Source organism: Superficieibacter sp. 1612_C1, from assembly GCF_015234305.1.
In the GTDB taxonomy this organism is placed as follows: domain Bacteria; phylum Pseudomonadota; class Gammaproteobacteria; order Enterobacterales; family Enterobacteriaceae; genus Superficieibacter.
Genome location: NZ_JADGMI010000004.1, coordinates 56,969 through 172,311 on the forward strand (window position 1 = coordinate 56,969; position 115,343 = coordinate 172,311).

Below are 115,343 nucleotides of genomic sequence, written 5' to 3' on the forward strand. Positions count from 1 at the left end.
TGATACGGCGCTGCGCAAGCTGACGGAAAAAACGGGGGTGTCGCCATCGTGGCTGGAACAACTCGATACCTTTTCCGGCCCGGATCGCGACCCGCGCGGCTGGAGCCTGACGGTAAGCTGGTTTGCGCTGATATCATGGGTGGACTGCGCGCCGCATATCGAAACCGTCAGCGATGCGAAATGGATCCCGGTACAGGCGCTTGCCCGCTATGAGCTGGCGTTTGATCATGCTGCGATTGTGCAGGCGGGTCTGCATCGTCTTCGGCAGAAAACCATGTATTCCCTGCTGCCCGTCTATTGTTTGCCTGAAAATTTTACTCACGCGCAGCTTCAGGAAGCCACAGAGATCATCCTCGGCCAGCCGATCCAGCGCAAAAGCCTGATCCGCCGTATTGAGGCGTCGGGTATGCTGGAGGAGACCGGCGAGAGCATCGCCACTGGCGCACGTAAAGCCCGATTGTGGCGGCGCAAGCCCGGCGTGGATATTCATCTTTTTTCCCGCAATTTGCTGGCTGAATAATGACTACCACGTTAAATGCATAAACCGCACTAATAATTACGGGTTATAGTACGGCGCAATTTCCTTAAACTATCCTCTGTCATGGCTCAAATTTCATCTGAACAACCGCTCGTCGGACAAGACGATATGCACTCTTTTCACCCCATGCCGGGGGCGAGGAATCCGCATCTGCAAACCATGCTGCCGCGCCTGCTGCGTCGCCGGGTGCAGTTCACGCCGGTGTGGCAACGCCTCGATCTGCCGGACGGTGATTTCGTCGATCTGGCGTGGAGCGAAGATCCGCAGCAGGCCAGGCATAAGCCCCGGCTGGTGGTTTTTCATGGGCTGGAGGGCAGCCTGCATAGCCCCTACGCGCACGGATTGATCCACGCGGCGAAAGCGCGCGGCTGGCTTGGCGTGGTGATGCATTTTCGTGGCTGTAGCGGTGAGCCAAATCGTCTGAACCGTATCTATCATTCGGGAGAAACTGAGGACGGCACCTGGTTCTTGCACTGGCTGAAGCGCGAGTTCGGCAGCGTCCCTACCGCAGCGGTGGGTTACTCGCTGGGGGGTAACATGCTGGCATGTCTGCTGGCAAAAGAAGGCAGTAACGCACCGCTTGACGCGGCGGCGATTGTCTCCGCCCCCTTTGTGCTGGAAGCGTGCAGCTATCACATGGAGAAAGGCTTTTCGCGCGTCTATCAGCGCTACCTGCTTAATCTGCTGAAAGGGAATGCGACCCGCAAACTGAAGGCGTATCCCGGCACGCTGCCGATTGAACTGGCCCAGCTAAAGCAGGTACGCCGCCTGCGCGAGTTTGATGATTTGATCACCGCGCGTATTCATGGTTTTGCCGACGCTATCGACTATTATCGTCAGTGCAGCGCGATGCCGTTGCTCAATCAGATCGCCAAACCGACGCTGATCATCCATGCTAAAGACGATCCGTTTATGGATCATCACGTTATTCCCGATCCCGACACCTTACCGGCGCAGGTAGAGTATCAGCTCACCGAGCATGGCGGGCACGTCGGATTTGTGGGCGGCACGCTGCGGCGTCCGGAAATGTGGCTGGAAAAACGCATTCCCGACTGGCTGACAACATACCTCGGAGCCTAAATGATTATTCCCTGGCAGGATCTCGCCCCTGAAACGCTCGACAGTCTGATCGAAAGCTTTGTCTTGCGTGAGGGCACTGATTATGGTGAACATGAGCGTTCGCTCGAGCAAAAAGTCGCCGACGTTAAACATCAGCTTAAAACGGGTGACGCCGTGCTGGTGTGGTCTGAACTGCATGAGACGGTCAACATCATGCCTCGCAAGCAGTTTCGCGACTAATTTTACTGATTACTCAGGGAGTTGCTATGTCTGCCAAACATCCGGTGATTGCGGTAACGGGTTCCAGCGGTGCGGGAACCACCACCACCAGTCTCGCCTTCCGTAAGATTTTTTCTCAGCTCAACCTGCATGCGGCGGAAGTCGAAGGGGATAGTTTTCATCGCTATACCCGCCCGGAAATGGACATGGCGATCCGCAAAGCGCGCGATCTGGGTCGGCATATCAGCTACTTCGGCCCCGAGGCCAACGACTTTGGCCTGCTGGAGCACACATTTACTGAATATGGTCATTCCGGCACAGGCCAGGCGCGAAAGTATCTGCATACCTATGACGAAGCCGTGCCGTGGAACCAGGTGCCGGGCACCTTTACCCCGTGGCAACCGCTACCGGAACCGACCGACGTGCTGTTTTATGAGGGATTGCACGGCGGCGTGGTCACCCCACAGCACGATGTCGCACGCCATGTCGATTTGCTGGTGGGCGTGGTACCGATTGTTAACCTCGAATGGATCCAGAAGTTAATTCGCGATACCAGCGAGCGCGGTCACTCCCGCGAGGCGGTGATGGACTCGGTGGTGCGCTCAATGGAAGATTATATCAATTTCATTACGCCGCAGTTTTCGCGCACGCACATTAACTTTCAGCGGGTGCCGACCGTCGATACCTCCAACCCGTTCGCTGCGAAAGGCATCCCGTCACTGGATGAAAGCTTTGTCGTTATTCATTTTCGCAATCTGGAAGGGATCGATTTCCCGTGGCTACTGGCGATGCTTCAGGGATCGTTTATTTCCCACATCAATACCCTGGTGGTACCCGGCGGAAAAATGGGGCTGGCGATGGAACTGATCATGCTGCCGCTGGTGCAGCGGCTGATGGAAGGCAAAAAAATAGAATAACGCGAGATGAATTGAACGTGCCAGGCACCGTGCCACTCTGCCCGGCGGCGCTGCGCTTGCACGGGCCTGTGGTGAGTACAACGGGCAGGAATTACCTCTATAAAACAAGGTAATACCGCTCCACGATTGTAGGCCGGGTAAGGCGCAGCCGCCACCCGGCATAACAACGATGCAGCGGCCTGAACTGCGCCTTTGTTACCCTGCGACCACCTCATACGAATGGGTAATATTCACTGCCTTACCCAGCATCAACGCCACAGAACAATATTTCTCGGCAGAGAGATCTACGGCCCGGGCTACCGCCGCGTCTTTCAGGTCCTTGCCGGTAACGATAAAGTGCAAATTGATATGGGTAAACAAACGCGGGGCTTCTTCACGCCGTTCAGACGTCAGTTTCACCTCGCAGTTTGTCACTTCCTGACGCCCTTTTTGCAGGATCGACACGACGTCGATCGCGCTGCATCCTCCTGCGGCCATCAGCACCATCTCCATCGGGCTGGGCGCTTTATCACCGGAGTTACCGTCCATCAAAATCTGGTGCCCGGAGGCCGACTCACCCAGAAACGTTAACCCCTCTACCCATTTCACTCGCGCTTGCATAACATCCACTCCAGTGTCGCCATTTTCTTCACAGATTACGCGTACATAACAATTCTCGCAACGGAAGGCGACCTGCGTCATGCTGAAGCGAGACACCAGGAGACAGGCGGCAAAAGCTATGCTAAAACAGACGGGATGCTACAGTGATATATTGACTTTGCGCATACATAGATGCAAAGGACATGAGATTAACGGCTGCGGAGCATACCGACAGTCAACTTCCCGCCCGAGGGAAGAAAACGATTGCAACCCCGGAGGCAACGTCGTTTAGCCGCCGGAGATAGCTTATAACAGAGGATAACCGCGCATGGTGCTTGGCAAACCACAAACAGACCCGACTCTCGAATGGTTCTTGTCTCATTGCCACATTCATAAGTACCCATCGAAGAGCACGCTGATTCACCAGGGTGAAAAGGCGGAGACGCTGTATTACATCGTCAAAGGCTCCGTGGCAGTGCTGATTAAAGATGAGGAAGGGAAAGAGATGATCCTTTCTTACCTCAACCAGGGCGATTTTATCGGTGAACTGGGCCTGTTCGAAGAGGGCCAGGAACGTAGCGCCTGGGTGCGTGCAAAAACCGCCTGTGAAGTCGCGGAAATCTCCTACAAAAAATTCCGTCAGCTGATCCAGGTGAATCCGGATATCCTGATGCGTCTTTCCGCACAGATGGCGCGCCGCTTGCAGGTGACGTCTGAAAAAGTGGGCAACCTCGCGTTCCTCGACGTTACCGGTCGCATCGCGCAGACGCTGCTTAACCTGGCGAAACAGCCGGACGCTATGACCCACCCGGACGGCATGCAGATCAAAATCACCCGTCAGGAGATCGGCCAGATCGTCGGTTGCTCTCGTGAAACGGTGGGCCGCATCCTGAAAATGCTGGAAGACCAGAGTCTGATCTCCGCGCACGGTAAAACTATCGTCGTCTACGGCACCCGCTAAGTTCGACAGTCGGCGCATTCTTTGCAATGCGCCGATAAATTCTATGTGGCGCAGGCTTATCTATCACCCGGAAGTGAACTACGCACTACGTCAAACGCTGGTGTTGTGTTTGCCCGTGGCTACAGGTCTGATTATCGGCCAGCTCCAGTACGGTCTGCTATTTTCCCTGGTTCCCGCCTGCTGCAATATTGCCGGTCTTGATACGCCGCATAAGCGTTTTTTTAAACGTCTTATTATTGGCGGTTCGCTGTTTGCCGGCAGTAGCCTGGCCGTTCAGCTTCTGCTGGCACAAGGTGCGCCGCTGCCGCTGGTCCTGACCGCGCTGGCGCTGATACTCGGCGTCACGGCGGAGATCAGCCCTCTCCACGCGCGCCTGCTTCCCGCCTCGTTAATTGCCGCTATCTTCACCCTCAGCCTGGCCGGTTCGGTGCCGGTATGGCAACCGATGCTCCTGTATGCGACAGGCACGCTCTGGTATGGCCTGTTTAACTGGTTCTGGTTCTGGCTATGGCGCGAACAGCCGCTGCGCGAATCGCTAAGCCTGCTTTACCGTCAGCTGGCGGACTACTGCGAGGCCAAATACAGCCTGCTGACCCAGCACGCCGATCCGGAAAAAGCGCTGCCGCCACTGCTGGCGCGTCAGCAAAAAACGGTGGATCTTATCACCCAGTGCTATCAGCAGTTGTATATGCTGTCGGAGAAGAAGCATCACAATTACAAGCGGCTGCGCTGGATGTTCCAGATGGCGCTGGATTTGCAGGAGCACATCTCCGTCAGCCTGCACCAGCCGGAAGAGGTGCAAAAGCTGGTAGAGCAAAGTCACGCGGAAGCGGTGATCCGCTGGAATGCACAAACCGTGGCCGCTCGCCTGCGCGTGATGGCCGACGATATTCTCTATCATCACTATTCCGGGCGCTTCAACATGGAGAAGCAGATTGGCGCGCTGGAGAAGATTGCCCGGCAGAATCCGGATAATCCCGTTGGCCAGTTCTGCGCCTGGCACTTCAGCCGTATTGCCCGCGTGCTGAAAACGCTGCGTCCGCTTTATCCGCGCGATTTGATGGCTGACCGCCAGCGTCGTCTGCCCTTATGGTCGGCGCTTAAAAACTATTTATCACTGAAGTCTCCCGCCCTGCGCACGTCGGCCCGGCTCAGCGTGATGCTCAGCATCGCCAGCCTGGCAGGAAGCGTGCTGCACCTGCCCAAGCCCTACTGGATCTTAATGACCATTATGTTCGTGACGCAAAACGGCTATGGTGCGACGCGGGTGCGGATCCTGCACCGAACGCTGGGCACGCTGGTCGGGCTGGTGATCGCGGGAGCGACTCTGCACTTTAAGGTGCCGGATGGTTTTACGCTGTGCGCGATGCTGGGCATTACGATTATCAGCTATTTGATCCTGCGGAAAAATTACGGCTGGGCGATGATTGGTTTTACCGTCACTGCGGTATATACCCTCCAGCTTATCAACCTTAACGGTGAACAGTTTATTTTGCCGCGGATGATCGACACCGCGCTGGGCTGCCTGATCGCCTTCGGCGGAATGGTCTGGCTGTGGCCACAGTGGCAAAGCGGCCTGCTGCGGCAGAATGCCCACGGTGCGCTGGAAGCGGATCAGGAGGCGCTGCGTCTGATTTTAAGCAACGATCCGCAGGCCCCCACCCTCGCGTATCAGCGGATGCGGGTAAATCAGGCGCATAACACTCTATTCAACTCATTGAACCAGGCGATGCAGGAGCCGGGTTTTAATACGCAGTACCTGGCTGATATGAAGCTCTGGGTTACCCACAGCCAGTTTATCGTCGAGCATATTAATGCGATGACCACCCTGGCACGTGAGCATAATATGCTGACGCCGGATCTGGCGGAGCGCTACCTGCAATCCTGCGAAATTGCCATTCAGCGGTGCCAGCAGCGTCTTGATTCGGAAGGGTCGGGAAGCGCGGGGAGTGTAAACATTCTGGAAGCACCGGAGGGCGCACCGCAAGGTCCATTAAGCACCATGGAGCGCCATCTTGAGCGCATACTTGGGCATCTGAACACCATGCATACTATCTCTTCAGTCGCATGGCGTCAGCGCCCGCATCACGGGATCTGGCTGAGCAGAGCGTCCAGCGGCGTTAAGCGTTAACGATCTGTCCCACCGCCTGCGCAAAACGTTGCATCCCTTCGTCAATATCGGCCTCATCCACCACCAGCGACGGAGCGAAGCGCATGACGTCGGGTCCGGCGTTAAGTACCATCACGCCTTCATCTGCAGCGGCGTACAGCAAATCCCGCGCCCGGCCTTTAAATTGCGGCTTCAGCTCGGCACCGATCAATAGCCCCATTCCACGAATATCGCTGAACAGCGCGTATTTCTCGTTAATCTGCTCAAGATGTTCAACGAACCGCTGACGTTTTGTCGCGATACCGTTCAGCACCTCCGGCGTATTGATAATATCAAACGCCGCGCCTGCCACGGCGCAGGCCAGCGGGTTGCCGCCGTAGGTCGAACCGTGCGATCCGGCGTGAAAGGCGCTGGCAATCTCGTGGGTAGTCAGCATCGCGCTGATCGGGAAGCCGCCGCCAAGCGCTTTGGCGCTGGTGAGGATATCCGGCGTCACGCCATAGTGCATATAGGCAAACAGATCGCCGGTACGGCCCATCCCGCACTGTACTTCATCAAACACCAGCAGCGCCTGATGTTGATCGCACAGGTCGCGCAGACCTTGCAGGAATTCCGGCGTCGCTGCCGTTACGCCGCCCTCGCCCTGGATTGGCTCAACGACTACGGCGCAGGTGTGATCGTCCATCACCGCTTTTACCGCATGCAGATCGTTAAACGGCACGTGAATAATATCCGCCGGTTTTGGCCCAAAGCCGTCAGAATATTTCGGCTGTCCGCCAACGGAGACGGTAAACAGCGAGCGTCCGTGGAAAGCGTTATGAAAGGCAATGATTTTGCTTTTGAACGGACTGTGGCGCACACAGGCATAATGACGGGCCAGCTTAAAGGCGGTCTCATTGGCTTCGGTGCCAGAGTTCATAAACACCACGCGCTCGGCAAAGGTGGCATCGACAATCTTACGCCCCAGGCACAACGCAGGCTCGTTGGTAAACACGTTACTGGTGTGCCACAGCGTCTCGCCCTGGCTTTTCAGCGCTTCCACCAGCGCCGGGTGACAGTGCCCAAGCGCGGTCACCGCAATCCCGCCCGCGAAATCAACGTACTCTTTACCCTGCTGATCCCACACCCGGCTGCCCTGACCCTTGACCGGAATAAACTCCGCCGGTGCATAAATCGGCAGGATCACTTCATCAAACGTTGCGCGCGTTATTGCCGGTTGTTCAGTTGCCATGTTATGCCCACCCTTCTTCATACAGAAATGAATGTGATATTATAATCACAAAATATGCATAAAAAATCACTTAATGGCAACTATAAATCAGCGATGGAGGAAATTCGCCAGAAGCTGATGCCCCTGCTCGCTGAGAATACTCTCCGGGTGAAACTGTACGCCTTCCAGATCCCACTCCCGATGCCGGATACCCATAATTTCCTGCATGTCACTCCAGGCGGTTACCTCGAAGCATTCCGGCAGCGTCGGCGGATCGATCACCAGCGAATGATAGCGCGTTACGGTCAGCGGATTGTTCAGCCCGCGAAATACACCGCTGCTGTTGTGGGTGATCGGCGAGGTTTTGCCGTGCATCACTTTTGCCGCCCGCACAATGGTCGCCCCAAATGCCTGGGCGATGGCCTGATGACCAAGGCAGACGCCAAGGATAGGTAATCTGCCCGCATAGCAGCGGATCGTTTCCAGCGAAATACCCGCCTCATCCGGCGTACAGGGGCCGGGGGAAATGACAATCCTGCGCGGCTTAAGCGCGGCAAGTTCTGCCAGCGTCAGCTCGTCATTGCGGCGCACCAGCACCTCAGCCCCCAGTTCACTGAAGTACTGAAACAGGTTCCAGGTAAAAGAGTCGTAGTTGTCGATGATGAGCAGCATAGTGTGGTACACGAGTGAAATAAGGCGGGTATGGTAACAAATTGCTGATAAAGCGCCACGCTGCGCGGCGGGATGACCTTTCCGTTCGCGACATTTTAGCTTAACTCCCCCGCACGGCTGCGGATATCGCCGATCCGTGCGGAGTCTTAATGGCCGTTATGCCGATTCACCCGCCTCGCTCACCACGTCGGCGAAAATCGCTTCCAGCGGCGCGAGATCGCCCATAGCGCCGCTCTGGTTGGCCTGCCGCCAGGCTTCGACGTCAATATCCCGCCAGTCGAGCACATAGCCCGCGTGGATCGCCAGCTGTTCGAAGAAGATACGCTGCGCCAGACCGTTGCCGAGGCGGAAAGGATGCAGGACGTTAATCTCGCAGTAGTAGTGCGCCAGACGGGCGATAAATTCGCTTTTCTCCAGCCCCGTCAAATACTCCTCCTCTTCCAGCGCCTGCATCAGGGCATTGCCTTCGTTTTCGATATACTGGAAATTACAAAAACGTGTGTCGTCCTTGTAAATGTCGATCTCCCGCAGTTGCCCGGCCCAGTCGAAAACATCCTGATAGAGATGGCGGTGAATGGCGCAAAGATGCGGTAGTCCCCGAACCTGGGGCCCCAGATCAATAGTGGCCGCCCGCAACGCGGTCAGCTCATACGCCGCCTGTTCCAGGCGTTTATCCTGACGAATGCCGAGCCGGTTACGCAGCACGTTTATGCCAGGATAAAGATAAGGGTCGCGCCCGTCACCGTATTTATCGCTCATAGTGCCTCCTGAGTTCCTCAAGGCGCGCCAGTGCCTCTTCCCCTGTCAACGACTGCAAAGGAATATCGACGCCCTCAAGCCGCCGGCTGGCCTGGAAATTTTCATTACGCCGTTGTTCCCAGAGACGGGTTTTTTGTTTGTCAGTGAGCTTTTTCATGCTGACCTCCCTGATTGTGCCCTTATGTGCCTCAAGTATAAGCATCATTTTCAGGTTACGCAGGGAAGCAGGATGACGCGGATCGGGCGATCCGCGTCGGAAACGGTTACGGCAGCACTTTCGCTGACAGGATCACAATCGGTTTTGACGGTACGTTCTGATAAGGACCGACATCGTGCGTAGGTACCTGGGAAATTTTATCGGCAACGTCCATGCCCTTCACGACTTTGGCAAAAACGGCGTAACCGAAGTCGCGCTGGCCATGATCGAGGAAGGCGTTATCCGCAACGTTGATGAAAAACTGGCTGGTGGCGCTGTCTTTGTCGGCAGTACGCGCCATCGCAACGGTGCCGCGGGTATTACGTAAGCCGTTGTCCGCTTCGTTTTTAATCGGCGGATTCGGCTGCTTCTGCTGCATCTGCTCATTAAAACCGCCGCCCTGCACCATAAAGCCTGGGATCACGCGGTGAAAGGTGGTGTTGTTATAGAAGCCGCTATTGACGTAATCAAGAAAGTTTTTGACCGAAACCGGCGCTTTCTGGCTATCCAGCTCCAGCTCAATATTGCCCGCCGAGGTCGTTAACAGGACGTGCGGGTCGCCTTTTGCAGCGAGCGCTGCCGGAGAGAGTGCTGAGAGTGTGAAAACGGTAACAACCGCAGCCAGAGTGGTTTTGAGCATGTGATTTCCTTAACGGGAGCAGCAACGAAAGCAAGTGGCTTGATTCTAAAGAGGCTTTCCCCCCCAGGCCAGCCTTTTACTTAATTTTACGATGCTGAAACAGTTGTAACTGCCTTAACGGTGTTACGCCGGATAACATAATGTGATTAACATCACGATAACGAATGTAAACGTGCAAACTTTTTGTAATAAAGATTTAAATGCGTCACTTGATTGCATAAAATCTATCCGCCCGGCGCAAAGTCAACGCGCTTTACATATCTATTCACAGGCCAGACATGACTAACAGCAACAGAATCAAGCTCACATGGATAAGCTTTTTCTCCTATGCACTTACCGGTGCACTGGTGATTGTCACCGGAGTGGTGATGGGCGATATCGCCAACTATTTTCACCTGCCCGTTTCCAGCATGAGTAACACCTTCACTTTTCTTAACGCAGGGATCCTGATTTCTATCTTCCTGAATGCCTGGCTGATGGAAATCGTGCCGCTGAAAACGCAGCTGCGCTTTGGCTTCGTGCTGATGGTGCTGGCGGTTGCCGGACTCATGCTCAGCCATAGTCTTGCCCTCTTCTCTGCCGCCATGTTTGTGCTGGGGCTGGTGAGCGGGATTACCATGTCGATTGGTACCTTCCTCGTTACGCAGATGTATGAAGGCCGTCAGCGCGGTTCGCGCCTGCTGTTTACCGACTCCTTCTTCAGCATGGCAGGGATGATTTTCCCGATGGTCGCCGCTTACCTGCTGGCGCGTAGCATCGAATGGTACTGGGTGTATGCCTGCATCGGCCTGGTGTACGTGGCGATTTTCATCCTGACCTTCGGCTGTGAATTCCCGGCGCTGGGTAAACATGCGCCGAAAGAGAACCAGCCGGTTACGCGGGAAAAATGGGGCATCGGCGTTCTGTTTTTGTCCATCGCAGCGCTGTGCTACATCCTTGGCCAGTTAGGTTTCATCTCCTGGGTGCCGGAATATGCGAAAGCCCTCGGAATGAACCTCAACGATGGCAGTAAGCTGGTCAGCGATTTCTGGATGTCATACATGGTTGGTATGTGGGTATTCAGTTTTGTTCTGCGCTTCTTCGACCTGCAACGCATTCTGACCGTGCTGGCCGGGATAGCAACGGTACTGATGTATTTCTTCATCAAGGCCCAGCCGGAGCATATGCCGTGGTTTATTCTGACGCTTGGTTTCTTCTCCAGCGCCATCTACACCACTATCATTACCCTCGGATCGCAGCAAACTAAATTGCCGTCGCCTAAGCTGGTTAACTTTATTCTGACCTGCGGGACCATCGGCACCATGCTGACCTTTATCGTGACCGGCCCTATCGTGGCGCACAGCGGCCCACAGGCAGCGCTTTTGACGGCAAACGGTCTTTATGCTGTGGTGTTCGTGATGTGTCTGGCGCTGGGTTTTGTCACTCGCCATCGTCAGCATACCGTGGCAACTTCGCACTAATCTTTCCCACCCCTTTTCGTTCTGAAAAGGGGTTTCATTTTCCTCCCTCCAAATGTGTACTTCCTGTTAACTTAGGGAGTATTTGCTATTGCTTAAAAACCTCACAATTTGCCTGCAAATTAATCAAAAAAGAAAAGCCAGCATTATCCGCCACTTATAAAAATCCTGACAAATCAGTTATCTACCCATTAAGTAGTAGTAAAAGGCGCATTTGATCTACATCAATAAGTGCCGTTGCTGAATCGTTAAGGTAGACGTATTAGAATAGAAATCGAGGCAAAAATGAGCAAAGTCAGACTCGCAATTATCGGTAACGGCATGGTTGGCCATCGCTTTGTTGAGGATCTCCTTGATAAAGCCCCGGCGGACCAGTTCGATATTACCGTGTTCTGTGAAGAACCCCGCATCGCCTACGACCGCGTCCACCTGTCATCTTATTTTTCACATCATACCGCTGAAGAACTTTCGCTGGTACGCGAAGGCTTTTATGAAAAACATGGCATCAAGGTGCTGATTGGCGAACGTGCAATCACCATCAACCGCCAGGAGAAAGTCATTCACTCCAGCGCCGGGCGTACCGTCTTTTATGACAAGCTGATTATGGCGACCGGCTCCTATCCGTGGATCCCGCCGATTAAAGGATCTGAGACTCAGGACTGCTTTGTTTACCGCACTATTGAAGACCTCAATGCGATTGAAGCCTGCGCCCGTCGCAGCAAACGCGGCGCGGTAGTTGGCGGCGGCCTGCTCGGTCTGGAAGCCGCGGGCGCACTGAAAAACCTCGGCGTGGAAACCCACGTGATTGAATTCGCGCCAATGCTGATGGCGGAACAGCTGGACCAGATGGGCGGCGAGCAACTGCGCCGTAAGATCGAAAGCATGGGCGTACGCGTCCACACCAGCAAAAACACCAAAGAGATCGTCCAGGAAGGCGTTGAAGCGCGGAAAACCATGCGCTTCGCCGACGGCAGCGATCTGGAAGTCGATTTCATCGTTTTCTCAACCGGTATCCGTCCACGCGACAAATTAGCTACCCAGTGTGGCCTGGCCGTCGCACAGCGCGGCGGGATTATCATTAACGATACCTGCCAGACCTCTGACCCGGATATTTACGCGATTGGCGAATGCGCCAGCTGGACCAACCGGGTTTACGGTCTGGTCGCGCCGGGCTACAAAATGGCGCAGGTGGCGGTTGATCATATCCTCGGCACGCCGAACATCTTTGAAGGGGCCGACCTCAGCGCCAAGCTGAAACTGCTGGGCGTGGACGTGGGCGGTATCGGCGACGCGCATGGCCGCACGCCGGGCGCACGTAGCTATGTCTACCTGGATGAAAGCAAAGAAGTCTACAAACGTCTTATCGTCAGCCCGGATAATAAAACGCTGCTCGGCGCGGTACTGGTCGGCGACACCAGCGATTTCGGCAACCTGCTCCAGCTGGTGCTGAACGCCATTGAACTGCCGGAAAACCCGGACGCGCTGATCCTCCCCGCTCACGCGGCGGGCGGCAAACCGTCCATCGGCGTTGATAAACTGCCGGATAGCGCGCAAATTTGTTCCTGCTTCGACGTCACCAAAGGCATGCTGATTTCGGCCATCAATAAAGGCTGTCATACCGTGGCCGCGCTGAAAGCAGAAACCAAAGCCGGTACCGGCTGCGGCGGCTGTATTCCGCTGGTGACTCAGGTGCTGAACGCTGAACTGGCGAAACAGGGCATCGAAGTGAACCACAACCTGTGCGAACACTTTGCCTTCTCCCGTCAGGAGCTGTACCACCTGATCCGCGTTGAGGGGATCAAATCCTTCGACGAACTGCTGAAAAAATACGGCAAAGGCTACGGCTGCGAAGTCTGTAAACCGACCGTCGGCTCGCTGCTGGCCTCGTGCTGGAACGACTATATTCTGCAACCGGAGCACACCTCATTACAGGATACTAACGATAACTTCCTCGCTAACATCCAGAAAGACGGTACCTACTCGGTGATCCCGCGCTCTGCTGGCGGCGAAATCACACCGGAAGGGCTGATGGAAGTGGGCCGCATCGCCCGCGAATTTAACCTGTACACCAAAATTACCGGCTCCCAGCGTATCGGCCTGTTTGGCGCGCAGAAAGACGACCTGCCGGAAATCTGGCGTCAGTTGATCGAGGCGGGCTTCGAAACCGGACACGCCTATGCCAAAGCCCTGCGCATGGCGAAAACCTGCGTCGGCAGCACCTGGTGCCGTTACGGCGTTGGCGACAGCGTTGGCTTCGGCGTCGAGCTGGAAAACCGCTACAAGGGCATTCGTACCCCGCACAAAATGAAATTCGGCGTCTCCGGCTGTACTCGCGAATGTGCGGAAGCCCAGGGTAAAGACGTGGGCATCATCGCCACCGAAAAAGGCTGGAACCTGTACGTCTGCGGTAACGGCGGGATGAAACCGCGCCATGCGGACCTGCTGGCGGCGGATCTCGATCGCGACACGCTGCTGCACTATCTCGACCGTTTCATGATGTTCTATATCCGCACCGCCGATAAGCTGACCCGTACAGCCTCCTGGCTGGAAAGCCTTGAAGGCGGCATCGACTACGTGCGCAGCGTCATCATCGACGACAAACTTGGCATTAATATGCAGCTTGAAGCGGAGATGGCCCGTCTGCGTGACGCGGTAATTTGCGAATGGACTGAGACCGTGAATACGCCTGCGGCGCAGGTTCGCTTCAAACACTTTATCAATAGCGATCAGCGCGACCCGAACGTTCAGGTCGTCCCGGAACGCGCCCAGCATCGCCCGGCTACGCCGTATGAGCGTATTCCGGTCACTCTGGTGGAGGAAACCGCATGAGCCAGTGGCACACTATCTGCAAACTTGATGACATCATCCCGGCAACCGGCGTCTGTGCATTAGCCGGATCGGAACAGGTCGCGATTTTTCGTCCGCGAGCCGATGACCAGGTGTTTGCTATCAGCAATATCGACCCGTTTTTTAACGCCAGCGTGCTGTCACGCGGTCTGATTGCCGAACACCAGCAGGAGCTGTGGGTGGCAAGCCCGCTGAAAAAACAGCGCTTCCGCCTGCGCGACGGGCTGTGTCTGGAAGATGAGAGTTATTCGGTAAAACATTTCGATACGCGCGTAAAAGAGGGTGCGGTTCAGATTCGGGTGTAACGCTTTCCCCCTCACCCCGGCCCTCTCCCTCAGGGAGAGGGTTATTTTCGCTTTTTTTACTTTTTTATTTTTCATTACCTTCAGGATAATCAATATGTTTACCGACACGATTAACAAGTGTGCGGCCAACGCTGCGCGCATCGCACGCCTCAACAGTAATAATCCTTTGGGCTTCTGGATAAGTTCCGCCATGGCGGGCGCTTATGTAGGACTGGGGATCATCCTCATCTTTACCCTTGGCAACCTCCTCGATCCCGCCGTGCGTCCGCTGGTGATGGGCGCGACGTTTGGCATCGCCTTAACGCTGGTCATCATCGCCGGGTCCGAGCTTTTCACCGGCCACACCATGTTCCTGACCCTTGGCGTTAAAGCGGGCACCATCAGTCAGCGCCAGATGTGGGCGATTCTGCCGCAGACCTGGCTTGGCAATTTAATCGGTTCGGTCTTCGTCGCCCTGCTTTACCACTGGGGCGGCGGCAGCCTTCTCCCGCTGGATACCAGCCTGGTGCATACCGTCGCGCTGGCAAAAACCGCCGCGCCGGCTTCGGTGCTGTTCTTTAAAGGCGCGCTGTGCAACTGGCTGGTTTGCCTCGCGATCTGGATGGCAATTCGTACCGAAGGCGCGGCGAAATTTCTCGCTATCTGGTGGTGCCTGCTGGCCTTTATTGCCTCCGGCTATGAGCACTCTGTCGCCAATATGACGCTGTTCGCCCTCTCCTGGTTTGGCCACCATAGCGATGCCTACACGCTGGCCGGTATCGGTCATAACCTGCTGTGGGTAACGCTGGGCAATACCTTCTCCGGGGCAGTGTTTATGGGCTTAGGTTACTGGTATGCTACGCCGCGCGCCGAACGTCCAGCACCCGCCACATCGGCCACACAAGCAACCGTCAGCCAGTAAATAAGGAACCGCCGTGGACCATTTGCCCATTTTTTGTCAGTTACGCGACCGTGCCTGCCTGCTCGTTGGCGGCGGCGACGTCGCTGAACGTAAAGCGCGACTACTGCTGGAAGCGGGCGCACGGCTTACGGTTAATGCACTCGCTTTTGTGCCGCAGTTTACGGTGTGGGAAAACGCGGACATGCTCACCCTGGCGGAGGGCGAATTTGCCGAATCGCTGCTGGATGAGAGCTGGCTGGTGATTGCTGCCACGGATGACGCTGAGGTTAACCAGCGGGTCAGCGATGCTGCCGAGGCACGGCGCATTTTTTGTAACGTAGTGGATGCGCCGAAGCAGGCCAGTTTTATTATGCCGTCGATCATCGATCGCTCGCCGCTGATGGTGGCTGTCTCCTCCGGCGGTACCTCGCCGGTGCTGGCGCGCCTGCTGCGCGAGAAGCTGGAATCCCTGCTACCGCAGCATCTGGGTCAGGTGGCAAAATACGCCGGACAACTGCGTGCGCGGGTGAAAAAGCAGTACGCCACCATGAGCGAACGCCGTCGCTTCTGGGAAAAACTGTTTGTGAACGATCGGCTGGCACAGTCGCTGGCGAATCAGGATCGGCAGGCGATTGAGACAACAACCGAGCAACTGCTGAACGAGCCACTGGATCATCGCGGTGAAGTAGTGCTGGTGGGCGCAGGCCCTGGCGATCCGGGGCTATTAACGCTGAAAGGATTACAACAGATCCAGCAGGCGGATATCGTAGTCTATGACAGGCTGGTGTCTGACGAGATCATGAATCTGGTGCGCCGCGATGCCGACCGGGTTTTCGTCGGCAAGCGTGCGGGCTACCACTGCGTGCCACAGGAAGAAATTAACCAGATCCTGCTGCGCGAGGCGCAAAAAGGCAAACGCGTGGTGCGTCTTAAAGGCGGCGATCCGTTTATCTTCGGGCGCGGTGGCGAAGAGCTGGAAACGCTATGCCAGGCCAATATTCCGTTCTCCGTGGTACCGGGCATTACTGCCGCCTCCGGCTGTTCCGCCTATGCCGGTATTCCCCTCACCCACCGCGATTATGCGCAAAGCGTGCGGCTGGTCACCGGACACCTGAAAACCGGCAGTGACCTGGACTGGAAAAACCTTGCGGCAGAAAAGCAGACGCTGGTGTTTTATATGGGGCTGAATCAGGCGGCCGGTATTCAGGAAAACCTGATTCATTTCGGCATGTCCGCCGTTATGCCGGTCGCGCTGGTCGAAAACGGTACCGCCGTTAAACAGCGCGTAGTCAGTGGCGTCCTTTCACAGTTAAGCGAGCTGGCACAGCACGTTGAAAGCCCGGCGTTGATTATTGTAGGCCAGGTCGTAGGGCTGCGCGACAAGCTTAACTGGTTCTCAGGCCATTGATAAAAATTATGCTATATCATTCATGACATCTATTTATCCAGTCATTATAAAGCTGATTATTTCTTAAATCAGCTTTTATTTTTTCTACATTTATTCATTCTATAAATTATTAAAACGCCATTACAGCGAATATTACGCTCTGCATCCCTTACCCTGCGCATAAAACATTAATAACGCGAATATCACACAAACGCCTAATATATTGACAGGCATTGGGTATAGCGTGACAAGAGAATAAACTATTCGCTTATAAATTTATCTCAACCCCCTCCCTATACTGCCTCTATCAGAAGGACGATATTATGCAAAGGAAAAAATTGCTGGCAATCGGTATAGCCATTGCGCTGCAAAGCTATTATTACCCGGCAATGGCCACTGAAAATACCGATGAAAATAAAAAATGCCCTACCAACATCTCCTCTTTGTCACAAGCTGAGCGCGACAAACTCCCTAAAGAGTGCCTTGTGGGCGTTGTAGCCCAGGACGATCATAAATGGGCATGGGTCGCTGGCGGCATAGCGGCGCTGGCCACCGGTGCGGCAATAGGTATAAACGATCACGACGGCGGCTCGCATCACAGCGACAATACGCCCCAGCCCACTCCCGATCCTGATCCGACGCCAGATCCGACCCCGGACCCAACGCCTGACCCAACGCCCGATCCCGACCCAACACCCGATCCCGACCCAACGCCTGACCCGGACCCTACGCCTGACGACACCGTCATCCATTACAGTAACGGCGTCACGTTCAGTAAGGGTGAGACATCGCTGTCCTTCGACGACATTAAGCTGGATAACGGCGAGCATACCGGCGCAGCCACACTCAGCTATTCTGAGCAAAACGATCAATGGCAGCTCACCACTGAAGATGGCAAAACGCTGAACGTCTCCGGCTGGAACGTCACCGATGCTAACGCCGCCGTCATCGAAGGCACGCAGGGTAACAGCGGCCTGTACTGGAAATACGACAGCCGGGGTTATCTGATCCTGGCCGATGAGCAAACTCAGGTCATTACCGGAGACGGTGAAAAGCACCAGACCGACCGTGGAATAACCCTCAGCGGCAAAAACAAAACCGGGGTAATTATTTCCGGTGACCGAACAGAAAACACGCTGACGGGGGACTCTACCGTCACCGACGGCGCGGTAGGGCTGGTGATCTCCGGCGATGACACCATTAACGCTATTTCAGGCTCTACCACGGTGGATGGGGCTATCGGCGCGCTGATTTCCGGGGAAAACAGCACCAATACCTTTGCCGGTAATATCAATATTACCGGCGGCGGCACCGGTATGATTATCGATGGCAACAGGGTGATTGTTGATAACACCGGTATTTCCACTATCAGCGGCGCAGACTCTATCGGCTCGGTCATTATCGGCAATAACGCGCAGCTCAAGAACCATGGCGAACTGAGCGTCCTCGACGGCGCAACCGGGGCGGAAATTTACGGCGATGATGCGCTGGTGCTTAATACCGGGCCGTCTACGGTCGATGGCGCAGCCTCCACGGGGCTGTATATTGAGGGTGACAATGCGCAGGTTATCAATGACGGTAACCAGACCATCTCCGGCGGCGGCACGGGCACCCACATCGTCGGCGACAACGCCAGCATATTTAATACGGGTGATATAACCATCGACGGCGCAGGCTCTACCGCCACCATTATTGATGGCGATAATGCGGAGCTGGAACAGTACGGCGATCTGCTGGTCACTAACGGCGCGACGGGCCTCATCACCTCTGGGGCAAACGGTAAACTCACCAACGAAGGTGAGACGACTGTCCATGACGCAGGCTCCGTTGGCTTCGTCGTATCGGGTCAACAGAACACCTTCAGCAACAGGGGCGGCATCAACGTCAGCCTCAACGGTATCGGCACCCAGGTTAGCGGCTCGTCGTCGCTGGTCGATTTGACTGGCGATATTAACGTTAACGCAGCCAAAGACAACGACGGGGTTTTCCGTGGCGCAACTGGCGTTAATGTTTCCGGCGACGACAACACGACCACGATTACCGGTAGCGTCAATGTTAACGGCGACTATGCCAGTAACGACCATCTTCACTACGGCGATGTATTAACCGGCGTCGTTGTCAACGGCAAAAATAATACCGTTACGCTGGATGGTACCATGAACCTCCACGTTGACGATCGGTCAACCGTCAGCGACCAGGCTCTGCAAACTATCGGCCTCAATGTCGACGGCGATGGCAATACCGTGAACATTCTGGACGGTATCAATATTGATTATTCGCAGGTTGATGGTTCGCATAACACCAACGCAACAGGGATATCTATCGACGGCCAAAGCACGGTAACGTTAAGCGGAAAATCCACGGTAGATATGACCAGTATTTCGGGCGGCGCGGCCATTATGGCGAGGGTCAAAAACGGCGGTTCGTTGACGATTACCGACGACGCCATGATTGATATTAACGCCAACTATATAAACAGCATCTATTACACCTCTGACAACGCCCTGCTGATAGCCGAGGGGCAAGGATCGTCCGTTGTGAATCAGGGCGATATTACCAGCCACGGCCCTGACAGCATTCTCCTCGCTAAAAACGGCGCGTCCATGGAAAACAGCGGCAATATCCTTATCTACGCTCCCCCCAGCGAAGGCCAGGATCGCGCCGTCATTGCCCGCGCCAGCCAAAAAGACTCCGTTATTTATAACAAGCGCGGCGGCGATATCACTATCATCTCCAGTCAGAAACCCGTTAAGCACGGCGGCATCGACTTTTATCCGGCATATTGGTACACCCATATTTTTTACGCCATGCTGTCAGATAACTACGGCAGCGTGGTAAATGAGAAAGGCGCTACTATCCATTTACAGGGTGCGGGGGTTTATGGCGTCAGCGCCAGTAAAGGGACGGCGCTGAACGAAGGCGATATCTATCTGGATGGTTTTGTTCCGACGCTGGATGACAAAGGGAATATCGTCAGCACCGCCTACTCGAAACCAGCCGAGCTCATGGTGACCAGTTCCGGGATGGTCGCCGGGTCGACCGAAAGTGGCCGCGGCAACGCGACCGTTACCAATACCGGAAACATTACGGTAAACAATGCCGGGTTCGGCATGATGGCGCTTAACGGCGGCACCGCCATCAACCAGGGCACCATTACATTAACCGCCGATGAAGGCGTTACCGAAACCGATGCCAACCAGCTGGTCGGCATGGCGGCATTCAACGGCGGTACGGTGGTTAACGACGTCAGCGGCACCATCAACATTGATGCGAGCTTCGCTAAGCCCTTCCTGGTCAGCGGCAGCGGCATCGTCGTTAACTACGGTAAGGTCTGCATACTGAATAACTGCCAGGAGAGTGACAAATACAACCCGACTGACGGCAACGTGTCATTGTCAATGAAAGAGGGCGACGTCATCACGGCGGCCGGGGAAACGCTCGCAGGTAAGGCTGTCATAACCGATCCGCTGGCGACGGATACGGTACACGTCACCAATGCCGGTACGGTGAGCGGCGGCAAAGTCGTGGTTAAAAACCACGGCGATGTGACCAACGAATCCACCGGCAGTATCAGTACGGTGAGCATTGAGACCGGGGGGATTTATACCAACGACGGCACAACGGGCGCGGTCTCCGTGGACGGCGGCGTGTTTAACAATACCGGCACCGTGACCGGGAAAACCGGCACCACGATAGGCGGCTCCATCATCAACAACAGCGGTTCGATGGCGAGCGTTGAGCAGTGGGCCAGCACCATGAACAACGCCGGTCTGGTTAAGGACTGGAAAGGGGCATCCGCCAGCGCGGTGCTGAACAATAACGTTGGCGGCGAGGTGGATAAGCTGACCTTTACCGATGCCGCCACCGTCAATAACGCCGGAATCATTAAAAATGGTACGGTGGATAAAAAAGGCACGCTCAATAACCTTGAAGGCGGCGTGATGACGCTGGCCAAAAACGCACTGTGGGCAGGAGAGTTCAACAACTGGGGAACGGTCAACAGCGACGCAGATATTGCCACGGGTGGTAACGGGCACACGTTGTACAACGGTACAACCGGCGTCATCAACGGCCAGATTACCACGGTGAAGAATAACGGCGGCAGTAAGGCTATCAATGACGGCACCATCAACATCGATAAAAGCGGCAATGTGGCGATGTCGGCCCACGGCAGCGCGAAGATGGTCAACAACGGCACCATCAACGTGGGTAGCGAAGGCACCACGCAGACCGATATGATCGGGATGCAGCTGGAGTCCGACGCCAAAGCTGACGCAGTCGTTGAAAACAACGGCGAGATTAATATTTATGCCAATAATTCCTACGCTTTCAGCCAGTTAGGCAGTAACGGCCATATCGTCAATAACGGCACCGTGGTTATTGCCGACGGCGTGACTGGCTCCGGCCTCATTAAGCAGAGCGATAAAACCATCGAAGGCAGCGGCGAAGGCGGCGACGGCAACGACGTTCACTACGTTGACTTCACCGCACCGACGGAACCCACCATTGACCCGAACGCCACGATCGCAGAGACAAACGATACGGCAGACGGTGGCGCTTCCTCCGGCTCCTTTAATTTGTCTGGCTACGTAGTCGGTACCCGTGCCGACGGCAGCACCGGTAAACTGAAGGTGAACAACGCCAGCATGGATGGCGTCGGTATCAACACCGGCTTTACCGCCGGTACTGCCGATACCACCGTTAACTTCGATAATGTCGTTGAGGGCAGCAACCTGTCCGACGCCGGGGCCATTCAGTCCACCTCTGTGGTATGGAACGCTCAGGGCAGCACCGACAGCGAGGGCAATGTTGACGTCACCATGACCAAAAACGCCTATGTGGACGTGGCGACCGACGGCTCCGTTAACGATGTCGCTAAAGCGCTCGATGCGAGCTATACCAACAATGAACTGTTCACCAGTCTCAACGTCGGTACTACCGCTGAACTGAATAGCGCCCTGAAGCAGGTCAGCGGCAGCCAGGCCACCACCGTGTTCCGTGAAGCCCGCGTATTAAGCAACCGCTTTAACATGCTGGCCGACGCCGCGCCGCAGATGAGCAATGGTCTCGCCTTCAACGTCGTGGCAAAAGGCGATCCGCGCGCTGAACTGGGTAACGATACCCAGTACGACATGCTGGCGCTGCGCCAGAAGCTGGACTTAACCGCAAGCCAGGACCTGACGCTGGAGTACGGTATCGCCCGTCTCGACGGCGACGGTTCGCAGAAAGCGGGCGACAACGGCGTTACAGGCGGTTACAGCCAGTTCTTCGGTCTGAAGCACAGCATGGCGTTCGACAACGGCATGAGCTGGAATAATGCCCTGCGCTATGACGTTCACAACCTCGACAGCAGCCGCTCCGTCTCCTATGGCGACGTCAGCAAGGTGGCCGATTCCGACGCGCGTCAGCAGTATATGGAGTTCCGCAGCGAGGGGGCGAAGACCTTCACGCTGATGGACGACGCGCTGAAAGTGACGCCGTATGCGGGCGTTAAACTGCGTCACACCATGGAGGACGGCTACAAAGAGCGCAGCGGCGGTGACTTCAACCTGTCGATGAACTCTGGCAACGAAACTGCCGTGGACTCCATCGTCGGCCTGAAACTGGACTACGCGGGCAAAGACGGCTGGAGCGCCAATATGACGCTGGAAGGCGGTCCGAACCTGAGCTACAGCAAGAGCCAGCGCACCGCTTCGCTACAGGGTGCGGCAGGCCAGTCGTTCAGCGTGGATGACGGCCAGAAAGGCGGCGGCGTGAACAGCCTGGCAACGGTTGGCGTGAAGTACGGTAGCAACGACAGCGCGCTGCATCTGGATGCCTATCAGTGGAAAGAGGATGGCATCAGCGATAAAGGCTTTATGCTGAACTTTAAGAAAACATTCCGTTAATTAAATAATCACCCTGGCCCGGAAGAGATGGTATTACTCTCCGGGCCATTTACTCGCTCTTCACTAATATGTCACCGTTAACCATACTTTACTGGCAGTATAAAGTCCTGATCAGGACTATTTCTGATAAGTATTTATTGTTATGGTGTCAGCGAAAAATGGATTTTTTCCATTTATTCCCTCGTTATATGAATATTGTCCCAAGAAGGATTTTGACATGTTAAAAGTTGTAAAAATCGCTATGGTTGCTGGTGTTCTGGCAACCCTGACCGCATGTACTGGTCATATCGAAAACAAAAAGAACAACTGTAGCTATGATTATTTACTGCACCCGGCAATTTCTATTTCCAAAATTATCGGTGGTTGCGGTCCGGCTGCCGATCAGTAATCGACAGTCTTATATTGCATCGATAAAAAACCGGGCATTCCCGGTTTTTTTATTATAATGTCAGGCAACTCTCGCGTAAGATCCGCAATACGGTTTCTTCGCCATTTCGATTCGGATTAATACGGTTCGTATCATGCTCAGCTCCCGGATCTGCTTCCCGAAACGTTCCAGAAAGCCGATAAAACAGCGGCGGGATCTCGTATTTAGATTCAGCGCCAACCGGCCATGGTAGCGCACCAAAACGCGGAGCATTCTCCAGCACCTGGCTGGCAATAGGTTTCTGAAAAGTTACCAGCAACACTTTAGACTGCGCATTGGCGATTATGGCGTGCTTCACCTGCGGTATGGCCCCCTGATTCAACATGAAGCACAGACGTTCGGTTACGCCAGCCTGCACTGCATGCATCACAAATATCCTTATCAATAACGCCAGCCTCGCACAGCAGGTTTAACCGCTTTTCCATAGGATCTCCTAATAACTTGGCTCAGCCAGACCGTTAAGTACGCGCTGCTGATGGTCAAGAAGCGCATGTTTATCCACCATCGTGCGCAGCAGCTGCTGGATGGGTACGTCATCGCTACGGGTGAGAACCACCGCTTCCGATGCCTGTATAAAACGCAGATCGCCGGTAAGGGGTTTTGCCACCAGGCCATGAGATGCCAGATCCGCCGCATTGGCCACGTTCCAGATTGCAGCATCGATATCACCCCGCGCAATGTGGCTCAGACAGTCGTGATACGGCACATCGAGCCGTTCAACCTGCTGATGGCCAAAACAAATGTCAGTCATAATGCGCTGGTCGGCAGAACGAGGATCCAGTCCCACTCGCTGAATTTGCTGGCTATCAGCACGGCAAATCAGCGTGTGTTCTCCGACATAGGTATGCGCTCCCAGCTCCAGCGCCATACAGACGTCGCCGTTATCAAGGTAGCTTTGCGCCGCCAGCCGGGATACGACCGCCAGGTCATACACGCCGTTGAGCAGGCACTCCACGCGCACATCTGAACCGCGCATATGTGCGTAATAAAACGGAATGCCGTCAAACTGCGCCTTCAGGCCGCTCGCCAGCCCCTCATACAGCCGGGTGTACGGCAGGGGCATCGCACACACTACAGTACCGATATCTGCAAACGCCAAAAGGAAATGATGCAAAAAGGAAGTTACTTTCGCCCTCTTCGTGAAGAAGAGGGCAGAGGTGATTTTAGGGCTTCGCCACAAATCCAATCGCTTCGTAGACCTTTTTCAGCGTCTCAGACGCGCGCGCGCTGGCTTTTTCCGCACCCTCTTTCATGATCTTTTGCAGGAAAGCTTCGTCGTTGCGGAAGCGGTGATAACGCTCCTGCAACTCGGTCAGCATCCCTGATACGGCATCCGCAACTTCACCTTTCAGATGACCATACATCTTGCCTTCGAAATGCTGCTCCAGCTCAGCGATACTTTGACCGGTTACGCCGGAAAGAATATCCAGCAGGTTAGATACCCCCGCTTTATTCTGCACATCGTAACGAACCACCGGTGGCTCTTCGGAGTCGGTGACCGCGCGTTTGATCTTCTTCACCACTGATTTCGGATCTTCCAGCAGGCCGATCACGTTATTGCGGTTATCGTCCGACTTGGACATTTTTTTCGTCGGATCGAGCAGCGACATCACGCGCGCGCCAGATTTCGGAATAAACGGCTCAGGCACTTTAAACACCTCGCCGTACAGCGCATTAAAGCGAGAGGCGATATCGCGGCTCAGCTCCAGATGCTGTTTCTGGTCTTCGCCGACCGGTACCTGGTTGGTCTGGTACAGCAGAATGTCCGCCGCCATCAGCACCGGATAATCAAACAGACCGGCATTGATGTTTTCGGCATAGCGCGCCGATTTATCTTTAAACTGCGTCATCCGGCTCAGTTCGCCGAAGTAGGTATAGCAGTTCAACGCCCAACCAAGCTGGGCGTGTTCAGTAACGTGAGACTGAACAAAAATAGTGCTTTTTTCCGGATCGATGCCGCAGGCCAGGTAAAGCGCCAGAGTATCCAGCGTGGCCTTACGCAGCTTTTCAGGATCCTGACGCGCGGTAATGGCATGAAGGTCAACGATGCAATAGATGCAGTGATAGTCATCCTGCATGTTTACCCACTGACGCAGCGCACCCATGTAATTACCAATGGTCAATTCACCTGAGGGCTGTGCGCCACTAAAGACGATGGGCTTAGTCATTTTTTAATTCCTGGTTTTCACTGTGCAAAAGCCCGAGTGCGGGCAGAAGTTCATTGAAGCGATCGAAAATGTAATCTGGATTGCTTAACGTAATCGCTTCGCCATAGTTATAGCCGTAGGTTAATCCTACGGAGCAGCAGCCCGCCGCAGCGGCGGCCTGAATATCATTGCGCGAATCGCCGACAAAAAGCAGCGCTTGCGGCGCGATACCGAGCCGACTGGCAACCAGCAGCAGCGGTTCCGGGTGCGGTTTTTTATTCTGTACGTCGTCACCACCAATCACCACGCTGAAATATTTGGCGATATCCAGCGCCTCCAGCAGCGGCGCGACAAACGGGGTCGGCTTATTGGTTACCAGCGCCAGCGGCAGCCCCTGCGCGTTCAGCGCGGCTAACGTGTCGGCAACATCAGGAAAGAGAAAGCTGCCCTCTTCGGCGAACTGCGCGTAATAGCGATCGAACAACTTGCGCAGAATACGCATCTGCTCTTCCTGCGGGATATCCCCCTCATCAACGGAAGGTTTACCCGAGGCGGCACGCTGAGTGGCCCGCTCCTGACGCGCCCAGGTCAGCGCGCGCTCCATCAATACATCCGCGCCGTTGCCGATCCACGTGATCACCCGTGCTTCACCGGCCTGCGGCAGCTCCAGCGCATACAGCGCGCTGTCAACGGCGGATGTCAGACCCGGCGCGCTGTCGACCAGCGTACCGTCGAGATCGAAAGCGACGCCCTGAATGGTTTTTAGCTTATCCATGACTTACCTTCGCCAGTTCGCGGCGCATCTCATCGATAACCTGCTTGTAATCCGGTTTGTCAAAAATCGCCGAACCGGCGACGAACATATCCGCACCTGCGGCGGCAATCTCGGCGATGTTATTGACCTTCACGCCACCATCCACTTCAAGACGAATGTCGAAGCCGGAAGCATCGATGCGGCGGCGCACTTCACGCAGTTTATCCAGCGTGTGCGGAATGAACGATTGACCACCGAAGCCTGGATTAACCGACATCAGCAGGATCACATCCAGCTTATCCATGACGTAATCCAGATAGCTCAGCGAGGTCGCCGGGTTAAACACCAGACCAGCCTTACAACCGTGCTCTTTGATCAGCTGCAATGTGCGATCCACATGCTCAGACGCTTCGGGGTGGAAAGTAATAATGCTGGCACCAGCCGCGGCGAAGTCAGGAACCAGGCGATCGACCGGTTTGACCATCAGATGAACGTCAATGGGTGCAGTAATACCGTAGTTGCGTAAGGATTTCAGTACCATCGGCCCGATAGTCAGGTTAGGTACATAATGGTTGTCCATGACATCGAAATGAACAACGTCCGCACCTGCCGCCAGCGCTTTTTCGGTATCTTCACCCAGACGGGCAAAATCCGCTGACAAAATCGAAGGGGCAATTAAGTACTGGCTCATCCGCATCTCCTTGAAATTTATTTAATGTCGGGCAAAACGATCTCTGGATGGTACAGCGCCAGCAGTTCGTTCACCTTCTTACGTGTTCCGCCGTTGCTGCTAATGCTCCGGCGTACTTTAATGACATTGGTCCTGGCCGCTAATTTATACCACTCGCGCGTCAGCGCCGTATCGTGGTTGGAGATCAGCACCGGGATCTGATTACTGACCAGCCCTTCCGCCAGTTGCGCCAGGTGGGCCTGCTGTTCCAGACTAAAACTGTTGGTATGGTAAGCGGTAAAATTTGCCGTGGTGGAAAGCGGCGCATACGGCGGATCGCAATACACGACCGAACCATTCATCGCCCGCGCCATGCTGTCTGCGTAGGTTTCACAGAAGAAAAAGGCGTTCTGCGCTTTCTCGGCAAAGTGATACAGCTCCGCTTCCGGGAAGTAAGGCTTTTTATAGCGGCCAAAGGGGACGTTAAATTCGCCGCGAAGGTTATAGCGACACAGTCCGTTATAGCCATGACGGTTCAGATATAAAAACAGCACCGCCCGCCGAAAGGGGTCGTGGCACTGATTAAATTCTTCCCGAAACTGATAATACTGCTCCGCCACGTTGGTGACAGGCGTGAACATCTCGCGTGAAGCCGCCACATACTCGTCGGTTTGCGATTTAACGATGTTGTAGAGGCTTATCAGGTCGCTGTTGATATCCGCAAGGATATAACGAGAAAAGTCGGTGTTTAAAAACACCGACCCGGCACCCACAAAGGGTTCAATCAGGCATTCGCCGTGCGGCAAATGCTTTTTGATATCGTCGAGCAGGGAGAACTTCCCCCCTGCCCATTTCAGAAAAGCGCGATTCTTTTTCATGCTGGCTGATTACATTTTCTCCGGCTGTGGAGAACGCTCCGACAGCATACTGCGCTTTGTCTATGCCCAACCATTACTTCAGATCGGCCTGAACCTGATGCAGTGGTTTTGCCCACGGGTTTTTCGCCTGTACATCAGCAGGCAGTCCGGTCACGGCACGTTTAGCATCGTCTTTCGAGGCATAAACACCGCTAACCAGCACATACCAGGGCTGCCCGTTACGGGTAGTCTGATATACCACGTAATTTTTCAGGTTTTCTTTCTTCGCCCAACCGTTCAGGTTGTCGTAGCTGGAAGAACTGCTGAGCTGCAAGGTGTAGTGGTTGGACGGCGCAGACTTCAGCGAACCCACATTACCCGCAGATTTTGCCTCTGTCGTGGCGGCTGGGGCACTCGCAGCCGGAGCAGCGGTCGTGGCGGCTGGCGTAGACGCGGTTGCCGTCGGCGCTTTTGCTGCCGGAGCAGTGGCGGCCGGAGCGGTCGTCGTGGCAGTCGCCTTCGGTGCAGTCGTGGTTGCTGCTGGCGCTTTCACCGGCGCAGTGGTGGTTTCAGTGCGTTTAGGCTGAGCAACCGGTTTTGGCTCGGTGACCGTTTGTTTTGCCGTTTGCTGCGGCTTACTTTGCGGTTTCGGCTCAATGACCGCCTGCTTACGTTCAGGGCGCGTGGTCGCGTTATGACGTTCAGTTGTCTCGCCAGTCGTGGCCTGACGTGGAGCATTGCCATTACGCACAGCGGCAACGGTCGCAGGTTCCGTCGGCAGCGTTGAATTCACTGCGGTATCGACCTGTCCCTGCTGCTGAGTCAGCGCGTTATTTAGATCGCCCTGAACCTCAACACGCTGCTGATTTTCAGGCGCGGCCGTGGGCTGCCCTTCCGTTGGTGTAGAGGAAATTGGCGGTAAAGAGACATCCTGCGAAGCGGTATCTGCCTTCTGGTTTGCAGCAGGCTGAGTCGCGTTTTGCTGATCGCCAGAAAGCGAGATGTCTTTCTCTGCGGTGGTGGACGGCTCACTCTTCGACGGCGATTTTAGTGCGGAGCCAATGCCGGCAATCAGCAGCAGGAGCACCACAATGCCAACGCCCATCATGATGTACTGACGGGAAGCAGGCTTACGCGCTGGCGCTTTCTTACGCTTGCGCGGGCGACGCTCTACCGGCTCTTCTTCATCAAAAGCCTCGTCTTCTGCCTGATACTCTTCTTCTTCACGCGTTCGGCGCGTTGCACGCGTAGAACGCGGTTCATCGGCATCCAGCTCTACGTCGTCAAAATTGATCTGCGGATCGTTATCGCGATCGGAAGCCTGCCGAGAACGACCAGTACGACGATCGCTGGGATCGGGTTTCAGCTCGTCTTCTGGTTTGAATTCATCCATTTAACACCCCACTAAAAGGCTTATGCCCACTACGATTGCACATCGCCCGACGTTAAAACGCCACGTAAAAACGTGGCAGACACTTCTTATTTGTTACACCCGCTGACAATCAGCAATGGCGCTCAGTACGATATCATGCCCTACACCGCCGCGAACCTCACTCTTGCCAATACCGAGCGGCAATACCAGACGCATTTCACCCGCCAGCACTTTTTTGTCACGCAGCATATGCGGCAAATACGCGTCGGCAGACATCTCTTGCGGTCCATGGACTGGCAGACCTGCACGCTCCAGCAGAGTGATAATACGCTGCGTATCCTGCGCTGCAAACAGTCCCAGACGTTCTGCCGTTTTTGCGGCCATTACCATGCCCGCAGAAACCGCTTCACCATGTAGCCAGTTACCGTAACCCATCTCGGCTTCGATAGCATGACCGAATGTGTGTCCAAGATTGAGCAACGCACGCAATCCCGTCTCGCGCTCGTCGGCAGCGACAACCTCTGCTTTGATTTCGCAACAGCGGCGAATGCAGTACGCCATCGCTTTTTCGTCAAGCGCCAGCAGAGCATCAATATTATTTTCCAGCCAGCCGAAAAAGTCGCCATCAAGAATGATGCCGTATTTAATGACTTCAGCCAGCCCGGAAGAGAGTTCACGCTTCGGCAGGGTTTTCAGACAGTCGAGATCGACAACCACAGACGCGGGTTGCCAGAAAGCGCCAATCATATTTTTGCCGAGAGGGTGATTTACCGCCGTTTTGCCTCCAACAGAGGAGTCAACCTGCGACAGTAACGTGGTAGGAACCTGGATAAAACGCACACCACGCTGATAGCTGGCGGCGGCAAAACCGGTGAGATCGCCTACAACACCGCCGCCAAGGGCGATCAGCGTCGTATCGCGACCGTGCGGTTTTTGCAGTAGTGCAGTAAAGACCGTATCCATCACCGCCAGGCTTTTATACTGCTCGCCGTCGGGAAGGATCACGCTGTCGACCTTAACACCCGCCTGCTGAAGGACCGTCGTTACCTTGTCCATCCAGAGCGGAGCCAGCGTTTCATTGGTGACCAACATGACCTGATCGCCTGATTTAAGCGGCAAGAAGGAAGCTGGATCGTTAAACAAACCAGCCGCGATGGTAATCGGGTAACTACGTTCCCCGAGAGTAACAGTAAGCCTCTCCATAACGCGACGTCTACCTTAGTTGCTTATACTCGCTGGCCTGTGTATTCAGCCAGAATCAGTTGCTTTCCAGCATATGAATAATCTGGTTTGCGACGACTTTAGCGCTCTGGTCATCAGTGCGAATGGTGACGTCAGCAATCTCTTCGTACAGCGGATTACGTTCATTCGCCAGGGCTTCCAGAACTTCACGCGGCGGCGTCTCTACCTGTAACAGGGGACGTTTTTTGTCACGCTGCGTACGGGCGAGTTGCTTTTCGATTGTCGTTTCAAGATACACCACAACCCCGCGAGCGGAGAGCCGATTGCGCGTTTCACGTGATTTTACAGAGCCGCCGCCGGTTGCCAGCACAATGCCCTGCTTTTCCGTCAATTCATTGATGACTTTTTCTTCGCGATCGCGGAAGCCTTCTTCACCTTCAACATCGAAGACCCAACCTACATCAGCACCAGTGCGTTTCTCGATCTCCTGGTCTGAGTCGTAAAATTCCATATTAAGCTGTTGAGCTAACTGACGCCCAATAGTGCTTTTGCCGGCACCCATAGGCCCAACCAGAAAGATATTGCGTTTCTCTGCCATTTTTTCGGTACTACTAAGACTATTCGTTAATGATAAACCTGCTTTGCAGACTTCCAGCGGTGCAGGAAATGAACTGAAACCTCTTATGCGATAGAGCGAGAGTCAGACTAAAAATTATCTCAATACTCTGACGGGTTTGGCAACTGAATAAATTACCCTGTCCAGGTAATCATCACTCCTACTTAAGCCGCGAGACTGACTCTCAAATCGGTACTCCTTGTATGCTAAATCCTTCCTCACGTCAAACGCCTGACGCGGATTTAACACAAAGCGCCATCACCAAAAACGGCGTTCAGGCTCCGGGAATCAGACGTGGAGTGATGAATACTACCAGTTCACGACGCTCATTGTCTTTTCCATCGTGACGAAAAAGTTGCCCTACCCAGGGAATGTCGCCAAGTAGCGGGATGCTATCGCGGGCCGATTTATTTTTTTGTGAGAAAATGCCGCCTAACGCCAGCGTTTCTCCACTTTTCACTTCTACCTGCGTTTCAATTTCCTGTTTATCAATCGTCAGTACTTCCCCGTCTGCCTGTTGCAGGACCTGACCCGGCATATCCTGACTGATACGCAGCTTAAGGCGGATCCTGCCCTGTTGCAGTACCGTTGGCGTGACCTCCATCCCCAGCACGGCTTCCTTAAATTCCACCGAGGTCGCGCCGCTCTCGCCGCTGGAGACCTGATAGGGGATCTCGCTCCCCTGCTTGATGCTGGCAGGCTGAAGATGCGAGGCCAGAAGACGCGGACTGGCAATAATATCCAGTTGCTGCTGTTGCTCCAGCGCCGAAAGCTCCAGCTCCAGCAACCGTCCGTTGATCCGCCCGATGTTAAACCCGGCGCGGGTGGACGCCGAACTGACGGATAAATCGCTGCTGAGCGTGGTGATTTTACCTGCGCCGGGGGGTTGCGTGGCGTCAGCCAGACTCCATTTTACGCCCAGCTCACGCAGGCTTTTTTCATTGATAGTGACAATATGCGCGGCCAGCTCGACCTGACCGACCGGCAAATCCATTTCCGCGACCCAGCGCTGAAGCACTTCCAGATTCGCTTTATCATCACGCAATAATAGCCGGTTCATCCGTTTATCAACGGTCATCGTGCCTCGTGAGCTCAGAAGTTTTGCTCCGGCTTTCGCCAGTTCTTCTGCATCGGCATACTGCAACGTAATGCTCTCTCCGCTGAGCGGCAGGTTCTGCTGCTGCCTGAGACGATCCGCCTCCTGCTGTGCAAGTCGCGCCGTTTGCCAGGACTGCGAATGTACGTGCATCACCGTTCCCTCCTGGCGCAAAACCAGACCGGCGCTGCTGAGCACCGTTTGCAGCGCCTGCTTCCAGGGGACTTTAACCAGACGCAGCGACAGCGTGCCGGTGACGTCGGGGGCAATAATAAGGTTTTGCTGCTCTAAATCCGCCAGCGTCTGTAGTACCTGCGCGACGGGGACATCATCCACCACCAGCGAGACCGGCTGCGTTTTTTGCGCCCACGCCAGCGGCATTAACATCAGCAGCAGAATGCTTATCCCTGTTTTCATGTTGCTCTCCTTCCCGTGACCATGACCAGCGCGCGGGATCGCATCCCGCCCCGGTTTCAATTTCTAATACCTGCGAGGTGAGTTGTACGACTCGCCAACCCGCAGGCAACTGACTGCCCGTTTCCACCCGCCGCCATTTCCCCTGGGCATCACGGACTATGCCAATCCGTCTGGGAGGATGATCGATCGTTCCCTGATAACGCCATTGCGCGAGCTGCGCCGTCTGGCAGCGATCTTCCGGCGGCTGAAAAGGATCGCGCATGCCAACGATCACGGGCAGGGTGATGAGCAGCAGGATCCCGTGTTTAACGCGCATCGTTTGGTTCCAGTTGCAACGTGAAACGTAACCTCCCGGCGACGGGTTCCAGCGTGAACGCCGTGACCGTCATATCCTGCTGCGCTAGCAGGGCGAAAACGCCGGGTACAGGCTGCCACGCGCTCTCCAGCACCAGCGTGCCGCCCTTCGCCGCAGGCTGCCAGCTCACCAGTTGGGCGTCTGTAATCTGAAAGTCGAGGGGCGAAAAAGGAGACGAGGTTGCGTGGTCATCGACCCGCGCATCATCTGGCGTTTTCAGCAGCAGAACCTCACGCCAGCGCGTTGTCAGGTGCTGGCGCTGGAGAGAAATTTGGGCCGCTTCAGCCGACATTTGCAGCCGTTGCGGATGAAGCCAGCACCACCAGGCCAGGCCCGCCAGCATAAGCGTAAAAAGGAGCCAGCACAGGCCGCGGCCTGCCGACGACAGCGCGTACCAGCGTTCAGGGTTGAACGTCATCATCACTCTCCCGGATAAGCTGATAGTTAAACTCCCAGCGTCCCTGTTCATCGCGCCCGGTTTTACCCGGCGTCCCTGCATGAAAGCCGGGTAATGCTTGCAGGGTGTCATTCACGGCTTTTAACGCCGCGAAGGTGTTCGCGCGGCCCGTCAGCGTCAGTACCTTTTGCTGAGCGTTGAGGTGGGTGAGCCATGCCTGCTCCGGCAGATGCAAAGCAATGTCGGATAACGTCTGCTGCCAGCGTTGAGTAATGTCACGCTGTTTCTGACGTGCCAGGTGTTGCGCCTGCACGGCCTGTCGCGCCTTCCACGACGCCTGACGCTGGGCCAGCGCATCGACCAGCGCGCGGTCCGCCTGCCGCCACAGATGCTGCGCTGTGCTGGCCGCTCCGGCGTCGGCACGCAGGGCGAAAACTGCCGCTGCCACGCTGAGCACAGAACCTGCGCAGCACAGCCCCCAGAAATTCAGGCACTGCTGACGACGGATTTGCCGCCAGGGTAAAAAATTGACGACGGTCGACATGGCTACCGCTCCCCCAGTGCCAGCGCCAGCGCAATGGCAAAGCGATCGCCGCAGGTGGGCAACGGCGGTTGCTGAAAGCTTATCGCGCTCCACGGATCAAGGTGCGGGGTCATCGTGGCCTGCGAGGTACACTGCACCAGTTGCTCAGCCTCACAGGCCAGATGTTTAGCGAGATGGACAGGCGAAGGTGCCTCATGCAGGTTGCAACTTCCCCAGTTATGGCGCGTCGCCCACAACCATCGATTGTCATGGCACCAGGCGAGACACTGCGCTTCGGCGCTTAGCCACGGCAGAAAACGTTGCAGTGCACAGGCATCCGGCGTAATCGCCGTCAGGTTTAACCTCAGTATTTTCGCCAGTTGGGAGAGGCTGCCGACATCCTGCTGCCGGGCGGCGGTGACGCGGTAGAGGTTTTCCTGCTCGCGCTCAAGATAGTCAAAACAGAGCGCTTCAGGCTCCATATCCAGCGACTGCGCCATAGACTGCGTTATCCACTCCGCCTGCTCGCGCTCACGCAGCACGAGCGCCGGTCGGGGCAGCGCTTTTTGCAGCGTTCTGGCGGCAGGAAGTGCCATGTGAATAGCGTGCTGAATCGGCAGCTCCCGTCGCCAGTCGCGTAACGCATCAACCAGCGCCTCCAGTTGCACAATTTGCCCCTGCTGCACGGTGCCGGAAACCAGCGGGATCTGCCACCAGCGGCGCAGCGACCAGCGCGCGCGAGTATGCTCAAGCGCAATGATAACTATCTGATCCTGCTGAATATGTAAGCCAGTTTGCCAGAGCCGAAATGCCATAAAAAACGATCTCCTTATCCACCGTCAAATGACGGCTATATCAATGCATCTGGCTTGCCTTTATACTACCGCGCGGTTGTTTATAAACTGCCCAGACCAAACTAAATGGGAAATCTCCGGTGAAGTTCGTAAAGTATTTATTCATCCTTGCAGTTTTTTGCATTCTGCTGGGAGCAGGCTCGATTTATGGCCTTTATAAATTTGTTGAGCCGCAACTGCCTGACGTCGCGACGCTCAAAGATGTGCGCCTGCAAATTCCAATGCAGATTTACAGCGCCGATGGCGAACTGATGGCGCAGTACGGCGAAAAACGTCGTATCCCGGTCACACTCGCTCAGATGCCGCCGGAAATGGTGAAAGCCTTTATCGCGACCGAAGATAGCCGCTTCTACGAGCATCATGGCGTCGATCCGGTGGGGATCTTCCGTGCCGCCAGCGTGGCGCTCTTTTCCGGCCACGCAACGCAGGGTGCCAGTACCATCACCCAACAGTTGGCGCGTAACTTCTTCCTGAGTCCGGAACGCACCCTGATGCGTAAAATCAAGGAAGTGTTCCTTGCAATCCGCATTGAGCAGTTAATGAGTAAAGATGAGATCCTCGAGCTCTATCTGAACAAAATTTACCTGGGTTATCGGGCTTATGGTGTGGGCGCTGCCGCGCAGGTTTATTTCGGTAAAACGGTCGATCAGCTGACATTAAGCGAGATGGCGACCATCGCGGGTTTGCCAAAAGCGCCTTCAACGTTTAACCCGCTTTATTCACTGGATCGGGCCACTTCACGACGTAATGTCGTGTTATCGCGGATGTTGAGCGAAGGCTATATCACCCAGGAGCAGTTTACTCAGGCGCGTAGCGAGACCATTGACGCCAATTATCACGCCCCGGAGATCGCCTTTTCTGCGCCGTATCTGACGGAACTGGTACGTCAGGAGATGGTCACCCGCTACGGCGAGAAAGCCTATGAAGACGGTTATCGCGTTTACACCACTATCAGCCGTAAAAATCAGCAGGCTGCGCAGAATGCCGTGCGCACTAACGTGCTGGATTACGATATGCGTCACGGTTATCGTGGCCCGGCAAACGTGCTGTGGAAAGTGGGCGAAGCCGCATGGGATACCAAAAAGATCACCGACTCGCTGAAAGCGCTGCCGTCATACGGTCCGCTGGCTCCGGCGGTCATTACGTCCGCCTCACCGCAGGAAGCGACCGCCATGCTGGGCGACGGGACAACGGTCTCGTTACGTATGGAAGGGGTTCGCTGGGCGCGTCCGTGGATCTCTGATACCCAGCAGGGCCGCACGCCGGGTAAAGTCACCGATGTGGTGCAGGCCGGTCAGCAGGTGTGGGTACGTCAGGTAAACGATAGCTGGTGGCTGGCGCAGGTTCCGGACGTCAACTCGGCACTGGTATCGATTAACCCGCACGACGGGGCGATCCTCGCGCTGGTCGGCGGTTTTGATTTCAACCAGAGCAAGTTTAACCGTGCAACGCAGGCGCTACGTCAGGTCGGGTCGAACATTAAGCCGTTCCTTTATACCGCGGCAATGGATAAAGGTCTGACGCTGGCCAGCATTCTGAATGACGTGCCGATTTCCCGCTGGGATGCCGGAGCCGGTTCAGACTGGCGTCCGAAAAACTCGCCTGCCGAATATGCCGGTCCTATTCGTCTGCGTCAGGGGCTGGGTCAGTCGAAAAACGTGGTGATGGTGCGCGCAATGCGGGCAATGGGCGTGGATTACGCGGCGGAGTATTTGCAGCGTTTCGGCTTTCCGGCACAGAACATCGTGCACACGGAATCACTGGCGCTGGGTTCCGCCTCCTTCACACCGATGCAGGTTGCGCGTGGCTATGCGGTGATGGCGAACGGCGGTTTCCTTGTCGATCCCTACTTCATCACTAAAATTGAAAACGACCAGGGCGGGGTGATTTTCGCAGCTAACCCGAAAGTCGCCTGTGCAGAGTGTGATATCCCGGTAATTTACGGCGAGACGCAGAAATCTAACGTGCTGGAAAATCAGGACGTTGAAGATGTTGCGACATCGCAGGAGCAAAAAAACCTGGCGGTGCCAATGCCCCAGCTGGAGCAGGCGAATCAGGATCTGGTGGCCCGCACCGGCAGCCAGCAGTACGCGCCGCACGTCATCAACACGCCGCTGGCCTTTTTGATCAAAAGCGCGCTGAACTCCAATATCTTTGGCGAACCGGGCTGGATGGGAACGGGCTGGCGTGCGGGGCGCGATTTACAGCGCCACGATATTGGCGGTAAAACCGGCACCACCAACAGCTCGAAAGACGCGTGGTTCTCCGGCTATGGTCCGGGCGCGGTGACGTCAGTATGGATTGGCTTTGACGATCATCGCCGCGATTTAGGCCGGACCACCGCTTCGGGAGCGATTAAAGATCAGATTTCCGGTTATGAAGGCGGTGCCAAGAGCGCTCAGCCTGCCTGGGATGCCTTTATGAAGTCGATTCTGGATGGCGTACCGGAAGATCCGCTTACGCCGCCGCCTGGGGTCATCACGGTGAATATCGATCGCAGCACCGGGCAGCTCGCGAACGGCGGCAACAGTCGCGCGGAGTATTTCATTGAGGGCACCCAGCCAACGCAGCAGGCGGTGCATGAAGTGGGTACAACGATTATTGATAACGGTGAGACGCACGAACTGTTTTGACAGATAGCTGCTTACTGCATTGCGGTGTGACTCCATGTCATCACATGCCGGGTGGCGCTTTGCTTACCCGGCCTACAACATGTGGAATATCAACGGATTATGCATTACCGCAGGCCCGGCAAGCGCAGCGCCGCCGGGCAGGACGCCAAACGCGGCATGAGATCGTTATAATGGCGGAAGGCGCTACAGCCGTCCCTGCCCTTTCAGCCATTCACGGACCAGAAACAGCGCGCTGACGTTGCGCGCTTCGTTAAAGTCCGGCTCTTCCAGCAGATCCATCAGATGCGCTAGCGGCCAGCGAACCTGCGGCAGCGGTTCAGGCTCATCGCCTTCCAGCGATTCCGGATAGAGATCTTCCGCCACCAGGATATTCATTTTGCTGGAAAAATAGGACGGTGCCATGCTGAGCTTTTTCAGGAAGGTCAGATTATTCGCGCCGAAACCGACCTCTTCTTTCAGCTCGCGGTTGCCAGCCTCAAAAATAGTCTCACCGGGATCGATAAGCCCCTTTGAGAAACCCAGCTCGTAAGATTCAGTCCCGACCGCATATTCACGGATCAAAATCAGATGGTCGTCGACGATGGGCACAATCATTACCGCCTCTCGCGTCGAGGGCCGCATCCTTTCATAGACACGACGCACGCCGTTACTGAATTCCAGATCGACACTTTCAACATTAAAAAGACGTGAGCTGGCGACCGTTTCAACGTTGAGGATGGTAGGTTTTTGTAATGGTTTGCTCATGGGGCCGGGTCTTTGCTGTGGTAACAGGCATTATTGTGCGACATGCCGCACGGTTTCGGCAATCCATATTGCTATTTCTTTACATTTTTGCAACTTTCCAAACCTTCCCACATTAACCACAAAAGTCAAGAGGTTGAAATTCAATTAAGAATAAACTGATACACGCTTTAAAATGGGTTTGTTACCATCGCGCGTTGCGGAATAACAGGTTAATTCTTGTGCGCTACAACAGACCTGCTGGGCTGCTGCCACCTTACGTAAATTATTCATAAGACCTGTAAGAAAAGTAAGATAGGAAAAGCATGAGCACCTTTTTGATTTTTTTTGCTGCTGTGCTGGCCTGCGTGCTGCTTGCAGGATGGTTTTTCAGACATAAATTTCACCGGCATCATTTGCCCTGGCTGCATACTTTCGCCAGCGCCACGACGCGTAAGCTGACGGCGGAAGAACAGAGTGCCGTTGAAAATTATCTGGATAGCCTCAGCCGCATCCAGCAGTTGCCCGTATCCGGTGCCAGCGCGCCGCCGGTCTCGCTAAGCCTTAATGCGCAAAGTTCTACCGTTATGGCCGTGACGCGCTCCATTACACGCTATGGCATCACGACCGACGATCCGAATAAATGGCGCTATTTTCTTGATTCCGTCGAAGTCCATCTGCCCCCGTTCTGGGAACAGTATATTAATGATGAAAATAGCGTTGAGTTGATTTACACCAGTTCGTTGCCACTGGTGATTTCACTGAATGGCCATACCTTAAACGAGTATATGCAGGAGGCGCACGGCTACGCTCTGGAGCGCCCGACATCGACTGAAACCTCTATTCGCGGTGAAGAAAGCGAGCAGATCGAACTGCTCAATATTCGCCAGCAAACGCGCGAAGAATACGCCCTGAGTCGCCCGGACGGTCTGCGCGAAGCATTGCTGATTGTCGCCTCTTTTCTATTTATGTTTTTCTGCCTCATCGTCCCCGACGTTTTTTTACCGTGGCTGACAGGTGGCGCAATCCTGTTGCTGGCTGCCGGGCTATGGGGGCTTTTTGCGCCACCGATGAAGAGTATGCGCCGTGAAATCCACTGTCTTCGTGGCACGCCTAAACGCTGGGGACTTTTTGGTGAAAATAATCTTGAGCAGATAAATAATATCTCGCTGGGCATTATCGATCTCATCTATCCACGTCACTGGCAGCCGTGGATCACTCAGGATTTAGGTCAGCAAACCAATATCGATATCTATCTCGACCGCCACGTGGTGCGCCAGGGACGTTTTTTATCGCTGCATGATGAAGTCAAAAACTTTCCGCTCCAGCACTGGCTGCGCAGCACGGTGATCGCGGCAGGCGCGCTGCTGGTGGTCATTATGCTGTATGCGACCGTACCGTTAGAGATGCCGTTTAAATTTACCCTTTCCTGGCTTAAGGGCGCACAAACCGTCGAGGCCACCAGCGTAAAACAGCTGACAGAGAAAGGCGTGCGTACCGGTGATACGTTGCGGATTCAGGGCAGCGGCATGTGTAATATTCATCCGGGCGGAAACTGGGGCTCCCGCGTCAGCTCGCCTTTCATGCCGTTTGACTGTTCACAAATCGTCTGGAATGATGCGCCTCCGCTGCCGTTACCAGAATCGGAAACCGTTAACAATGCGACCGCGCTGATGCAGGCGATGAACCAACAATTGCATCCAGGCCCCGATGAAATCACGCGCGTCAGCCCGGCGCTGCGTTCAGCGATCCAAAAATCAGGGATGGTATTGCTGGATGATTTTGCGGATATCGTGCTGAAAACGCAGCAACTCTGTGCGGCGGCGGACGAATGCGTCAGGCTGAAAAACGCGTTGGTCAATCTCGGTAATACTAAAGACTGGGAGACGCTGACCAAACGCGCCAGCGCAGGCAGACTGGACGGTGTTAACGTTTTGCTCCGTCCGGTCAGTGCGGAATCGCTGGAAAATATGGTGACGACCACCGCCGCGCCGTTTGTGACGCGTGAAACCTCGCGCGCGGCCCAGGCGCTCAACAGCCCGGCCCCCGGCGGTTTTCTGATTTCCAGCGACGAAGGTAGCGATCTGGTGAACCAACCTTACCCGCCGGTGACGCTGTATGATTATCCGGCGCATGAACAGTGGGAAGAGTTTCAGCGTCTGGCAGAAATGCTGATGCACACGCCGTTTACAGCTGAAGGCATCGTCACCAAAATTTATACTGATGCGAACGGTACTCAGCATATCAGCCTTCACCGTATGCCTGACCGCGCAGGGCTGTGGCGCTACCTGGCAACGACGCTGCTGATGCTGGCGATGATCGTCTGCGCGGTTTACAACGGTGTGCAGGCCATTCGCCGCTATCAGCGTAACCGCAGCCGTCTGGCAAAGATCCACGACTATTATGACAGCTGCCTGAACCCGGTATTGATCCCCTCGCCGGACAAGCTCTCCTGATTCTGAATAGCGACAGTTGTGGTACGCTGTCGCCTTTCTTCCCGCTGGAGAGTGATATGCATCCCGATATTCGCTGGCAGGACGTCGACACGGTCCTGCTGGATATGGACGGAACCCTGCTCGACCTCGCCTTTGACAACTATTTCTGGCAGCAACTGGTTCCCGAGACCTACGGCGCGGCACGCGGCGTCAGCCCGCAGGAAGCGCAGGTGCTCATCCGCCAGGAATACAGTGCGGTGCAGCATACGCTAAACTGGTATTGTCTGGATTACTGGAGCGAACGTCTGGGGCTGGATATCTGCGCGATGACCACCGCGCAGGGACCGCGTGCGTTATTACGTGAGGATACGGTTCCCTTTCTTGACGCGCTAAAAGCATGCGGGAAACAGCGTATTCTGCTGACCAATGCGCATCCGCACAATCTGGCCGTGAAGCTGGAGCATACGGGATTAGGTGCGCACCTTGATTTATTACTTTCCACCCACACATTTGGTTATCCGAAAGAGGATCAGCGCCTCTGGCAGGCGGTCAGGCAGGAAACCGGACTGAACCCTGAGAAGACGTTATTTATTGATGACAGCGAGCCGATTCTGGATGCCGCCGCACAATTTGGCATTCGCTATTGCCTTGGCGTCACCAACCCGGACTCCGGTCTGGCGGACAAGCACTATTTACGCCATCCGTCGCTCAATGATTACCGGCGTCTGATCCCCTCACTTACCGTGAAGGAGTTGCCATGAAAGAAAAGCCCTCTGACGCCGTCAGACTGGATAAATGGCTGTGGGCAGCCCGTTTTTATAAAACGCGTGCGCTGGCGCGCGAAATGGTTGAAGGCGGCAAGGTGCATTACAACGGTCAGCGCAGCAAGCCGAGTAAAATCGTCGAGCTGAATGCCACCCTCACGCTGCGTCAGGGCAATGATGAGCGCACGGTGATTGTGAAAGCGATTACCGAGCAGCGCCGCCCCTCCACGGAAGCGACGACGCTCTATGAAGAGACACCGGAAAGCGTGGAAAAGCGTGAGAAGATAGCGCTGGCGCGTAAAATGAATGCCCTGACCATGCCCCATCCCGACAGGCGACCGGATAAAAAAGAACGTCGCGACCTGATGAGATTTAAACACGGCGAAAACGAATAATGTCGCCCGCAAGAGAGACCACTATGACTCAACACGATCAACTTCACCGTTACCTGTTTGAAAATTACGCCGTGCGCGGCGAAATGGTAACCGTGTCGGAAAGCCTGCAAGAGATCCTTGCCAACCATAGCTATCCGCTGCCGGTGAAGACTATTCTCGCCGAGCTGCTGGTCGCCACCAGTCTGCTGACAGCAACGCTGAAATTTGACGGTGATATCACCGTTCAACTTCAGGGCGATGGCCCGATGAACCTGGCGGTAATTAACGGTAATAACCGCCAGCAGCTGCGCGGCGTAGCGCGTATGCAGGGCGAGATCCCGGAAAACGCCGATATGAAAACGCTGATCGGCAACGGTTATCTGGTGATCACCATTACGCCGGATGAGGGCGAGCGCTATCAGGGCGTGGTGGGTCTGGAAGGTGATACGCTGGCAGCCTGCCTGGAAGATTACTTTATGCGTTCTGAACAGTTGCCAACGCGTCTGTTTATCCGCACCGGTGAAGCGGACGGCAAACCAGCGGCAGGCGGCATGCTGTTGCAGGTGCTTCCGGCACAGGAAACGCAGATGAATGACTTTGAGCATCTGGCGACCCTGACCGAAACCATCAAAGCCGACGAGCTGTTTACGCTGCCCGCGAACGATGTATTGTGGCGTCTGTATCATGAGGAAGAGGTCACGCTGTACGAGCCGCAAAAGGTGGAGTTTAAATGTACCTGCTCTCGCGAGCGCTGTGCCGCGGCGCTGAAAACGCTGCCGGATGAAGAGCTGGACAGTATTCTGGCGGAAGACGGTGAAATCGACATGAACTGCGATTACTGCGGTAGTCACTATGTCTTTGACGCGATGGATATTACTGCTATTCGCAATAATGCCTCACCGGGCGATCCGCAGGTGCATTAATTTCAGGGGCGGCGATGCTCCTGATGCCCGGCGGCGCTGCGCTTGCACGGGCCTACGCAAACATCAACCGGTTGATATTGCGGTATTAACCGATTGGCATTTCGGCGTTAAACGGTTGATATTTCTATATTTGCAGGCCGGGTAAGGCGAAGCCGCCACCCGGCATTACCTGGCACGGTAGCCGAAAAGGGGGCATTGCCCCCTTTCTTTTACTCATACGAATAATAATTTATTCTCACCCGCTCGCCGTTAATGCTGAGATCATGCCATACCTTAGGCGTCAGCTTAACCTGCCCCTGCTCGATGGCCTGTAGCAAAGCCGCCTTATCCAGTGACTCAGGCAAATCCCAGGCGTTGCCGTTAGCTGCCCACCCTTCTTTATCATGCCTGAAAACGGTAATCCGTCTTTCATCCAGGTTGTAATACAGCCACTCCATTTCACCATCGTGATTGACATCCTGCGCCATCAGCCAGCAATTTTTCTGGGTGTCTGAGCATTCAGATAAACTTCCCTGCCTCTCAAGAAGCCGATCCCAGAATGCCTTATCGGGAGGGGTTCCCGGCGCGGCCAGGCGGATATTTTTTTGCAGGAAGGCGACGTTAACCGCAACGTCGCTACCGCGCTCCGCATTCAACATGTTTTTCAGCGTATGATTGCGAGTGCCATTGCTGGTAAATTTCGTATCCTTTTGCAGCGCAAGCAACGCTTCATGCCCGCGCCGTCCGGCACCGCTCAGCATACTCAGGCTGAGATCGTCGGCGGCCGTCTGCCCGCTGTGATAACGTGCCATCTGGCTGTTTACGCTAATACGATAGCGATCAAGCACCGGTGAATGCAGCAGGATCAGGATGACCAGCATTAACAGCGCGACGCTTTGATTGACAATCCCCTGTACAACCAGCGGCTCCCGCCGACGGCGGACAACGCTAAACGCATAGCCAGACGCCCACACCATTGCAACAAGGGTGATCAGCACGGCATAAAAACGCTCCGGCGTCCAGCCGTACTGAGCAATACGCACCCACACAGCCCAGCCGGCCAGCAGAGTCAGCAGCGGTAAAACGATGAGCGATAACCGGACCAGATAACGCAGCGCCAGCGGATACGGTAACTGGCTTTTCTCCGGTGACCAGACCATTGCCACTAATACCAGCAGCATAAGTACCAGGCTGTTTAACAAGCCTGCCGCGGAGATGCGCGTGGAGATAGTGCCAATACCAACAAAGGGCAGCGTCACGATAAACAGCAATACCACCAGGGCGACCAGCGGCAGCAAACCACGCGCAATCAGGGCTAACAAGTTTTGCACCGCGTGGATCAGACGCGACTCGTTACGGGCGAGGATCAACACCAGCGCGCACAGCAGACCGCTGGAGATATAAAAAAACCACTTCGTCTCAAAGAATAGCCAGTGGAAAAAATCCAGGTTCAGCAGCTTAAATAATTCAGACCACAAGCAAAGCACCAGCCAAAACAGGCCAGATGCCAGAAAGATTAGCAGCAGCGAGAGGCTGTTCTGCCACAGGCGCTGGTAGAAAAACGCATATCCGGCACGAAACCGTCCCGTCTGGAGCCGCGCCTGAAACCAGGGCAGCATCAGCATGGCCATGATTACCAGCAGGAAACTATAGAGTATTAGCGCTTCCTGAAGCCGCCAGCTGTCAGTTAGTGCAAAATTCCAGCGAACCCACCCGCTCATCACACAAACGACCGCCAGTACCGCTATCAGGCCGATCCATAGCGCTCGCTGGCGAAAGCGCGTGACGGTAAAGAGCAGCGTACCCGCTACGGCAATAGAGCCCATCAAGCCATACAGCATGTAGCCATTGGCAGCGGGCAGATCGTGCGCCTCAATAAAACGCAGCAAGAAATAGCACAATAGCCCCTGAAGCAAGCCTGCGGCGATCATGCCCCATCGTGTCGCAGGCGAAAGTGTCGTAACCCTGTCCATAACGGTATCCGAATTGGTTAAGAAAATGGATTGTCTCATCTCATGCCAAAAAAGATGAGTCTGTTAGTGGATAAAAATGAAGCTGAATTAACGATGCATCTGTGAAACCCTTACGTAATTAACTTACATGAATGCGATTACACTCACAAACTGCCAGATTTATGCTCTGAGATTTAACGTTTTAAAAACATAATCAGTAAGAAAACACCATTTACTGCCATAATCATCACCGCTTTATAACCGGAGTGGTAGCGTTTTACGTCAAGCAGAGTTTTGTCCGGATACGTAAATCTATGAGCCCCGTCGCGGTTAATTGACCCAGAACAACCCTACAATTTGAGGCAGTACATATTGGCTAAGGAGCAGTGACATGCGCGTTAAAGAATTAACCCCGCAAGATCTCAAGGCTTATGGTATCAACGACGTTCAGGATATCGTTTACAACCCCGATTACGACACGCTGTATCAGGAGGAGCTTAATCCAGACCTGGAAGGATACGAGCGCGGGGTACTGACGAATTCTGGTGCTATCGCCGTCGACACCGGTATTTTCACCGGACGTTCGCCGAAAGATAAGTATATTGTTCGTGATGACACTACCCGCGACACCGTGTGGTGGTCTGATAAAGGTAAAGGTAAGAACGACAACAAGCCGCTCACACCGGAAATCTGGCAGCATTTGAAGGGAATCGTCACTCAGCAACTCTCAGGTAAACGACTTTTCATTATTGATGCCTTCTGCGGCGCTAACGCAGATACCCGTCTGTCAGTACGTTTTATTACTGAAGTGGCCTGGCAGGCGCACTTTGTGAAAAACATGTTTATTCGCCCCACCGATGCGGAACTGGCGGATTTCACGCCGGACTTTATCGTCATGAACGGTGCGAAATGCACTAACCCGCAGTGGAAAGAGCAGGGTCTGAACTCGGAGAACTTCGTCGCTTTCAACCTGACCGAGCGCGTCCAGCTTATTGGCGGGACGTGGTACGGCGGCGAAATGAAGAAAGGGATGTTCTCGATGATGAACTACCTGCTGCCGCTGAAGGGTATCGCTTCCATGCACTGCTCCGCCAACGTCGGCGCAGACGGCGATGTGGCGGTCTTCTTCGGTCTCTCCGGCACCGGCAAAACCACGCTGTCCACCGATCCGAAACGCCGTTTGATTGGCGATGACGAACACGGCTGGGACGACGATGGGGTCTTTAACTTCGAAGGCGGCTGCTACGCCAAAACCATCAAGCTTTCCGAAGAGGCTGAGCCGGATATTTATCACGCCATCCGCCGCGATGCCCTGCTGGAAAACGTCACCGTGCGCGATGACGGTTCAATCGATTTTGATGACGGTTCGAAAACGGAGAATACCCGCGTTTCCTACCCGATTTATCACATCGAAAACATCGTCAAGCCGGTATCAAAAGCCGGGCATGCAACGAAGGTCATTTTCCTGACCGCCGACGCGTTCGGCGTGCTGCCGCCGGTATCTCGCCTGACCGCGAACCAGACGCAGTACCACTTCCTCTCCGGCTTTACCGCAAAACTGGCCGGAACGGAGCGCGGGATCACCGAACCGACGCCCACCTTCTCCGCCTGCTTCGGCGCGGCGTTCCTGTCGCTGCATCCGACGCAGTATTCCGAAGTGCTGGTGAAACGCATGCAGGCTGCGGGAGCACAGGCGTATCTGGTGAACACCGGCTGGAACGGCACCGGCAAGCGTATTTCCATTAAGAATACCCGCGCCATTATCGACGCCATTCTTAACGGTTCGCTGGACGATGCCGAAACCTTCACGCTGCCGATATTTGATCTGGCCGTGCCGACCAGCCTGCCGGGCGTGGATACGCATATCCTCGATCCGCGTAACACCTACGCCTCCCCAGAGCAGTGGCAGGAAAAAGCCGATGCGCTGGCGAAATTGTTTATCAGCAATTTCGAGAAGTATACCGATACGCCAGCAGGCGCTGCGCTGGTGAGTGCGGGACCGAAGCTGTAAACCTATGATGCCCGGCATGCCGGGCATATCACCTTTTTAACGCATAGCACATACCCGGTGGCGCTTCGCTTACCGGGCCTACAGGGTAGAACGGCATAGAGTCTGGCTCTTGTTTTTGTAGGCCGGGCAAGGCAAAGCCGCCGCCCGGCATTACGGGTAAAATGCCGCGTTAACTCTCTTTCAGCGCCCCGCCAGAACGTATTACCGGTACCGGCAGCCAGGCGCGGATCAGTAGGCCGCCCCGCTCACTGGTACCCAGCTCCAGCACGCCGTTATGGTTATCGATAATACGCTGTACAATCGCCAGTCCCAACCCTGTTCCGCTGATGGTGCGGGCGCTGTCGCCGCGTACAAAAGGCTGGAACAGGTGCTTGCGCTGCTCGGGCTTGATGCCGGGACCGTCGTCCTCCACCTGGAACCAGGCGCGATTGGCTTCGCTGCCGCTGCTGACCTTGATCCAGCCGTTACCGTAGCGAGCAGCGTTTACGACCATATTGGCAACCGCGCGCTTGATTGACAGCGGATGCATCCGCACCGGGATCTCTTCGTCCTGAAGGGCGGTTTCAATTTCACGCTCGTAGCCGCTTTCTGCCGCCACGACTTCACCCAGCACGCCGTTGAGATCCGCCAGCTCCAGCGGCATCTCCTGACCGGTTCGCAAATAATCAATAAACTGCTCGATAATGGCGTTGCACTCTTCGATGTCTTTATTGATCGATTCGGCAAGATAACCATCCTGCTCGCCCATCATCTCGGTGGCGAGGCGTATTCGGGTCAGCGGCGTGCGCAGATCGTGACTGACGCCCGCCATTAGCAGGGTACGGTCATCGGCAAGCTGCTTCACGCCTGCCGCCATATGATTAAAGGCACGGGTCACAGAACGCACTTCCGATGCGCCATATTCCCGCAGCGGCGGCGGAATAATGCCTTTCCCGACCTGTAGCGCGGCATGTTCAAGATCCACCAGCGGTCGGTTTTGTATTCGGATAAACAGCCATGCGCCACCTATCGCCAGCAGCATAATCGCCAGCGTGTAGCGGAACAGCGGCGAGAAGTCGCCCTGATGAATTTCAGTAAGGGGAACGCGTACCCAGATGTTCGGTGACAGCCAGGTTTTCAGCCAGACAACCGGCGAGCTTTTGTTGACCTCAACACGCACTTCCGTCGGGCCGCCAAGCTGCTGCGCCATCTGGTGACTTAAGAATTCATAGTGCTGCGCCCAGCGCAGCCCGGCATCTTCCGCAGCTTCGTCAGAATAGAGGGAGATGCCCAGTTCGCGATAAATCTCGCGACGGAAGGCGGGCGGAACCACCAGTTGCGTACCGTCCTCCAGTTGCAGTTTGTCGGTCATCAGCATACGGACTTCGTAGGCCAGCACCTTATTAAACTGCTGGAGGCTCGGCAGAATGGCGAAGTTCAGCACCACCAGATAGGTCGTCACCAGGCTGACGAACAGCAGGGTGACGATGAGTAACAGCGTGCGGGCAAAAGAACTTCTTGGCGAGAAGCGCAGTCGCCTCATGCTTTAGAGCCGTCCGGCACAAACACGTAGCCCAGGCCCCAGACGGTCTGGATATAGCGCGGATGCGCCGGATCTTCTTCCACCATGCGACGCAGGCGGGAGATTTGTACGTCGATGGAACGCTCCATCGCTGAATATTCACGGCCACGGGCAAGGTTCATCAGCTTGTCGCGGGAGAGCGGCTCGCGCGGATGGCTCACCAGCGCCTTCAGCACCGCAAACTCACCGCTGGTCAGCGGCATTGGCTCATCTTCACGGAACATCTCGCGGGTGCCGAGGTTCAGCTTGAATTTACCAAACGCAATCACCGCTTCCTCCTGCGACGGCGCACCCGGCAGCTCGTTCGCCTGACGGCGCAGCACCGCGCGGATGCGCGCCAGCAGTTCGCGCGGGTTGAACGGCTTCGGAATATAGTCGTCCGCGCCGATCTCAAGACCAACGATGCGATCGACCTCTTCCCCTTTTGCCGTGACCATAATGATCGGCATTGGGTTGCTCTGGCTACGCAGGCGACGGCAGATGGAAAGACCATCTTCGCCCGGCAGCATCAGATCGAGCACCATCAGGTGAAAGGATTCACGGGTTAACAGGCGATCCATCTGTTCGGCGTTAGCAACGCTTCGAACCTGGAAGCCCTGTTCGGTCAGATAACGTTCCAGTAGCGCACGCAGGCGCATGTCGTCATCTACAACCAGGATTTTATAATTCTCTTGCATGGTTTTTACTCCCAAAGGTTCGCAAAAGTCGTGATAACGTATTCTTAAGAAAGGCCACGCTTGCCACCAGCGAAATCTGGTATAAATTTCAGTCTAAATTGTTACAAAGCATATTTAACAGTAGCTTAAGTATACATATAAGCATAAATCATATTATTTATTCTGTCGGCAGCGTTGCGTGTTACGTATTGTGCGCAAGATCGGATAAAAAAGGTAAGAGACGATGAAAACGCCATTAATCACCCGTGAGGGATACGAAAAATTAAAGCAGGAGATGGATTATCTCTGGCGTGAAGAGCGTCCGGAAGTCACCAAAAAGGTGACCTGGGCGGCGAGCCTCGGCGATCGTAGTGAAAACGCCGATTACCAGTACAACAAAAAACGCCTGCGCGAGATTGACCGCCGCGTGCGCTACCTCACTAAGTGCCTGGAAAATCTGAAAATCGTCGATTACTCGCCGCAGCAGGAAGGAAAAGTTTTTTTCGGCGCGTGGGTTGAGGTAGAGAATGATGACGGCGACGTTAAGCGTTTTCGCATCGTTGGCTACGATGAAATTTTTGGTCGTAAGGATTACATCTCCATCGATTCGCCAATGGCGCGGGCGCTGCTGAAAAAAGAGGTCGGCGATCTGGCTGTGGTTCAGACGCCTGCGGGTGAAGCGAGCTGGTACGTCAACGACATTGAGTATGTGAAATAGAACTGTCCGAAGCCGCTGTCTGCGACTGGCATTTTTGCCTGTCAGTCCGTATAACTATCCGCTGATTTTGACCCTAAGATGATACTAGCCATGATGAATGATTCGCTCTGCCGCATTATTGCGGGTGAACTTCAGGCCAGAGCTGAACAGGTAGAGTCTGCCGTTCGCCTGCTTGATGAAGGGAACACCGTGCCGTTTATTGCACGTTATCGTAAGGAAGTCACCGGCGGTCTGGATGATACCCAGCTGCGCCAGCTGGAGACGCGACTGGGCTACCTGCGCGAGCTGGAAGAAAGGCGTCAGGCCATACTCAAATCTATCGGCGATCAGGGCAAGCTGACCGATGAACTGACAAAAGCAATCAACGGTACGCTAAGCAAAACCGAACTCGAAGATCTTTATCTTCCTTATAAACAAAAGCGCCGCACGCGCGGGCAAATCGCCATTGAAGCCGGACTGGAGCCGCTGGCCGAGCTGCTGTGGACCGATCCCTCCCATACCCCGGAAACCGCCGCCGCGCAGTATGTCGATGCCGATAAAGGCGTCGCCGACGTCAAAGCCGCGCTCGATGGCGCGCGTTATATTCTGATGGAGCGTTTTGCCGAAGACGCCGCGCTGCTGGCGAAAGTGCGCGATTATCTGTGGAAGAACGCGCATCTGGTCGCCACCGTTGTGAGCGGCAAAGAAGACGAAGGCGCGAAATTCCGCGACTACTTCGATCACCACGAGCCGATCTCCTCCGTCCCCTCTCACCGTGCGCTGGCGATGTTCCGCGGGCGCAATGAAGGCGTGCTGCAACTTGCACTGAATGCCGATCCGCAGTTTGATGAACCGCCGAAAGAGAGTTACTGCGAACAAATTATCATCGACCATCTTGGCCTGCGCCTGAACAACGCCCCGGCGGATAGCTGGCGTCGCGCCGTAGTGAGCTGGACCTGGCGCATTAAGGTGCTGATGCATCTGGAAACCGAGCTGATGGGCACGGTGCGCGAACGCGCGGAAGACGAGGCGATCAACGTTTTCGCCCGTAATCTGCACGATCTGCTGATGGCGGCCCCGGCGGGGCTGCGTGCGACAATGGGTCTCGATCCGGGTCTGCGTACCGGCGTAAAAGTCGCGGTCGTGGACGGCACCGGCAAACTGGTCGCCACCGATACCATTTATCCCCATACCGGACAGGCGGCAAAAGCGGCTGTCGCCGTGGCAGCGCTGTGCGAGAAGCATAACGTCGAACTGGTGGCGATTGGCAACGGTACGGCTTCACGCGAAACCGAGCGTTTCTTCCTCGACGTGCAGAAACAGTTCCCGAAAGTCACCGCGCAGAAGGTGATCGTCAGCGAAGCGGGCGCGTCGGTGTACTCGGCCTCAGAACTGGCGGCGCTGGAGTTCCCGGATCTGGATGTTTCCATTCGCGGCGCGGTATCCATTGCCCGCCGTCTTCAGGATCCGCTGGCGGAACTGGTGAAAATCGATCCGAAATCGATCGGCGTGGGCCAGTATCAGCATGACGTCAGCCAGACGCAGCTTGCCCGCAAGCTGGATGCGGTGGTTGAGGACTGCGTAAACGCCGTCGGCGTCGATCTGAATACCGCCTCCGTACCGCTGCTGGCCCGCGTGGCCGGGCTGACGCGCATGATGGCGCAGAACATCGTCACCTGGCGCGACGAAAACGGCCAGTTCCGCAACCGCCAGCAACTGTTGAAAGTGGCGCGTCTGGGGCCGAAAGCCTTTGAGCAGTGCGCGGGCTTCCTGCGCATTAACCACGGTGATAACCCGCTGGACGCCTCCACCGTTCACCCGGAAGCCTATCCGATCGTTGAACGCATTCTGGCCGCTACCGAGCAGTCGCTGCGCGATCTGATGGGCAACGGCAGCGAGTTAAAAAACCTGAAGCCGTCGGAGTTTACCGATGAACGTTTTGGGGTGCCGACCGTCACTGACATCATTAAAGAGCTGGAGAAACCGGGCCGCGATCCGCGTCCGGAGTTTAAAACGGCGACCTTTGCTGAAGGCGTGGAAACGATGAACGATCTGCTGCCGGGGATGATTCTGGAAGGCGCGGTGACCAACGTCACCAATTTCGGTGCGTTTGTCGATATCGGCGTTCACCAGGACGGTCTGGTGCACATCTCTTCTCTTTCGACGAAGTTCGTTGACGATCCGCATACTGTGGTGAAAGCGGGCGATATCGTAAAGGTCAAAGTGCTGGAAGTTGACCTGCCGCGTAAGCGTATCGCGTTAACCATGCGCCTGGACGAGCAGCCGGGTGAAACCAATGCCCGGCGCGGCGGCGGTAACGACCGTGCCCAGGGCAATCGCCCGGCGGCAAAAGCGGCGAAGCCACGCGCACGCGAGGCGCAACCTGCTGGTAACAGCGCGATGATGGATGCGCTGGCGGCAGCAATGGGTAAAAAGCGGTAAACCAGCGATGATCAGGCTCTCCTCTTCAGGAGGAGGGTCTTATTCCCATGTTAATAGCGTCAATTAATTAACAATAAAAATACAATTAACCGTTAATGTTAATATACTGGAAACCAGTATTTCATCTTCCATAAATATCCCCTCCCCTTCACAAATAATGAAACCGCGTTATTTTTGCGCCATGTCAAATTTACCGTGATTTATTATCGAACAGAATACTTCGACACATTTTAAAGATTGAAGATAAAAACTATTATCATTACCATTGCGCTGTTGATTAATTAACCTTCCTGGTCAGGCTCCGCCAGGCCTCTTGCGCCTGTCGTGCGTGACGTTATTTTGTTAGCGATATATAAGTAGGCCTTATGCAATTTACGCCCTTAAGCGCCTGGAAAATCACCGGATTTTCCTGCGAGATCAGCCCGGCTTATCGTCAAAAACTTCTTTCGTTAGGTATGTTGCCCGGCTCGTCATTTAACGTAGTACGCGTTGCGCCACTAGGCGATCCCGTTCATATCGAAACGCGACGCGTGAATCTGGTATTACGTAAAAAAGATTTAGCATTATTGGAAGTGGAACCGGTTTCCTCTTAATACAGTGAGTGAAATACAATGAAAAAACTTACCATTGGCTTAATTGGCAATCCAAATTCCGGTAAGACCACGTTATTCAATCAGTTGACCGGTTCGCGCCAGCGCGTCGGTAACTGGGCAGGCGTTACGGTCGAACGTAAAGAAGGCAGTTTTCAAACCACGGATTGCCAGGTCACCCTTGTCGACTTGCCTGGCACCTATTCCCTGACCACTATCTCCTCGCAAACGTCGCTCGATGAGCAGATCGCCTGCCACTATATTTTGAGCGGCGATGCAGACATGCTGATTAACGTTGTGGACGCCTCCAACCTTGAACGTAACCTTTACCTGACGCTACAACTGCTGGAGCTGGGAATGCCCTGCGTGGTGGCGCTTAACATGCTGGATATCGCGGAAAAACAGCAGGTCCGCATTGATATTGATGCCCTCTCCGCCCGGCTGGGCTGTCCGGTCGTGCCGCTGGTCTCCACGCGTGGCCGTGGAATAGACGCCCTGAAGCTGGCGATTGACCGCCATAACCGTAATCAGGACATTGATCTGGTGCATTACGCGCAGCCGCTGCTGCGTGAAGCCAGTCACCTGGCGCAACTCATGCCAGAAAATATGCCCTTACAGCAGCGTCGCTGGCTGGGACTGCAAATGCTGGAAGGCGATATTTACAGCCGCGCTTACGCGCAGGGTGCCGCGCATCAGCTGGAAGATGTGCTGACCCGGCTGGAGAGTGAAATCGACGATCCGGCGCTGCATATTGCCGATGCACGCTATCAATGTATCGCCGCTATCTGCGACACCGTGAGTAATTCACTGACCGCTGAACCGAGCCGTTTCACCGCCGCGATGGATAAAATTATCCTCAACCGCTTCCTCGGCCTGCCGATTTTCCTGCTGGTGATGTACGTCATGTTCCTCTTCGCCATCAACATCGGCGGCGCGCTGGCCCCTATTTTTGATGCCGGTTCGGTGGCTATCTTTATTCATGGCCTTCAGTGGCTTGGCTACACGCTGCATTTCCCGGAGTGGCTGACCATCTTCCTCGCGCAGGGGATTGGTGGCGGGATCAACACCGTGCTGCCGCTGGTGCCGCAGATCGGCATGATGTATCTGTTCCTCTCTTTTCTGGAAGACTCCGGCTATATGGCGCGCGCGGCGTTCGTGATGGACCGGTTGATGCAATCGCTGGGGCTGCCGGGGAAATCCTTCGTGCCGCTGATTGTCGGCTTTGGCTGTAACGTGCCGTCAGTGATGGGCGCGCGTACTCTCGATGCACCGCGTGAACGGCTGATGACGATCATGATGGCTCCCTTTATGTCCTGCGGCGCACGTCTGGCGATTTTCGCCGTCTTCGCCGCCGCCTTCTTTGGACAGGAGGGGGCGCTGGCCGTCTTTTCGCTCTACATCCTCGGCATTGTGATGGCGATCCTCACCGGCCTGATGCTCAAACATACCATCATGCGCGGCGAAGCCTCACCGTTTGTAATGGAGCTGCCGGTCTACCATGTGCCGCTGATTAAAAGCCTGCTGATCCAGACCTGGCAGCGCCTGAAAGGGTTTATCCTGCGCGCCGGTAAAGTCATCGTTATTGTCAGTATTTTCCTCAGCGCGCTAAATAGCTTCTCTCTCAGCGGCAAAGCGGTGAATAACATTAACGATTCGGCACTGGCCTCCGTCAGCCGCGTCTTTACCCCGCTGCTGGAACCGATTGGTATTCAGGGCGATCACTGGCAGGCGACGGTCGGTCTGTTCACCGGCGCAATGGCGAAAGAGGTGGTGGTCGGTACGCTTAACACGCTGTACACCGCTGAAAATATTCAGGAAGAGGAGTTCAACCCGGCAGAATTCAGCCTTACCGCTGAACTGTCTGACGCCGTCGGAGAAACCTGGCAGAGTCTGAAAGATACCTTCAGCCTGAGCGTACTGGCAAACCCCATTGAGGCCAGCAAAGGCGATGGCGAGATGGCAACTGGCACCATGGGCGTGATGAGTGAGAAATTCGGCAGCGCGGCAGCGGCCTATAGCTACCTGATTTTTGTGCTGCTGTACGTACCGTGCATTTCGGTGATGGGGGCCATTTCTCGCGAATCCAGCCGCGGCTGGATGGGGTTCTCTATCCTGTGGGGGCTGAATATTGCGTATTCGCTGTCGACGCTGTTTTATCAGGTCGCCAGTTTTCATCAGCATCCGCAGTACAGTGCGATCTGTATCCTGGCGGTAGTGGTGTTTAACGTGCTGGTAATTGGCAGCCTGCGCCGTGCCCGCAGTCGGATTGACGTTAATCTGCTGGCGACACGCAAAACGCCTGCGACCTGCTGCGACAGCCCGGCCGGGGAGTGCCACTAATGGCCTCGCTGATTGACGTGCGTAATATGCTCGCCTTGCAGGGGCGGATGGAAGCCAGCCAGCTTAGCGCCGCGCTGCATCTTCCCCGTCCTCTGCTTGATGCCATGCTGAATCGCATGGAGGCAATGGGCAAAGCCCGGCGGATGCAGGAAGAGGTTGATGGTTGCCTGACCGGAAGTTGCAAAAGCTGCCCGGAAGGAAAAGCCTGTGCGCGGGAGTGGTGGACGTTAGGCTGAAAGCATTGCCGCCTGGCGGTAGCCCGGCCTTTGCCCGGTGGCGGCTTCGCCTTATCCAACAGCTATTTGTAGGCCCGGTAAGCGCAGCGCCACCGGGCATTCCAGCGATTTGCGTACTTATTTATATACTTCAGCCGTGGTGTGAATATCTTTCTCTGATTTCTTCGCGCTGGTGATCACATAATACTTCCCGCCCAGCTCGTCAGCTTTTTTCGACAGCTCGCGCTGGGCATCCATCGGTGCGGTGCCTTTATCAGTACTGATGTCGCCTATTTTCGTTAAATTCATCTCTTTCAGTTTATCTTTGTGCAGCTCTTCCGCAGCCATCACGCCAAAGGACAGCGATCCAATGACCAGAGATGCGACAATACCGGTGACCAGTTTCATAGCCTTTACTCCTTAAGGTTGAATAGTATGCCATCCGGCTTTTGCACGGATTAAAGCACTTGATGACGACCTAAGTATTGTTGCACTCAGTCACTTTTTCCAGCCGCTAAAGGCGGGCTTTAAGGGCGATAAGCGCCTGACAAAATTCCGCTGGATGAGAGATAAATGGCGCATGCGCCGCCTTCTGAATCGTCAACGACTCGCTGGCAGGCCACGCGGCGTCCAGCAGTGGAATGACTTTGCGCGGCACCAGGCCGTCAAGATAGCCGTAAATACGCAGGAACGGCACGCTCAGTCCGGCGAGCGGCTCGCGTAAATCGCTCTCTTTCAGAATGTCCAGCCCGCCGTTGAGTACCTCAACGTCCGGCATCGTCAGTGCCAGCACGGCGCTTTTCAGGCGGCGGGCATCCTGCCTGGCGCTCTCGGTTCCCATGGTTTGCAACGCCAGAAAACGCTCAACCGTACGCTGAAAATCCTCGCTTAACTGCTGCTGGAAGCCAGAAAGCACCTCGGGCTTGATCCCCGGCCAGTCGCCATCGGCACAAAAACAGGGAGACGACGCCACCGTCACCAGCGCCTGTACCCGCTGCGGAGAGGTCAACGCGACCTGACTTGCCACCAGCCCACCCAGGCTCCAGCCCAGCCAGATGGCTTTTTCCGGCGCGTGCGTCTGAATGCGCTCCGCCATTTTCGCCAGCGACATGGCACCAAAACCACGGCTACGACCGAAGCCCGGCAGATCCACCAGATGCAGCGTAAAATGCGCGCTTAATTCCGGCGTAATGCAATCCCACACCTGCGCATTCAGTCCCCATCCGTGCAGCAGCACAAGATGGCAATTTCCTTCCCCTTTGGTTTGCCACCAGATCTCATTCATAAGGTACTGTTCTCAACTATTTTATCCGAGGTGAAATATGTTAACAGTCTGTGGCTTATGCTGGCTATGTCGAATGCCGCTCGCCCTGCCGTCCTGGGGAATATGCTCCCGTTGTGTCAAGGCGATCTCTCACCAAAGCAATACTTGCCCTCAGTGCGGTTTGCCCGCGCTCGATCCCCACTCGCCCTGCGGCCGTTGCCTGCAAAAAGCGCCGCCCTGGCAACGCCTGCTCGCCGTCAGCGATTATGTTGCGCCCCTGAGTTCACTTATTCATCGCTTCAAATTTTCAGGCAAAGCGGAACTGGCTCCGGCGCTGGCACGCCTGCTGCTGCTGGAATTTATACAGGCCCGCCAGCTATTCGGCCTGCCGCGTCCGGACCGCATTGTCAGCGTCCCGCTATGGCAAAAAAGGCACTGGCGCAGAGGATTTAATCAGAGCGACCTGCTCTGCCGCCCTCTGGCACACTGGCTGGGCTGCCGCTACGAGACGGATGCGGTCACTCGTATTCGGGCTACGGCAACGCAACATCACCTCTCGGCCCGGCTGCGAAAGCACAATTTGAAAAACGCCTTTCGCCTTGAATTCCCGGTTCGCGGACTCCATATCGTTATTGTGGATGATGTCGTCACCACGGGCAGTACCGTCGCAGAAATTTCCCGGCTGCTGTTACGCGGCGGTGCGGCGACTGTCCATGTCTGGTGCCTCTGTCGGACCTTGTAGACCCTCGACGATGGGCGTATTATAACTGACTAAAATAGTCAACTATTAGGCCAATGCTATGATCCGTATTTCCGATGCTGCACAAGCGCACTTTGCCAAACTGTTGGCAAATCAGGAAGAAGGGACGCAAATCCGTGTATTTGTCATCAATCCCGGCACTCCTAACGCTGAATGCGGCGTTTCTTATTGTCCACCCGATGCTGTGGAAGCGAGCGATACTGCCCTGAAATTTGATTTGCTGACCGCCTACGTGGACGAGTTAAGCGCCCCGTACCTGGAAGATGCGGATATCGATTTCGTGACCGATCAGCTCGGCTCTCAGCTGACGCTGAAAGCGCCGAACGCCAAAATGCGTAAGGTCTCTGACGACGCCCCGCTGATGGAGCGCGTAGAGTATATGCTTCAGGCGCAGGTGAACCCGCAGCTTGCCGGGCACGGCGGTCGCGTTACGTTGATGGAAATCACCGACGACGGCTACGCCATCCTGCAATTTGGCGGCGGCTGTAACGGCTGCTCGATGATCGATGTCACCCTGAAAGACGGCATTGAAAAGCAGCTGCTGGCAGAGTTCCCGGACCTGAAAGGCGTGCGCGATCTCACCGAACACCAGCGCGGCGAGCACTCTTACTACTGATTTGCCTTCTTAAAGCGTCTCTTTCCGGTGAAAGAGGCGCTTTGTCGTAAATGTTACAACCTCCCCCAGAATATGACCTGCCTCCCAGTTTTTAAATTTTGCCTGCCTGGGGTGTTTTCTTTCGATCAATGTTACCCGTATCATCCCTTCTGAGCACTATTCTTCTGGAAACAGCCCGCGACTCTTAGCCTTATAAGAAGCGATTTGTTGAAGTGCTACTCGCCTTCTGTTCTGAATTACAGCACAAAGGCCCCTTTGCTGCTAAGACAGCAAAGTTACCCATAACAAATTAAAGGCCAGTAAATCATGCCATTAGTCATCGTTGCTATCGGTGTTGTGTTGTTATTGTTGTTAATGATCCGTTTCAAGCTAAACGGTTTTATTGCCCTTATCCTGGTGGCCCTTGCGGTGGGTCTGATGCAGGGAATGCCTGTCGATAAGGTTATTGCCTCCATTAAAACGGGTGTCGGCGGAACCCTGGGTAGCCTGGCGCTGATCATGGGTTTCGGGGCGATGCTGGGTAAACTGCTCGCTGACTGTGGCGGCGCACAGCGCATCGCCACAACGCTGATTGCGAAGTTTGGTCAGAAATACATTCAGTGGGCGGTGGTGCTAACCGGTTTTACCGTCGGTTTCGCCCTGTTCTATGAAGTCGGTTTCGTGCTGCTGCTGCCGCTGGTATTTACTATCGCTGCATCCGCGCGCATCCCGCTGCTTTTTGTTGGTGTCCCGATGGCGGCGGCACTTTCCGTGACTCACGGTTTCCTGCCACCGCACCCTGGCCCAACCGCGATTGCGACTATCTTCCACGCCGATATGGGCAAAACTCTGCTCTACGGTACGCTGCTGGCCATCCCGACCGTGATTCTGGCAGGCCCGGTCTACGCTAAATTCCTCAAAGGCATCGACAAGCCGATCCCGGAAGGACTGTACAACGCGAAAACGTTCAGCGAAACGGAAATGCCTGGCTTTGGCGTGAGCGTCTGGACCTCGCTGGTGCCGGTGATCCTGATGGCGCTGCGTGCGGTCGCCGAGATGATCCTGCCGAAAGGCCATGCGATCCTGCCCTACGCTGAATTCTTCGGCGATCCGGTCATGGCGACGCTGATTGCGGTCATTATCGCGGTCTTCACCTTTGGCCTGAATCGCGGCCGTTCGATGGATGACATCAACGACACTCTCACTACTTCAATCAAAATCATCGCCATGATGCTGCTGATCATCGGCGGCGGCGGTGCGTTTAAGCAGGTGCTGGTTGATAGCGGCGTGGATAAATATATCGCCTCGATGATGCAGGCCACCAACCTCTCGCCAATCTTTATGGCCTGGTCAATTGCCGCCGTACTGCGCATCGCGCTGGGATCGGCTACCGTGGCGGCCATCACCGCCGGTGGGATTGTGGCCCCGCTGATTGCAACTACCGGTGCCAGTCCTGAACTGATGGTTATCGCGGTTGGCTCCGGTAGCGTGATTTTCTCTCACGTTAACGATCCGGGGTTCTGGCTGTTTAAGGAGTATTTCAATCTGACGATTGGTGAGACCATTAAGTCATGGTCCATGCTGGAAACCATTATTTCAGTGTGCGGTCTGGTAGGGTGTTTGTTGCTGGCGATGGTGGTCTGATTTTTCTCTTGCCGGGAGAACTGACTACGCCTGACCGGCGGGCTCACCCTCTCCCTCAGGGAGAGGGTGAGGGGGAATTACGCCTTCTTCACTCCAGCCTTACGCCGCTTATCCAAATCCTTAATCAGCTTATTCACGCTCTCATCCGCGAACATCTCTTCAAGGGTTGTAGACAGCTTGCGCCGCCAGTTTTTGTACTGATAGCTGGTCCCCGGAATATTGACCGGTTCCGCCATCTGTAGCCAGTCTTCCGGCTGGAGACCCAGCAGGGCACTGTTACTGTCGGCAATATAGCGCTGCATTCCGCGATTAAGCGTAGGGGTCATCGACATTCGCGAGGCTTTGCGCCCCACACTTTTCGCCAGGCAACCGTGTCGGTGCAGCGCATCCAGTAATCCCTGCTTCGCCAGTTCGCGATCCTGATACAGACCGCGCAGCACCACGTCGTCCGGATACAGCCCCAGCGTTTTGCCGAGCGTCAGATCGCCGCTTTCCCAGTAGCCGCGCAGCGTCGGCAGGTCGTGCGTTGCCGCCACGGCCATCGACTGTGCAGGCCACGCTTCCGGCGCGCGTACCGTTTTCTCGTGATCGCTTTCGAAATAGAGCACTTTGTAGGAGTAAACGCCGCTCTTACGCAGCTTGCCGACGATCTCCACCGGCACCGTCCCCAGATCTTCGCCGATCACCATACACTGATGGCGTTTACTCTCCAGTGCGAGGATCGACAGCAGATCGTCAACCGGATAATGCACATATGCGCCATGATCCGCCGTCTCGCCGTAGGGGATCCACCACAGGCGCAGCATCGACATAACATGATCGATACGCAGCGCGCCGCAGTCTCGCATATTAGCACGCAGTAGCTGAATAAACGGCTCGTAGGCGCGAGCGGTGATGACATGTGGATCCATCGGCGGCAGGCCCCAGTTTTGCCCCAGCGGACCGAGGATGTCCGGCGGGGCACCAACCGACGCCTTCAGGCAGTACAGCTCACGATCGCACCAGGTTTCCGCGCCGCCTTCCGCCACGCCGACCGCCAAATCACGGTACAGACCAATCGGCATATTCATGCTCTGGCATTCTTCCCAGCAGGCCGCAAACTGCGTACAGGCCAGCCACTGAAGCCACAGGTAAAACTCCACCTCATCCTGATGCGTTTTACAAAACTTTTTCACTTCCGGGGTATCAGTGGACTGATACCCTTCCGGCCAGACCGGCCAGCCCCAGCGCATCGGATCCTCTTTCACCTGCGAAGCGTGCAGAGCATCAAACGCTGCCTGCCAGTAAAGGCTTTCCCCCTCGTCGGCGATGAATTGACGAAATGCCTGCATTGCGGCGTCATCGTTAGCGCGTTTCGCAAACTGTCGCCACGCCATGCTTAGCCCGGCCAGCTTCAGCGCCGTGACGGCGGAGTAATCTACCCACTCGCCCTGGCGAGCGCTTTTCAGCTTCTCCTGGGTGGTGGGCATACGCCACCACTCCTGGGCTTCCTCGCTGTGCTGAAAATCCTCAACGGCATTAACGTCGATGTAGATTACATTCAGCCAGCGGCGCGAAGAGGGACTGTAAGGGCTGGCGCTCTCCGGATTGGCCGGATAAAGCGCATGGATCGGATTAAGACCGATAAACGCCCCGCCCCGCTTCGCTACCTCAGGCAGCATCGCTTTCAGATCGCCAAAATCACCGATCCCCCAGTTTTTGCCGGAGCGTAGCGTATAGAGCTGGACGCAGGCACCCCACAGTTTACGCCCGCTCAGCAGCGCATCAGGCTCGTGGCAGCGCTGGGGAGCGATAATCACCCGGCAATCCCATTGCTGAGCGTCCTGGGATAACGTCAGCGTGTGATACCCTTCCGGCAGGCGCATCGGCAGGATCAGCTTGCTGCCGCCGGCCGCCTGACCCTGGTACTGACGGCCAGCTTCCGTCAGTAACGTCCAGCTAAACTCGCCGCTGCCTTCCACTTCCAGCGCCATCTTTTTGCCGTGGGTATAAACCATCACGTTAGGCACGGGGGTAACGGCTACTTTCGTGGCCGCCGTGTGATGCATGGCATCCAGCAAACGCTGTTTGGTATCGACGCCAATCGACTGCGGCTTACCGTGGGCGTTAATGTAATCAGGGCTAATCCCCGCCGCTAAAGCGGCTCTATCGAGGCGTTTGCGTTCCATAGCTGTCCTTATCGTTTGGCCTGCCAGATACGGCTCTGGTAGTCGCGAATAGAGCGATCGGAGCTGAACATGCCGCAGCGTGCGGTGTTGAGGATCGCCGCGCGGGTCCAGGCTTCCGGGTCGCGGTAGAGCACATCGACCTGTTTCTGCGCGTCAACATAAGCGGCAAAGTCGGCCAGCACCAGGTACGGATCGCCCCCCTGCTTGCCAAGACTGTGCAGCATCTGGTCAAACGCGTGCTTGTCGCCATCGCTGTATTTACCGCTCTCCAGTTCTTTCAGCACCGCATTCAGTAATTTGTCTTTCTTACGCCATTTCAGCGGATCGTAACCTTTCGCCTTCAGCGCCTTCACCTCTTCCACGGTATTACCGAAGATAAAGATGTTTTCATCGCCGACTTTCTCGGCTATTTCCACGTTCGCGCCGTCCAGCGTGCCGACGGTGAGCGCGCCGTTCAGCGCCAGCTTCATATTGCCGGTGCCGGAGGCTTCTTTACCGGCGGTAGAAATTTGCTCGGAAATATCAGCGGCCGGGATCAGCATTTCAGCCACAGACACACAGTAATCCGGCAGGAAGACCACTTTCAGTTTATCGCCTACCAGTGGATCGTTGTTCACCGCCGCCGCGACCTTGTTGATCGCCAGAATAATGTTCTTCGCCAGGTAATATCCCGGTGCCGCTTTCGCGCCAAACAGGAACACGCGCGGCACGCGGTCTGCCTGCGGGTTTTCGCGGATCTCTTTATAGAGTGCCAGGATATGCAGCAGGTTCAGGTGCTGGCGCTTATATTCATGCAGGCGTTTGATCTGGATATCAAAAATCGCCTCAGGACTGATTTCAATACCGGTCCGCGCCTTCACAAACGCCGCGAGGCGCACTTTATTCGCCAGTTTGATCTCACGATACGTCTGTCGGAATTTTTTGTCATCGGCGTATTTTTCGAGCGCGATCAACTGGTCAAGATCGTTCGCCCACTCTTTCTTCAGCGTCTTATCCAACAATGCGGCAAGCGCCGGGTTACACTGCTTGATCCAGCGACGCGGGGTAATGCCGTTGGTGACGTTATGGAATTTGTTCGGCCACAGCTGATGGTATTCCGGGAACAGATCTTTCACTACCAGCTCGGAGTGCAGAGCCGCCACGCCGTTCACCGCAAAGCCGCTGACCACGCACATATTCGCCATGCGCACCTGCTTGTTATACACCACTGCCAGCTTCGCCCAGACCGCTTCATTACCCGGCCAGGTTTTCTCAACCAGCACTTTAAAGCGGTTGTTGATCTCATTAATGATCTGCATATGACGCGGCAGCAGCGCTTTAATCAGTTTCTCGTCCCAGCACTCCAGCGCTTCCGGCATCAGCGTATGGTTAGTGTAGGCGAAGGTTTTACTGGTAATGGCCCAGGCATCGTCCCAGCTTAGCTGATGTTCATCAATCAGCACGCGCAGCAGTTCAGGAATGGCGATGGTCGGGTGCGTATCGTTCAGCTGGATGACTTCGTAATCCGCCAGTTCTTGCAACTGACGGCCTGCCAGATGATGACGCCGCAGGATGTCGGCAACCGAACAGGCGCACTGGAAGTACTGCTGCATCAGACGCAGCTTTTTGCCCGCCGTATGGTTATCGTTCGGGTAAAGGACTTTAGTGAGCTTATCCGCGTCGATACCCTGCTGCTCGGCACGCAGGAAATCGCCGTCGTTGAATTTGGTCAGATCGAAAGGATGGGCGTGCGTCGCCTGCCACAGACGCAGCGGCTGGGTGATACCGTTGCGGTAGCCCAGCACCGGCAGATCCCACGCCTGGCCGGTGATGATAAATCCAGGCTGCCATGCGCCCTTCACCACTTTACCACCGATGCCCACCTGCACATCAAGCTGTTCATTGTGACGGAACCACGGGTAGCTGCCGCGATGCCAGTCATCCGGCGCTTCCATCTGGTTGCCGTCGGCGAAAGACTGGCGGAACAGACCGTACTGATAGTTCAGGCCATAACCGGTTGCCGCCTGGCCTACCGTCGCCATCGAGTCGAGGAAACAGGCCGCCAGGCGCCCGAGACCGCCGTTGCCCAGTGCCGGGTCGATCTCCTCTTCCAGCAAATCGGTCAGGTTGATATCGTGCGCTTTCAGCACATCGCTCACGTCCTGATACCAGCCGAGGTTCAGCAGGTTGTTACCGGTCAAGCGACCAATCAAAAACTCCATAGAGATATAGTTAACATGGCGCTGATTTTCAGCGGGCGCACTGACGGGCTGGGCTGCCAGGCGTTCAGCCAGGGCGCTGCTCACCGCCTGCCACCACTGATGCGGCGTCATTTTCTCTGCGGAATCTAAACCAAAATGCTGCCACTGACGCGTCAGGGCAGCCTGAAATTGTGCTTTGTCGAACGTAGGCTGTGACATAAAGGAACCGGATCCTGTTCAAATGAAAAACGTTAGCGCTAGTTTGCCTGGCTACCCGTCTGGCTTCCTCATCCTGCCAGGGATTAGGCAGGGAGGAGCACCAGGGATGAGCGAAAAATGTGATCGGCACCACTATAACGTTAGCCGCTTACGCCATCCTTGCCGACTATATTGAACAGGGAGGAGCATTCCTTCGCTCACCTCTCAGTCTCTGCCTTTACCGCACGCAAAACGTTGGTGCACGTCAAAAAAGTGAAATGCCGTTCCGCAAATAAAATGTAAAATAAAGAAATGATTTTTCGTATAAAATACAGACAGAGGATTTACTTAAAGACGTTAAGGGTTATTTTTGGCTATTCAGTAACCGTAAAATTAATTGAGTTAAGGAATTCCTCTTACAGAAAGCGTAATTCTTACGCCACCAGCAATTCAGCCTAAGCCAGACGCCACGCCGACTGGCACCGGTTTCATTAAAATATTTCAATTCATTTAATAATTTGTGACACAGTGCAAATTAAGAAACAGTCAAAACCGACATAACTTGCAATACATTGCAATCTGAACGACCTTAGGGTTATTAATTACGAAGCGCAAAAAAATTCCTGCTTTCTTTTACGCACAGTGAAAGTGATAACTATGTTGATTCCGTCTAAATTAAGTCGCCCGGTTCGCCTTGATCATACTGTGGTCAGGGACCGCCTGTTGGCTAAACTTTCCGGCGCGAACAATTTCCGTCTGATCCTGATCACAAGCCCGGCGGGCTATGGAAAAACGACCCTCATTTCACAGTGGGCCGCAGGCAAAAACGATCTCGGCTGGTTTTCACTGGATGAAGGCGATAACCAGCAGGAGCGTTTTGCCAGTTATTTGATTGCCGCTATTCAGCAGGCAACGGGCGGTCACTGCGACGCCAGCGAAGCGATGGTACAAAAGCGCCAGTACGCCAGCCTGACATCCCTTTTCGCTCAGCTCTTTATTGAACTGGCCGAGTGGGATCGCCCGCTCTGGCTGGTGATTGATGATTACCATCTGATCACCAATCCGGTGATCCATGAAGCCATGCGTTTCTTCCTGCGTCATCAGCCGGAAAATTTAACCCTGCTGGTGATGTCGCGTAACCTCCCCCAGTTGGGGATTGCCAATTTGCGTGTTCGCGATCAGCTGCTGGAGGTCGGCAGTCAGCATCTGGCATTTAATCATCAGGAAGCGCGACAGTTTTTTGAGCGTCGTCTGACCTCCCCGCTGGAGGCCTCCGAGAGCGGCCGCCTGTGCGATGAAGTGGCAGGCTGGGCCACCGCGCTTCAGCTTATCGCCCTCTCCGCCCGGCAGAACAATAACGCGCCGCATCAGTCTGCGCGTCGGTTGTCGGGCATTAACGCCAGCCATCTTTCCGATTATCTGGTCGATGAAGTACTGGATAACGTGGATTTAAGTACCCGTCATTTCCTGCTCAAAAGTGCGCTGCTGCGCTCGATGAACGATGCGCTGATTGTACGCGTGACCGGGGAAGAGAACGGGCAGATGCGGCTGGAAGAGATTGAACGCCAGGGCCTGTTTTTACAGCGCATGGATGATTCCGGCGAGTGGTTTAGCTATCACCCGCTGTTTGGCAATTTCCTGCGCCAGCGCTGTCAGTGGGAACTGGCGACCGAACTGCCAGAACTGCACCGCGCCGCCGCCGAAAGCTGGATGGCGCAAGGCTTCCCGACCGAGGCTATTCATCACGCGCTGGCCTCCGGCGATGCGCCGATGCTGCGCGATATCCTGCTTAATCACGCATGGGGACTGTTTAATCACAGCGAACTGACGCTGCTGGAAGAGTCGCTGGCGTCATTGCCGTGGGAAAGTCTGCTGGAGAATCCACGTCTTGTGCTGCTTCAGGCTTGGCTGATGCAAAGCCAGCATCGCTACAGCGAAGTGAATACTCTGCTGGCCCGTGCCGAGCAGGAGATGCAGATTACCATTGACGCTGCGCTGAGCGGCGATTTCAACGCCCTGCGCGCGCAGGTGGCGATTAATGATGGCGATCCGGAAGAGGCCGAGCGTCTGGCAAAAATCGCGCTGGATATGCTGCCCGTCGCCAGTTATTACAGCCGTATCGTTGCCACCTCCGTGCACGGTGAAGTCCTGCATTGCAAAGGGCTACTGATGGAATCGCTGTCGTTAATGCAGCAGACAGAGCAGATGGCGCGCCGCCACGATGTCTGGCATTACGCGCTGTGGAGCATGATCCAGCAAAGCGAAATTCTGTTTGCTCAGGGCTTCTTACAGGCCGCCTGGGAGACGCAGGAAAAAGCCTTCCAGCTGATCCACGATCAGCACCTGGAACAGCTGCCGATGCATGAATTTTTGCTGCGTATTCGCGCCCAGCTACTGTGGGCGTGGGGACGACTCGACGAAGCGGAAAGCGCCGCACGCAGCGGCATGACCGTGCTCTCCACCTATCAGCCGCAGCAACAGCTTCAGTGTCTGGCGCTGCTGGTGCAATGCTCGCTGGCACGCGGGGATCTGGATAACGCGCGCAGCCAGTTAAATCGTCTGGAGAACCTGTTAGGTAACGGGCCTTACCACAGCGACTGGGTATCAAACGCCGATAAAGTACGGGTGATTTACTGGCAGATGATCGGCGATAAAAAGTCTGCCGCCAACTGGCTGCGCCAGACGCCAAAACCGGAATTTGCCAATAACCACTTCCTGCAAAGCCAGTGGCGTAACATCGCCCGCGTACAGATCCTGCTTGGCGAAACCGGCCCGGCGGAAATGGTGCTTGAAGAGTTAAACGAAAACGCGCGCAGCCTGCGCCTGATGAGCGATATCAACCGCAATCTGCTGTTGCTGAACCAGCTTTACTGGCAGGCGGGGCGCAAAAACGAAGCGCAGAATGCGTTGATAGAGGCGCTGACGCTCGCCAATCGTACCGGCTTTATTAATCATTTCGTCATTGAAGGCGAAGCGATGGCGCAGCAGTTACGCCAGTTGATTCAACTCAACACGCTGCCGGAGCTGGAACAGCACCGGGCGCAGCGTATTCTGCGAGATATCAACCAGCATCACCGGCACAAATTCGCTCATTTTGACGAGAACTTCGTCGAACGGTTGTTAAACCATCCGCAGGTGCCTGAGCTGATCCGTACCAGCCCGCTGACCCAGCGCGAGTGGCAGGTGCTGGGGCTGATCTATTCCGGCTACAGTAACGATCAGATTGCCGGAGAACTGGACGTCGCGGCGACCACCATCAAAACGCATATCCGTAATCTGTATCAGAAGCTCGGCGTCGCGCACCGGCAGGACGCGGTGCAGCATGCGCAGAAGCTGTTGAAGATGATGGGTTACGGGGTGTAACGGTTTCTGGAGAGTTTGTTTTGGTCCGGCCTATAGCCCGACATCCAACTTCAGAATCAATCGATTACATCAGAATGTAGGTCCGGTAAGGCGAAGCCGCCACCGGGCATGTTATTGCAGTGTCGTAATGCCGGGGGGCGCTGCGCTTACCCGGCCTACAGTTCAACATCCGCCTTCAGAGTCAATTGCTTGCATCAGAATGTAGGCCCGGTAAGGCGAAGCCGCCACCGGGCATGTTATTGCAGTGTCGTCATGCCGGGGGGCGCTGCGCTTACCCGGCCTACAGTTTGATATCCACCTTCAGAATCAATCGATTACATCAGTATGTAAAAACAGTGAACGCAGCGCCAACCAACGTTTCACCGGGACACGTCTTTTCCTTTAACCGTCACCCGCGTCATCCCGCCCTCTTCCTCCAGGCTAAACGTCACCGGCAAAAACTGCCCGACCACAGCGATATTGGTTAACAGATGGGAGGAAGCCTGCGCCACGGTGAACGCGCCCTCTCCCGCCAGTGCCAGCGGGATCACCAGTTGATCGGCGAGATACTCGCCTACCGCCGCCTCGCTCGCCAGGTAGCGGCGAGCCTCTGTCACCAGCTGGTTCGCCACTGTTTCGGCGCTCATTCGTTTCTCACCAAAAGCGATAAACCGTTCCGTTACGTGAATGCTTTCAATCTCAAGCGAAACGGTGTTTCCCGATCCCCTGTCGCCCGGCAGCATCTGAATATTCTGCTCAGCCAGCGAAAAATGTGCCGCCAGCACGTCGTTTTCACGCTGGCCGACGTGATGAGGTACCCCGGCCAGTAAAACGTCGGCTTTCATGCCCACAATATCGCCCCGGGCCAGAAGCTGAAGCGGGTGGAGGGTTTTTACCGGCGCAAGCTCCGTTGCCACCAACCCGCCTCCCGCCGGATAAAAACCGTGGCGCAGGAGCGTAGTGCGCTGACGAATACCCATCCGCGCCAGCAGCGGCTCCCAGACGCGGCAAATAAAATCAGCAGGCGGCGCTGACGGGTTATGCGTTCCGCCGCTCACTTCCACCCGGCTCGGCGCATCGGCGAACCACAGCGCGGGTAGTACGGTTTGCAGCACCAGCATACAGCTTCCGGCACTGCCGATAGCAAAACGGTACTCTCCGCCGCGGATCGTTCCCGGCGAAAAATGCAGTCGCTGCGAGCCGAGTTCATCGCCGCTGACCTCTGCGCCGCAGATTTTTGCCGCCGCACGCACCGCCGTCAGGTGCTGACGCAGTAAACCTGGCTTTGCGCGGCCCGCGCGAATGTCGGCGATCTCAAACGGCTGGCCGGTAATCATCGATAAGCTCAGCGCCGAACGTAAAATCTGCCCGCCGCCTTCTCCCTGCGCGCCATTCAGCGCAATTGTCCTTTGCATCGTATTATCCTTTAACGCACACCACCTGACGCAGCGTATGTACAATCTCAACCAGATCGGCCTGAGCAGACATTACCGCTTCGATATCCTTATACGCCATCGGAATTTCGTCGATCACATCGGCATCTTTACGGCATTCCACATGGGACGTCGCGCGGATCTGATCCTCAACGCTGAACAGCTTTTTCGCTTTGGTACGGCTCATCACGCGCCCTGCGCCGTGGCTACAGGAGCAGAATGATTCCTCATTACCCAACCCGCGGACGATAAAGCTTTTCGCGCCCATCGAACCGGGAATAATACCGTACTGCCCGGTGCGCGCCGATACCGCCCCTTTACGCGTCACGAAGATCTCTTCACCAAAGTGCTGCTCTTTCTGCACATAGTTATGGTGGCAGTTGATCGCTTCCATGCTGAGCGTAAACGGCTTAGCGATCGCTTTATGCAGCGCGGCGACCACGTTTTCCAGCATCGCTTCACGGTTGGCGCGAGCATAATCCTGCGCCCAGCCGACGGCTTTAACATAATCGGCGAAATGTTCGCTTCCTTCTTCAAAATAGGCCAGATCGCGCGACGGCAGATTAGCGATATGCTGCTCCATATCTTTCTGCGCCATTTCGATAAAATAGCTCCCGATGGCATTGCCAATTCCGCGCGATCCAGAGTGCAGCATCACCCAGACCCGATCCGCTTCATCAAGGCAGACTTCGATAAAGTGGTTACCGGTTCCCAGTGTTCCCAGGTGCTTATAGTTATTGGTGTTCAAAAAACGCGGGTACTTCTGCGTCAGCCACTGGAAACCAGGCTGCAACGTCGCCCACTGCGCATCAACGTTGGCAGGCGGGTTTTCCCACGCGCCAACGTCGCGCCGTCCGCGTCCGGTAGTACGCCCGTGCGGTACGGCCGCTTCAATGGCGCTACGCAACTGGGCCAGACTATCCGGCAAATCCGCCGCCGTTAAGCTGGTACGCAACGCGTTCATTCCGCAGCCGATATCCACCCCAACCGCCGCCGGGATAATCGCCCCCTTGGTCGGGATCACGCTACCAATGGTCGAGCCTTTTCCCAGATGCACGTCGGGCATTACCGCCACATGGCTGAAAATAAACGGCATTTTGGCCGTATTAATCAGCTGCTGACGGGCATCGTCTTCTACCGGTACGCCGTGGGTCCACATTTTTACCGGGGCGTTTGAGGTGGTCATTGTTTCGTAAGTCATGCGGGTTCCTTTTATTCGCTTTATTACATGACTACTGGATTGCAATTGAGATGCCAAAGAGGGGGGATAAAAATAAAATTTTTATAAGCAGATGAAATTTATAACAATATAAAAAAGCGAGCGATTAAGGATAACATCAGAGAACGTAAAGTCGCGATAAATCACGATACTCTATTATCGTGATTTATCTTGCAGGATAGGGAAATTTCTCAGCACAGCTCCAGCTGTACCTTATGCTCAGCTATCACCTGCATCACCCCCGCAGGCGGCATCACGTCGGTATAAACCGCATTCACCATACTGATGCTGCCCATATTTACCATCGCGTTGCGGCCAAATTTCGAATGGTCCACCACCAGCATTACGTGGCGTGAATTTTCGATAATCGCGCGTTTGGTGCGCACTTCGTGGTAATCAAACTCCAGCAGCGAGCCGTCGCTGTCGATGCCGCTAATGCCGAGGATGCCAAAATCGAGACGGAACTGGGCGATAAAATCCTGCGTCGCTTCACCGATAATCCCACCGTCGCGGCTGCGCAGCTCGCCGCCAGCGAGGATAATGCGGAAATCATCCTTCACCATTAGCGTATTCGCCACGTTCAGGTTATTGGTGACAATACGCAAATTGCTGTGTTCCAGCAGCGCGTGCGCTACCGCTTCCGGCGTGGTGCCGATATCGATAAATAACGTTGAGCCGTCCGGGATCTGTTCAGCCACTTTGCGAGCGATACGCTCTTTCTCAGCCGTCTGCGTGGCCTTACGGTCATGCCATGAGGTGTTGACCGAGCTGGACGGCAGCGCCGCGCCGCCGTGATGACGCAGGATCAGGTTCTGATCGGCAAGGTCGTTGAGATCGCGACGGATGGTCTGTGGGCTGACGGAAAAGTGCTCCACCAGTTCTTCAGTGCTGACATATCCCTGCTTTTTTACCAGTTCGATAATCGCACTGTGACGCTGTGTCTGTTTCATGAATAATCCCTGGAAAATTATGTTCGTTTTCGCGCATTCTGCGAATCAACAAAGGCCATCGCCAGCCCTACCAGCAACCCGGCCACGTGAGCACCGTTCGCAATCGACATACCGAAGAGATCAAACCAGCCGGCAATTAGCCATACTAAAGCAAAGCCTATCAAACCACGCGGTAAAAAAACGCCGCTCTGCGGATCGCGTTCGCCCCGCAGCCATGCATAGCCCATCAGGGCATACACCACGCCAGATAATCCGCCAAACCACGGGCCACTGAAATGATACTGCACAAATCCGCTCAACAGGGCGCTGATGACGGTGATCACCACCAGCTTGCCGCTGCCCAGACGCTTTTCTACCGTGCCGCCAAGATACCACCACCACAGCAGGTTAAAGAGAATATGCAGCACAGAGAAGTGCATCAGGGCATGGGTAAAGTAGCGCCAGACGTCAAATTTCAGGGAGGGATCGTAGGGCCAGGCCAGCCATATCATCACCGGCTGGTCGCCAATAATGCTCATCAGCAGAAATACCAGTATCGTGATGACGAGAATGCCGAGCGTAAACGGCCCGGCATTCTCTCTGAGCGTGGCAAGGAACGGAAAACGGCGGTAGTGCAGACCACTGTTGGTCTGCCCCGACTGCCAGCTCGCCGCCAGATAACGCGGATCCGCCGGGTTCTCCATAAATCGCGCCAGCTCAGTCTGCACACGCGCGGCCTGACTTTCATCCGCCAGCCAGATATCCCACTGCGTATGTTGCTGGATCGTCAGCACAACGCCCTGCGTCGCCATATAGTCTACAAACGCCTGCGCGATGCGCGGGTTACTAAAAGAGGTGATCATCAACATACTGGCGGTCGCTTATTCCACGCAAAAGGGGACAGTATAACGGCTAAAACAGCGTGCGCTCCACTTCCGCCGGGAAATGGCGATGCCAGGCGTCAAAGCCACCATCCACGCTGTAGACGTGATCGTAGCCTTGCTGCAAAAGATACTGCGCGGCACCTTTACTGCTGTTGCCGTGATAACACATCACCATCACCGGCGTTTCAGGGTCCGTTTCGCGCATAAACGCGCCGAGCGTGTCGTTAGTCAGATGAAACGCGCCCGGCGTATGGCCCAGCGCGTAACTTTGCGGATCGCGGATATCCACCAGCACAGCGCTTGCCTGATGCAGTTTTTGATGGGCTTCTTCAACATTAATACATTCAAAATGGTCCATAGTTTCTCTTTCTGACGCCTTTTTCGCCGCCACATTCAGATGGGCAGATGATCAATCACTCTCTCAGTTTACGTCGTCCAGGGAGATAAACGCCATTATGTTATGCATATCACTCTAAATTGTTTTTTTGATGTTACCAAAAGCGCGATTCCTTGCTATCATGAGCGATATCGAACATTTATGCGCTTTAACGAAAGTAAAGAGGTGGCAGCATGGAAACCAAAGATCTGATTGTGATAGGTGGCGGCATCAACGGTGCTGGCATCGCGGCGGACGCTGCCGGGCGCGGTTTATCCGTGCTGATGCTGGAGGGACAGGATCTGGCCTGCGCCACCTCTTCTGCCAGCTCAAAACTGATCCATGGCGGACTGCGCTACCTTGAACACTATGAATTCCGCCTGGTGAGTGAAGCGCTGGCTGAGCGTGAGGTGCTGTTAAAAATGGCACCACATATCGCTTTTCCGATGCGCTTTCGCCTGCCGCATCGCCCGCACCTGCGTCCGGCGTGGATGATCCGCATCGGTTTGTTTATGTACGATCATCTGGGGAAACGGACCAGTCTGCCGGGTTCAACCGGTTTGCGATTTGGCTCAGAATCGGTTCTCAAACCAGAAATCGTGCGCGGATTCGAATATTCTGACTGCTGGGTGGATGATGCGCGGCTGGTACTGGCGAACGCCCAGATGGTCGAGCAGAAAGGCGGCAAGGTATTAACCCGCACCCGTGCCACCTCTGCACGCCGGGAAAATGGCCTGTGGATCGTTGAAGCGGAAGATATTGATAGCGGCAAAAAATATGTCTGGCAGGCACGCGGTCTGGTGAACGCCACCGGTCCGTGGGTGAAACAGTTCTTTGATGACGGAATGCATCTGCCCTCGCCTTATGGCATCCGCTTAATCAAAGGCAGCCATATTGTCGTCCCGCGCGTTCATACCCAGAAGCAGGCCTATATCCTGCAAAACGAAGATAAGCGTATTGTTTTTGTGATCCCGTGGATGGATGAGTTTTCTATCATCGGGACAACCGACGTGGAATATCAGGGCGATCCGAAAAGCGTCGCCATTGATGAGAAAGAGATCAATTATCTGCTCAACGTGTATAACGGGCACTTTAAAAAACAGCTGGGCCGCGAGGATATTGTCTGGACCTACTCTGGCGTACGCCCGCTTTGCGATGATGAATCCGATTCACCGCAGGCGATTACCCGGGATTACACCCTTGATGTGCATGACGAGGATGGCAAAGCGCCGCTGTTGTCCGTGTTCGGCGGTAAGCTGACCACCTATCGTAAGCTGGCGGAGCACGCGCTGGAAAAACTGACGCCGTACTATAAAGGCGTCGGCCAGGCGTGGACGAAAGACGCCGTGTTACCGGGGGGCGATATTGGTGGCGATCGCGATGATTATGCCGCGAAGCTGCGTCGCCGTTATCCGTTTATCAGCGAATCGTTAGCACGCCACTATGCCCGCACCTACGGCAGCAACAGCGACATTATTCTCCGTGACGCGACCTCAATTGCCGACCTGGGCGAGGATTTTGGTCATGAATTTTATGAGGCGGAATTACGCTACCTGGTCGAACATGAATGGGTACGTCGCCTTGACGATGCGATCTGGCGTCGTACCCGCCTCGGCATGTGGCTGGACGCTGACCAACAATCGCGCGTGGCGCAATGGCTGCTCCAGCATACGGCGAAACGTGAGCTGTCGCTGGCATCGTAATTAAGCAGGTAATGCCCGTTACAACCCGTGCCCGGTGGCGCTGCGCTTACCGGGCCTGTGAGGTCTTACAGACGTCGATATCCTGCACCCCGTAGGCCGGGTAAGGCGAAGCCGTCACCCGGTAGGTTTCAGGCCCCGCTTAGCCTGTGCGACCAGCCCCATGTGATTTTTGCAGTAAAGCCGCATCTGGACGATCATTTTTCGAGGCTGGCAACCTCATGACCGTATTCATCTCTGAAGATCTTTTTACCACTTGAGTCTATTCTTGACGTCCCTTTCACATGACCATACTCATCACGGTAGGTCGTTTCACCATTGGCGTTAGTTTGTGCGGTCCCTTTAGTATGGCCATATTCATCGCGAAACGTGGTTTCTCCGTTAGAATTGGTTTGCGCGCTGCCTTTGCTATGGCCGTATTCGTCCCGGAAAGTCGTTTCACCATTGGAATTGGTTGATGACGAACCTTTACTATGCCCGTCGCCATCCCGATACGTTTTGTCGCCGCCCGATCCCGTTTCCACTGAACCGATAGAATGACCATCTGCATCCCTGAGCGTATCCGCTACGGCGGGGGCTATCAGAGCACAGCATAAAAGCGCCGCTAAGGTTATTTTACTGTTCATGCATCCTTTCTCCTTGCGTTAAAAAACACATCATTTTGCGCCACATGATGACGTAAAAATACTCCGAATCCATACCGGAACGAGGCGTAAGATGATAAAGTTATCCGCCTAAATTTAATTTTATATCAAAAGGTTATATTTACCCTGTAGACAGGATAAGCGAAACGCGATCCCACATAATCCTGTTTTATGAATCTATTACTTTTCTTCGCCTGGACGCCATTGTTATTCACGGTATTCTGCGCGACTGCCAATAATATCCCCGCGCAAAGCCTGACTGGGCGCTGAGCGGCCCCGCCAGCTCACCCCATTCGTAATCGCTGAATAGTGATAAAAACCGGACCGGGAACCAGATAATATCCACATATAGCGTGCGAAGGCTTTCCCCGACAAAGATGTTTAACGGGCGAAAATAGATCACAGCTCCCGCGATAATGAGGAATAACAAGGCTGGTGTAAGCATCAGTCCGCAACAGAGCGGCGTTTTCTGCGCCGGAGCGGCGCGACGAGCAATCCGCCAGCCAGCGATCATCATCAATATAAAAATAACGCAATAATCGGCGACCAGCGTCAGGATTATTTCCAGCCCGCTAATCCTCCTGTGCATTACCGACCACGGTAACAGGTCACTTAATAACAGACCCAACGCGAGCATAAAGAGAATAACGGGATAAGCCAATATCGGTACCCCGAAAAACGCAAAGAGCAGCGAGGAGATTTCTGCTTTCAGTTTTCCCATACTTACCCTTTCCCCGGTTGCAGTGAGGCATCATGCATGGCGCACAGACACTCGTCGATCATCCAGCTATCGACTGGTGCCGAATACGTAGCGCTGCATTGACGTAATGACTCCGGTGTTTCTATCGCCTGTGCAGCGCGTTTAAAGAGTTGGCGTCGAACGCATGTTGCCCAGGCTTTAATTTGTTGCGTAATGGATTCATCATCTTCATCTCGATCTACGAATGCGTCTCTGATCATATCGTCGCGTTGAAAATACAAAAGATATGCCAGCGATACCGTGGCCCAGTATCCCGGCACTTCCAGCATCGCATCCAGTAAAGAGACAATTTTAAGGCCGCCGAAATGGAACATCTGCAACATGTCATTCAGTTCTACAACGTCATCTACGGATACCCAATCACGTATAAACTGCTGCGCAAAACGGACCATAAATGCCTGTTCTTCTGGTCGCCAGTGATTAATATTTGTTTCCCCGACACGCCTCAGGCAACAGGTTTCATCAATAGTGCTGGGGAATTCTCTGTACGCGATAAACTCCAGCAGCCTGGGCAGTAAATAACGGATTTCGTTGCTATCCTGCGCCTCTGGATTAGCGCTACTGTTCCAGTCCCTCAGCAAATCAAAGGGAACGGCGCGTATTGAGGTCTGACGTAACGCCTGCTGCTGTTCTTCACTGAAACAATAAGCACAGCACACGTTGAATCGTGACGGCACCGGGTAACGGCGGAATAGAAGGTAACCCTGTTCGATGATGTCCTGCATGGCGGCGCTGGGGGGCATATCACGCTCCCGCCTTTCGCTTACATTCAAACGGCCAGTATACAAAGCGTGCGTTGGCGGCGTTCAGGCGAATAAAAACATCCCGGTTCAAATGAAAGCCAGGCCGGATATCATCTTCTGGATTGTCATAGCCTCCGTCTACGAGCCGGGTCTTATCCTTGTAATAGCGCGCGTATAGCGTCAGTTTCGGCTGCTTTTCCCTGAACGCTCGCAGGCTGTTGTCCTGATGATAGTGCCAGGCCTCTTTAAAGGTCTGCCAGATAAAAACATCCTCTAGAGAGCCGTAGTATTCTTTCAGCCGTCGCTTCGCTATCACTCTTCTTTCGTGATGCGCATCCAGCGCGGTAAATTCCACCGTGAAATCATCGTCGGTATTAACGACGCATGGATGATTAGGTACATCGTCGATATAAGGGTCAAAATCCAGTTCTGCACCGCAGGCGCTAATACGGGTAATGGTATCGACATCAAGGATAAATCCGGGCCAGATGCCGCTGGACGATAGCCCGATACCCAACGTCACATCATAAGCGAGTAACCCTTCCAGCCCTGCCGCATCTGCGAACTTTTCGCCCTCATCCAGCACCTCGTTGATGAGTGTTGGGATGATGCCTTCACACCAGTTTGCTGATTGACTCTGCGCCAGTCTGATATCGGCACCGCTGACGGGGTCCACGCCGGAAAGGCAAACGGAAAGGGTCGTTACTTCGATTGGCGTCATTTTTGTTGTCCCTGTGTCATGACTGCCTACCCGCATCATCAACGCGGTTATCCTGCATAGCCTGCGTTAAAAATGCCGCTATTTTCACCTCAATCTGGCTGTCGATGGTACGCAGGCGCAGTAGCGCAATGCCGCATATTTGCAGGATGGCCTCTTTCAGCGCGTCGCGTTCACGCTGCTCCGGTCGCTCGTGCGCGCCGCCATCGATCTCAATCACCGCGACGGGCTGTTTACCCACCCGATAATAGAAAACGAAATCACAGCTCGCTCCCTGTGTCATAAACTCTTGTTGGCGAGCAGTGAAACGATCGTCGACATGCGTAATCAACTGCCGCAGCAAAATTTGAGAATGTACCGTGAGAGAGTGATAAGTAGGTTGTTTGAGCGTATCGCGAATCAGTAGTGCGGCGATCTGTTCAGAGCGAAAGCGCGAGTCATTCACGTTGAGCCGGGCTTTCAGCTTTTCCAGCGAACGGTCGTACTCGTCATAGAGCAGATCAAAGGCGCTGACCACCGGGCTATGGTGAATCTGTTCATCATCTGCATAGTAGGTCATGTAACGGATCAGCGCAGCGATATGCTGATTATTGCCGGTAAAAACGTTGTCACCGGTCACCAGCGTGAAGTGTTTTTGCGCACGGGAAACGGCGACATTGATGAGGCGTGGATCGTCGACAAAGCTAATCGCTCTGGCATCAGCCTTTTTATCCAGTACCGTGGAAAAGACAATCTCTTCGCATTCGCGCCCCTGAAATTTATGCACCGTTGCGCTGATAATCCCAGGATCGAGCGTGCGACCAGAAAGCGTTACCTGCGCATTGTAGGGCGCAATTAAACCACGGCTCCCCGTTTCGTCCCAGTTCACCACGTCTAACGATTCCAGCTCGCGTAAGTTACTGTAGTGTCGCTCATGATTGCCTTTGGCAGTTACCACCAGCGACAGCGCAGGTTCTCCGTTATCGCGCGTCATCGCAATGAGTTGATTATCATAAAATTGTTTATTGCAAAACTGAATAATTTTGGGATGACAGCGGTAGTGCTCTTTCAGCAATGTCACCGGCAATGTCTTGCCATATACAGAAAACAGCGAATCCAGCAGGCTTTTGTCGACGCAATCATAATGCGGGGAAGGCGCGGGGACAGAATGCTTATCCGGTACATGAGGAAGCTGTTTGCGATCGCCTACAACAATCACGTTTCGGGCGCAGGCGAGCGCCAGGATCCCCGGCACAATATCCTGCTGCGAGGCTTCATCAATAATGACGTAATCCAGCAGCACGCCACCAGCCAGTGAGTTGATAATGGAGTGCGTGCTGCTGCCGATGATCGGATAGCGCTGCAAAAATGCGCCGAAATCGCCCCGGTAATTGTCGCCGCTAAACTGCCTGTTCGAAACGATCGATTGCCGGAGATGTGCATGTAAACAGGCCATCGAATCCTGGGTGAGTTTTTGCTGTAAGGCCAACGCATTATGCTCTTTGAGTATGCTCTCACTCTCTGCCAGCGACTCGCGAGCCAGACGCAGGCGGACAGCGTAGTAATAGCGTTGTAAGGCCAAAAAGAATAACTGCCGCTTGTTGGCGCTATTCAGCGGTTGCGCGTTCACAATACCGAATTTGAGCAATAGCGGCAGTCGATCGCGCCAGCGAAAACTTCCTGTCGGCAGCGACTGAACAAAGGCCATAAAGTCGGTGATCTTATTCTGCAAAAATCGATAATGTTCAACGTCAGGCAGAGAATGAATACCCTGATTATGCAGCCACTGATTGAGATATTTCTCTTCAATACACAGTTCGTCAATTTCGGCACGCCGCCGGGCAATGTCATTTTGCGCACGCAGGGTACTTTTTAACTGCATAAGTTGTTGCGTAACCGTACTGATATCAGGGGCGGCGAGCGGCGAATGTTGCGGCATCGCGGGCTGGTCAGCGAAAAACGCCGACTTATTATCCGTACTGCCTAAACGGGCAACGACATAATCCAGATTAACCTTCGCCAACTTTTCATAGACGTTTGCTACCGCAGTATTGTTATTGGAAACGATAGCAACGCTGCCGTTGTTCAGCAGAATATTGGCGAGGATATTGAGGATAGTCTGGGTTTTCCCGGTTCCCGGCGGGCCTTCTATAACGGAAAGTTGCGTGCTAAACGCCTGCTCAACGGCATTCATCTGACTTTCATTCAGGCCAAAAGGGTAGATCAGGTGTTCTGGCCTGCGTCGGGACGCATTTTTGCCACAGCAGTAAGCTTCAAGTGCCGTGTCAGGATGCGCCACGATGTTATCCATCTGTCGGAGGACATTCTCCATGATATGCCGTTGGCTCTGGCTGGCGTTCGCCACTCTTTGCTCGGCAACGCGACGGAAATAGCCGAAAATAGGGTTATCTTTCAGTGTGGTTGCTGGCATGATTTGCACATCTCCGGCGGCCATAACGTCGCACGGTTTGCCATTCGGATAATGAATTAACGCATATTTATTGCCGACGATCTCCGCATGGTCGATGACTTTGACGCCAGGCTGACCCTTTTGGATTAACAACGTGCCGTTGGCTCGTACCGTGGGGGCGACGTTACAGACGTCAAACGGATAGCTGTATTCTTTGCCTGAATGAAAATGACAGGTGAGTTCAATACACTTTCTGCCTGAGTGATAACGTAGGGTCCAGTCAGCGAGCTGTCTCGTTCTGTCTTCCTCGTTAATGCAGATGGTGACCATTCTCTTCTCCATGAGGTGAGGTTTTATACTCCACGTTCCGGCACCGTGCTGTCCCGAACGGGCAGTAATGAAAACGCGCCCTGGCGGCATGGAGGCGGATAAAAACATCCCGGTTCAAATGAAACCCGGGGCGGATATAGTCCTCGTCGCTGGCGTAGCATCCCTCAACGAGTTGAGTTTCATCCTCATGATAACGCGCGTTTAGCGTGAACATTAGCTGCTTTTCACGAAATTTCTGCAAACTATTATCGCCATGATAGTTAAGCGCTTTGATGAATAACTGACGAATACAGACATCATCGGACCCGCTATTTTCTCCAGGGCGTTGCGTTGCGATAGTTGTCCGTAGGCTCCACGGTTCCACTGCCGAGAGCCTGACGATAAAATCGTTCTCTTCGGTGGTATCACTGTCACCAGCGGGCATCTCGTGGATATAAGGGTCAAAATCCAGTGTCGACCTGCACTGGCTAAAACGATGGATCGTCACTTCATCCAGAAAGAACGCCGGATTTATACCACGGGCGTACAGCCCAACGAGCATATGCACATCCCAGCGGCGCAACGCTTTCAGTCCACCAGTTCCAGCAAAAACGTACGCACGGTCAAACGCGGCGTTAATTGACGCCGGAATAATACCCTCCTGCCAGCGATCCACGGTGACGAGCGCAATAGTCATGTCCACGCTGCTGGTCGGGTCTGTCCCTGCCAGCTCAACGGTCAATTTTATGTACGGCGGCATGAGTGACTCCTTTTGCGAACCTGCGGCGCTTTATTGAGTAGAGGCAATATCGTTACTTCTATACAGCGGTACATACCCCACATCCTGCGCCAGGCGCTGTCCTTGCGGACTTAAAAACCAGTCTACTAATTTTTGCGTTTCTGCCGTCGGATGTTCGCGGGTGACCATATACACATCCACCGTATACGGATAACTGCCGTTGCGAATGTTTTCTACCGTTGGCGCGATACCGTTGATGTCCAGCAACTTAATCCCTTTGTTCGCATTCATCTGCGTGGCGTAGTAGCGGAAGGTATATCCAATCGCGGGCAGGTTATTCTGATACTCAGCAACTTTATGGATCACACCCTCCATTGCGCTAGCGATTTCCGTTTCCCTGGCGGGGAGCATCGGCGTGTCTTTCATGACTTTTGCCAGCATGACGGTCTGGCTACCTGAGTCTTCCGGGCGCTGCCAGATCTGAAAGTTATTGTGATCGCCGCCAACCTCATCCCAACGACGCACTTTTCCGCTAAATATGTCGCGCACCTGCTGTTCGGTTAACGAATTTACCGGATTTTTTTGATTGGCGATGATAACGAAAGCCTCGCGGGCAAAAGGCGTGTAAGCGAGTTTAACCCCGGCGTCCTGCGCACGTTTTTTCTGCGATGCCGAGGGCTGGGCGACAAAGATAATATCCGCTCTGTCGGCGATAAGGTTTTCATACGCCTGTGGCGTGCGGGAGTTATCCAGAAAGTTGCTTTCGATTTCAAAATCTTCCATTTCTGACGGAAATATATTGAGCGCGTAAAACGCGGAGGCATAAAGTGGGTATGCCGCCGTCGCACCATCCAGACGCGGCCAGTGCTCAGTGAATCGCAAAGTGGGTTCGCCCTGTAACTTAACCAGCGCGCTGCTGGCTACCTGAGGATGAAAATCACGAGTATCAATGGCTTCCGCAACGCTTTTTTCCGGGTTCTGGCCAGGGTATTTATCGGCGTGTAATTTTCCCTGCCATACTGCATAGCCTGTTGCCAGAATCAGAAGAACCAACAGGGTATTTCGGCACAGCCGCTCTGTGGCAGTTAGAGGATTTTTTCGCTGCTGCCAGATGTACCCGAGGGCAAACAGGATCTGTGAACCGGCCGAAACCACGATGATCCCCCAGAACCAGCCGGAAAGTACCCAGGTAATATTCAGCAAGAACCAGGGCAATAATTCCCAGAATAACCGCATAACCGGTTTGCTGCTAAAACTCAGCGCCCCCTGTTCCATGGCGATGATCCACAGGCTTAGCGCAATAAGGGCGGGCAGCAGGAGCAGGCATTGTCGCCACGGGGGGCTACCGTTGCGATCCCATTTTTGACCGACGATGAACATGGCGATGCCCCCGAGAATAAACGTCAGGGAATTAGCAAAGTAATACATAAATGCAGGTGCATCAGTGCCGTCAATGATTAGCGCCAGAAACGCTGCGATACAGCCAACGATAAACGCAACAACGTGCGTCAGTACAGGGACGCCAAAAAATGCGAGGCATAGCGATAATGCGATGGGTTTTAACTTTTCCATGTTATTCCTGCTGAGTCCTTTCAGAGGGCTATATTATAAAATAAACAGGTCGGGCACTTTTCTGAATTACAGGTAAAAAATCGGAGCCAGACGGCCCCGATTGGGTGAGAACTTGCGTAAATTTGCCCGGTGGTGCTGCGCTTACCGGGCCTACGAAAACCTTACAAACGCCGATATCCTGCATTCCGTGGGCCGGGTACAACCCGTGCCCGGTGGCGCTGCGCTTACCGGGCCTGTGAGGTCTTACAGACGTCGATATCCTGCACCCCGTAGGCCGGGTAAGGCGAAGCCGTCACCCGGCATAACAGCCTTACAACCTGACCGGGGTAATCCCCCAGATCTGATCCGCATACTCCTGAATTGTCCTGTCAGAAGAGAAGTAGCCCATGTTGGCAATGTTGCGCATCGCTTTATTGGTCCACTCTTCCGGCTGACGGTAAAGGGTATCCACCTTGTCCTGACAGTCCACATAGCTACGGTAGTCCGCCAGCACCTGATAGTGGTCGCCGAAGTTGATCAGCGAGTCGACCAGATCGCGGTAGCGGCCAGGCTCTTCGGGGCTGAATACGCCGGTAGCGATTTGGGTCAACACCTGACGCAGTTCGTCATCTTCTTCGTAATAGTCGCGCGGTTTATAGCCCTGCCGACGCAGTTCTTCGACCTCTTCTGCGGTATTACCGAAAATAAAGATGTTTTCCGCGCCAACGTGCTCCAGCATCTCGACGTTTGCACCGTCCAGCGTGCCGATGGTCAGCGCACCGTTCAGGGCAAATTTCATATTACTGGTGCCGGAAGCCTCGGTGCCCGCCAGCGAGATCTGTTCGGAAAGATCTGCCGCCGGAATGATCACCTGTGCCAGGCTGACGCTGTAGTTAGGTATAAACACCACTTTCAGCTTGTCGCCGATTTGTGGATCGTTGTTGATCACCTTCGCGACATCATTGATCAAGTGGATAATATGCTTCGCCATATAGTAGGCCGAGGCGGCTTTACCGGCGAAGATATTGACGCGTGGCACCCACTCCGCCGACGAATCGTCTTTAATGCGGTTATAGCGGGTAATCACGTGCAGTACATTCATCAGCTGACGCTTGTACTCGTGAATACGCTTGATCTGCACATCAAACAACGCGTGTGGATTGACCACCACATTAAGCTGTTGGGCAATCAACACCGCCAGGCGTTTTTTATTCTCCAGCTTCGCCTGATGTACCGCCTGATTGACCAGCGGGTAATCAATATGCTGTTCGAGTTCGCTAAGCTGGCTGAGATCGGTGCGCCAGGTACGGCCAATGTTCTCATCCAGCACGCCGGAGAGCGACGGGTTCGCCAGCGCCAGCCAGCGACGCGGCGTGACGCCGTTCGTTACGTTGGTAAAGCGGGTCGGGAAGATCGTCGCAAAGTCGGCAAACAGCGACTGGACCATCAGGTTGGAGTGCAGTTCCGATACGCCGTTGACCTTATGGCTCGCTACCACCGCCAGCCAGGCCATGCGCACGCGGCGACCGTTCGACTCATCAATAATCGAAACGCGGCTCAGCAGACCGGTATCTTGCGGATACTGCTCCTGAACCGTTTTCAGGAAGTAATCGTTGATTTCAAAGATGATTTGCAGATGGCGCGGCAAAATTTTACCGAGCATGTCTACAGGCCAGGTTTCCAGCGCTTCACTCATTAACGTATGGTTGGTATAAGAGAAGATCTGGCAGGTCATCTCAAATGCTTCGTCCCAGCTAAATTTGTGCTCGTCGATCAGCAGGCGCATCAACTCGGGAATCGACAATACCGGGTGAGTATCATTAAGGTGAATCGCGGTTTTTTCCGCCAGATTGGCATAGGTTTTATGCAGCTGATAGTGGCGGCTTAAAATGTCCTGGATAGTGGCGGAAACAAGGAAATACTCCTGACGCAGGCGCAGTTCGCGCCCGGAATAGGTGGAGTCATCCGGGTACAGAACGCGCGATACGTTCTCAGAGTGGTTTTTATCCTCCACCGCCGCGAAGTAATCGCCCTGGTTAAATTTACCGAGGTTGATTTCGCTACTGGCCTGCGCGTTCCACAGACGCAATGTGTTCGTGGCATCGGTGTCGTAACCGGGGATGATCTGATCGTACGCGACCGCGAGGATCTCCTCGGTCTCTATCCAGCGGCTTTTTTTCCCCTCCTGTTGAATACGCCCGCCAAAACGCACTTTATAGCGCGTGTTATGGCGTTTGAATTCCCACGGGTTGCCGTATTCCAGCCAGTAGTCCGGCGACTCTTTCTGCCGACCATCGACGATGTTCTGTTTGAACATGCCGTAGTCGTAACGAATGCCGTAGCCCCGGCCCGGCAGGCCCAGCGTGGCCAGCGAGTCAAGGAAGCAGGCTGCCAGACGTCCGAGGCCACCGTTGCCTAACCCAGGGTCATTCTCTTCGTCAATCAGCTCTTCAAGGTTAAGCCCCATCTCATCCAGCGCATTGTTCACGTCGTCATAGACGCCCAGCGATAACAGCGCGTTAGAGAGCGTTCGCCCAATTAAAAACTCCATTGAAAGATAGTAAACCTGACGCGTCTCCTGAGAGAGTTGCGCCCGATTCGATCGTAACCAACGCTCTACCAGACGGTCGCGTACCGCAAACAGAGTGGCGTTAAGCCACTCATGCTTATTGGCGATCGCTGGATCTTTCCCTATGGTGAACATCAACTTGTAAGCAATGGAATGCTTCAATGCCTCAATGCTGTGCGTGGGGGAGGCATAAGTAAAAGGTGCATTCATCAACATGATTCCTGTTGTTACATCAAACGTTGATAGAGATCGCGATAGGCCTGTGCGGCAACGTGCCAGCTAAAGTCCATGTGCATCGCCTGACGCTGTACATAGCGCCAGAGCGACGGACGCGACCACAACACAAAAGCGCGCCGGATCGCCCGTAACAGGGACCAGGCATTGCTGTCTTCAAATACAAAGCCACTGGCGACTCCATCCGCCAGATTCTCCAGGGAACTATCGGCAACGGTATCGGCAAGCCCGCCAGTGCGGCGTACCAGCGGCAGCGTGCCGTATTTCAATCCATAAAGCTGAGTCAGGCCGCACGGTTCAAAACGGCTGGGGACCAGAATGACATCTGCGCCACCCATAATGCGATGCGAGAAGGCTTCGTGATAGCCAATCTGTACACCGACCTGCCCGGAATGTTCAGCGGCGGCGGCCAGGAATCCCTCCTGAAGCACCGGATCGCCCGCGCCTAAAAGCGCCAGTTGTCCGCCCTGTTCCAGCAGCCCCGGCAGTGCCTCAAGCACTAAATCCAGTCCTTTCTGGCTGGTCAGACGGCTCACCACCGCAAACAGCGGAATTTTGTCATCCACTTTCAGGCCCATGGCAATTTGCAGCTGGCGTTTGTTTTCTGCCTTGCTTTCCAGTGTATCGCGACCGTAGCGGGAATTAAGCAGTAAGTCGGTTTCCGGACTCCAGATCTTTTCATCCACGCCGTTAAGGATGCCGGTCAGACGGCCTTCCATTTGTCGCTGGCGAAGCAGACCTTCCATGCCATAGGCAAACTGTGGCTGAGTGATTTCGAGGGCATAGGTCGGGCTGACAGCGGTAATATGATCGGCATAAAACAGGCCCGCTTTCAGGAACGAGATTTGCCCTTCGAACTCCAGCCCGTGCATGTTATAGAACGACCATGGCAGTTGGATGTCATTCATATGATGGGCATAAAACAGCCCCTGGTACGCCAGGTTATGCACGGTGAAAATGGATTTTGCCGGATGGCCACGAGCCGCAAGATAGGCCGGAGCCAGTCCCGCGTGCCAGTCGTGCGCGTGCACCACGTCCGGACGCCAGAACGGGTCCAGGCCGCAGGCCATTTCGCACCCTACCCAGCCGAGCAGCGCAAAGCGCACCACGTTGTCGGTGTAGGCATACAAGTTAGTGTCGTGATAAGGGCTACCCGGGCGGTCATACAAGTGCGGAGCATCTATCAGGTAGACGCCCACATCATTGTAGTGCCCAAACAGCAGCGTGATAGGTCCGGCAAACGTGTCACGCCGCGTCACCACTTGTGCATCAGGGATGCCCCGGCGAATATCAGGAAACGCAGGAAGCAGTACGCGTGCATCAATACCTTCCGCTTTTTGTGCTGCGGGTAACGCACCAATCACGTCTGCCAGGCCGCCGGTTTTTAACAGCGGGAACATCTCAGAACATACATGTAAAACCTGCATTATCGCTCCTGTCACCACCACAAGGCACTCTGGCGCTTGCAGTAAAACAGCGCGCGGACCCCTTCCGCGCAAGGTTATTATTTGAGTTTCTAGATTTTCAGTTTATTCAACATGTCTCGTGTGACCAGCACGATCCCTTCTTCCGAACGGTAGAAACGACGCGCATCTTCTTCGGCGTTTTCACCGATCACCAGGCCTTCCGGGATCACACAAGCGCGGTCGATTACGCAACGACGCAAACGACAGGAACGTCCCACCCATACATCCGGTAATAGCACGGATGAGTCAATGTTGCAGAACGAATTCACCCGGACACGCGGGAATAGCACAGACTGCACAACTACCGAACCCGAGATGATACAGCCGCCTGATACCAGCGAGTTGAGCGTCATGCCGTGGCTACCGGAGCGATCCTGGACGAATTTTGCCGGCGGCAACGATTCCATGTGCGTGCGGATCGGCCAGTCCTGATCGTACATATCCAGTTCTGGCGTGACTGACGCCAGATCAAGGTTAGCCTTCCAGTAAGCTTCGAGCGTACCGACATCGCGCCAGTAGGGTTCAGCTTCTGGGTCTGACTGTACGCAGGAGAGCGGGAAAGGATGCGCATAGGCCATCCCTGCTTTGGTGATCTGCGGAATAATGTCTTTGCCGAAATCGTGGCTGGAGTTTTCGTCGAGATCGTCCTGCTCCAGCAGCTCATAGAGGTAGTCAGCGTTAAAAACATAAATCCCCATACTGGCGAGCGATTTGGTGTCGTCGTTAGGCATGGTTGGCGGGTTAGCCGGTTTTTCAACGAAATCGATGATTTTGTCATCTTCGTCAACGTGCATTACGCCAAACGCCGTCGCCTCTGCCTTAGGCACCGGCAGGCAGGCCACGGTGCAACGCGCGCCTTTCTTCACGTGGTCGATCAACATCCGCGAGTAATCCTGCTTGTAGATATGATCGCCCGCGAGGATCACCACGTACTCTGCTTTGTAGCGGCGAATAACATCCAGGTTCTGCGTGACCGCATCGGCGGTGCCGCGATACCAGTTTTCACCGTGTACACGCTGCTGCGCAGGCAGCAAATCGACGAATTCATTCATCTCTTCGCTGAAGAATGACCAGCCGCGCTGGATGTGCTGTACCAGCGTATGTGATTGATACTGAGTGATCACACCAATCCGGCGAATGCCGGAGTTAAGGCAGTTTGATAATGCAAAATCAATAATACGGAACTTGCCGCCAAAGTGGACCGCGGGTTTTGCCCGCGTGACCGTCAAATCTTTCAGGCGCGTTCCGCGCCCTCCTGCCAGAATCAGGGCAACAGACTTCATTGGCAACTGGCGCGACAGCATCAGCAAATTATCATTTTCAAGCCTAACCATGTCGAACTCCTTTTTTATGACCTTTCAAAAACGCACACTCCATGCGCGGGCCCGTGCCAGATAGCCATGACAACCGGATTATCCTTTCCGGCAAACGGAGGAATGGCGTGCCATTCCCCATCAGGTAAAACCATATCCACAACGTTCTGCGTGGCATTGAGGGTAATGAGCCAGCGGTCTGAGAGCAGAATTTGCATCTGCCGGGTACCGCCCTGCCACTCGCTGACGCTTAACGGCTGCGCCTGCGCGTTTAACCAATGCACGTTTCCGTCTCCCTCCTGCCACCAGCTATCGCGGGTAAGTGCCGGGATGCGCTGACGCAGGTGGATTAACGCCGCAGTAAATGTCATCAGTCCTTTATTTGCCTGAGACCAGTCAAGCCAGGTCAGGGTGTTGTCCTGGCAATACGCGTTGTTATTGCCATGCTGACTGTGGCCGTGTTCATCCCCGGCGAGCAGCATTGGCGTACCCTGAGCAAGCAATAACGAGGTCAACAGAGCATGGACGCTGGCCCGTCGACGCTCAATAACATCAAGAATGCCGTCTAGTCCTTCTATACCATGATTATTGCTGTAATTTTTGTTAGTGCCATCGCGATTTTCTTCACCGTTTGCTTCGTTATGCTTCTCATTGAAGCAAACGCAGTCGCGCACAGTGAAGCCGTCATGCGCGGTCACCAGATTCACGGTCGCTGACGGCAGGCGACCATTGTTCCGGAAGACATCGCTTGAGGCGGCAAAACGACTGGCGAACTCGCCGGGCGTCAGATCCTGATGGAGCCAGAAGCGGCGTACGGCATCGCGAAAATGGTCGTTCCATTCCGCAAACAGCGGCGGAAAATTCCCGACCTGGTATCCTCCATGACCTATATCCCACGGCTCCGCAATCAGCTTTAACGAGGCTAATTGCGGGTCGTTTTTTATCGCTTCAAACAGCGGCGCATCCTGACGGAATTCAGGAGTGCGGCCCATGACGGAAGCAAGGTCGAAACGAAACCCGTCGACATGGCACACGTCAACCCAGAACCGCAGACACTGGTGCGCATACTCCACTGTGCCCGGCGAGCTGAGGTTGAGCGTATTGCCGCAGCCGGTCCAGTTTTCGTAGTCGCCATCCTCTCTGATCCAATAATAGCTACGGTTATCAATTCCGCGCAGCGAGAAGGTAGGACCATCAAGATCGATCTCCGCACTGTGGTTAAGCACGATGTCCAGAATGACTTCAATTCCGGCCTTGTGCAGCGCCTTTACCGCATCGCGAAACTCGTTCAGCGCTTTTGCCGGTTCGCTGGCGTAGCGCGGATCGACTGCAAACATCGCCAGCGGGTTATAGCCCCAGTAGTTGCTCAACCCCAGACGTTGCAGGCGCGGCTCGCTGCTAAAGTGGGCCACCGGAAGCAGTTCCAGCGCGGTAATGCCCAGCGATTTGAAATAGTCGAGCATCACCGGATGCGCCAGCGCCTTGTAGGTGCCGCGCATTTCCGGCGGGATCTCCGGATGCAGATACGTCAGCCCTTTAACGTGGGCTTCATAGATAACGGTATTGCCCCACGGCGTGTGCGGTCGCGCGTCGTCGCCCCACTCATAGCCCAGGTCAACCACCACGCTCTTAGGCGCGATGGGGGCGCTGTCATGGTGATCCGGCGTGTCGTAGCCGCCGTGAAACAGCGGGTCGTCTTTTGGATGCCCGTCGACCAGATGCGCGCAGGGATCGAGCAGCAGCTTCGCCGGATTAAAGCGATGCCCCTGCGCGGGTTCCCACGACCCGTACACGCGATAGCCGTAGCGTAAACCGGGACGGGCATCAGGAAGATAACCGTGCCAGACGTCGCCGCTGCGCGCAGGCAGATCGTAACGCTGCTCAAAACCTGCCTCATCAAATACACACAGTTCAACCCGTTCGGCATGAACCGAGAACAGCGTAAAGTTCACCCCATTGCCGTCAAAGCTTGCGCCGAGCGGTTCAGGTTTTCCCGGTGCCAGTTTACTCATTCCGCCTCCCGGACCAGCCAGATCGTCGAGAGCGGTGGCAGGGTCAAACTCAGGGAATTCGGTCGCCCGTGGCTTTCGATTTCGTCACTCTGAACCGCACCACCGTTACCTGCGTTGCTGCCATGATAGTGCATGGAATCGGTGTTCAGCACTTCACGCCATTTACCTGGCTGGTTAACGCCGAAGCGGTAATCATGGCGCGGAACCGGGGTAAAGTTGCTGGCGACGATGATTTCGTTGCCCTGCTGGTCGCGACGGACAAAAATCAGCACCGAGCGCGCTTTATCGTCCACCACCAGCCACTCAAAGCCATACGGATCGAAGTCCAGCTCGTGCAGCGCTTTGTGATGACGGTAGGTCTGGTTGAGATCGCGAACCAGCCGTTGAACGCCGTGGTGCCAGTTGTCTTCCCCTCCCAGCAGATGCCAGTCGAGGCTGACGTCATGGTTCCACTCGCGTCCCTGGGCGAACTCATTACCCATAAACAGCAGTTTTTTACCGGGGAAGGCCCACATCCAGCCGTAGTAAGCGCGCAGGCTGGCGAATTTCTGCCACGCGTCGCCCGGCATCCGGTCGAGGATCGATTTTTTACCGTGCACGACTTCATCATGCGACAGCGGCAGCACGAAGTTTTCGGTGTAGTTATAGAGCATGCCGAAGGTCAGCTTATCGTGATGATGCTGACGATAGACCGGGTCGAGTTTCATGTAGTCGAGGGTGTCGTGCATCCAGCCCAGGTTCCACTTGTACCAGAAACCGAGGCCGCCGGTATCTGAGGGACGAGAAACGCCCGCGAAATCGGTCGACTCCTCCGCCATGCTGACCGCACCGGGCACCTGCTCGCCTAAAATACGGTTGGTGGTACGTAAAAACTCAATGGCTTCGAGGTTTTCACGCCCGCCGAATTCGTTCGGGATCCATTCGCCCTGCTTGCGGCTGTAGTCGCGATAAATCATCGAGGCCACGGCGTCCACACGCAAGGCATCAATGCCGAAACGCTCGATCCAGTACAGCGCGTTACCTACCAGATAGTTGCGTACTTCACGGCGACCATAGTTGTAGATCAGCGTATTCCAGTCCTGATGATAACCTTCGCGCGGATCGCTGTGCTCATAGAGATCGGTACCGTCAAATTCGGCCAGCCCGAAATCGTCCGCCGGGAAGTGGCCGGGCACCCAGTCGAGGATCACGTTCAGTCCGGCAGCGTGCGCGGCGTCGATAAAATAGCGGAAGTCATCGCGGGTGCCGAAACGACGCGTCGGTGCATAAAGACCCGTGGGCTGATAGCCCCAGCTGCCGTCAAAAGGATGTTCATTCACCGGCAACAGTTCCAGATGGGTGAACCCCATCCATTTGGCGTAAGGCACCAGCTGGTCCGCCAGTTCACGATAGCTCAGCCAGAAGTTATCGTCGGTATGGCGACGCCAGGAACCGAGATGCACTTCATAGATAGAAATTGGCGCATCAAACTGATTGGCTTTTTTACGCTCGTCGCTCTGCACCACTTTTTCCGGCAGGCCGCAGATCAGCGAGGCGGTTTCCGGACGCATCTGGGCTTCAAAGGCATACGGGTCGGCCTTAATCCGCATCTGTCCGTGTGTGTCGATGATTTCATATTTGTAGAGTTGACCATTGTGCGCACCGGGAATAAATAGCTCCCAGACGCCGCTCTCTTTGCGCAGGCGCATCGGGTGGCGGCGGCCGTCCCAGAAATTAAACTGGCCAACCACGGAGACGCGCTGGGCATTCGGTGCCCAGACGGCAAAGCGCGTACCGGTCACGCCGTCCATCGTATCGCCATGTGCGCCAAGCGTCTCATAGGGGCGCAGGTGCGTACCTTCCGACAGCAGCCAGGCATCCAGCTCCTGAAGCAGAGGGCCAAAACGGTAAGGATCGTCAATCAGATTTTGCTGGCCGTGCCAGATCACGGCAAGCTGATAGCGAAAAGCGTTTTTGCGGCGCGGCAGAATGCCGCTAAAGAAGCCTCGTGAATCCAGGCATTCGAGTTTACCTACCTTGCGGCCTGTTTTAGGCTCAATGACCCAGACCTCAGTGGCGTCGGGTAACAAGGCCCGGACTTCCAGCCCGGCATCGGTTCGATGCATGCCCAGTACGGAAAAAGGATCCGCAAAGTGCCCGGCAATTAGCGCGTTAATCACGTCTCTGTCTACATGATTCGACATGGATCTCATCCTGTTTTATATGTGTCGCTTCATTCCTGCGGTATGCACAATCGTCATACGTGGGGAGCCAAAGTATGTTGAGTATAGACACCCGGTTGCGACATTTTTTGACCTGAACGGGGCTGCATAATCTGCGTCCATCTCCGCCGTTCAACCTTCAGCCAAAGTGTATAAGCACCTTGCTTAAGCATAGCCAACGCCTTATTGCTCTCCCGAAAAAAAATGAAACATTGCGTTACTCCTTGTTTAGCGCAAAAAAAGGGGGTGTTATTACACCCCGTTGTTTATGCTACGTCATTATGCCAGTTGGCGGAGAATGCGGCGGAGCGGCTCCGCTGCCCCCCACAATAGCTGGTCACCAACGGTAAAGGCCGACAAATAGTCTGGCCCCATATTCAGTTTACGCAAGCGGCCAACCGGCGTAGTCAGTGTGCCGGTCACGGCAGCCGGGGTCAGTTCACGCATGGAAAGCTCACGGTCGTTAGGAATGACTTTCGCCCACGGATTGTGCGCCGCCAGCAGTTCTTCAATGGTCGGGATTGAAACGTCTTTTTTCAGCTTGATGGTGAAGGCCTGGCTATGGCAGCGCAGCGCGCCGACGCGTACACACAGGCCGTCTACCGGAATGGTCGTGGTGGTGCCGAGGATCTTGTTGGTTTCCGCCTGGCCTTTCCACTCTTCGCGGCTCTGGCCGTTATCCAGCTGTTTGTCGATCCACGGGATCAGGCTGCCCGCCAGCGGCACGCCGAAGTTATCGACCGGCAGATCGCCATTGCGGGTCAGGGTGGTGACTTTGCGTTCAATATCAAGAATGGCAGACGCCGGATTCGCCAGCTCGTCGGCGACATGATTATAAAGCTGCCCCATCTGTGCCAGCAGTTCGCGCATGTGACGCGCGCCGCCGCCGGAGGCTGCCTGATAGGTCGCCACGGAGACCCAGTCCACCAGATCGTTAGCAAACAGGCCGCCAAGGGACATCAGCATCAGACTGACGGTACAGTTACCGCCGACAAAGGTTTTCACGCCGTTGTTAAGCCCGTGGGTGATCACGTCCTGGTTGACCGGATCGAGGATAATGATCGCCTCATCTTTCATGCGCAGCGACGAGGCCGCATCAATCCAGTAGCCCTGCCAGCCGCTTTCACGAAGCTTTGGATAGATTTCATTGGTATAATCGCCGCCCTGACAGGTGACAATAATGTCGAGCGCCTTCAGCGCTTCAAGATCGAAGGCATCCTGAAGCGCGCCTGTCTGGGTGCCGCCGAACGTCGGTGCGGCCTGTCCCAGTTGGGAAGTAGAAAAGAAGACGGGGCGAATGGCGTCGAAATCGCGCTCTTCAACCATGCGTTGCATGAGTACGGAGCCGACCATACCGCGCCAACCAATAAAACCAACATTTTTCATAGCGTTTTTCCTGCGAAGATGTGTGCTGTTGTGCAAGCCAGTCACCTGGTGTTATATCCTTCACCATACAAAAAGCAGCCAAAGTCGCAAGTGAAATTAATCAATGATGGCCGGGCCATCAGAAGAGCGACTTATCACGCCCGCTGTCGTTGTAAAAACGAATAATAAATACACACTGATTATCAGGGAAATTAGTTAATGAATGACATTATTTCAGCCGCCGTTTTGTTGATCCTGATTATGGATCCGCTGGGAAATTTACCGATTTTTATGTCGGTCCTGAAGCATACGGAACCGAAACGTCGGCGGGCGATCATGATCCGCGAGCTGTTTATCGCCCTGCTGCTGATGCTGATTTTTCTGTTCGCGGGCGAAAAAATTCTCGCCTTCCTTAATTTGCGCGCGGAAACGGTCTCTATCTCCGGCGGGATTATTCTGTTCCTGATCGCCATCAAAATGATTTTTCCCAGCGCCTCGGGCAACAGTACCGGGCTGCCCGCCGGTGAAGAGCCGTTTATCGTACCGCTGGCGATCCCGCTGGTGGCCGGCCCGACGTTGCTGGCAACGCTGATGCTGCTCTCGCACCAGTATCCAAATCAGATGAGCCACCTGGTGATTGCGCTGCTGCTTGCGTGGGGCGGAACCTTTGTGATCCTGCTGCAATCGTCGCTGTTCCTGCGTCTGCTGGGTGAGAAAGGCGTTAACGCGCTGGAGCGTCTGATGGGGCTGGTGCTGGTGATGCTTGCCACGCAGATGTTCCTCGACGGCATCCGGATGTGGATGAAAGGCTAATGCAAACGCTGCCGATTGTGCCTCGCCTGCTGCCCGAGGTCCGGGCAGGCCACAAACGTCACACTATACGCTGGCGGGAGCGTGCGATTTCACCTGGACCGCTGTGCTATATCAACGCCGACGATCCGCACGACATGGTGAATGTCTGGGTCACTGCCGTTGTGGCTATGCCGCTTACAGCGGTAGCTGAGTATCTCGGCAAGTCCGATGAATGGCCTGACAGCGTATTGCTGGAAGGCATGAGAGAGCACTATCCGGCGATCCAACTGGATTCAGTAGTAGAGGTTATCCACCATTCTGCCCCTTTGGGCAGGGAAACGGGCGAGGACGTGCTGCTTACGTTACTGACGCATCTGGAATGCAGCCTCCACCATTCGCAGCGCCATGACCGGACCTGGCTTGAGGCAATCCTGCATCCCCACTTTACCGAAATCACGCGCTCTGGTGTCCTGGTCACTCGCGATGAGACCCTTGACGCTCTTAGTGAGGAAAGCACTGCACCTGCGTTGCGGGCCTCGGATTTTCAGCTTCTGATAACGGGTCACGGCTGTGCCACGCTGATTTACCGAACCCTCGGCCCCCACCCCGCGCTCCGCTCATCATGCTGGGTGATGTCAGCGGAAGGATGCTGGCAAATGATCTTTCATCAGGGCACGCCGACGAACGAGTGAATCAGACCGTAACCGTGTGACTGACGCTGAAAAAGTATCTGCTGAGTGTAGAGAATGATGACGAACGCGTCATATTAGTGCCGGATAAAATGTCCGGGGCATCAGCGAGGAGATGGACTGGCAGCTTTTTACCTTTCATCCTGTATGTAATACCTGCAAAAATGGCTTTTCATTTCTGCGAGCCTGCTTCAGAAAAGCCCTCTTGTCACCGTTCCGGCAACGCGGTATCTTCCTGCCGCGCCTGCAAAATCAGGCGTCGGGATTGGTCCCCCGTGTTTCTCATCCGCGACAAACGTTTTTTGTCGCGCGACCGGCTACACCCCAATGGTGGGCTGGGCGGTGGCACCGTAAGGTGCGCCGGTATCCGATGAGGCCGGTAGGACCAACGCCGTTCAGTCCACCACCAGCAAGGTTGGTCCCTTCTGTGGTGGTTATAACACTCACCGGAGGCTGTAATAATGGCTAAAACACTTTCATCATCTCTGATCACAACCCCTTTTAACCACACCACTGACTTTACCGAGCTGGCGGATCACTGCCAGTGCTTTGCCGACGAACTGGGTGCCTGTAGCGATCCCGCGCATAAAATGGCTCTCTACGGTCGCTTATCTGCCTGCCTGGCGCTATTGCAACCCACGCTTTTTGAACCTGTTCCGCTCCATCTACAGCCGGGCCTGACGGTTGATACCTTACCCACCCGGCATCCCGCTTTCGAACCGGATGCCGATCAGTTAGCCGACTACTGCCAGTTTTTAACCCAGCTTCTGCTCGGCGGATCGCTTTCTGCACAGATGGAAAATACCGCCGAGGCGCTATTACAGGATTTAGTTATTTATTTTGCCGATACTCTGAAAGCGCCGCGCTGGCTTAATACCCCGCAAGGCCGGGTCGCAATCGATCTTTAAAACGTATAAAGACGCGCCACTGTCTGCTATCGGACTTATCGGACAAAATTTATTCTTGCCGATACAGAGAACGATATTATCTGTCCCTACAGGGTTACAAAGACACTGTATCAGGCGCATCTGTTCAGTAATGGAATGCATGTATCCAACAACGGAGTTAACTCATGAAATACGAACTCTCAAGCGACGGCTCTTGCCCGCTGGTATTAATTTCTCTCGGCATGGGCGAACAGGTCCGTATTGAACGCGGTTCGATGGTTTTTCATAATGGCAAAGTGAAACTTGAAGGCCATATGAACCAGAACGGCTCAGGGATGTTAGGCGGGATCATTAAAGCGGCTGCCAGATCGGTCGTCAGCGGCGAAAGCTTTTTTGTCACTACCGCCACCGGCACCGCTAATGACGGACTGCTGGCAATCTCCTCCGGCAGCATTGGCAATATCAAGGCGCTGGAAGTCGGTGCAAGCACCTGGCGGCTGAACGATGGTGCCTTCCTGGCCTGCGACGGTGGCGTCACTTACAGCATGAAAAGCCAGTCTATTGGCCGCGCGCTTTTCGGCGGCACCGGAGGACTGTTCGTGATGGAAACCGCCGGGACAGGCTCGCTGCTGGTAAGCGGTTTTGGCGAAATCGTCGAACTGGAACTGGATGGTAACGATACGCTGGTCGTGGATAACCTCCACGTCGTCGCCTGGGAAAATACACTTTCGTATAATATTAAAATGGCGTCCGGCATTTTTGGTTTTAAAACCGGCGAAGGCGTGGTCAACGAATTTTCCGGCAGAGGCAAACTGCTGGTGCAGTCGAAGAATATTAAGGAATTTGCCGAAACGTTAGCGCCTTATTTAGTAAAATATATATCGCGGCAAAAAAGCAAATCCTGAGATTTAGCCCGGTACGCACATAAACTGCGCGACCGGGCCTCTTTCTTAACTCAACAAACTAAACGCAATCGCCCCGACAATCGCCCCGACGGTGCCGAGGATGGTTTCCATCATCGTCCAGGTCTTCAGCGTTTGCGCTTCGGTCGCGCCGGTAAATTTGCCGAACAGCCAGAAACCGGCGTCGTTAACGTGGCTGACCACAATTGAACCGCCCGCGATGCAGATAGACAGGGCTGCCATCTGCGCGCCGCTGTAGTGCAGCTGTTCAATCACCGGCATCACCAGGCCGACCGCCGTTAAGCAGGCCACCGTGGCAGATCCCTGGATAATACGCACCGCCGCCGCCAGCACAAAGCAGGTGATAGCGATCGGCAGGCCCATCCCGGTCAGGGCTTCACCCAGCGCCGGGCCGACGCCGGAATCCACCAGCACCTGTTTGAACACGCCACCGGCACCAATCACCAGCAGAATAATGCCCGCCGGTTGCAGCGCGTGGCCGCAGATTTCCATCACCCGATCTTTCGCCATACCCTGACGCATCGCCAGGCCGTAAATCGCCACCAGACACGCCACCAGAATCGCGGTGAACGGATGGCCGATAAACTCGAACCATTCATACGCCGTGGAACCTTCGGCAACAAAACGCGCGGCGATAGTTTTCAGGCCGACCAGCACCAGCGGCAGCAAAATAAGTGAAAGGCTAAAACCAAATGACGGCATTTTGCCTTCGCCCAGATGCGGCTCGGTAATATCAGCAGGTACATGCAGCTCCACATAGCGGCTGATAAAGTTGCCCCACAGCGGACCGGCGATGATCATGCCGGGAATGGCCGCGCACAGGCCAATGAGGATCATCCAGCCAAAGTCGGCGTGCATCTGGGAAGCCAGCAGCATCGGCGCAGGCCCCGGCAGCAGGAAGGCCGCCGCAGCAGCGACCCCGGCAAACAGCGGGATCACCAGTTTTACCAGGTTGGTATTCGTGTGGCGCGCCATGGAAAACGCCACGCTGATAAGCAGGACGATTGCCACTTCAAAGAACAGCGGCAGTGCACAAATCAGCCCTGCCAGACCAATCGCATAGTGTGCGCGACTGTGGCCGAACGATTTAAGCATTTTGACGGCGATCTGATCGACCGCCCCTGTTTCATGCAGGATCTTACCGAACATCGCGCCCAGCGCGACCACAATCGCCAGAAATCCCAGCGTGCCTCCCATCCCTTTTTCCATGGTCGCGGCAATTTTGTCGAGCGGCATACCGGAAAAGAGACCTGCACCAATAGAAACCACCATCAAAGCGACGAAGGCATGCATACGCGCCTTCATCACTAAAAACAGCAGCAGCAACACCGAGCCGACTGCTGTTAAAACAAGCGTTAATGTACTCACTGATTACTGCCTTTGTTGATTACCTCAATCGTGCTGGCGACGACGCCATCCAGCGGCTGATCAATATCCACGACCAGCACATCACCCTCATCCGCACCTGGCTCCTGAAGGGTTTCAAACTGGGTCACCAGCATCTGTGTCTTAAAGAAATGACCTTTACGTGCTTTCAGGCGGCTTTCGATCACCTCGAAATCGCCTTTCAAATAGATGAAAGAGAGATTCGGGTTGCCTTCACGTAGCTGGTCACGATAGTGCTTTTTCAGCGCCGAGCAGACGATCAACGACACTTTGTTGGTGCGCTGCATGGCAAAGGCGGCGTCATTCAGCGCCTGTAGCCACGGCTTGCGGTCATCGTCGTTCAGCGGCTCGCCGGAGGCCATTTTGTTAATGTTGCTGCGCGGATGGAGAAAATCGCCATCCAGGAAAGCAGCGTGTATTTGATGTGCTACTTCGCTGGCAACCGCAGATTTACCGCTGCCGGAGACGCCCATCAGGACATAAATGTGGTGATCGTGATTCGTCGTGCTCAAAGCGCCCTCCCACCAGAATTGATTAGCTGATTGTTTTAAAGGTTTGTTACGGGTAACAGTTATCGGTAACATTGTCCGGTCGCACACCTACAGAAGCAATAACCATTGGTCGTAGAAGTGAATAAGTGTGAGCTACGTCAAATTTGTCAGACTAAATAGATCCACCTGGTGACAATGTGAAACCTAAATCTAACATTTTCGGCGTCACGACCTCGCCCCGGATGCGGGCCAGCAGACGTTCAGCGCCGATGCGTCCCATCCGCTCGCGCGGCGTCAGCACGCTGGCAAGCCTCGGCTCCATCACCTGACCGATATCGTGGCCGTGAAAACCGGCAATCGCGATATCGTCGGGGATTTTCAGCCCCAGCCGCTGACACTCGAATGCGGCACCGACCGCGAGGTCGTCGTTGGTACAGAAGATCCCGTCCAGCTGCGGATACTCGCGACGCGCCTGGCGCATTAGCTCAATGCCCGATGAATAGGAGGAGGACTGCTCAACCATCACGCTGTAAGGCGTCAGTCCGACATCCAGCATCGCCTGCTCATAGCCCTTCTGTTTGATGATAGTACGTTCATCGAGACGTGCGCCGAGATAGGCGACATGACGGTGACCACGGGCGATGATCGCGGCGGTCATCTGGCGGGCAGCCTCAAAGTTGTCGAAACCGACGGCAATATCCAGACACGGTGACTGGCTGTCCATCAGTTCCACCACCGGAATACCGGCGACTTCGATCATCTTCAGGGTGCGGGGCGTGTGGGTGCGTTCGGTGAGGATCAGCCCGTCGATGTTCCACGAGAGCATCGACTCCAGCCTTTCCTGCTCCATTTCGGGTTTATAACCGTAGTGCGCCAGCATGGTCTGATAGCCGTACGCGTCGGTCACGCTTTCGATACCACGCAGCACTTCAGCAAAGACCTGGTTGGTTAATGAGGGAAGCAGCACGCCTATCGCGCGGCTGGTTGCATTGGAAAGAATATCGGGGGCGCGGTTGGGAATGTAACCCAGTTCGTCAAGGACGGCGGCAATCTTGCCACGCAGCGCAACGGAGACCTGCTCCGGGTTACGTAAAAACCGGCTGACCGTCATTTTGGTCACGCCGACGCGATCGGCCACATCCTGAAGTACGGGTCTTTTCTTTTTCATCGTCCGCAAAGAGATAAAGAGGGAAACATTTCCTCAGTTTACCACGGACGACGCTCAACCTTTCCTGCCATCAGGAAAGGTTGAGCAAATTATTTATACCGGTGGCAAATCAAACAGCAAAATTTCACTGCCGCTGTTCGCATGAATGGAGATGGCCTGTTCATCCCAGATTGCCAGTCCGTCCGCGGTGGTGGCTTTGGTACCGTTGATGGTCACGTCGCCTTTCACCACCTGGATCCAGACGCGGCGGTTGGCGGCAATCTGATGCACCGACTGCTCGTCTTTCGCCAGCGCCCAGCGGTAGAGTTCCATATCCTGATTCACTTTTAGCGATCCGTCACGCGCATCCGGCGAAAGCACCAGCTGTTTACCCTGTGCGGCGTCAAAGCGGCGCTGCTCATAGCGCGGCGCGATGCCGTTTTTTTCCGGCATAATCCAGAACTGGTACAGATGCAGACGTTCGGTGTCACTCGGGTTGTACTCCGAATGCCGCACGCCGGTTCCGGCACTCATGATCTGGAATTCGCCCGCGGGAACCTGCTCTTTATTCCCCATGCTGTCCTGATGCTCTACCGCGCCTTCGAGCACGTAGGTCAGGATTTCCATATCTTTATGCGGATGCGTACCAAATCCCTGTCCCGGGTCAATGACGTCATCGTTGATGACGCGCAGCGCCGAGAAACCCATAAAGTTAGCATCGTAATAGTTGGCAAACGAGAAGGTATGCCAGGAATCCAGCCAGCCGTGATTAGCATGTCCGCGGTCGCTGGCGTTGCGTAAGTAGATCATTTTTTTACTCCCGTATGCTGTCGATGGAGTAAGTCTGGACCGAAAGCAGACGGGATCATAGAGGGTGAAAATTGACTCCTCTGTTCAAAAATTATGAACAATTGAGGAGCCAATCTACTTTATCAGACGAGGGTGACAGTGGCGGGTGACGCCTGCTCGAATCCGCGTTCAAGGATTTCGAGATTGGTCATTACCTCAGATTCTTTGACGTAATTCGCCGCGCCGGTGGTGATGGTGGCATACAGTGCATCATAGACCCGGCCATAGTCGCCGATTTCCGGCGTAACTTCTTCACGCACGGTTAAACCTTCGTCGTTGATATACTCCAGTTGACCAATACTCTCGTCAGCGGCAAAACCCGGCTCGCCCGGCATCACGTTGGCTTTCAGGCTGGTCTCCTGCTGGTCGATGCCATATTTAATAAACGAGCCTTTGGTGCCGTGGACGATAAATTTCGGATAATCGATTTTGACCAGATGGCTGGTTTTCACAATCGCCTTTAGGTCGCCATAAAAGAGCTGCGCTTCGAAGGTATCGTCCGGATTCTCTTTATTGCGCAGGCTGCGGATGTCATAGGCGACATGGTCAGGGCGACCAAACAGCGAGATAACCTGATCCAGCGTATGCACGCCGAGCCCGTAAAACATGCCGTCCTGCGGCAGGCCGGGTTTGGTTTCCGCTACCGGGCGGTAGTAGTCAAAATGGCTTTCAAACTCCACGATGTCGCCAAGCTTACCGCTCTCAATCACTTTTTTAGCGGTCAGGAAGCAGGAATCAAAACGACGGTTCTGGTACGGCGTCACCGTCAGCCCTTTGCTTTTCGCCAGTTCAAATAGCGTTTTTGCCTCGGCCATGGTGGGGGTGAACGGTTTTTCCACCAGCACATTTTTACCCGCTTCCAGCGCGCGTTTCGCGTAGTCGAAGTGGCTGTCTGCATGGGTACAGACAATCACCAGTTTGACCTTTTCATCGTTCAGTACCTCATCCAGATCGCTGGTGAAGTGAATATGCGAATAGTGCGGCTGCTGCTCTTCCGGCTTCGCATGGCGGCGAAAGATATGGGCCACGTGCCAGCTGTCTTTGCGGTTCAGCACATAGGGAAGATGGTAACGGGTGGTACTCTTGCCGAAACCGATAAATGCACACTCCAGAGTCATGGTCATATCCTTTTTTGACGTCGAATACCATTAACCTTAATGCATTTTCGCGAGGGATGGCACGTTGATTATCCGGCGCAGAAGCGGAATATGTGTAAAATAGCCCGGTCCGTAATGTCCGCCCTGAGGAAACCCGGTATGAAACCCAAATCTGTGACGCTGTACGATGTAGCCGACGCTGCCGGTGTCTCCTATCAGACGGTTTCGCGGGTGATTAATCAGGCCAGCCACGTCTCGCAGAAAACCCGGCTTAAGGTTGAGGAGGCGATGCAGACGCTAAACTACGTGCCCAATCGGGTCGCGCAGCAGCTGGCGGGCAAGCAGAGTCAAACGATTGGTCTTGCCACCACCAACCTCTCTCTTCATGCCCCTTCACAAATTGCGGCGGCCATCAAATCCCGGGCGGGTGAGCAGCAGTTCAATGTCGTGATTTCGATGGTTGAAAAACCGGGGCTGGAGGCGTGCAAAGCCGCCATAAATAGCCTGCTTTCCCAACGGGTCGATGGCCTGATCGTTAATATCCCGCTGGAAAATGAGGACGCGCAGGCGGTGCAATCCGCGTGTGGCGGCGTACCGATGCTGTTCCTCGATGTTTCCCCCGATCTCCCGGCGCATCATATTATTTTCGATCCGTTTGAGGGCGCACGACTCGGCGTCGATCATCTGGTCAACCTGGGGCATCGGGAGATTGCTTTATTGACCGGGCCGCTAGCGTCGGTGTCGGCACGCCTGCGTTTTGAAGGCTGGCAGCAGCAGCTCGCTCATCATCAACTCCGCGCTACCGCCGTGCTGCACGGCGACTGGAGTTCGCTGTCCGGATATGAACAAACCCTGCGTTTGCTTCAGGGGAAGACCACGCCTGGGGCCATTCTGGTGGCTAACGATCAAATGGCGCTCGGCGCGCTGCGGGCGTTCTCGGAGGCGGGCCTGAAGGTGCCCGGGCAAATGTCGGTTATTGGCTATGACGACACCGAAGACAGCGCCTGTTTTATTCCGCCGCTGACGACGATTAAGCAGGATTTCAAAATGCTGGGCCGGGCGAGCGTCACCCGCCTGATGTCATTAATCTCCGGGGGCGATGAAGACTATGCTTCGCAGATGCTGCCGGTAACACTGGTGGAACGTAAAACGACCGCCACGCCTGGCAATTCCTCACCAACCCCTCAGGCGCTGGCCGAGGCGCTGACAACGCTGGCACATCAGGTGGCACGCCTGCGCTGAATGCCAGCAGCAAGTGATGCCATTTCAAGGTAGTTTTTTGTGCCGCTCTGCCCGGGGAAGTCATGACATCCTAATCTTGCCTCCGTGCCACGTTGCCCGGCGGCGCTGCGCTTGCACGGGTCTACAAATAGTCTAACCGGCTGAATTTTTTGTAGTTGTAGGCCGGGTAAGGCGCAGCCGCCACCCGGCAGGCCATGCCACCGATGCCAGCAACGTAACAGGAAATTTTGTGACATTAGTCACCTAAATTCCTTCTCCTGCTTTACAGCCTTTCCATCCGAAACCATAGTCGAACCAAATTGTGAGCGCATCGCAAAAAATTAAAGGATCACGACTATGACTATTCACGCGGGTACGCCCGGTGCCACTCTTGCTTCCATTCTTGCTCGCCGCGACTGGGAAAATCCAGCGGTAACGCACCTCAATCAGCTTGCCGCACACCCTCCCTTTTCCAGCTGGCGCACTCCGGACGCCGCGAGGAAAGACACCACGTCTGATAATATTCAGTTGCTCAACGGGCGCTGGAAATTCAGCTATTTTACTCACCCGGAAGCGGTGCCGGAAAGCTGGATCGCCCAGGATGAAGCGACAGCCGATGAGATAACCGTGCCGTCGAACTGGCAGATGCTCGGTTATGATGCGCCGATTTATACCAATGTCACCTACCCTATCCCGGTAAACCCGCCGTTTGTGCCGCAGGAAAACCCGACCGGATGTTACTCGCTCACATTTGATGTTAATGCGGACTGGCTGAGCAGCGGTCAAACGCGGATCATCTTTGACGGCGTGAACTCCGCCTTCCACCTGTGGTGTAACGGTCACTGGATAGGCTACGCGCAGGACAGCCGCCTGCCCTCCGAATTTGATTTGAGCGGCGTGCTACAGCCTGGCGAAAACCGTCTGGCGGTGATGGTGCTGCGCTGGAGCGACGGCTCCTATCTGGAAGATCAGGATATGTGGCGGATGAGCGGCATTTTCCGCGATGTTTCTCTGCTGCATAAACCACAAACGCACCTGAGCGATATCCGTATTACAACGCAATTAAACGAAGATTTTACGCGTGCAACCCTGGAAACGCTGGCGATCGTAGGCGGCAACGCGGATGCAAAGACGCAAATAGCCCTGCAACTGTGGAAAGGCGACACGCTGGTTGATGAAACGCAGCAGGCCATCGGCAGCGAGATTATTGACGAGCGCGGTGCTTACAATGATCGTACTACCCTGCGCCTGTCGGTTGACCGTCCGCTGCTGTGGAGCGCCGAAATGCCGCAGCTTTATCGCGCGGTAGTGGTGTTGAAAAACGCCCAGGACGAGGTGATTGAAGCCGAGGCGTATGACGTCGGCTTCCGCAAGGTAGAAATCTCTCAGGGGCTGCTAAAGCTCAACGGTAAACCGCTGCTTATTCGCGGCACCAACCGCCACGAGCATCATCCTGAAAACGGTCAGGTGATGGACGAAGAGACCATGCGCCGCGATATCCTGCTGATGAAACAGCATAATTTTAACGCCGTGCGCTGCTCGCATTATCCTAATCATCCGCTGTGGTATCGCCTGTGCGATCGCTACGGTTTGTATGTGGTGGACGAAGCCAATATCGAAACGCACGGTATGGTGCCCATGAATCGTCTGACCGATGACCCCACCTGGCTGGCGGCGATGAGCGAGCGCGTAACGCGTATGGTGCAGCGCGACCGTAATCATCCCTCTATTATCATCTGGTCGCTGGGCAATGAATCCGGCCACGGTGCTAATCATGACGCGCTTTATCGCTGGATCAAGGCGAACGATCCTTCTCGCCCGGTGCATTATGAAGGCGGCGGCGCGAACAGCCCGGCGACCGACATTATCTGCCCGATGTACGCGCGCGTGGATCAGGATCAGCCCTTCCCGCAGGTGCCGAAATGGTCGATCAAGAAGTGGATCGGCATGCCGGACGAGACGCGTCCGCTGATCCTCTGCGAGTATGCTCACGCCATGGGCAACAGCCTTGGCGGTTTTCATAAATACTGGGCGGCGTTCCGCCAGTACCCACGGCTACAGGGCGGCTTTATCTGGGACTGGGTCGATCAGTCGCTGATCAAACACGACGACAATGGGCAGACTTTCTCAGCCTACGGCGGCGATTTCGGCGATACGCCGAACGATCGCCAGTTTTGCATGAACGGACTGGTGTTCGCCGACCGTACGCCACATCCTTCGCTCTATGAAGCTCAGCAGGCGCAGCAGTTTTTCCAGTTCGCTCTGCAAGAAAATACGCTGCTTATCACCAGCGAATACCTGTTCCGACACAGCGATAACGAGCGCCTGATTTGGACGCTGAAGCAGGAAGGCGACACGCTGGCGCAGGGCGAGGCGATGCTGGATATCGCGCCGCAGGGGACGGAAACGCTGGTGCTGGATGCGTTACCCACCGCGACTCGTCCGGGCCAGGTCTGGCTCAATGTCGAAGTACAGCAGATTGCCGCTACCGACTGGAGCGAGGCCGGACACGTCTGCGCCTGGCAACAGTGGCGAATGCCGGAGGTGCTCGACGTTTCTCCCGCTACCCCGACGGGCAGCGCGCCGCTACTTAACGTCAGCGAAGAGCATTATGAAATCAGCCACGGTAGCCAGCGCTGGCAGTTTAGCCGTCAGACCGGCCTGCTCACCCAGTGGTTTGCGGACGGTCATGAGACGCTGCTTACGCCGCTACAGGATCAATTTACTCGCGCGCCGCTGGATAACGACATCGGTGTCAGCGAGGTTACCCGTATCGATCCCAACGCCTGGGTGGAGCGCTGGAAAGCGGCGGGGATGTACGATCTCGAATCTTCGCTGGCAAGCTGCGACGCCAATGCCTGCGGTCAGGAGATCCAGCTACGCACTACGCATCTCTGGCAGTATCAGGGCAAGACATTGTTTATCAGCCGCAAAACATACCACATTGACGCCCTGGGTGAACTGCACATCAGCGTCGACGTCGATGTTGCCCATGGCACGCCCGCCCCGGCGCGTATCGGCCTGACCTGTCAACTGGCGGACGTACAGCCTGACGTCACCTGGCAGGGACTGGGACCACATGAAAACTATCCGGACCGGAAATCCTCCGCCCGTTATGACCGCTGGCAGCGCCCGCTGTGCGATCTCTATACCCCTTACGTCTTCCCGAGCGAAAACGGTCTGCGCTGCGACACTACGCGGCTGGAGTATGGCGATAGCTGCTGGCAGGGCAATTTCCATTTCAACATCAGTCGCTACGGACAGAAACAACTGAAGGAGACCTCGCATCGTCACTTATTAAAAGAGGAACGGGGAACCTGGCTGAATCTGGACGGTTTCCATATGGGCGTCGGTGGCGATGACTCCTGGAGCCCCAGCGTTTCAGCCGAATTTTTATTACAGGAAAGTCATTACCACTATGCGCTGAGCTGGGTCCGCCGTTAACGGCAGGCTTTTATTCGGGCAGGCCTGGCAAACCTGCCTGTTGTGACTCTAAGGACAACAACCATGTACTACATGAAAAACACCAATTTCTGGATGTTCGGGCTGTTCTTTTTCTTTTACTTTTTTATCATGGGAGCCTATTTCCCTTTCTTCCCCATCTGGTTGCATGATATCAACCACATCAGCAAGAGCGACACGGGGATTATTTTTGCCTGCATCTCCTTTTTCTCTTTGTTATTTCAGCCGATTTTTGGCCTGCTGTCCGATAAGCTGGGGTTGAGAAAACATCTGCTGTGGATCATTACCGGTATGCTGGTGATGTTCGCCCCCTTCTTTATTTATGTGTTTGGTCCGCTGCTACAAACCAATATTCTGCTGGGATCGATTGTCGGCGGGATCTATCTGGGATTCATCTACAACGGCGGCGCGCCGGCGATTGAAGCCTACATCGAGAAAGTGAGTCGCCGCAGTCAGTTTGAATTTGGACGGGCGCGCTTATTCGGCTGCATCGGCTGGGCACTGTGCGCTTCTATCGTCGGCATTATGTTCACCATCAACAACCAATTTGTCTTCTGGCTTGGCTCCGGTTGCGCGGTGATCCTCGCGATCCTGCTGTTTATCGCTAAGCCGCAAGCGCAGCCTTCAGCGCAGGTTGCTGATTCGCTGGGCGCAAACCATTCACCGTTCAGCTTCCGACTGGCGCTGGAGCTGGTTAAAAACCCGAAACTCTGGTTTCTGTCGCTGTATGTGGTCGGCGTCTCCTGTACCTATGACGTTTTCGACCAGCAATTTGCCAACTTCTTTACCTCGTTCTTTACGACGCACGACCAGGGGACCCGTGTCTTTGGCTACGTCACCACGATGGGCGAACTGCTTAATGCCTGCATCATGTTTTTTGCGCCGCTGATTGTGAACCGCATCGGTGGGAAAAATGCGCTGCTGTTAGCCGGTGCGATCATGTCAGTGCGGATTATCGGTTCGTCATTTGCATCCTCGCCGCTGGAAGTGATTATCCTGAAGACGCTGCATATGTTCGAGATCCCCTTCCTGATCGTCGGCTGCTTTAAGTACATTACCAGCCAGTTTGAAGTGCGTTTTTCGGCGACGATTTACCTGGTCTGCTTCTGTTTCTTCAAACAACTGGCCATGATGTTTATGTCAGTATTGGCAGGATACATGTATGACAAGGTGGGCTTCCACGGCGCGTATCTGGTGCTGGGTTTGGTGGCGCTGGCCTTCACCGTGCTATCCATCTTTACGCTAAGCGGCATGGGTCCGCTGGCGGCAATCCGCTCTTTTGGTAAGCGAGAAACGCTGGCCTGAGGGTAAAAAAAAGCCAGCACGCGGCTGGCTAAGATAATACTGGAAGCAATGTGAGCAATGTCGTGCTTTCAGGTTCTCCGTGAAGGACTCCCTGAACGCATGACAATAATAATCATTATCATTCGCACTTGTCTACCCCTTTTTTAAAAATTTTGGTGGTTGACAGCGTTGTGAAAGTCATTGATGTTAAAGGGGACTTCTAACTCACTGAGGATAAAAGGAATGAGCGATATCGTGATACGCCACATCGAAACGCGCGACGCAGAAGCATTACGTCAAATCAATGCGCATCCCGAGGTGTATCCTGATCTGCTACAACTTCCCTATCCTTCCGTCGAGCTGTGGCAAGAGCGGCTAAAACCCCAGCCCGGTCTTCGTCATCTGGTGGCCTGTATTGATGAGCAGGTCGTCGGACATCTGGCACTGCGCATTGAACAAAACGCGCGTCGCGGTCACGTTGCCAGTTTTGGTATCAGTACCGCGCCTGATTTTCGCCAGCGCGGCGTAGGATCGGCTCTGATGCGCGAAATGGTAAGCCTCTGCGATAACTGGCTGCGTATTGAGCGGATCGAATTGACGGTGTTTGTTAATAATCCTGCTGCGGTGGCGCTGTACCAAAAGTTCGGCTTTGAAATTGAAGGCACCGGCAAGAATTACGCGCTGCGTAATGGTCAATATGTGGATGCGTATTTTATGGCGCGGGTGAAATAATTTGCTGGTTACGAAAAGCGGTAATAAACAGCGCTCCCTGGTAATATACCGAAAATGGTCAGGGGTCGCCCCCTGACCGGCTCCGGGCGCGTTGCCAGTGCGGCCTGCACCCCGTTTAATGGCCGCCGTTATTTACGGCGGCGGGCGAGGTAAATCAGGATCAGACCGGATAACACACCCGCAAGGGTGCATACCGTCAGATCCTGCAACATCGCCATTAACACGTGCTGCATCGTATAGCCTTTTCTGGTTGCACTGGCAACCGTTCGCGGCTATTCTTGAATTGTTGGTTTTCAAAGAATCGCCCTCGTAAGTTGCCTTAAAACAACGTGCGAGGGTTTTTTCTTTCCAGCAATGACGCCGCCGGGGTTAAAGCCCCCGCAACGTTGCGCCTGGTCAGCGAATGGCTGACGTAACGTTATTTTACTCCGGTGTCTTATTTATTCCCAGTAAATACTTTTATAGCGATGACTTATCGATATTTTATTTATCGGATGAAGTAATAACATTCTGGCTATAAAAGGAACATTAATTCCCCAGCACTATGTTATCTGGTTTTAGCAGATCTAATGAAATATAAACCCCGTGCATGAAACACATGAGTATCATTACAATAAATAATTACTGTGAAATATTTTCGTTATTTTATGCAAGCGTTTACTAAAAAACCGAAAATGGTCAGGGGTCACCCCCTGACCGGCTCCGGGCGCGTTGCCAGTGCGGCCTGCAACCCGTTTAATGGCCGCCGTTATTTACGGCGGCGGGCGAGGTAAATCAGGAGCAGCCCGGATAACACACCCGCAAGGGTGCACACCGTCAGATCCTGCAACATCGCCATTAATACGTGCTGCATGGTATAGCCTTTTCTGGTTGCACTGGCAACCGTTCGCGGCTATTCTTAACTTGTCTGGAGATAAGAATTGCCCTCGTAAGTTGCCTTAAAAACAACGTGCGAGGGTTTTTTCTTTCCAGCAGTGACGCCGCCAGGGTTAAAGCCCCCGCAACGTTGCGCCTGGTCAGCGAATGGCTGACGTAACGTTATTTTACTCCGGCGTCTTATTTATTCCCAGTAAATATTTTGTATGGTGAAGGCTTATCGAAGTTTTATTTATCGGTTCCAGTAATAACGTTCTGGATATAAAGCGCCCATCAGTTATCCATTAATACGTTATCACGCTTTAGCAGACCTGACGCCAGATGAAATTAACTGTCCGAATGATTAACAATAAAAGTAAAATGAATTATATATCGTATATATAAAATATATATGCATTATTACAATAAATAATCATTGCGAAACGTGCATGTTATTATTTTATGCAAGCGTTTACTAAAAAACCGAAAATGGTCAGGGGTCACCCCCTGACCGGCTCCGGGCGCGTTGCCAGTGCGGCCTGCAACCCGTTTAATGGCTGCCGTTATTTACGGCGGCGGGCGATATAAATCAGGATCAGCCCGGATAACACCCCCGCAAGGGTGCACACCGTCAGATCCTGCAACATCGCCATTAACACGTGCTGCATGGTATAGCCTTTTCTGATTGCACCGGCAACCGTTCGCGGCTATCCTTGAATTGCTTGGGTTCAAAGAGTCGCCCTCGTAAGTTGCCTCAAAAACAACGTGCGAGGGTTTTTCTTTACCAGCAATGACGCCGCCGGGGTTAAAGCCCCCGCAACGTTGCGCCTGGTCAGCAAAAACGCTGACGTGGCGCTATTCTACTCCGATATCCGGCCTCTTCGCTTGTGCAACAAATGCTTACCGGGAATATTCTTCAATGCGGATATGCTGGACTTATCTGCGGCCCGTTCTCACACTCCAGATGTCGGTTGAGCCGCAGACACCGTTAATATCCCGCCGTCAAATCATCCACCGACCGCGGATCGGATGCGCCATACAGCGTGCCGTCCGGCCCAACCATAATACTTTGCGTGCTGCCCATTGATTCCTTCACCGCCACTTTCTGCCCCTTTTGACCCAACAGTTTCAGCGTATCCGGGCTAAAGCCTTTTTCTACCCGCAGTTCATCCGGCAGCCACTGATGATGAAATCGCGGCGCGTTTGTTGCTTCGGCGACGTTCATCCCGAAATCGATGCTATTCACTACCATTTGCAGCACGGTCGTGATAATCCGGCTGCCACCGGGGCTGCCGGTCACCAGCCAGGTTTTGCCATCTTTAACAACGATGGTTGGTGACATGGATGACAGCGGGCGTTTTTTCGGCCCTACTGCGTTGGCATCGCCGCCAACCAGACCATAGACGTTAGGCACTCCGGGCTTGGCGGAGAAATCGTCCATCTCATTATTCAGCAGAATACCGCTATTGCCCGCGACGATCCCGGTGCCGAAAATAGTATTCAGGGTATAGGTCACCGCGACGGCGTTGCCATCTTTATCCACCACCGAGAAATGGGTAGTTTGATTACTTTCATACGGCGCAAGTTTGCCCGGGCGAATTTCGCTGGAGGGCTTAGCCTTATTAACGTCAATCTGTTGGGCAATGGATTTGGCGTAGTCTTTATTGGTCAGCGCCTGCCACGGCACTTTCACAAAATCCGGATCGCCCAGATATTCCGAGCGGTCGGCATAAGCGTATTTCTCCGCTTCCGCCATCACCTGCATGGCATCCGCGCTGCCGAAACCGTATTTCGTCAGGTCAAAGTTTTCCAGGATATTGAGGATCTGCACGATGTGGATCCCGCCCGAAGAGGGTGGCGGCATCGAAAAGACCTGATAGCCACGATAGTCGCCGCTGATGGGGGTGCGCTCCACGGCGCGGTAAGCCGCTAAGTCCTCTTTGGTAATAAGACCGCCGTTCTTACTCATCTCCTGCGCGATTTGATCGGCAATCGCGCCCTTATAAAACTCAGATGGACCGTTTTCGGCAATCATCTCCAGGCTATGCGCCAGGTTTGCCTGCACCAGCTTATCGCCTTTTTTCAGCGGCTCGCCGTCTTTCCAGAAGATAGCCTTGCTGTTCTCATAATTCGGTAACACTTCACTGCCATAGGTTTTCAGATCGTCCGCCAGCGCGTCGTTGACCACAAAACCTTCTTTCGCCAGCTTGATGGCCGGACGTATCACTTTATTGAGCGGCAACGTGCCGTATTTCTCCAGCGCCAGCGAGAAGCCGGCGACCGTGCCCGGCGTGCCGGACGCTAAGTGTGAAGTCAGCGATTTTTTGCTGTCCGGGTTGCCCTGATCGTCAAGGAACATATCCCGCGTGGCACCGGCCGGAGCCATCTCACGGAAATCAATCGCGGTCGTGTTGCCGTCTTTGGTACGCAGCAGCATAAAGCCGCCGCCGCCGAGGTTGCCCGCCTGCGGATGCGTCACCGCCAGCGCATAGCCGACTGCCACGGCGGCATCCACCGCATTACCACCCTCTTTCAGGATATCAACGCCTACCTGCGTCGCCATTTCATCCACCGAGGCGACCATACCCTGCTTCGCCACCACCGGATGAAAGACATCGGCCTCAACGCCGTAAGAGACTGGCGGTGCCGCCGTCACGCCAAAACATCTTCCTGCCATCAGGGCAGCAACCGCCACCCAGCGCAAAAACGTCGGTTTCATCATCGTTTTTCTCCAGAGATATGAGGGATGAGTCCCCGCTTAAGCCTGGTCCACAATGCTTAAAAGATCATCGTTTTGACGGAAAGCGATTACACTTAAGAGAATCTACTGGAGGAGGAAAAGCAGATGAAACGACTTTTACTTCTGTCGCTTTTTGTACCCGCTGTCGTTCTGGCGCAGCCACTGAACACCATGAATAACCCGAATCAGCCTGGCTACCAGATCCCCAGCCAGCAACGGATGCAAACGCAGATGCAAAATCAGCAAATCCAGCAGAAAGGGATGCTGAACCAGCAGCTCCAGACGCAGACGCGTATGCAGCAGCAACATCTGCAAACGCAGATGAATAACAACTCGGAGCGGCTGCTTCAGAACCAGCCGCATGAGCAGGTACTGCCGAACACCAACGGCGGCATGTTGAGCAGCGGTCAGCAACATATGCTGACCGAGAAAAAGAACGGCGACATGCTGAATAATACCGTTACGCCGTCGTCTTCGGTGCGTTAATCTGGCTGGAAATCTGGCCCGATCAGGTCAATGCGATCGGTACAAATGCAGTCCACGCCCCAGCGCAGCAATTGTGCCGCGCGCTGGGGCTGGTTGACGGTATACACGAGGATGCGTAAACCAGCGTCGCGTAACGCGCCCACCCGTCCTTCATCCAGCAACGTATGATTAAGATGAATCGACACGCAGCCCAGCCGCGAAGTTAGCTCGCGCCAGTCGTCGCGCCACTCATCCAGCAGCAGCCCGCGCGGCAGTTCCGGAGCCACTTCCTGTGCTGCTTCCAGCGCGTCAATCTCAAAGGAAGAGAGCAGCGGCGCGGTCATGCCCTTCCACAGTTCGCGCGCGGCAAGCGCCACAACCTTGCCGGTTTGCGGTCCACTACCGGTGGTGGGTTTAATTTCGATATTGGCCATCATGCCGTGTTCATGGCAGCGATCCGCCACCTGCGACAGCAGCGGTAGCGGCTCGCCTTTAAATTCGCCGCTAAACCAGCTTCCGGCGTCAACGTTGAGCAGCTCATTCCACGTTAAGTGTCCTGCCACGCCCCAGCCGTTACTGGTGCGTTCAAGATTGTCGTCGTGCAGCAAAAAAATCTGCCCGTCCCGCGACAGCTTGACGTCAAACTCGATCATCGTATGCCCCAGTTGCGCGCCAACATCAATGGCGGCAAGAGTGTTTTCCGGAGCCAGTTTACCGCCACCGCGATGGGCGACAATGTGAGGATAAGGCCAGTTACTCATACGCGTTGTCCCGTTTCACCATCAAAAAGATGCAAATGCGCTTCCGCCATATGCAGCCACAGCGTACTGCCTGCCACTGGCCGCTCTTTATGCGCCAGGCGCACAACCAGCTTTTGCTCGCCCCAGCGCCCGTGCGCCAGGTTATCTGCGCCCAGCATCTCCAGCGTATCCATCACCAGCGGCACGCCGCCTTCCGCCTGCGAGCTTAGCGCAATATGCTCGGGACGAATACCCAGCGTCATTTTACGCCCGGCATAGCCGCGATAATACCAGTTGATTGGCAACGCCATCCCGCTTTCCAGTTCAAAATGACTGCCGGAGTTGCTGATGCGCCCCTCCAGCAAATTCATCGCCGGGCTGCCGATAAAGCTCGCCACAAAACGACTGGCCGGTTTTTCATAGACCTCTACAGGCGTGCCGATTTGTTCTACCACGCCTTTATTCATCACCATGACCCGCTGAGCAAGGGTCATCGCCTCCACCTGATCATGCGTGACGTACAGCGAGGTGGTTTTCAGGCGCTGATGTAAATGTTGCAGCTCAAGGCGCATCTGCACCCGCAGTTTGGCGTCAAGGTTAGAGAGCGGTTCGTCAAACAGGAAGACCGCCGGATCGCGCACGATTGCCCGCCCCATCGCCACGCGCTGACGCTGACCGCCGGAAAGCTCACGCGGACGTCGTTTCAGCAGGCCGTCCAGCTCCAGAATCCGCGCCGCCTCTTTCACCCGCTCGGCAATATGTCCTTTCCCCATGCCGCGTATTTTCAGGCCCCAGGCCATGTTTTCTTCCACGCTCATATGCGGATACAGGGCGTAGTTCTGAAACACCATCGCGATACCGCGATCTTTCGGCTCAGTTTCCGTCACTCGCTGCCTGTCGATCCAGATATCGCCGCTGGTCACGCGCTCCAGCCCGGCCACCATCCGCAGTAACGTCGATTTCCCACAGCCGGACGGGCCGACCATCACGATAAACTCGCCGTCCGCCACGTCTACGGTTAGCGGCTGAATAACCTGGGTTTTTCCGCCGTCCCAGCTTTTGGTGACTGCCTGTAATTTTAAACCTGCCATCTTATTTCTCACTGTCGACGAGGCCACGCACAAACGCGCGCTGCATGGCTAACACAATAATGACCGGTGGGATCAGCGTCAGTAGCATCGCCGCCATCACCTGATTCCACTGCGTCGTCCCTTCCCCGGTGGCAATCATCCCTTTGATACCCGCCACGGCGGTGCCCAGGTTAACGTCGCTGATAATCAGCAGCGGCCACAGATACTGATTCCAGCCGTAGATAAAGGTGATCACAAACAGCGCCGCCAGGTTGGTACGCGAGAGCGGCAGCACAATGTCGCAGAAGAAGCGCATTGGCGATGCGCCGTCGATACGCGCCGCTTCCATCAGTTCATCCGGCAGGGTCATAAAAAACTGGCGGAACAGAAACGTTGCGGTGGCCGAGGCCATCAGGGGCAGCGTCAGGCCCGCATAGCTGTCGAGCATTTTCAGGTTGGCGATCACTTCCACCGTCGGGAAAATACGTACCTCCACCGGCAACATCAGGGTGATAAAAATCATCCAGAAGAACAGATTACGTAGCGGAAAGCGGAACCAGACGATGGCGAACGCAGAGAGCATCGAGACGGCGATTTTGCCCACCGTGATGCTGAACGCCATGATGAAACTGTTGAGCATCATCCGCCAGAACGGCGCGCTGTTGACGCCCACGCCGTTGACCCAGATGGTTTTCATGTTTTCCAGCAGGTGCGTGCCGGGGATCAACGTCATCGGCGTGTCAAACACCGCCTGGTTATCCAGCGTCGCCGCGACAAAGGCGACGTACAGCGGAAACAGGATCGCCACGATCCCCAGGATCAGCATGGTATGGCTGAATATCGTCAGCCCGCGACGATTCTCAATCATTGGTAGCGCACCTTACTTTCAACGTAGCGGAACTGGATCACCGTCAGGATGATAACCAGGAACATCAACACCACCGACTGAGCGGCGGAGGCGGAGAGATCCAGTCCGGCAAAGCCTTCGCGATAAATTTTGTAGATTAACGTCGTGGTTGCCTGTACCGGCCCGCCTGCGGTAGCGGCGTCGATCACAGGGAAGGTGTCGAAGAAGGCATATACCAGATTGACCACCAGCAGGAAGAAGCTCACCGGCGCAATCAGCGGTAGCGACAGTTTAAAGAAGCGGCGTACCGGCCCCGCGCCGTCAATTGCGGCGGCTTCCACCAGCGAGCGGGGAATGGATTGCAGCGCGGCGAAGAAGAACAGGAAGTTATAGCTGATCTGCTTCCAGACCGAGGCGAACACCACCAGGAACATTGCCTGACCGCTATTTTGCGCGTGATTCCAGTCATAGCCGAATGATGCCAGCGCGTGCGTGATTAGCCCGCGTCCGGGGTTGAACAAAAAGATCCACAAGACGGCCGCGACTGCGGGCGCGACAGCGTAGGGCAGCAGCATCAACGTCTGGTAGAAGCGGCTACCTTTGACAACGTAATCCACCAGCGCGGCGAAAAACAGGGAGACGATCAGGCCACTGAAGGTGACCAGCGCGCTGAATTTTATCGTCGTCCAGAAGGAGTCAAGGTAATAGCTGTCGTGAAACAGGGCGACAAAGTTAGCCAGCCCGACGAACTGACTGGAGAAGCCGAATGGATCGACGCTTTGCAGCGAGTACCACAGCGCTTCGCCCGCAGGCCAGATAAAGAATATAACCGTAATGATCAGTTGCGGGGCGACCAGCGCATAGGGTAACCAGCGGGAACGGAATACCGGACGGGATGATGACATAAATCGACTCTTTCCAGAAAATGCCGGGTGGCGGCTTCGCCTTACCCGGCCTACAGGGTGCATAACGCAGTATCGTAGGCCGGGTAAGCGCAGTGCGTACGTAGTATCGTAGGCCGGGTAAGCGCAGCGCCACCCGGCATTTTAGCGCTCGTCGGCCGGAGAACGCGCAACCACCTCCGACGTTTAAACTCTCAATGCCGGACAAAACGAAGCCGCACTCCGGCATTTCACATTACGATTTCGTCGACTGCTCAAAGCGGCGCAGCAGTTGATTACCACGCTCTACCGCCGCATCCAGCGCCTGCTGCGGGGTTTTCTTGCCGGTCCATACGCTTTCCAGTTCTTCATCCACAATGGTACGGATCTGGGGCATATTGCCCAGACGCAGCCCTTTGGTGAACGGCAACGGCGGCTTGTTCAGCATCTGACGGGTAGCAATATCCGCGCCCGGATTCTTGTCATAGAACCCTTGC

The 115,343-nt window shown here is 54.9% G+C and carries 93 protein-coding genes and 2 pseudogenes (2 of these 95 running past the window's edge); 38 read left to right on the plus strand and 57 right to left on the minus strand.

The window, feature by feature from the left end; all coding sequences use genetic code 11:
• The 4 genes from INT84_RS14400 to INT84_RS14415 all read left to right on the plus strand — a co-directional run.
• Positions 1–520: the 3' portion of an NUDIX hydrolase gene (locus INT84_RS14400; RefSeq protein WP_194207331.1), read on the plus strand. The gene continues 200 nt to the left of window position 1, outside the view; 520 of the gene's 720 nt are visible here — the last part of the coding sequence; the start codon falls outside the window, past its left edge; the stop codon is at positions 518–520.
• An 81-nt stretch (positions 521–601) separates the two neighbouring features.
• Complete coding sequence (locus INT84_RS14405; RefSeq protein WP_194207332.1) at positions 602–1,618, plus strand: hydrolase; 1,017 nt, start codon at positions 602–604, stop codon at positions 1,616–1,618.
• Positions 1,619–1,837 carry a YheU family protein gene (locus tag INT84_RS14410; protein ID WP_176916756.1) on the plus strand — a complete coding sequence of 73 codons (219 nt, stop codon included), beginning with the start codon at positions 1,619–1,621 and terminating at the stop codon, positions 1,835–1,837.
• A 26-nt stretch (positions 1,838–1,863) separates the two neighbouring features.
• On the plus strand, positions 1,864–2,733 hold the full coding sequence (locus INT84_RS14415) for a phosphoribulokinase (protein WP_194207333.1): 870 nt from the start codon (positions 1,864–1,866) through the stop codon (positions 2,731–2,733).
• Positions 2,734–2,928: 195 nt separating this feature from the next.
• Here the strand turns inward: INT84_RS14415 and INT84_RS14420 are convergent, their stop codons facing one another.
• A complete protein-coding gene (locus INT84_RS14420; RefSeq protein WP_194207334.1) occupies positions 2,929–3,333 on the minus strand; it encodes an OsmC family protein in 405 nt (134 codons plus the stop codon).
• Positions 3,334–3,640: 307 nt separating this feature from the next.
• On the opposite strand from INT84_RS14420, the gene crp reads away from it, so the two are divergent.
• Positions 3,641–4,273, plus strand: coding sequence for a cAMP-activated global transcriptional regulator CRP (gene crp / locus INT84_RS14425; RefSeq protein WP_103677200.1), 633 nt, complete (start codon positions 3,641–3,643; stop codon positions 4,271–4,273).
• 43 nt (positions 4,274–4,316) lie between these two features.
• On the plus strand, positions 4,317–6,404 hold the full coding sequence (locus INT84_RS14430; protein WP_194207335.1) for a YccS/YhfK family putative transporter: 2,088 nt from the start codon (positions 4,317–4,319) through the stop codon (positions 6,402–6,404).
• Here INT84_RS14430 and INT84_RS14435 read toward each other — a convergent pair.
• The 5 genes from INT84_RS14435 to ppiA all read right to left on the minus strand — a co-directional run bounded on the left by INT84_RS14435 (position 6,394) and on the right by ppiA (position 9,860).
• The gene (locus INT84_RS14435) at positions 6,394–7,614 is read right to left on the minus strand and encodes an aspartate aminotransferase family protein (RefSeq protein ID WP_194207336.1); all 1,221 of its coding nucleotides are present in this window, start codon (positions 7,612–7,614) and stop codon (positions 6,394–6,396) included. The two genes, INT84_RS14430 and INT84_RS14435, sit on opposite strands and share 11 nt — an antisense overlap.
• Positions 7,615–7,701: 87 nt before the next feature.
• Positions 7,702–8,265 (minus strand): aminodeoxychorismate synthase component 2, encoded by a 564-nt coding sequence (pabA, locus tag INT84_RS14440; protein ID WP_194207337.1) that lies wholly within the window; start codon positions 8,263–8,265, stop codon positions 7,702–7,704.
• Positions 8,266–8,421: 156 nt separating this feature from the next.
• Positions 8,422–9,024 carry a putative adenosine monophosphate-protein transferase Fic gene (locus tag INT84_RS14445; protein ID WP_194207338.1) on the minus strand — a complete coding sequence of 201 codons (603 nt, stop codon included), beginning with the start codon at positions 9,022–9,024 and terminating at the stop codon, positions 8,422–8,424.
• Positions 9,014–9,181, minus strand: a complete 168-nt coding sequence (locus INT84_RS14450) for a YhfG family protein (RefSeq protein WP_194207339.1) — start codon at positions 9,179–9,181, stop codon at positions 9,014–9,016. The genes INT84_RS14445 and INT84_RS14450 overlap by 11 nt, the downstream gene beginning before the upstream one ends.
• A 106-nt stretch (positions 9,182–9,287) precedes the next feature.
• Positions 9,288–9,860: a peptidylprolyl isomerase A gene (gene ppiA / locus INT84_RS14455; protein ID WP_176916764.1), complete on the minus strand. Its 573-nt coding sequence runs from the start codon at positions 9,858–9,860 to the stop codon at positions 9,288–9,290.
• Between the two features lie 278 nt (positions 9,861–10,138).
• Here ppiA and tsgA point away from each other — a divergent pair, with 278 nt between their 5' ends.
• The 7 genes from tsgA to INT84_RS14490 all read left to right on the plus strand — a co-directional run bounded on the left by tsgA (position 10,139) and on the right by INT84_RS14490 (position 23,012).
• On the plus strand, positions 10,139–11,320 hold the full coding sequence (gene tsgA / locus INT84_RS14460; protein ID WP_194207340.1) for an MFS transporter TsgA: 1,182 nt from the start codon (positions 10,139–10,141) through the stop codon (positions 11,318–11,320).
• Between the two features lie 282 nt (positions 11,321–11,602).
• Positions 11,603–14,146: a nitrite reductase large subunit NirB gene (gene nirB, locus INT84_RS14465; protein WP_194207341.1), complete on the plus strand. Its 2,544-nt coding sequence runs from the start codon at positions 11,603–11,605 to the stop codon at positions 14,144–14,146.
• Positions 14,143–14,469, plus strand: a complete 327-nt coding sequence (nirD, locus tag INT84_RS14470; RefSeq protein ID WP_194207342.1) for a nitrite reductase small subunit NirD — start codon at positions 14,143–14,145, stop codon at positions 14,467–14,469. Before nirB ends, nirD begins: the two co-directional genes overlap by 4 nt.
• Positions 14,470–14,563: 94 nt before the next feature.
• On the plus strand, positions 14,564–15,370 hold the full coding sequence (gene nirC, locus INT84_RS14475; RefSeq protein ID WP_194207343.1) for a nitrite transporter NirC: 807 nt from the start codon (positions 14,564–14,566) through the stop codon (positions 15,368–15,370).
• 13 nt (positions 15,371–15,383) lie between these two features.
• Positions 15,384–16,757, plus strand: coding sequence for a siroheme synthase CysG (gene cysG / locus INT84_RS14480; RefSeq protein WP_194207344.1), 1,374 nt, complete (start codon positions 15,384–15,386; stop codon positions 16,755–16,757).
• 302 nt (positions 16,758–17,059) lie between these two features.
• A complete protein-coding gene (locus INT84_RS14485) occupies positions 17,060–22,624 on the plus strand; it encodes an autotransporter adhesin BigA (RefSeq protein WP_194207345.1) in 5,565 nt (1,854 codons plus the stop codon).
• 217 nt (positions 22,625–22,841) lie between these two features.
• Positions 22,842–23,012 (plus strand): YhfL family protein, encoded by a 171-nt coding sequence (locus INT84_RS14490; protein ID WP_194207346.1) that lies wholly within the window; start codon positions 22,842–22,844, stop codon positions 23,010–23,012.
• Positions 23,013–23,064: 52 nt separating this feature from the next.
• Here the strand turns inward: INT84_RS14490 and INT84_RS14495 are convergent.
• The 14 genes and pseudogenes from INT84_RS14495 to INT84_RS14560 all read right to left on the minus strand — a co-directional run.
• Positions 23,065–23,421: pseudogene (locus INT84_RS14495) on the minus strand (aminotransferase); the annotation flags it as partial.
• A 63-nt stretch (positions 23,422–23,484) separates the two neighbouring features.
• Positions 23,485–24,153 (minus strand): annotated as a pseudogene (yhfZ, locus tag INT84_RS14500) (GntR family transcriptional regulator YhfZ); the annotation flags it as partial.
• Positions 24,154–24,214: 61 nt separating this feature from the next.
• Positions 24,215–25,219: a tryptophan--tRNA ligase gene (gene trpS / locus INT84_RS14505; RefSeq protein WP_176917783.1), complete on the minus strand. Its 1,005-nt coding sequence runs from the start codon at positions 25,217–25,219 to the stop codon at positions 24,215–24,217.
• Positions 25,212–25,973, minus strand: a complete 762-nt coding sequence (gene gph / locus INT84_RS14510; RefSeq protein WP_194207348.1) for a phosphoglycolate phosphatase — start codon at positions 25,971–25,973, stop codon at positions 25,212–25,214. Before gph ends, trpS begins: the two co-directional genes overlap by 8 nt.
• The gene (rpe, locus tag INT84_RS14515; RefSeq protein WP_194207349.1) at positions 25,966–26,643 is read right to left on the minus strand and encodes a ribulose-phosphate 3-epimerase; all 678 of its coding nucleotides are present in this window, start codon (positions 26,641–26,643) and stop codon (positions 25,966–25,968) included. Before rpe ends, gph begins: the two co-directional genes overlap by 8 nt.
• 17 nt (positions 26,644–26,660) lie before the next feature.
• The gene (dam, locus tag INT84_RS14520) at positions 26,661–27,500 is read right to left on the minus strand and encodes an adenine-specific DNA-methyltransferase (protein ID WP_194207350.1); all 840 of its coding nucleotides are present in this window, start codon (positions 27,498–27,500) and stop codon (positions 26,661–26,663) included.
• A 73-nt stretch (positions 27,501–27,573) separates the two neighbouring features.
• On the minus strand, positions 27,574–28,872 hold the full coding sequence (gene damX / locus INT84_RS14525; RefSeq protein WP_194207351.1) for a cell division protein DamX: 1,299 nt from the start codon (positions 28,870–28,872) through the stop codon (positions 27,574–27,576).
• A gap of 93 nt (positions 28,873–28,965) precedes the next feature.
• Entirely contained in the window at positions 28,966–30,054 is a 1,089-nt protein-coding gene (gene aroB, locus INT84_RS14530; protein ID WP_194207352.1) for a 3-dehydroquinate synthase, read from the minus strand.
• Positions 30,055–30,109: 55 nt separating this feature from the next.
• Positions 30,110–30,631, minus strand: coding sequence for a shikimate kinase AroK (aroK, locus tag INT84_RS14535; protein ID WP_103677226.1), 522 nt, complete (start codon positions 30,629–30,631; stop codon positions 30,110–30,112).
• 292 nt (positions 30,632–30,923) lie between these two features.
• A complete protein-coding gene (gene hofQ / locus INT84_RS14540; protein WP_194207353.1) occupies positions 30,924–32,162 on the minus strand; it encodes a DNA uptake porin HofQ in 1,239 nt (412 codons plus the stop codon).
• Positions 32,074–32,478 (minus strand): HofP DNA utilization family protein, encoded by a 405-nt coding sequence (locus INT84_RS14545; protein WP_194207354.1) that lies wholly within the window; start codon positions 32,476–32,478, stop codon positions 32,074–32,076. Before INT84_RS14545 ends, hofQ begins: the two co-directional genes overlap by 89 nt.
• Positions 32,468–32,938, minus strand: a complete 471-nt coding sequence (locus tag INT84_RS14550) for a hypothetical protein (RefSeq protein WP_194207355.1) — start codon at positions 32,936–32,938, stop codon at positions 32,468–32,470. The genes INT84_RS14545 and INT84_RS14550 overlap by 11 nt, the downstream gene beginning before the upstream one ends.
• Positions 32,919–33,458 (minus strand): PilN domain-containing protein, encoded by a 540-nt coding sequence (locus tag INT84_RS14555; RefSeq protein WP_194207356.1) that lies wholly within the window; start codon positions 33,456–33,458, stop codon positions 32,919–32,921. Before INT84_RS14555 ends, INT84_RS14550 begins: the two co-directional genes overlap by 20 nt.
• A 2-nt stretch (positions 33,459–33,460) precedes the next feature.
• Entirely contained in the window at positions 33,461–34,252 is a 792-nt protein-coding gene (locus tag INT84_RS14560) for a pilus assembly protein (RefSeq protein WP_194207357.1), read from the minus strand.
• A gap of 119 nt (positions 34,253–34,371) precedes the next feature.
• Here INT84_RS14560 and mrcA point away from each other — a divergent pair, with 119 nt between their 5' ends.
• The gene (gene mrcA / locus INT84_RS14565; RefSeq protein WP_194207358.1) at positions 34,372–36,924 is read left to right on the plus strand and encodes a peptidoglycan glycosyltransferase/peptidoglycan DD-transpeptidase MrcA; all 2,553 of its coding nucleotides are present in this window, start codon (positions 34,372–34,374) and stop codon (positions 36,922–36,924) included.
• A 183-nt stretch (positions 36,925–37,107) separates the two neighbouring features.
• Here mrcA and nudE read toward each other — a convergent pair whose 3' ends face one another.
• On the minus strand, positions 37,108–37,668 hold the full coding sequence (nudE, locus tag INT84_RS14570; RefSeq protein ID WP_176917771.1) for an ADP compounds hydrolase NudE: 561 nt from the start codon (positions 37,666–37,668) through the stop codon (positions 37,108–37,110).
• Positions 37,669–37,970: 302 nt separating this feature from the next.
• On the opposite strand from nudE, the gene INT84_RS14575 reads away from it, so the two are divergent.
• The 4 genes from INT84_RS14575 to hslO are packed head-to-tail and all read left to right on the plus strand — an operon-like array spanning position 37,971 to position 42,140.
• A complete protein-coding gene (locus tag INT84_RS14575) occupies positions 37,971–40,100 on the plus strand; it encodes an intracellular growth attenuator family protein (RefSeq protein ID WP_194207359.1) in 2,130 nt (709 codons plus the stop codon).
• Between the two features lie 56 nt (positions 40,101–40,156).
• Positions 40,157–40,840: a GMP/IMP nucleotidase gene (yrfG, locus tag INT84_RS14580; protein WP_176917769.1), complete on the plus strand. Its 684-nt coding sequence runs from the start codon at positions 40,157–40,159 to the stop codon at positions 40,838–40,840.
• The gene (gene hslR, locus INT84_RS14585) at positions 40,837–41,238 is read left to right on the plus strand and encodes a ribosome-associated heat shock protein Hsp15 (protein WP_194207360.1); all 402 of its coding nucleotides are present in this window, start codon (positions 40,837–40,839) and stop codon (positions 41,236–41,238) included. The genes yrfG and hslR overlap by 4 nt, the downstream gene beginning before the upstream one ends.
• A gap of 23 nt (positions 41,239–41,261) precedes the next feature.
• Positions 41,262–42,140 (plus strand): Hsp33 family molecular chaperone HslO, encoded by an 879-nt coding sequence (gene hslO, locus INT84_RS14590; protein WP_194207361.1) that lies wholly within the window; start codon positions 41,262–41,264, stop codon positions 42,138–42,140.
• A 209-nt stretch (positions 42,141–42,349) separates the two neighbouring features.
• On the opposite strand, the gene INT84_RS14595 is transcribed toward hslO, so the two are convergent.
• Positions 42,350–44,092 (minus strand): DUF4153 domain-containing protein, encoded by a 1,743-nt coding sequence (locus INT84_RS14595; protein ID WP_194207362.1) that lies wholly within the window; start codon positions 44,090–44,092, stop codon positions 42,350–42,352.
• Positions 44,093–44,462: 370 nt separating this feature from the next.
• Here INT84_RS14595 and pckA point away from each other — a divergent pair, with 370 nt between their 5' ends.
• Positions 44,463–46,082, plus strand: a complete 1,620-nt coding sequence (gene pckA / locus INT84_RS14600; protein ID WP_194207363.1) for a phosphoenolpyruvate carboxykinase (ATP) — start codon at positions 44,463–44,465, stop codon at positions 46,080–46,082.
• Positions 46,083–46,251: 169 nt separating this feature from the next.
• Here pckA and envZ read toward each other — a convergent pair whose 3' ends face one another.
• Together envZ and ompR are read right to left on the minus strand one after the other, a co-directional pair.
• On the minus strand, positions 46,252–47,604 hold the full coding sequence (gene envZ, locus INT84_RS14605) for a two-component system sensor histidine kinase EnvZ (protein WP_194207364.1): 1,353 nt from the start codon (positions 47,602–47,604) through the stop codon (positions 46,252–46,254).
• Positions 47,601–48,320 carry a two-component system response regulator OmpR gene (ompR, locus tag INT84_RS14610; protein WP_001157751.1) on the minus strand — a complete coding sequence of 240 codons (720 nt, stop codon included), beginning with the start codon at positions 48,318–48,320 and terminating at the stop codon, positions 47,601–47,603. The genes envZ and ompR overlap by 4 nt, the downstream gene beginning before the upstream one ends.
• A gap of 223 nt (positions 48,321–48,543) precedes the next feature.
• On the opposite strand from ompR, the gene greB reads away from it, so the two are divergent.
• The 5 genes from greB to feoC all read left to right on the plus strand — a co-directional run bounded on the left by greB (position 48,544) and on the right by feoC (position 54,604).
• The gene (greB, locus tag INT84_RS14615) at positions 48,544–49,017 is read left to right on the plus strand and encodes a transcription elongation factor GreB (RefSeq protein WP_194207365.1); all 474 of its coding nucleotides are present in this window, start codon (positions 48,544–48,546) and stop codon (positions 49,015–49,017) included.
• A 90-nt stretch (positions 49,018–49,107) separates the two neighbouring features.
• Positions 49,108–51,438 (plus strand): Tex family protein, encoded by a 2,331-nt coding sequence (locus INT84_RS14620; RefSeq protein ID WP_194207366.1) that lies wholly within the window; start codon positions 49,108–49,110, stop codon positions 51,436–51,438.
• A gap of 365 nt (positions 51,439–51,803) precedes the next feature.
• Positions 51,804–52,031, plus strand: coding sequence for a ferrous iron transporter A (gene feoA / locus INT84_RS14625; protein WP_176917761.1), 228 nt, complete (start codon positions 51,804–51,806; stop codon positions 52,029–52,031).
• 18 nt (positions 52,032–52,049) lie between these two features.
• The gene (feoB, locus tag INT84_RS14630) at positions 52,050–54,368 is read left to right on the plus strand and encodes a Fe(2+) transporter permease subunit FeoB (protein ID WP_194207367.1); all 2,319 of its coding nucleotides are present in this window, start codon (positions 52,050–52,052) and stop codon (positions 54,366–54,368) included.
• A complete protein-coding gene (gene feoC / locus INT84_RS14635) occupies positions 54,368–54,604 on the plus strand; it encodes a [Fe-S]-dependent transcriptional repressor FeoC (RefSeq protein WP_194207368.1) in 237 nt (78 codons plus the stop codon). Before feoB ends, feoC begins: the two co-directional genes overlap by 1 nt.
• Positions 54,605–54,721: 117 nt before the next feature.
• Here the strand turns inward: feoC and INT84_RS14640 are convergent, their stop codons facing one another.
• Together INT84_RS14640 and bioH are read right to left on the minus strand one after the other, a co-directional pair.
• Positions 54,722–54,991, minus strand: a complete 270-nt coding sequence (locus INT84_RS14640; protein WP_194207369.1) for a YdgH/BhsA/McbA-like domain containing protein — start codon at positions 54,989–54,991, stop codon at positions 54,722–54,724.
• Between the two features lie 106 nt (positions 54,992–55,097).
• Entirely contained in the window at positions 55,098–55,868 is a 771-nt protein-coding gene (bioH, locus tag INT84_RS14645) for a pimeloyl-ACP methyl ester esterase BioH (protein WP_194207370.1), read from the minus strand.
• A gap of 37 nt (positions 55,869–55,905) precedes the next feature.
• Here bioH and gntX point away from each other — a divergent pair, with 37 nt between their 5' ends.
• From gntX to gntT, 3 genes are all read left to right on the plus strand, one after another.
• Positions 55,906–56,589, plus strand: coding sequence for a DNA utilization protein GntX (gene gntX / locus INT84_RS14650; protein ID WP_194207371.1), 684 nt, complete (start codon positions 55,906–55,908; stop codon positions 56,587–56,589).
• A gap of 58 nt (positions 56,590–56,647) precedes the next feature.
• The gene (nfuA, locus tag INT84_RS14655; RefSeq protein ID WP_176917755.1) at positions 56,648–57,223 is read left to right on the plus strand and encodes a Fe-S biogenesis protein NfuA; all 576 of its coding nucleotides are present in this window, start codon (positions 56,648–56,650) and stop codon (positions 57,221–57,223) included.
• 306 nt (positions 57,224–57,529) lie between these two features.
• On the plus strand, positions 57,530–58,846 hold the full coding sequence (gene gntT / locus INT84_RS14660) for a gluconate transporter (RefSeq protein WP_194207372.1): 1,317 nt from the start codon (positions 57,530–57,532) through the stop codon (positions 58,844–58,846).
• 77 nt (positions 58,847–58,923) lie between these two features.
• Here gntT and malQ read toward each other — a convergent pair whose 3' ends face one another.
• Together malQ and malP are read right to left on the minus strand one after the other, a co-directional pair.
• Complete coding sequence (gene malQ, locus INT84_RS14665) at positions 58,924–61,014, minus strand: 4-alpha-glucanotransferase (protein WP_194207373.1); 2,091 nt, start codon at positions 61,012–61,014, stop codon at positions 58,924–58,926.
• An 8-nt stretch (positions 61,015–61,022) separates the two neighbouring features.
• A complete protein-coding gene (gene malP / locus INT84_RS14670) occupies positions 61,023–63,413 on the minus strand; it encodes a maltodextrin phosphorylase (protein WP_194207374.1) in 2,391 nt (796 codons plus the stop codon).
• A 636-nt stretch (positions 63,414–64,049) separates the two neighbouring features.
• Between malP and malT the strand changes: the two genes are divergently transcribed.
• Positions 64,050–66,755 carry an HTH-type transcriptional regulator MalT gene (malT, locus tag INT84_RS14675; RefSeq protein WP_194207375.1) on the plus strand — a complete coding sequence of 902 codons (2,706 nt, stop codon included), beginning with the start codon at positions 64,050–64,052 and terminating at the stop codon, positions 66,753–66,755.
• A gap of 359 nt (positions 66,756–67,114) precedes the next feature.
• On the opposite strand, the gene rtcA is transcribed toward malT, so the two are convergent.
• From rtcA to glpE, 5 genes are all read right to left on the minus strand, one after another.
• Complete coding sequence (rtcA, locus tag INT84_RS14680; protein ID WP_194207376.1) at positions 67,115–68,149, minus strand: RNA 3'-terminal phosphate cyclase; 1,035 nt, start codon at positions 68,147–68,149, stop codon at positions 67,115–67,117.
• Positions 68,150–68,153: 4 nt separating this feature from the next.
• Complete coding sequence (locus INT84_RS14685; RefSeq protein ID WP_194207377.1) at positions 68,154–69,368, minus strand: RtcB family protein; 1,215 nt, start codon at positions 69,366–69,368, stop codon at positions 68,154–68,156.
• Between the two features lie 209 nt (positions 69,369–69,577).
• Complete coding sequence (locus INT84_RS14690; protein WP_176919398.1) at positions 69,578–70,336, minus strand: DeoR/GlpR family transcriptional regulator; 759 nt, start codon at positions 70,334–70,336, stop codon at positions 69,578–69,580.
• A gap of 17 nt (positions 70,337–70,353) precedes the next feature.
• The gene (glpG, locus tag INT84_RS14695) at positions 70,354–71,184 is read right to left on the minus strand and encodes a rhomboid family intramembrane serine protease GlpG (protein WP_194207378.1); all 831 of its coding nucleotides are present in this window, start codon (positions 71,182–71,184) and stop codon (positions 70,354–70,356) included.
• A 43-nt stretch (positions 71,185–71,227) separates the two neighbouring features.
• The gene (gene glpE / locus INT84_RS14700; RefSeq protein WP_176919400.1) at positions 71,228–71,557 is read right to left on the minus strand and encodes a thiosulfate sulfurtransferase GlpE; all 330 of its coding nucleotides are present in this window, start codon (positions 71,555–71,557) and stop codon (positions 71,228–71,230) included.
• Positions 71,558–71,769: 212 nt separating this feature from the next.
• Between glpE and glpD the strand changes: the two genes are divergently transcribed.
• Positions 71,770–73,278, plus strand: a complete 1,509-nt coding sequence (gene glpD, locus INT84_RS14705) for a glycerol-3-phosphate dehydrogenase (RefSeq protein WP_194207379.1) — start codon at positions 71,770–71,772, stop codon at positions 73,276–73,278.
• Positions 73,279–73,472: 194 nt separating this feature from the next.
• Here the strand turns inward: glpD and INT84_RS14710 are convergent, their stop codons facing one another.
• The 13 genes from INT84_RS14710 to asd all read right to left on the minus strand — a co-directional run bounded on the left by INT84_RS14710 (position 73,473) and on the right by asd (position 92,309).
• Positions 73,473–73,901 (minus strand): hypothetical protein, encoded by a 429-nt coding sequence (locus tag INT84_RS14710; protein WP_194207380.1) that lies wholly within the window; start codon positions 73,899–73,901, stop codon positions 73,473–73,475.
• A 229-nt stretch (positions 73,902–74,130) separates the two neighbouring features.
• Positions 74,131–74,640, minus strand: a complete 510-nt coding sequence (locus tag INT84_RS14715) for a hypothetical protein (protein ID WP_194207381.1) — start codon at positions 74,638–74,640, stop codon at positions 74,131–74,133.
• A 2-nt stretch (positions 74,641–74,642) separates the two neighbouring features.
• A complete protein-coding gene (locus INT84_RS14720; RefSeq protein ID WP_194207382.1) occupies positions 74,643–75,422 on the minus strand; it encodes a hypothetical protein in 780 nt (259 codons plus the stop codon).
• Position 75,423: 1 nt separating this feature from the next.
• On the minus strand, positions 75,424–76,143 hold the full coding sequence (locus tag INT84_RS14725) for a hypothetical protein (RefSeq protein WP_194207383.1): 720 nt from the start codon (positions 76,141–76,143) through the stop codon (positions 75,424–75,426).
• A gap of 16 nt (positions 76,144–76,159) precedes the next feature.
• Positions 76,160–78,859 (minus strand): AAA domain-containing protein, encoded by a 2,700-nt coding sequence (locus INT84_RS14730; protein WP_194207384.1) that lies wholly within the window; start codon positions 78,857–78,859, stop codon positions 76,160–76,162.
• Positions 78,840–79,598: a hypothetical protein gene (locus INT84_RS14735; RefSeq protein ID WP_194207385.1), complete on the minus strand. Its 759-nt coding sequence runs from the start codon at positions 79,596–79,598 to the stop codon at positions 78,840–78,842. Before INT84_RS14735 ends, INT84_RS14730 begins: the two co-directional genes overlap by 20 nt.
• 30 nt (positions 79,599–79,628) lie before the next feature.
• A complete protein-coding gene (locus INT84_RS14740) occupies positions 79,629–81,149 on the minus strand; it encodes a PstS family phosphate ABC transporter substrate-binding protein (protein ID WP_194207386.1) in 1,521 nt (506 codons plus the stop codon).
• A 310-nt stretch (positions 81,150–81,459) separates the two neighbouring features.
• Positions 81,460–83,907, minus strand: coding sequence for a glycogen phosphorylase (glgP, locus tag INT84_RS14745; RefSeq protein ID WP_194207387.1), 2,448 nt, complete (start codon positions 83,905–83,907; stop codon positions 81,460–81,462).
• 17 nt (positions 83,908–83,924) lie between these two features.
• Complete coding sequence (gene glgA, locus INT84_RS14750) at positions 83,925–85,358, minus strand: glycogen synthase GlgA (RefSeq protein WP_194207388.1); 1,434 nt, start codon at positions 85,356–85,358, stop codon at positions 83,925–83,927.
• 89 nt (positions 85,359–85,447) lie between these two features.
• Positions 85,448–86,731 carry a glucose-1-phosphate adenylyltransferase gene (gene glgC / locus INT84_RS14755; RefSeq protein WP_176919407.1) on the minus strand — a complete coding sequence of 428 codons (1,284 nt, stop codon included), beginning with the start codon at positions 86,729–86,731 and terminating at the stop codon, positions 85,448–85,450.
• Positions 86,732–86,745: 14 nt separating this feature from the next.
• Positions 86,746–88,722: a glycogen debranching protein GlgX gene (gene glgX / locus INT84_RS14760; RefSeq protein ID WP_194207389.1), complete on the minus strand. Its 1,977-nt coding sequence runs from the start codon at positions 88,720–88,722 to the stop codon at positions 86,746–86,748.
• Complete coding sequence (gene glgB / locus INT84_RS14765) at positions 88,719–90,905, minus strand: 1,4-alpha-glucan branching enzyme (protein WP_194207390.1); 2,187 nt, start codon at positions 90,903–90,905, stop codon at positions 88,719–88,721. Before glgB ends, glgX begins: the two co-directional genes overlap by 4 nt.
• Before the next feature lie 297 nt (positions 90,906–91,202).
• Complete coding sequence (gene asd / locus INT84_RS14770) at positions 91,203–92,309, minus strand: aspartate-semialdehyde dehydrogenase (protein ID WP_194207391.1); 1,107 nt, start codon at positions 92,307–92,309, stop codon at positions 91,203–91,205.
• A 198-nt stretch (positions 92,310–92,507) separates the two neighbouring features.
• On the opposite strand from asd, the gene yhgN reads away from it, so the two are divergent.
• The 4 genes from yhgN (at position 92,508) to INT84_RS14790 (ending at position 95,561) form a co-directional block, all read left to right on the plus strand.
• On the plus strand, positions 92,508–93,101 hold the full coding sequence (gene yhgN, locus INT84_RS14775; RefSeq protein WP_194207392.1) for an NAAT family transporter YhgN: 594 nt from the start codon (positions 92,508–92,510) through the stop codon (positions 93,099–93,101).
• Entirely contained in the window at positions 93,101–93,772 is a 672-nt protein-coding gene (locus INT84_RS14780; protein WP_194207393.1) for a DUF4440 domain-containing protein, read from the plus strand. The genes yhgN and INT84_RS14780 overlap by 1 nt, the downstream gene beginning before the upstream one ends.
• Before the next feature lie 458 nt (positions 93,773–94,230).
• On the plus strand, positions 94,231–94,677 hold the full coding sequence (locus tag INT84_RS14785; protein ID WP_194207394.1) for a hypothetical protein: 447 nt from the start codon (positions 94,231–94,233) through the stop codon (positions 94,675–94,677).
• Positions 94,678–94,841: 164 nt separating this feature from the next.
• The gene (locus INT84_RS14790; protein WP_194207395.1) at positions 94,842–95,561 is read left to right on the plus strand and encodes a TIGR00266 family protein; all 720 of its coding nucleotides are present in this window, start codon (positions 94,842–94,844) and stop codon (positions 95,559–95,561) included.
• Between the two features lie 45 nt (positions 95,562–95,606).
• Here the strand turns inward: INT84_RS14790 and gntU are convergent, their stop codons facing one another.
• From gntU to INT84_RS14815, 5 genes are all read right to left on the minus strand, one after another.
• Complete coding sequence (gntU, locus tag INT84_RS14795; RefSeq protein ID WP_176919415.1) at positions 95,607–96,947, minus strand: gluconate transporter; 1,341 nt, start codon at positions 96,945–96,947, stop codon at positions 95,607–95,609.
• Entirely contained in the window at positions 96,944–97,477 is a 534-nt protein-coding gene (gntK, locus tag INT84_RS14800) for a gluconokinase (RefSeq protein WP_194207396.1), read from the minus strand. Before gntK ends, gntU begins: the two co-directional genes overlap by 4 nt.
• A 151-nt stretch (positions 97,478–97,628) precedes the next feature.
• Positions 97,629–98,624 (minus strand): gluconate operon transcriptional repressor GntR, encoded by a 996-nt coding sequence (gene gntR, locus INT84_RS14805; RefSeq protein WP_176919417.1) that lies wholly within the window; start codon positions 98,622–98,624, stop codon positions 97,629–97,631.
• 93 nt (positions 98,625–98,717) lie between these two features.
• Entirely contained in the window at positions 98,718–99,413 is a 696-nt protein-coding gene (locus INT84_RS14810) for a pirin family protein (protein ID WP_194207397.1), read from the minus strand.
• 122 nt (positions 99,414–99,535) lie between these two features.
• The gene (locus tag INT84_RS14815) at positions 99,536–100,570 is read right to left on the minus strand and encodes an oxidoreductase (protein ID WP_194207398.1); all 1,035 of its coding nucleotides are present in this window, start codon (positions 100,568–100,570) and stop codon (positions 99,536–99,538) included.
• 138 nt (positions 100,571–100,708) lie between these two features.
• Here INT84_RS14815 and INT84_RS14820 point away from each other — a divergent pair, with 138 nt between their 5' ends.
• From INT84_RS14820 to yhhY, 4 genes are all read left to right on the plus strand, one after another.
• The gene (locus INT84_RS14820; RefSeq protein ID WP_194207399.1) at positions 100,709–101,791 is read left to right on the plus strand and encodes a LacI family DNA-binding transcriptional regulator; all 1,083 of its coding nucleotides are present in this window, start codon (positions 100,709–100,711) and stop codon (positions 101,789–101,791) included.
• 336 nt (positions 101,792–102,127) lie between these two features.
• On the plus strand, positions 102,128–105,214 hold the full coding sequence (locus tag INT84_RS14825) for a beta-galactosidase (protein ID WP_194207400.1): 3,087 nt from the start codon (positions 102,128–102,130) through the stop codon (positions 105,212–105,214).
• 63 nt (positions 105,215–105,277) lie between these two features.
• Positions 105,278–106,537, plus strand: coding sequence for an MFS transporter (locus tag INT84_RS14830; protein ID WP_194207401.1), 1,260 nt, complete (start codon positions 105,278–105,280; stop codon positions 106,535–106,537).
• Between the two features lie 222 nt (positions 106,538–106,759).
• Complete coding sequence (gene yhhY, locus INT84_RS14835) at positions 106,760–107,248, plus strand: N-acetyltransferase (protein WP_194207402.1); 489 nt, start codon at positions 106,760–106,762, stop codon at positions 107,246–107,248.
• 1,843 nt (positions 107,249–109,091) lie between these two features.
• Here the strand turns inward: yhhY and ggt are convergent.
• Positions 109,092–110,825, minus strand: a complete 1,734-nt coding sequence (gene ggt / locus INT84_RS14840; RefSeq protein ID WP_194207403.1) for a gamma-glutamyltransferase — start codon at positions 110,823–110,825, stop codon at positions 109,092–109,094.
• A gap of 123 nt (positions 110,826–110,948) precedes the next feature.
• Here ggt and INT84_RS14845 point away from each other — a divergent pair, with 123 nt between their 5' ends.
• Positions 110,949–111,329: a DUF2756 family protein gene (locus tag INT84_RS14845; RefSeq protein ID WP_176919425.1), complete on the plus strand. Its 381-nt coding sequence runs from the start codon at positions 110,949–110,951 to the stop codon at positions 111,327–111,329.
• On the opposite strand, the gene ugpQ is transcribed toward INT84_RS14845, so the two are convergent.
• The 5 genes from ugpQ to ugpB all read right to left on the minus strand — a co-directional run.
• Positions 111,326–112,069 (minus strand): glycerophosphodiester phosphodiesterase, encoded by a 744-nt coding sequence (gene ugpQ / locus INT84_RS14850; protein WP_194207404.1) that lies wholly within the window; start codon positions 112,067–112,069, stop codon positions 111,326–111,328. The two genes, INT84_RS14845 and ugpQ, sit on opposite strands and share 4 nt — an antisense overlap.
• On the minus strand, positions 112,066–113,139 hold the full coding sequence (locus INT84_RS14855; RefSeq protein WP_194207405.1) for a sn-glycerol-3-phosphate import ATP-binding protein UgpC: 1,074 nt from the start codon (positions 113,137–113,139) through the stop codon (positions 112,066–112,068). Before INT84_RS14855 ends, ugpQ begins: the two co-directional genes overlap by 4 nt.
• 1 nt (position 113,140) lies before the next feature.
• A complete protein-coding gene (gene ugpE, locus INT84_RS14860) occupies positions 113,141–113,986 on the minus strand; it encodes a sn-glycerol-3-phosphate ABC transporter permease UgpE (RefSeq protein WP_194207406.1) in 846 nt (281 codons plus the stop codon).
• Entirely contained in the window at positions 113,983–114,870 is an 888-nt protein-coding gene (gene ugpA / locus INT84_RS14865) for a sn-glycerol-3-phosphate ABC transporter permease UgpA (protein ID WP_194207407.1), read from the minus strand. Before ugpA ends, ugpE begins: the two co-directional genes overlap by 4 nt.
• Positions 114,871–115,102: 232 nt before the next feature.
• Positions 115,103–115,343 carry the 3' portion of a sn-glycerol-3-phosphate ABC transporter substrate-binding protein UgpB gene (ugpB, locus tag INT84_RS14870; RefSeq protein ID WP_194207408.1) on the minus strand. 1,076 nt of this gene lie beyond the right edge of the window, so 241 of the gene's 1,317 nt are visible here — the last part of the coding sequence; its start codon lies beyond the right edge, outside the window; its stop codon occupies positions 115,103–115,105.

What these genes read in the sequence shown, in the direction of transcription:
- INT84_RS14405 (WP_194207332.1), top strand. Translation starts at nt 602, where the DNA reads ATGGCTCAAATTTCATCTGAACAACCGCTCGTCGGACAAGACGATATG.
- INT84_RS14410 (WP_176916756.1), top strand. Translation starts at nt 1,619, where the DNA reads ATGATTATTCCCTGGCAGGATCTCGCCCCTGAAACGCTCGACAGTCTG.
- INT84_RS14415 (WP_194207333.1), top strand. Translation starts at nt 1,864, where the DNA reads ATGTCTGCCAAACATCCGGTGATTGCGGTAACGGGTTCCAGCGGTGCG.
- INT84_RS14420 (WP_194207334.1), bottom strand. Translation starts at nt 3,333, where the DNA reads ATGCAAGCGCGAGTGAAATGGGTAGAGGGGTTAACGTTTCTGGGTGAG.
- crp (WP_103677200.1), top strand. Translation starts at nt 3,641, where the DNA reads ATGGTGCTTGGCAAACCACAAACAGACCCGACTCTCGAATGGTTCTTG.
- INT84_RS14430 (WP_194207335.1), top strand. Translation starts at nt 4,317, where the DNA reads ATGTGGCGCAGGCTTATCTATCACCCGGAAGTGAACTACGCACTACGT.
- INT84_RS14435 (WP_194207336.1), bottom strand. Translation starts at nt 7,614, where the DNA reads ATGGCAACTGAACAACCGGCAATAACGCGCGCAACGTTTGATGAAGTG.
- pabA (WP_194207337.1), bottom strand. Translation starts at nt 8,265, where the DNA reads ATGCTGCTCATCATCGACAACTACGACTCTTTTACCTGGAACCTGTTT.
- INT84_RS14445 (WP_194207338.1), bottom strand. Translation starts at nt 9,024, where the DNA reads ATGAGCGATAAATACGGTGACGGGCGCGACCCTTATCTTTATCCTGGC.
- INT84_RS14450 (WP_194207339.1), bottom strand. Translation starts at nt 9,181, where the DNA reads ATGAAAAAGCTCACTGACAAACAAAAAACCCGTCTCTGGGAACAACGG.
- ppiA (WP_176916764.1), bottom strand. Translation starts at nt 9,860, where the DNA reads ATGCTCAAAACCACTCTGGCTGCGGTTGTTACCGTTTTCACACTCTCA.
- tsgA (WP_194207340.1), top strand. Translation starts at nt 10,139, where the DNA reads ATGACTAACAGCAACAGAATCAAGCTCACATGGATAAGCTTTTTCTCC.
- nirB (WP_194207341.1), top strand. Translation starts at nt 11,603, where the DNA reads ATGAGCAAAGTCAGACTCGCAATTATCGGTAACGGCATGGTTGGCCAT.
- nirD (WP_194207342.1), top strand. Translation starts at nt 14,143, where the DNA reads ATGAGCCAGTGGCACACTATCTGCAAACTTGATGACATCATCCCGGCA.
- nirC (WP_194207343.1), top strand. Translation starts at nt 14,564, where the DNA reads ATGTTTACCGACACGATTAACAAGTGTGCGGCCAACGCTGCGCGCATC.
- INT84_RS14485 (WP_194207345.1), top strand. Translation starts at nt 17,060, where the DNA reads ATGCAAAGGAAAAAATTGCTGGCAATCGGTATAGCCATTGCGCTGCAA.
- INT84_RS14490 (WP_194207346.1), top strand. Translation starts at nt 22,842, where the DNA reads ATGTTAAAAGTTGTAAAAATCGCTATGGTTGCTGGTGTTCTGGCAACC.
- trpS (WP_176917783.1), bottom strand. Translation starts at nt 25,219, where the DNA reads ATGACTAAGCCCATCGTCTTTAGTGGCGCACAGCCCTCAGGTGAATTG.
- gph (WP_194207348.1), bottom strand. Translation starts at nt 25,973, where the DNA reads ATGGATAAGCTAAAAACCATTCAGGGCGTCGCTTTCGATCTCGACGGT.
- rpe (WP_194207349.1), bottom strand. Translation starts at nt 26,643, where the DNA reads ATGAGCCAGTACTTAATTGCCCCTTCGATTTTGTCAGCGGATTTTGCC.
- dam (WP_194207350.1), bottom strand. Translation starts at nt 27,500, where the DNA reads ATGAAAAAGAATCGCGCTTTTCTGAAATGGGCAGGGGGGAAGTTCTCC.
- damX (WP_194207351.1), bottom strand. Translation starts at nt 28,872, where the DNA reads ATGGATGAATTCAAACCAGAAGACGAGCTGAAACCCGATCCCAGCGAT.
- aroB (WP_194207352.1), bottom strand. Translation starts at nt 30,054, where the DNA reads ATGGAGAGGCTTACTGTTACTCTCGGGGAACGTAGTTACCCGATTACC.
- aroK (WP_103677226.1), bottom strand. Translation starts at nt 30,631, where the DNA reads ATGGCAGAGAAACGCAATATCTTTCTGGTTGGGCCTATGGGTGCCGGC.
- hofQ (WP_194207353.1), bottom strand. Translation starts at nt 32,162, where the DNA reads ATGAAAACAGGGATAAGCATTCTGCTGCTGATGTTAATGCCGCTGGCG.
- INT84_RS14545 (WP_194207354.1), bottom strand. Translation starts at nt 32,478, where the DNA reads ATGCGCGTTAAACACGGGATCCTGCTGCTCATCACCCTGCCCGTGATC.
- INT84_RS14550 (WP_194207355.1), bottom strand. Translation starts at nt 32,938, where the DNA reads ATGATGACGTTCAACCCTGAACGCTGGTACGCGCTGTCGTCGGCAGGC.
- INT84_RS14555 (WP_194207356.1), bottom strand. Translation starts at nt 33,458, where the DNA reads ATGTCGACCGTCGTCAATTTTTTACCCTGGCGGCAAATCCGTCGTCAG.
- INT84_RS14560 (WP_194207357.1), bottom strand. Translation starts at nt 34,252, where the DNA reads ATGGCATTTCGGCTCTGGCAAACTGGCTTACATATTCAGCAGGATCAG.
- nudE (WP_176917771.1), bottom strand. Translation starts at nt 37,668, where the DNA reads ATGAGCAAACCATTACAAAAACCTACCATCCTCAACGTTGAAACGGTC.
- INT84_RS14575 (WP_194207359.1), top strand. Translation starts at nt 37,971, where the DNA reads ATGAGCACCTTTTTGATTTTTTTTGCTGCTGTGCTGGCCTGCGTGCTG.
- yrfG (WP_176917769.1), top strand. Translation starts at nt 40,157, where the DNA reads ATGCATCCCGATATTCGCTGGCAGGACGTCGACACGGTCCTGCTGGAT.
- hslR (WP_194207360.1), top strand. Translation starts at nt 40,837, where the DNA reads ATGAAAGAAAAGCCCTCTGACGCCGTCAGACTGGATAAATGGCTGTGG.
- hslO (WP_194207361.1), top strand. Translation starts at nt 41,262, where the DNA reads ATGACTCAACACGATCAACTTCACCGTTACCTGTTTGAAAATTACGCC.
- INT84_RS14595 (WP_194207362.1), bottom strand. Translation starts at nt 44,092, where the DNA reads ATGGACAGGGTTACGACACTTTCGCCTGCGACACGATGGGGCATGATC.
- pckA (WP_194207363.1), top strand. Translation starts at nt 44,463, where the DNA reads ATGCGCGTTAAAGAATTAACCCCGCAAGATCTCAAGGCTTATGGTATC.
- envZ (WP_194207364.1), bottom strand. Translation starts at nt 47,604, where the DNA reads ATGAGGCGACTGCGCTTCTCGCCAAGAAGTTCTTTTGCCCGCACGCTG.
- ompR (WP_001157751.1), bottom strand. Translation starts at nt 48,320, where the DNA reads ATGCAAGAGAATTATAAAATCCTGGTTGTAGATGACGACATGCGCCTG.
- greB (WP_194207365.1), top strand. Translation starts at nt 48,544, where the DNA reads ATGAAAACGCCATTAATCACCCGTGAGGGATACGAAAAATTAAAGCAG.
- INT84_RS14620 (WP_194207366.1), top strand. Translation starts at nt 49,108, where the DNA reads ATGATGAATGATTCGCTCTGCCGCATTATTGCGGGTGAACTTCAGGCC.
- feoA (WP_176917761.1), top strand. Translation starts at nt 51,804, where the DNA reads ATGCAATTTACGCCCTTAAGCGCCTGGAAAATCACCGGATTTTCCTGC.
- feoB (WP_194207367.1), top strand. Translation starts at nt 52,050, where the DNA reads ATGAAAAAACTTACCATTGGCTTAATTGGCAATCCAAATTCCGGTAAG.
- feoC (WP_194207368.1), top strand. Translation starts at nt 54,368, where the DNA reads ATGGCCTCGCTGATTGACGTGCGTAATATGCTCGCCTTGCAGGGGCGG.
- INT84_RS14640 (WP_194207369.1), bottom strand. Translation starts at nt 54,991, where the DNA reads ATGAAACTGGTCACCGGTATTGTCGCATCTCTGGTCATTGGATCGCTG.
- bioH (WP_194207370.1), bottom strand. Translation starts at nt 55,868, where the DNA reads ATGAATGAGATCTGGTGGCAAACCAAAGGGGAAGGAAATTGCCATCTT.
- gntX (WP_194207371.1), top strand. Translation starts at nt 55,906, where the DNA reads ATGTTAACAGTCTGTGGCTTATGCTGGCTATGTCGAATGCCGCTCGCC.
- nfuA (WP_176917755.1), top strand. Translation starts at nt 56,648, where the DNA reads ATGATCCGTATTTCCGATGCTGCACAAGCGCACTTTGCCAAACTGTTG.
- gntT (WP_194207372.1), top strand. Translation starts at nt 57,530, where the DNA reads ATGCCATTAGTCATCGTTGCTATCGGTGTTGTGTTGTTATTGTTGTTA.
- malQ (WP_194207373.1), bottom strand. Translation starts at nt 61,014, where the DNA reads ATGGAACGCAAACGCCTCGATAGAGCCGCTTTAGCGGCGGGGATTAGC.
- malP (WP_194207374.1), bottom strand. Translation starts at nt 63,413, where the DNA reads ATGTCACAGCCTACGTTCGACAAAGCACAATTTCAGGCTGCCCTGACG.
- malT (WP_194207375.1), top strand. Translation starts at nt 64,050, where the DNA reads ATGTTGATTCCGTCTAAATTAAGTCGCCCGGTTCGCCTTGATCATACT.
- rtcA (WP_194207376.1), bottom strand. Translation starts at nt 68,149, where the DNA reads ATGCAAAGGACAATTGCGCTGAATGGCGCGCAGGGAGAAGGCGGCGGG.
- INT84_RS14685 (WP_194207377.1), bottom strand. Translation starts at nt 69,368, where the DNA reads ATGACTTACGAAACAATGACCACCTCAAACGCCCCGGTAAAAATGTGG.
- INT84_RS14690 (WP_176919398.1), bottom strand. Translation starts at nt 70,336, where the DNA reads ATGAAACAGACACAGCGTCACAGTGCGATTATCGAACTGGTAAAAAAG.
- glpG (WP_194207378.1), bottom strand. Translation starts at nt 71,184, where the DNA reads ATGTTGATGATCACCTCTTTTAGTAACCCGCGCATCGCGCAGGCGTTT.
- glpE (WP_176919400.1), bottom strand. Translation starts at nt 71,557, where the DNA reads ATGGACCATTTTGAATGTATTAATGTTGAAGAAGCCCATCAAAAACTG.
- glpD (WP_194207379.1), top strand. Translation starts at nt 71,770, where the DNA reads ATGGAAACCAAAGATCTGATTGTGATAGGTGGCGGCATCAACGGTGCT.
- INT84_RS14710 (WP_194207380.1), bottom strand. Translation starts at nt 73,901, where the DNA reads ATGAACAGTAAAATAACCTTAGCGGCGCTTTTATGCTGTGCTCTGATA.
- INT84_RS14715 (WP_194207381.1), bottom strand. Translation starts at nt 74,640, where the DNA reads ATGGGAAAACTGAAAGCAGAAATCTCCTCGCTGCTCTTTGCGTTTTTC.
- INT84_RS14720 (WP_194207382.1), bottom strand. Translation starts at nt 75,422, where the DNA reads ATGCCCCCCAGCGCCGCCATGCAGGACATCATCGAACAGGGTTACCTT.
- INT84_RS14725 (WP_194207383.1), bottom strand. Translation starts at nt 76,143, where the DNA reads ATGACGCCAATCGAAGTAACGACCCTTTCCGTTTGCCTTTCCGGCGTG.
- INT84_RS14730 (WP_194207384.1), bottom strand. Translation starts at nt 78,859, where the DNA reads ATGGTCACCATCTGCATTAACGAGGAAGACAGAACGAGACAGCTCGCT.
- INT84_RS14735 (WP_194207385.1), bottom strand. Translation starts at nt 79,598, where the DNA reads ATGCCGCCGTACATAAAATTGACCGTTGAGCTGGCAGGGACAGACCCG.
- INT84_RS14740 (WP_194207386.1), bottom strand. Translation starts at nt 81,149, where the DNA reads ATGGAAAAGTTAAAACCCATCGCATTATCGCTATGCCTCGCATTTTTT.
- glgP (WP_194207387.1), bottom strand. Translation starts at nt 83,907, where the DNA reads ATGAATGCACCTTTTACTTATGCCTCCCCCACGCACAGCATTGAGGCA.
- glgA (WP_194207388.1), bottom strand. Translation starts at nt 85,358, where the DNA reads ATGCAGGTTTTACATGTATGTTCTGAGATGTTCCCGCTGTTAAAAACC.
- glgC (WP_176919407.1), bottom strand. Translation starts at nt 86,731, where the DNA reads ATGGTTAGGCTTGAAAATGATAATTTGCTGATGCTGTCGCGCCAGTTG.
- glgX (WP_194207389.1), bottom strand. Translation starts at nt 88,722, where the DNA reads ATGAGTAAACTGGCACCGGGAAAACCTGAACCGCTCGGCGCAAGCTTT.
- glgB (WP_194207390.1), bottom strand. Translation starts at nt 90,905, where the DNA reads ATGTCGAATCATGTAGACAGAGACGTGATTAACGCGCTAATTGCCGGG.
- asd (WP_194207391.1), bottom strand. Translation starts at nt 92,309, where the DNA reads ATGAAAAATGTTGGTTTTATTGGTTGGCGCGGTATGGTCGGCTCCGTA.
- yhgN (WP_194207392.1), top strand. Translation starts at nt 92,508, where the DNA reads ATGAATGACATTATTTCAGCCGCCGTTTTGTTGATCCTGATTATGGAT.
- INT84_RS14780 (WP_194207393.1), top strand. Translation starts at nt 93,101, where the DNA reads ATGCAAACGCTGCCGATTGTGCCTCGCCTGCTGCCCGAGGTCCGGGCA.
- INT84_RS14785 (WP_194207394.1), top strand. Translation starts at nt 94,231, where the DNA reads ATGGCTAAAACACTTTCATCATCTCTGATCACAACCCCTTTTAACCAC.
- INT84_RS14790 (WP_194207395.1), top strand. Translation starts at nt 94,842, where the DNA reads ATGAAATACGAACTCTCAAGCGACGGCTCTTGCCCGCTGGTATTAATT.
- gntR (WP_176919417.1), bottom strand. Translation starts at nt 98,624, where the DNA reads ATGAAAAAGAAAAGACCCGTACTTCAGGATGTGGCCGATCGCGTCGGC.
- INT84_RS14810 (WP_194207397.1), bottom strand. Translation starts at nt 99,413, where the DNA reads ATGATCTACTTACGCAACGCCAGCGACCGCGGACATGCTAATCACGGC.
- INT84_RS14815 (WP_194207398.1), bottom strand. Translation starts at nt 100,570, where the DNA reads ATGACTCTGGAGTGTGCATTTATCGGTTTCGGCAAGAGTACCACCCGT.
- INT84_RS14820 (WP_194207399.1), top strand. Translation starts at nt 100,709, where the DNA reads ATGAAACCCAAATCTGTGACGCTGTACGATGTAGCCGACGCTGCCGGT.
- INT84_RS14825 (WP_194207400.1), top strand. Translation starts at nt 102,128, where the DNA reads ATGACTATTCACGCGGGTACGCCCGGTGCCACTCTTGCTTCCATTCTT.
- INT84_RS14830 (WP_194207401.1), top strand. Translation starts at nt 105,278, where the DNA reads ATGTACTACATGAAAAACACCAATTTCTGGATGTTCGGGCTGTTCTTT.
- yhhY (WP_194207402.1), top strand. Translation starts at nt 106,760, where the DNA reads ATGAGCGATATCGTGATACGCCACATCGAAACGCGCGACGCAGAAGCA.
- ggt (WP_194207403.1), bottom strand. Translation starts at nt 110,825, where the DNA reads ATGATGAAACCGACGTTTTTGCGCTGGGTGGCGGTTGCTGCCCTGATG.
- INT84_RS14845 (WP_176919425.1), top strand. Translation starts at nt 110,949, where the DNA reads ATGAAACGACTTTTACTTCTGTCGCTTTTTGTACCCGCTGTCGTTCTG.
- ugpQ (WP_194207404.1), bottom strand. Translation starts at nt 112,069, where the DNA reads ATGAGTAACTGGCCTTATCCTCACATTGTCGCCCATCGCGGTGGCGGT.
- INT84_RS14855 (WP_194207405.1), bottom strand. Translation starts at nt 113,139, where the DNA reads ATGGCAGGTTTAAAATTACAGGCAGTCACCAAAAGCTGGGACGGCGGA.
- ugpE (WP_194207406.1), bottom strand. Translation starts at nt 113,986, where the DNA reads ATGATTGAGAATCGTCGCGGGCTGACGATATTCAGCCATACCATGCTG.
- ugpA (WP_194207407.1), bottom strand. Translation starts at nt 114,870, where the DNA reads ATGTCATCATCCCGTCCGGTATTCCGTTCCCGCTGGTTACCCTATGCG.